The organism is Novosphingobium sediminis (assembly GCF_007991615.1).
Classification (GTDB): Bacteria; Pseudomonadota; Alphaproteobacteria; order Sphingomonadales; family Sphingomonadaceae; genus Novosphingobium; species Novosphingobium sediminis.
Genome location: NZ_BJYR01000002.1, coordinates 173,015 through 288,357, shown reverse-complemented (window position 1 = coordinate 288,357; position 115,343 = coordinate 173,015). Strand labels below are relative to the sequence as shown.

At 65.1% G+C, this 115,343-nt stretch carries 82 protein-coding genes (1 of these 82 cut by a window edge); 25 read left to right on the top strand and 57 right to left on the bottom strand.

All coding sequences use genetic code 11. From position 1 onward, the window contains the following. Both NSE01_RS02300 and gabT read left to right on the top strand, forming a co-directional pair. Positions 1-472 carry the 3' portion of an NAD-dependent succinate-semialdehyde dehydrogenase gene (locus tag NSE01_RS02300; protein ID WP_281289457.1) on the top strand. It extends 938 nt beyond the left edge of the window, so only the last 472 of its 1,410 coding nucleotides appear in the window; the start codon falls outside the window, past its left edge; the stop codon is at positions 470-472. Next, positions 469-1,776: a 4-aminobutyrate--2-oxoglutarate transaminase gene (gabT, locus tag NSE01_RS02295; protein WP_147157995.1), complete on the top strand. Its 1,308-nt coding sequence runs from the start codon at positions 469-471 to the stop codon at positions 1,774-1,776. The genes NSE01_RS02300 and gabT overlap by 4 nt, the downstream gene beginning before the upstream one ends. 127 nt (positions 1,777-1,903) lie before the next feature. Here the strand turns inward: gabT and NSE01_RS02290 are convergent, their stop codons facing one another. Then, entirely contained in the window at positions 1,904-2,914 is a 1,011-nt protein-coding gene (locus NSE01_RS02290; RefSeq protein WP_147157994.1) for an AraC family transcriptional regulator, read from the bottom strand. A 32-nt stretch (positions 2,915-2,946) separates the two neighbouring features. Continuing rightward, positions 2,947-3,834 carry a fumarylacetoacetate hydrolase family protein gene (locus NSE01_RS02285; protein WP_147157993.1) on the bottom strand — a complete coding sequence of 296 codons (888 nt, stop codon included), beginning with the start codon at positions 3,832-3,834 and terminating at the stop codon, positions 2,947-2,949. A gap of 130 nt (positions 3,835-3,964) precedes the next feature. On the opposite strand from NSE01_RS02285, the gene NSE01_RS02280 reads away from it, so the two are divergent. Continuing rightward, the gene (locus tag NSE01_RS02280) at positions 3,965-4,768 is read left to right on the top strand and encodes an acetoacetate decarboxylase family protein (RefSeq protein WP_147157992.1); all 804 of its coding nucleotides are present in this window, start codon (positions 3,965-3,967) and stop codon (positions 4,766-4,768) included. Here NSE01_RS02280 and NSE01_RS02275 read toward each other — a convergent pair whose 3' ends face one another. Beyond that, a complete protein-coding gene (locus NSE01_RS02275; protein ID WP_147157991.1) occupies positions 4,769-6,040 on the bottom strand; it encodes a metal-dependent hydrolase family protein in 1,272 nt (423 codons plus the stop codon). Between the two features lie 305 nt (positions 6,041-6,345). On the opposite strand from NSE01_RS02275, the gene NSE01_RS02270 reads away from it, so the two are divergent. Further along, positions 6,346-7,395 (top strand): fatty acid desaturase, encoded by a 1,050-nt coding sequence (locus tag NSE01_RS02270; protein ID WP_246134989.1) that lies wholly within the window; start codon positions 6,346-6,348, stop codon positions 7,393-7,395. An 88-nt stretch (positions 7,396-7,483) separates the two neighbouring features. Here NSE01_RS02270 and NSE01_RS02265 read toward each other — a convergent pair whose 3' ends face one another. From NSE01_RS02265 to NSE01_RS02255, 3 genes are read right to left on the bottom strand one after another with little or no spacing between them, the layout of a single operon-like run. Further along, positions 7,484-8,899 (bottom strand): TolC family protein, encoded by a 1,416-nt coding sequence (locus NSE01_RS02265; protein WP_147157989.1) that lies wholly within the window; start codon positions 8,897-8,899, stop codon positions 7,484-7,486. Then, entirely contained in the window at positions 8,896-9,945 is a 1,050-nt protein-coding gene (locus NSE01_RS02260) for an HlyD family secretion protein (protein ID WP_147158035.1), read from the bottom strand. Before NSE01_RS02260 ends, NSE01_RS02265 begins: the two co-directional genes overlap by 4 nt. 31 nt (positions 9,946-9,976) lie before the next feature. Further along, complete coding sequence (locus NSE01_RS02255) at positions 9,977-11,674, bottom strand: ATP-binding cassette domain-containing protein (protein WP_147157988.1); 1,698 nt, start codon at positions 11,672-11,674, stop codon at positions 9,977-9,979. A 118-nt stretch (positions 11,675-11,792) separates the two neighbouring features. Here NSE01_RS02255 and NSE01_RS02250 point away from each other — a divergent pair, with 118 nt between their 5' ends. Continuing rightward, entirely contained in the window at positions 11,793-12,704 is a 912-nt protein-coding gene (locus tag NSE01_RS02250) for a LysR family transcriptional regulator (RefSeq protein WP_147157987.1), read from the top strand. A 24-nt stretch (positions 12,705-12,728) separates the two neighbouring features. On the opposite strand, the gene NSE01_RS02245 is transcribed toward NSE01_RS02250, so the two are convergent. Genes NSE01_RS02245 through NSE01_RS02235 form a run of 3 tightly spaced genes read right to left on the bottom strand, consistent with a single transcriptional unit; the run spans position 12,729 to position 18,507 of the window. Beyond that, the gene (locus tag NSE01_RS02245; RefSeq protein ID WP_147157986.1) at positions 12,729-14,135 is read right to left on the bottom strand and encodes an efflux transporter outer membrane subunit; all 1,407 of its coding nucleotides are present in this window, start codon (positions 14,133-14,135) and stop codon (positions 12,729-12,731) included. Then, complete coding sequence (locus NSE01_RS02240) at positions 14,132-17,314, bottom strand: efflux RND transporter permease subunit (RefSeq protein ID WP_147157985.1); 3,183 nt, start codon at positions 17,312-17,314, stop codon at positions 14,132-14,134. The genes NSE01_RS02245 and NSE01_RS02240 overlap by 4 nt, the downstream gene beginning before the upstream one ends. Continuing rightward, complete coding sequence (locus NSE01_RS02235) at positions 17,314-18,507, bottom strand: efflux RND transporter periplasmic adaptor subunit (protein WP_174811981.1); 1,194 nt, start codon at positions 18,505-18,507, stop codon at positions 17,314-17,316. Before NSE01_RS02235 ends, NSE01_RS02240 begins: the two co-directional genes overlap by 1 nt. A 170-nt stretch (positions 18,508-18,677) precedes the next feature. Between NSE01_RS02235 and NSE01_RS02230 the strand changes: the two genes are divergently transcribed. After that, complete coding sequence (locus tag NSE01_RS02230; protein ID WP_218033231.1) at positions 18,678-19,160, top strand: (2Fe-2S)-binding protein; 483 nt, start codon at positions 18,678-18,680, stop codon at positions 19,158-19,160. A gap of 17 nt (positions 19,161-19,177) precedes the next feature. After that, entirely contained in the window at positions 19,178-21,367 is a 2,190-nt protein-coding gene (locus NSE01_RS02225) for a xanthine dehydrogenase family protein molybdopterin-binding subunit (protein WP_246134988.1), read from the top strand. Positions 21,368-21,532: 165 nt separating this feature from the next. Here NSE01_RS02225 and NSE01_RS02220 read toward each other — a convergent pair whose 3' ends face one another. Further along, entirely contained in the window at positions 21,533-24,943 is a 3,411-nt protein-coding gene (locus NSE01_RS02220) for a glycosyl hydrolase 2 galactose-binding domain-containing protein (protein ID WP_147157983.1), read from the bottom strand. Between the two features lie 100 nt (positions 24,944-25,043). Beyond that, positions 25,044-27,584: a glycoside hydrolase family 3 protein gene (locus tag NSE01_RS02215; RefSeq protein WP_246134987.1), complete on the bottom strand. Its 2,541-nt coding sequence runs from the start codon at positions 27,582-27,584 to the stop codon at positions 25,044-25,046. Between the two features lie 234 nt (positions 27,585-27,818). Between NSE01_RS02215 and NSE01_RS02210 the strand changes: the two genes are divergently transcribed. The 4 genes from NSE01_RS02210 to NSE01_RS02195 all read left to right on the top strand — a co-directional run bounded on the left by NSE01_RS02210 (position 27,819) and on the right by NSE01_RS02195 (position 34,553). Beyond that, the gene (locus NSE01_RS02210) at positions 27,819-30,845 is read left to right on the top strand and encodes a TonB-dependent receptor (RefSeq protein ID WP_218033230.1); all 3,027 of its coding nucleotides are present in this window, start codon (positions 27,819-27,821) and stop codon (positions 30,843-30,845) included. A 131-nt stretch (positions 30,846-30,976) separates the two neighbouring features. Beyond that, entirely contained in the window at positions 30,977-32,521 is a 1,545-nt protein-coding gene (locus NSE01_RS02205; RefSeq protein WP_147157982.1) for a tryptophan halogenase family protein, read from the top strand. Beyond that, entirely contained in the window at positions 32,518-33,390 is an 873-nt protein-coding gene (locus tag NSE01_RS02200; protein ID WP_147157981.1) for an ROK family protein, read from the top strand. Before NSE01_RS02205 ends, NSE01_RS02200 begins: the two co-directional genes overlap by 4 nt. Continuing rightward, entirely contained in the window at positions 33,387-34,553 is a 1,167-nt protein-coding gene (locus tag NSE01_RS02195; protein WP_147157980.1) for an ROK family transcriptional regulator, read from the top strand. The genes NSE01_RS02200 and NSE01_RS02195 overlap by 4 nt, the downstream gene beginning before the upstream one ends. Positions 34,554-34,777: 224 nt before the next feature. Here the strand turns inward: NSE01_RS02195 and NSE01_RS02190 are convergent, their stop codons facing one another. The 4 genes from NSE01_RS02190 to NSE01_RS02175 form a co-directional block, all read right to left on the bottom strand. Continuing rightward, complete coding sequence (locus NSE01_RS02190) at positions 34,778-35,800, bottom strand: LacI family DNA-binding transcriptional regulator (RefSeq protein WP_147157979.1); 1,023 nt, start codon at positions 35,798-35,800, stop codon at positions 34,778-34,780. A gap of 65 nt (positions 35,801-35,865) precedes the next feature. Then, complete coding sequence (locus NSE01_RS02185) at positions 35,866-36,822, bottom strand: fumarylacetoacetate hydrolase family protein (protein ID WP_147157978.1); 957 nt, start codon at positions 36,820-36,822, stop codon at positions 35,866-35,868. Then, the gene (locus tag NSE01_RS02180) at positions 36,819-37,388 is read right to left on the bottom strand and encodes a cupin domain-containing protein (protein ID WP_147157977.1); all 570 of its coding nucleotides are present in this window, start codon (positions 37,386-37,388) and stop codon (positions 36,819-36,821) included. The genes NSE01_RS02185 and NSE01_RS02180 overlap by 4 nt, the downstream gene beginning before the upstream one ends. 85 nt (positions 37,389-37,473) lie before the next feature. Then, on the bottom strand, positions 37,474-39,015 hold the full coding sequence (locus tag NSE01_RS02175; protein ID WP_147157976.1) for an MFS transporter: 1,542 nt from the start codon (positions 39,013-39,015) through the stop codon (positions 37,474-37,476). 114 nt (positions 39,016-39,129) lie between these two features. Between NSE01_RS02175 and NSE01_RS02170 the strand changes: the two genes are divergently transcribed. Further along, complete coding sequence (locus tag NSE01_RS02170; RefSeq protein ID WP_246134986.1) at positions 39,130-40,344, top strand: MFS transporter; 1,215 nt, start codon at positions 39,130-39,132, stop codon at positions 40,342-40,344. Positions 40,345-40,348: 4 nt separating this feature from the next. On the opposite strand, the gene NSE01_RS02165 is transcribed toward NSE01_RS02170, so the two are convergent. From NSE01_RS02165 to NSE01_RS02110, 12 genes are all read right to left on the bottom strand, one after another. Continuing rightward, entirely contained in the window at positions 40,349-41,359 is a 1,011-nt protein-coding gene (locus NSE01_RS02165; RefSeq protein WP_147157975.1) for a Rieske 2Fe-2S domain-containing protein, read from the bottom strand. Further along, positions 41,356-43,047 carry a GMC oxidoreductase gene (locus tag NSE01_RS02160; protein WP_147157974.1) on the bottom strand — a complete coding sequence of 564 codons (1,692 nt, stop codon included), beginning with the start codon at positions 43,045-43,047 and terminating at the stop codon, positions 41,356-41,358. The genes NSE01_RS02165 and NSE01_RS02160 overlap by 4 nt, the downstream gene beginning before the upstream one ends. After that, positions 43,047-43,658 carry a gluconate 2-dehydrogenase subunit 3 family protein gene (locus NSE01_RS02155; protein ID WP_147157973.1) on the bottom strand — a complete coding sequence of 204 codons (612 nt, stop codon included), beginning with the start codon at positions 43,656-43,658 and terminating at the stop codon, positions 43,047-43,049. Before NSE01_RS02155 ends, NSE01_RS02160 begins: the two co-directional genes overlap by 1 nt. Continuing rightward, a complete protein-coding gene (locus NSE01_RS02150) occupies positions 43,655-44,713 on the bottom strand; it encodes a sugar phosphate isomerase/epimerase family protein (RefSeq protein WP_147157972.1) in 1,059 nt (352 codons plus the stop codon). The genes NSE01_RS02155 and NSE01_RS02150 overlap by 4 nt, the downstream gene beginning before the upstream one ends. Positions 44,714-44,724: 11 nt before the next feature. Then, positions 44,725-45,825, bottom strand: coding sequence for a Gfo/Idh/MocA family protein (locus NSE01_RS02145; protein ID WP_147158029.1), 1,101 nt, complete (start codon positions 45,823-45,825; stop codon positions 44,725-44,727). A gap of 45 nt (positions 45,826-45,870) precedes the next feature. Next, positions 45,871-48,261: a beta-glucosidase gene (locus tag NSE01_RS02140; RefSeq protein ID WP_147157971.1), complete on the bottom strand. Its 2,391-nt coding sequence runs from the start codon at positions 48,259-48,261 to the stop codon at positions 45,871-45,873. Between the two features lie 7 nt (positions 48,262-48,268). After that, positions 48,269-48,646, bottom strand: coding sequence for a C-glycoside deglycosidase beta subunit domain-containing protein (locus tag NSE01_RS02135; RefSeq protein ID WP_147157970.1), 378 nt, complete (start codon positions 48,644-48,646; stop codon positions 48,269-48,271). A 12-nt stretch (positions 48,647-48,658) separates the two neighbouring features. Next, positions 48,659-49,666, bottom strand: coding sequence for a sugar phosphate isomerase/epimerase family protein (locus NSE01_RS02130; RefSeq protein WP_147157969.1), 1,008 nt, complete (start codon positions 49,664-49,666; stop codon positions 48,659-48,661). 122 nt (positions 49,667-49,788) lie between these two features. Next, the gene (locus tag NSE01_RS02125; RefSeq protein ID WP_246134984.1) at positions 49,789-51,147 is read right to left on the bottom strand and encodes an MFS transporter; all 1,359 of its coding nucleotides are present in this window, start codon (positions 51,145-51,147) and stop codon (positions 49,789-49,791) included. Next, positions 51,140-51,907, bottom strand: coding sequence for a TIM barrel protein (locus tag NSE01_RS02120; RefSeq protein ID WP_147157968.1), 768 nt, complete (start codon positions 51,905-51,907; stop codon positions 51,140-51,142). The genes NSE01_RS02125 and NSE01_RS02120 overlap by 8 nt, the downstream gene beginning before the upstream one ends. Positions 51,908-51,984: 77 nt before the next feature. Then, positions 51,985-54,411 carry a TonB-dependent receptor gene (locus tag NSE01_RS02115; protein WP_147157967.1) on the bottom strand — a complete coding sequence of 809 codons (2,427 nt, stop codon included), beginning with the start codon at positions 54,409-54,411 and terminating at the stop codon, positions 51,985-51,987. Between the two features lie 242 nt (positions 54,412-54,653). Beyond that, on the bottom strand, positions 54,654-55,751 hold the full coding sequence (locus tag NSE01_RS02110) for an LLM class flavin-dependent oxidoreductase (RefSeq protein ID WP_147157966.1): 1,098 nt from the start codon (positions 55,749-55,751) through the stop codon (positions 54,654-54,656). A gap of 108 nt (positions 55,752-55,859) precedes the next feature. Between NSE01_RS02110 and NSE01_RS02105 the strand changes: the two genes are divergently transcribed. After that, complete coding sequence (locus tag NSE01_RS02105) at positions 55,860-56,528, top strand: TetR/AcrR family transcriptional regulator (RefSeq protein WP_147157965.1); 669 nt, start codon at positions 55,860-55,862, stop codon at positions 56,526-56,528. Between the two features lie 126 nt (positions 56,529-56,654). Here NSE01_RS02105 and NSE01_RS02100 read toward each other — a convergent pair whose 3' ends face one another. The 4 genes from NSE01_RS02100 to NSE01_RS02085 are packed head-to-tail and all read right to left on the bottom strand — an operon-like array spanning position 56,655 to position 61,107. Further along, positions 56,655-57,797 carry an FAD-dependent monooxygenase gene (locus tag NSE01_RS02100; RefSeq protein ID WP_147157964.1) on the bottom strand — a complete coding sequence of 381 codons (1,143 nt, stop codon included), beginning with the start codon at positions 57,795-57,797 and terminating at the stop codon, positions 56,655-56,657. Further along, on the bottom strand, positions 57,790-58,893 hold the full coding sequence (locus tag NSE01_RS02095) for a ThuA domain-containing protein (protein WP_246134994.1): 1,104 nt from the start codon (positions 58,891-58,893) through the stop codon (positions 57,790-57,792). The genes NSE01_RS02100 and NSE01_RS02095 overlap by 8 nt, the downstream gene beginning before the upstream one ends. A 2-nt stretch (positions 58,894-58,895) precedes the next feature. Next, the gene (locus tag NSE01_RS02090; protein WP_147157962.1) at positions 58,896-59,768 is read right to left on the bottom strand and encodes an alpha/beta hydrolase; all 873 of its coding nucleotides are present in this window, start codon (positions 59,766-59,768) and stop codon (positions 58,896-58,898) included. Positions 59,769-59,772: 4 nt separating this feature from the next. Continuing rightward, positions 59,773-61,107 carry a family 1 glycosylhydrolase gene (locus tag NSE01_RS02085; protein WP_147157961.1) on the bottom strand — a complete coding sequence of 445 codons (1,335 nt, stop codon included), beginning with the start codon at positions 61,105-61,107 and terminating at the stop codon, positions 59,773-59,775. 131 nt (positions 61,108-61,238) lie between these two features. Here NSE01_RS02085 and NSE01_RS02080 point away from each other — a divergent pair, with 131 nt between their 5' ends. From NSE01_RS02080 to NSE01_RS02055, 6 genes are all read left to right on the top strand, one after another. After that, positions 61,239-62,162 carry a LysR family transcriptional regulator gene (locus tag NSE01_RS02080; protein WP_147157960.1) on the top strand — a complete coding sequence of 308 codons (924 nt, stop codon included), beginning with the start codon at positions 61,239-61,241 and terminating at the stop codon, positions 62,160-62,162. An 85-nt stretch (positions 62,163-62,247) separates the two neighbouring features. Next, complete coding sequence (locus NSE01_RS02075; RefSeq protein ID WP_147157959.1) at positions 62,248-62,676, top strand: GlcG/HbpS family heme-binding protein; 429 nt, start codon at positions 62,248-62,250, stop codon at positions 62,674-62,676. Further along, the gene (locus tag NSE01_RS02070) at positions 62,673-63,935 is read left to right on the top strand and encodes an amidohydrolase family protein (protein WP_147157958.1); all 1,263 of its coding nucleotides are present in this window, start codon (positions 62,673-62,675) and stop codon (positions 63,933-63,935) included. The genes NSE01_RS02075 and NSE01_RS02070 overlap by 4 nt, the downstream gene beginning before the upstream one ends. Next, the gene (locus tag NSE01_RS02065; protein ID WP_147157957.1) at positions 63,932-64,834 is read left to right on the top strand and encodes a VOC family protein; all 903 of its coding nucleotides are present in this window, start codon (positions 63,932-63,934) and stop codon (positions 64,832-64,834) included. Before NSE01_RS02070 ends, NSE01_RS02065 begins: the two co-directional genes overlap by 4 nt. A 4-nt stretch (positions 64,835-64,838) precedes the next feature. After that, positions 64,839-65,999, top strand: coding sequence for an alpha/beta hydrolase (locus NSE01_RS02060; RefSeq protein ID WP_147157956.1), 1,161 nt, complete (start codon positions 64,839-64,841; stop codon positions 65,997-65,999). 87 nt (positions 66,000-66,086) lie between these two features. After that, positions 66,087-67,406, top strand: coding sequence for an NAD(P)/FAD-dependent oxidoreductase (locus tag NSE01_RS02055; RefSeq protein WP_147157955.1), 1,320 nt, complete (start codon positions 66,087-66,089; stop codon positions 67,404-67,406). Positions 67,407-67,530: 124 nt separating this feature from the next. On the opposite strand, the gene NSE01_RS02050 is transcribed toward NSE01_RS02055, so the two are convergent. Continuing rightward, positions 67,531-70,860, bottom strand: a complete 3,330-nt coding sequence (locus NSE01_RS02050; RefSeq protein ID WP_246134983.1) for a glycosyl hydrolase — start codon at positions 70,858-70,860, stop codon at positions 67,531-67,533. A 204-nt stretch (positions 70,861-71,064) separates the two neighbouring features. Here NSE01_RS02050 and NSE01_RS02045 point away from each other — a divergent pair, with 204 nt between their 5' ends. Then, a complete protein-coding gene (locus NSE01_RS02045; RefSeq protein ID WP_147157953.1) occupies positions 71,065-71,940 on the top strand; it encodes a sterol desaturase family protein in 876 nt (291 codons plus the stop codon). Between the two features lie 166 nt (positions 71,941-72,106). On the opposite strand, the gene NSE01_RS02040 is transcribed toward NSE01_RS02045, so the two are convergent. The 9 genes from NSE01_RS02040 to NSE01_RS02000 are packed head-to-tail and all read right to left on the bottom strand — an operon-like array spanning position 72,107 to position 83,024. Continuing rightward, entirely contained in the window at positions 72,107-73,039 is a 933-nt protein-coding gene (locus NSE01_RS02040; RefSeq protein ID WP_147157952.1) for a Vgb family protein, read from the bottom strand. Between the two features lie 13 nt (positions 73,040-73,052). Continuing rightward, on the bottom strand, positions 73,053-74,807 hold the full coding sequence (gene atzF, locus NSE01_RS02035; RefSeq protein ID WP_147157951.1) for an allophanate hydrolase: 1,755 nt from the start codon (positions 74,805-74,807) through the stop codon (positions 73,053-73,055). After that, on the bottom strand, positions 74,804-78,400 hold the full coding sequence (gene uca / locus NSE01_RS02030) for an urea carboxylase (RefSeq protein ID WP_147157950.1): 3,597 nt from the start codon (positions 78,398-78,400) through the stop codon (positions 74,804-74,806). The genes atzF and uca overlap by 4 nt, the downstream gene beginning before the upstream one ends. Then, entirely contained in the window at positions 78,397-79,035 is a 639-nt protein-coding gene (locus NSE01_RS02025) for an urea amidolyase associated protein UAAP2 (RefSeq protein WP_147157949.1), read from the bottom strand. The genes uca and NSE01_RS02025 overlap by 4 nt, the downstream gene beginning before the upstream one ends. Positions 79,036-79,048: 13 nt before the next feature. Next, on the bottom strand, positions 79,049-79,876 hold the full coding sequence (locus tag NSE01_RS02020) for an urea amidolyase associated protein UAAP1 (protein WP_147157948.1): 828 nt from the start codon (positions 79,874-79,876) through the stop codon (positions 79,049-79,051). Then, positions 79,873-80,346: a CopG family ribbon-helix-helix protein gene (locus NSE01_RS02015; RefSeq protein ID WP_170233729.1), complete on the bottom strand. Its 474-nt coding sequence runs from the start codon at positions 80,344-80,346 to the stop codon at positions 79,873-79,875. The genes NSE01_RS02020 and NSE01_RS02015 overlap by 4 nt, the downstream gene beginning before the upstream one ends. Positions 80,347-80,357: 11 nt before the next feature. Beyond that, entirely contained in the window at positions 80,358-81,137 is a 780-nt protein-coding gene (locus tag NSE01_RS02010) for an ABC transporter ATP-binding protein (protein WP_147157947.1), read from the bottom strand. Further along, positions 81,134-81,949 (bottom strand): ABC transporter permease, encoded by an 816-nt coding sequence (locus NSE01_RS02005; protein ID WP_147157946.1) that lies wholly within the window; start codon positions 81,947-81,949, stop codon positions 81,134-81,136. The genes NSE01_RS02010 and NSE01_RS02005 overlap by 4 nt, the downstream gene beginning before the upstream one ends. Positions 81,950-81,953: 4 nt before the next feature. Then, entirely contained in the window at positions 81,954-83,024 is a 1,071-nt protein-coding gene (locus NSE01_RS02000) for a putative urea ABC transporter substrate-binding protein (RefSeq protein ID WP_147158027.1), read from the bottom strand. Positions 83,025-83,795: 771 nt separating this feature from the next. Here NSE01_RS02000 and NSE01_RS01995 point away from each other — a divergent pair. From NSE01_RS01995 to NSE01_RS01985, 3 genes are all read left to right on the top strand, one after another. Next, a complete protein-coding gene (locus NSE01_RS01995; protein WP_147158026.1) occupies positions 83,796-86,210 on the top strand; it encodes a TonB-dependent receptor in 2,415 nt (804 codons plus the stop codon). Positions 86,211-86,337: 127 nt separating this feature from the next. Further along, entirely contained in the window at positions 86,338-87,228 is an 891-nt protein-coding gene (locus NSE01_RS01990) for a sterol desaturase family protein (RefSeq protein ID WP_147157945.1), read from the top strand. Positions 87,229-87,237: 9 nt separating this feature from the next. Then, the gene (locus NSE01_RS01985) at positions 87,238-88,809 is read left to right on the top strand and encodes a tetratricopeptide repeat-containing sulfotransferase family protein (protein WP_147157944.1); all 1,572 of its coding nucleotides are present in this window, start codon (positions 87,238-87,240) and stop codon (positions 88,807-88,809) included. On the opposite strand, the gene NSE01_RS01980 is transcribed toward NSE01_RS01985, so the two are convergent. The 16 genes from NSE01_RS01980 to NSE01_RS01905 form a co-directional block, all read right to left on the bottom strand. Then, positions 88,802-91,186, bottom strand: a complete 2,385-nt coding sequence (locus NSE01_RS01980) for a glycoside hydrolase family 3 protein (RefSeq protein ID WP_307725961.1) — start codon at positions 91,184-91,186, stop codon at positions 88,802-88,804. The genes NSE01_RS01985 and NSE01_RS01980 overlap by 8 nt on opposite strands. A gap of 81 nt (positions 91,187-91,267) precedes the next feature. Next, positions 91,268-92,494, bottom strand: a complete 1,227-nt coding sequence (locus tag NSE01_RS01975) for an MFS transporter (protein ID WP_246134982.1) — start codon at positions 92,492-92,494, stop codon at positions 91,268-91,270. Further along, positions 92,487-93,551 (bottom strand): LacI family DNA-binding transcriptional regulator, encoded by a 1,065-nt coding sequence (locus NSE01_RS01970; protein WP_147157943.1) that lies wholly within the window; start codon positions 93,549-93,551, stop codon positions 92,487-92,489. The genes NSE01_RS01975 and NSE01_RS01970 overlap by 8 nt, the downstream gene beginning before the upstream one ends. Before the next feature lie 4 nt (positions 93,552-93,555). Next, positions 93,556-94,524 carry a glycoside hydrolase family 16 protein gene (locus NSE01_RS01965; protein ID WP_147157942.1) on the bottom strand — a complete coding sequence of 323 codons (969 nt, stop codon included), beginning with the start codon at positions 94,522-94,524 and terminating at the stop codon, positions 93,556-93,558. Further along, complete coding sequence (locus NSE01_RS01960; RefSeq protein ID WP_147157941.1) at positions 94,521-96,023, bottom strand: tryptophan halogenase family protein; 1,503 nt, start codon at positions 96,021-96,023, stop codon at positions 94,521-94,523. The genes NSE01_RS01965 and NSE01_RS01960 overlap by 4 nt, the downstream gene beginning before the upstream one ends. After that, the gene (locus tag NSE01_RS01955; protein WP_147157940.1) at positions 96,020-97,051 is read right to left on the bottom strand and encodes a cupin-like domain-containing protein; all 1,032 of its coding nucleotides are present in this window, start codon (positions 97,049-97,051) and stop codon (positions 96,020-96,022) included. The genes NSE01_RS01960 and NSE01_RS01955 overlap by 4 nt, the downstream gene beginning before the upstream one ends. Then, complete coding sequence (locus NSE01_RS01950) at positions 97,044-97,763, bottom strand: SapC family protein (RefSeq protein WP_147157939.1); 720 nt, start codon at positions 97,761-97,763, stop codon at positions 97,044-97,046. Before NSE01_RS01950 ends, NSE01_RS01955 begins: the two co-directional genes overlap by 8 nt. Further along, on the bottom strand, positions 97,760-99,286 hold the full coding sequence (locus tag NSE01_RS01945) for a tryptophan halogenase family protein (RefSeq protein WP_147157938.1): 1,527 nt from the start codon (positions 99,284-99,286) through the stop codon (positions 97,760-97,762). The genes NSE01_RS01950 and NSE01_RS01945 overlap by 4 nt, the downstream gene beginning before the upstream one ends. Positions 99,287-99,399: 113 nt before the next feature. After that, entirely contained in the window at positions 99,400-102,396 is a 2,997-nt protein-coding gene (locus NSE01_RS01940; protein ID WP_147157937.1) for a TonB-dependent receptor, read from the bottom strand. A gap of 297 nt (positions 102,397-102,693) precedes the next feature. Next, positions 102,694-103,623, bottom strand: coding sequence for an alpha/beta fold hydrolase (locus NSE01_RS01935; protein WP_147157936.1), 930 nt, complete (start codon positions 103,621-103,623; stop codon positions 102,694-102,696). Beyond that, entirely contained in the window at positions 103,623-104,579 is a 957-nt protein-coding gene (locus NSE01_RS01930) for an NAD(P)H-binding protein (RefSeq protein WP_147157935.1), read from the bottom strand. Before NSE01_RS01930 ends, NSE01_RS01935 begins: the two co-directional genes overlap by 1 nt. Then, on the bottom strand, positions 104,576-105,436 hold the full coding sequence (locus tag NSE01_RS01925) for an HTD2 family dehydratase (RefSeq protein ID WP_147157934.1): 861 nt from the start codon (positions 105,434-105,436) through the stop codon (positions 104,576-104,578). The genes NSE01_RS01930 and NSE01_RS01925 overlap by 4 nt, the downstream gene beginning before the upstream one ends. Further along, a complete protein-coding gene (locus tag NSE01_RS01920) occupies positions 105,436-107,022 on the bottom strand; it encodes an acyl-CoA dehydrogenase family protein (RefSeq protein WP_218033229.1) in 1,587 nt (528 codons plus the stop codon). Before NSE01_RS01920 ends, NSE01_RS01925 begins: the two co-directional genes overlap by 1 nt. 1 nt (position 107,023) lies before the next feature. After that, positions 107,024-108,256 (bottom strand): acetyl-CoA C-acetyltransferase, encoded by a 1,233-nt coding sequence (locus NSE01_RS01915; protein WP_147157932.1) that lies wholly within the window; start codon positions 108,254-108,256, stop codon positions 107,024-107,026. Continuing rightward, complete coding sequence (locus NSE01_RS01910) at positions 108,253-109,461, bottom strand: CoA transferase (RefSeq protein WP_147157931.1); 1,209 nt, start codon at positions 109,459-109,461, stop codon at positions 108,253-108,255. Before NSE01_RS01910 ends, NSE01_RS01915 begins: the two co-directional genes overlap by 4 nt. A 180-nt stretch (positions 109,462-109,641) precedes the next feature. Next, entirely contained in the window at positions 109,642-110,115 is a 474-nt protein-coding gene (locus NSE01_RS01905) for an Lrp/AsnC family transcriptional regulator (RefSeq protein ID WP_147157930.1), read from the bottom strand. Between the two features lie 137 nt (positions 110,116-110,252). Between NSE01_RS01905 and NSE01_RS01900 the strand changes: the two genes are divergently transcribed. After that, on the top strand, positions 110,253-112,595 hold the full coding sequence (locus tag NSE01_RS01900; RefSeq protein ID WP_147157929.1) for a thiamine pyrophosphate-binding protein: 2,343 nt from the start codon (positions 110,253-110,255) through the stop codon (positions 112,593-112,595). A gap of 222 nt (positions 112,596-112,817) precedes the next feature. Beyond that, complete coding sequence (locus tag NSE01_RS01895; RefSeq protein WP_147157928.1) at positions 112,818-115,271, top strand: TonB-dependent receptor; 2,454 nt, start codon at positions 112,818-112,820, stop codon at positions 115,269-115,271. Positions 115,272-115,343 lie beyond the last annotated feature (72 nt).

The window sequence follows — 115,343 nt, the reverse complement described above, 5'->3', positions numbered from 1 at the left end:
CCCGCTCATCAATGCGGCGGCGGTCGAGAAGGTCGACAGCCTCGTGCGCGATGCGCTGGCCGGCGGCGCGAGTGCGCTGCTGGGCGGCAACCGCTCGAATGCGGGGGCCGGCTTCTTCGAGCCGACCGTGCTGACCGGTGTACGCGGCGACATGACGATCGCTACATCCGAAATCTTCGGCCCCGTCGTCCCGCTGATCCGCTTCACCGACGAGGCGGAGGCCGTCCGCCTCGCCAACGATACGCCCTATGGCCTCGCTGCCTATTTCTACGCGCGCGATCTCGGCCGCGTGTGGCGGGTGATGGAAGCGCTCGAATACGGCATGGTCGGCGTCAACGATGGCATCCTGTCGACCGAAGTCGCCCCGTTTGGCGGCATCAAGCAATCCGGCCTTGGCCGCGAAGGTTCACGCCACGGCCTCGATGAATATCTCGAACTCAAGTACTGCCTCATGGGGGGAATAGGCGCATGACCAGCCCAAGTACCAACAATGCCGAGCTTTGGGCCCGCCGCGAAGCTGCCGTCCCGCGCGGGGTCGGATCGATCCACACGCGTTTCTTCGAGCGCGGCGTGAATGCGGAGGCCTTCGACGCGGAAGGCAATCGCTACATCGATTTCGCGACCGGCATCGCGGTGTGCAACACCGGCCATTCGGACCCGCGCATTGTCGATGCTGTTAAGCGCCAGCTCGATGCGTTCTCGCACTGCTCGTTCCAGGTGACGCCTTACGAGAGCTACATTGCGCTGGCCGAGCAGCTGAACGAAGCGGCGCCTATCGAAGGGCCGGTCAAGACGGTGTTCCTGACGACCGGCGCCGAGGCGCTGGAAAACGCGGTGAAGATCGCGCGCTCCGCTACTGGCCGGCGCGGGATCGTCACGTTCCAGGGTGGCTATCATGGCCGTACGCTGCTCACTCTGGCGATGACCGGCAAGGTCCTGCCCTACAAGGCCGGGTTCGGCCCGCTTCCGGGCGATGTGCACCACACCCGCTTCCCGATCCCTTATCATGGGTTTGACGAGAAGCAGGCTGTCGAGGCGCTGCAGGCGCTTTTCGCCTCGACCATCGAACCATCGGCAGTCGCAGCCATCGTGCTCGAGCCGGTGCTGGGCGAGGGCGGGTTCTACACCGCGAGCTACGCCTTCTTCCGCGCGCTGCGGGAGATCTGCGACAAGCACGGCATCCTGCTGATTGCGGACGAAGTGCAGTCCGGTTTCGCGCGCACGGGTAAGCTGTTCGCGATGGACTGGGTGCGCGAAGCGACCGGCGTGACGCCCGATATCATGACCATCGCCAAGGCCATGGCGGGCGGCTTCCCGATCTCGGGCGTGATGGGCCGGGCGGACCTGATGGACGCTCCGGAGACGGGCGGGCTGGGCGGCACCTATGGCGGTTCGCCGCTGGGCTGCGTGGCGGGCTTGGAGGTTCTGAAGATCATCGAGTCCGATGGGCTGTGCGAGCGCGCCGTCACCATCGGCAACACCATCAAGGGCACGCTCCGCGCGCTGCAACAGGGCGGAATTCGCACGATCGGCGATGTGCGCGGCCCCGGTGCGATGGTGGCGATGGAGCTCGTCCACGATGGCGATCCCGACCGACCGAATCCGGAACTGACCAAGGCGATCGTGGCGGAAGGCGCGAAGGACGGGCTGCTGCTGCTTTCATGCGGCATGCGCGGGAATGTCGTGCGGTTCCTGCCAGCGCTGACGATGCCGGACGATCTGCTGGCCGAAGCGATGGACCGCCTTACCGGCCTAATGCGGCGGGTGGCGGGCTGACGCGCAAAACTGCGCAGTACACACCAGTTTCGTCATTGCGAGCGAAGCGAAGCAATCCAGAGCGGCTTGGCTGAAGGCTCTGGATTGCTTCGCTTCGCTCGCAATGACGAGGGGGCAGGGGTACGTGTTAGCCCCCGCCGCTACCCTTGCGGTAGCGCCCCGGCGAAACACCGAAATGGCGGGCGAAAGCGCGGGTGAAGCTCGCGCTTTCGGCAAAGCCCACATCCAGCGCGATGGCGCTCACATTGCGGCGGCTTGTGCGCAGCAGACGGGCGGCGGCGTCCATGCGTTGGGCGCTGACCAGCGCGCGCCAGCCGGTGCCTTCGGCGGCAAGCCGGCGGTTCAGTGTGGGGACCGAAAGCCCCAGCCTGCGCGCAACTTCGGTGAGGTCCGGCGGCGCATCGAAGGGCGCGGCTTCGATCATCGCCTTGACCTGCCCTGCAAGCGAAACGTCGGTCCCGCGCCCGGCCAGCCGCTGGAGATGCTCCTCGATGATGGGATGCAGGCTGGGGCTCAGCACGCGGCCACGTCGGTCTAGGTAGCGCCCCTCCAGCGTGAGCGTGTTGCAGTCCTGCTCGAAGAACACATCGCAGCCGAAATAGTCGCGATAGCGGGCATAATCGCCGACGCGCTCGTGCTCGAAGCGGACTTCGCTCAGCTCCAGATCGCCCCCGGCGAACTGGCGGGCGAGGTTGAACATGGCGGCAATGGAATATTCCGCATCCTGCCGCCGGCGGGTGAGCGACTGGTCGAGCACCTGATACGTAAACGTTGCCCAGCCGCCTTCATCGGCGAAATGGTTGCGGCTCGCTTGCTGCATGGTCGAGAGATAGCGCGTGAAGCTGGCAAAGGCGGTGCGCAGATCGGGCGCGCTGAGGAACAGGAAGCTCAGCGGGCCAAGGCTTTCCGATCCGGCGAGACGGCCGGTATGCAAACCGAAATGCGGATTGCGCACAAGTTCCGCCGCATCCTCGAAAAACGAGACAAAATGCGCGAGCGGGATGAGACCGTCCGGGTCTTCCAGAACTTCGCGCGTGACGCCGATACGCGCGAGAAGGCTGGCAGCGGAATGGCCGGTCAGCTCGACGCAGTTGGCCACGTGGCGCAGGAACTGCGCGGCGATCTGGGGTTCGGCCATGGTGCCAAGCCTAACAGTCGCCGCGCTTGCCGTCACTTGGTCTCGAGCGCTGACTCATAGAACGCGGCGCCCTGGCCGCCCGCCGCGCGCTTGCCGCGGAATTCCCAGTCGCCGCCCATTGCGGTGGAGATCACTTCTTCGGACTCGGTCGGCTGCGCGCCGCAATCGTCGCGGATAGGGGTGGGCCCGTGGACGATGGTGTTGGTCAGTTTGCCAAGACCTTCGACTTCGACTTCCACCACATCGCCCGGCTGCACCGGGCGGCTGTTGGCGGGTGTGCCGGAGAGGAGGACGTCGCCCGGTTCGAGCGTGATCGTGCGGGCAATATCGGCGACGAGGTAGTGCATGTCCCACTCCATCTCGCTCGTGTTGCCGTCCTGCTTGACCTCGCCGTTGACGATCGTGCGGATTTGCTTGTTCCGGAAATCCCAGCCGGTGACGAGGCCGGGGCCGATCGGGCAAAGCGTGTCCGAACCCTTGACGCGCAGCATCGAGCCGGCGTCGGTATCGCGGAAATCGTGGAGGCCGTAGTCATTGGCGACCGAGTAGCCAAGGATGTAGTCCGCCGCTTCTTCGGGCGAGATGTTGCGGCATGAGCGGCCGATGACGATGGCAATCTCGCCTTCGTAGTTGAGGAACTTGCAGCGTTCGGGCCGGACGACGGCGCCCTTGTGGGTGTTGAGCGCGGTGACCGGCTTGTGGAAGTAAGTCGGCGCAGGCGGGAGCTTGGTGATGAACTCCTTCACGCGGCTCTCGTAATTGAGGTGCACGCAGATGATCTTGCTGGGGTTGCAGGGCGCGAGGTGCACCGCCTCGTCGATCCCGATGCTGCGGCCATCCTTGGTGACGAGTTCATCGCCGTGGCGCGTGGTGAGGATGGGGTAGCCATCGAGCAGGATGCGGCGGTATTCGGTAGTCATCGCGTAAGCCCTCGTTTCCAGTTGTGCTACGCCTTAGCGGGGCAGGACGCCACAGGCATTGGCCGCTGCGGCCAAGCTTGGCGGGGCAGGGGCGCTAGAAGCAGAGGCAGATTTTCCAGACGAGGTATTCATGAGCGACCTGAAGGGCCTGTTCTATCCGCGCACGCCAAGCGGCAAGGCGAGCATCGTGCCGCCGGTGCCTTGGCACTATTCGGGCGAACTCATCACGCTGGAATACCGCACCGACCCCGCGAAGATCGCGGCGCTGCTGCCCGAAGGTTTCAGCCTTGCCGACGAAGATCCCGGCGCGGTCGCGGCGATCTGGGCGGACTGGCAATCGACCTCCGATGATCCGGCGCAGATCCTCGATCCGGTGCGGGTGCAGTACAAGGAGATGTTCATCGTCGTGCGCTGCAAGTTCCAGGGCAAGACCTGGTCACGCTGCGTCTACATCTGGGTGGACAAGGAATTCGCGATGCTGCGCGGGCAGCATCAGGGCTATCCCAAGAAGCTCGGTTCGATCCAGATGAGCCGCCCGGTCTATGTCGGCAAGGCGGGGCCGCGGTTGCAGCCGGGCGGGACGTTCGGTGTGACGCTGGCGGCGTTCGACCGGCGGCTGGCGGAAGGGCGCTTCACGATCACCGAAGCCGCAGAGAAGCCCGGTTTCGTCAACGGCCTGCCGATGGCGCACAACCGCTGGCTGCCGACAATCGAGACGGATGGTACGCAGAGCCTCGACGAAGTCGTGACGATGTCGAGCTTCGACGTGGAACTTGGCCGCTGCTTCAAGGGCGACTTCGACCTTACCTACTTCGACTCCCCGGTCGAGGAACTGCTCGACATCGCGCCGCAGGAGAAGATCGCCGGGTACTGGCACGAGGTGGGCGCATCGTGGCGTGCGGGGACGACGTTGGCGCGCAACAACCTCGCCTGATCAGCGGACAACCGCGCCGCCTTTCATCACCAGCTTGATGGAAGCCAATGCGGAAAGATCGCGGGTGGGGTCTCCCTCCACCGCGATCAGATCGGCGAGCAGCCCGGCTTTCACCGCGCCGCGATCGGTGAGGTGGAAGGCCTGCGCATTGCCGGATGTCGCCGCAATGAGAACTTGTGCAGGCGGCATCCCGGCAGCGGCCATCGCGCGCATTTCGCTGGCGTTGTCGCCGTGGGCGAACACGCCGACATCGCCGCCCATGCAGATCGGCACACCCGCCGCCATCGCCGTGCGGAAGGCGGCGCGGCTTTCGGCAACACCGGCCGGCGGATGTTCGGGATCGGTCCAGCCGCGGTAGCGGGCGATGGCCTCCGACGCGGCGAGCGTGGGGCAATAGGCGATGCGCTTGGCGGCCATCGCCTTGAACACGGCGGGCGTTCCTTCATCGCCATGCTCGATCGTATCGACCCCGGCCGCGATGGCGCGGCGTATCCCCTCGGCGGTCACGGCGTGGACCGCGACGGTGCGTCCCGCATCGTGCGCGGCGGCTACGGCAGCGTCCATTTCAGCCTGGCTGAAGGTCGGCAGGCTGGGTTCGCCGGGGCGGTAGTGGTAATCGGCATAGAGCTTCACGACATCTGCGCCAGCCGCGATCTGGTTGCGCACGGCGCGAACAATGCCTTCGACGCCGCTCGCTTCCTCGGCGCCCTGCGGAACGACAACACCCGGTTCGAAACCCTTGGGACCATAGGCCCCTTGCGCAACTATGGCGCGGGTGGCGACAAGCAGGCGCGGGCCTTTGGTGATCCCGTTGTCGATGGCCTTCCTGAGCCCGACATCGGCATAACCTGCGCCTTCCGTGCCAAGATCGCGCTCAGTGGTGAAGCCGGCGCGCAGGGTGGTCTCGGCAGCCTTCGCGGCGCGGATGGTGCGCAGGGCGAGCGGTTCGTGGAGCACCTGATCGTCCCACGGCGTTTCGTTGTAGGGGTGGAGGAACAAGTGGCCGTGGCCTTCGATCATGCCGGGCATGAGCGTCTGGCCGGGGAGGTCGACGGTGGCGGTGCCGGCCGGGACGGCGAGGTTCGGACCGACGGCGGCGATGCGATCGCCCTCGATCAGCACCTGCCAGCCGGGATGCGGCGCAGGATCGGTGCCATCGAAGACCTGCGCGGGGCGGAGCAGAGTGCGGGCCGGTTCGGCGCTTGCTGTTGCCGGGGCTGCCGCGGGGAGAGCGAGCACGAGCGCGAGGGCGGTGGTAGTCAGGGCCTTCATGCGCAGGGCTCTCCGTTTGAATTTAGGTCAGGTTGACACAGTTGACACAGTCCTGAGGCAAAACTCCCCGGAGCGGTTCCGGCAGGGTTTCCCACTGCGGGAGGGCGCATGCAGGGGCCAGATTTGCTCGAATTCCGGATCATCAGCAAAGTGTATCGCAGTGCAGGTGCGTAGGACAGGGGTTGGTCATCAAACGGCTTCCGGCTTCTTTCGGCGCTCAAAAAATGCAGTTCGGAGCACGAACAATTGTGGAGCACTTTCGAACCCGCGTGACAAAAACGAAAGAGACAATTAGCGATCCACGGGTGACCGTTACAGACCTCCCAAAGCCCGCCGTCGTTCATCCCCAAACCACCGCGTCAACGCCGGTTGATCCCCGGCAGCTTGCGCGGGATCTTCAGGCGTTCCGCGATCCGAAGCCGGTGCGGAGCGGGTGGGAGCTGGCGATCACGCTGCTGCCGTTCCTTGGCCTGTTCGCGCTGATCGCGGTGGCCGTGCAGGCGGGTTACTGGCTGGCGCTTGCGGCAACCCCGCTGGCGGGGCTGTTTCTGCTCCGGCTGTTCATTATCCAGCACGATTGCGGGCACGGCTCGTTCCTGCGCAGCCGCGCGGGCAACGATTGGATCGGCCGGGTGCTGGGTGTGCTCACGCTGACACCCTATGATTGCTGGCGGCGTTCGCACGCGCTGCATCATGCGGGCACGGGCAATCTCGATGCGCGCGGGTTTGGCGACGTAGACATGCTGACGGTGCGGGAATACCGGGAGCGCCGGTGGCTGAGGCGGCTTGGCTATCGCCTTTATCGCCATCCGCTGGTGTTGCTCGGGCTTGGCCCGGCGTATCTGTTCCTCCTGCGCCACCGCTTGCCGATCGGTCTGATGAAGGAAGGCTGGCGCTATTGGGTGAGCGCGATGGGCTCCAATCTGGTGACGGCGCTGGTGCTGGCGCTGCCGCTCTGGCTGTTCGGCTTCGGCGTGACGGCGCTGGTGTTCTTCCCGATCCTGCTAAGCGCGGCGTCGCTCGGGGTATGGCTTTTCTACGTCCAGCATCAGTTCCCCGATGCTTATTGGGAGCCACGGGCCGACTGGTCGTTTTATGAAGCCGCGCTGGAGGGCAGTTCGTACCTCGCACTGCCGGCGGTTCTGGGCTGGTTCACCGGGTATATCGGCATTCACCATGTCCATCACCTTTCGAGCCAGATCCCGTTCTACCGCCTGCCCGAAGTGCTGGAAAAGCATCCCCAGCTGAAGGAATTGAACCGGTTCAACGTGGTGCAGGCGTGCGGAACCTTGCGCCTGGCGCTGTGGGACGAGGATCGGCGCGGGATGGTTTCGTTCCGCGAAGCGGCGCTTTGATCGTGGGCTGAGGCGCGCTGCGCCTGCCCACCCCAAACCCTTCCCCCTTCGACAAGCTCAGGATGAGCGGGAGGGCCTTTATCCCTGATTAGGGCAGCGGCCCGTCTGGCAGGCCCAGTGCGGCGCGATCAGCGGTCGCGCCGGCAAGGTCTATGCCGGCGAGAGCGGCGCGTGCTTGGGCGTCGAGCAACCGGACGCGCGCATCGGTGGCGGATTCCTCACGCATGTTGAGGAGGAAGAAGTCGCTGGCGCCAAGGTCGAAGCGGCGGCGTTCGGCGGCGGCGAGGTCGTCGGCAAGCGCGGCTTCATCGGCGGCGAGGCGGGCGGTCTTGGCCGCTCCGTCGACCGCGATGGCGATGCCTTTCACCTCAACCGCGATCTGTTCGCGCACGAGCTGCTGGCGGGTGCGCAATCCGTCGATCTCGGCGCGGGCCTCGGCGATCTTGCCCTTGGCGCTGCGGCGCTGAAGGGGGACGGTGAGGCGGATGCCGACGATTGCTTCCTCGCCGTCGCGCGATTTGCCGCCGGGGCCGGTCTTTCCGACATCGTAGGATAGCTCACCGCGCACATCGAGGCGCGGCTTCAGTTCGTTTTCGGCGAGCGCGAGCTTGAGTTCGGACTGGGCAAGGCGGGCGCTGAGCGTCTGGACGTCGGGGCGGCCAGACGCGATGTCCGCCGGTTGGCCCGGGCGCGTGGGCTTGAAGCCCGGGAGGCTGGCGGGCAGGCGATCTGGCGTGGGCACGAGCCGTTCGCCGTTCTCGTCGCGGTAGAAGAACGAGAGCGCGTTGGCGGCTGCGGCGTATTCCTGTTCGGAGCGCACGACGAGCGCGCGGCGGCGGACAATGTTGGTATCGGCCTCGGTGAGCAGGATCGCGGGCCGAGCACCGAGCTGGACCTGCCGGGCGATACCGGCGCGGCGCTGCTCGGCGAGATCGAGGAGCGACTGGTAGGCCTTGAGGCGAAGCCCGGCGGCGACCCAGTTCTGATAAGTGGCGGCAGCGCGGGCCTGCACGCCGATGGCGACCATCTCGCGCTCCAGCCGGGCGGCGTCGATATCGCGCGCGGCCATGGCAATGCGGCCGCGGCGTTCATCGATGGCGCGGTCGCGCAGGAGCGCGAAAAGGCCGCCGATCTTCAGTTCGCCGAGGCGGTCGGTATAGGCCTTGTCCTCATAGATCGGGAACGTGCCGCTGCTGACGCGGTAACCGCCGTAGATCGAACCGCCGTTGCCGGTGAGCGGGCGGGTGGCTTTGCTTTCGAGATAGCTGCCCGAATAATAGCCGAGCACGCGGCTTTGTGCGTCGACATCGAACACGGTGTCGAACGCGCCTTCGGCCGACAGGGCGCGGCCTTCGGCCTGGCGGACGCGGGCCATCGCCTCGACGATTTGCGGGGCCTGCGTGGCAGAACTGTCCAGCACATCGGCGAGCGTGAGCGGCGCGGTCTGCGCTGCTGCGGCCATGGGCCACAGCAGCGTGAGAGCCAGCAGAAGGCGGCGGATCATTTGGGCTTGCCTGCCTTGCGCACGGTCGCGTCGTCGTCCTTGGAGGCGCCATCCTCCTTTGCGCCCTTGCCGCTGATCGAGGCCTTGATGTCCTTGTCGAACTCCAGCGGGAAGTCGTTCAGCTGGCGCCACAGTTCGTAGCCGACCTTGACGGTTTCCATCTGGATCCACCCGCGCACCTTGGCGCCGAGCTTGGTGAAGCGCAGGTCTGGCCAGGGGCGCTTGCCGGGAGTGGGCTCGACGAGGACGCGGAACAGGCCGCCCGAACCGGAGGTCGGATCGACCGCCCTGACGCGGCCGTCGAAGATGCCTTGCGCGACCGAAGGCCAGCCGCTGAACTGGATCGCCGGCCAGCCTTCGAATTCGAGGCGGACGTGCTGGCCGGGGCGAACGAGCGCGATATCGCGGCCATCGATGTAGAGCGCGACGGCGCGTTCAGCGGTTTCGGGCGCGACGGTGGCGAGGACCGATCCGGGCGAGACGACACCGCCGCTGAGCGCCGCGTTTACAGTCTGGATGCGGCCATCGCGCGGGGCGCGGACGACCTGGCTCGACTGGCGCGCGAGCTGGACGTCGATGCGCTGGAGCTTTGCGCGCGATTCGGCGAGCTTGGCGCCTCCTTCGGCGACCTTGATCTGCGCCAGTTCGTAGTCACGGCGGGCGACAAGGCCTTCGCGGAACAGCGCGGAGGCACGGTTCACATCGAGCTGGGCCGTGGCGCGCGACTGGGTGACGGCGGCGATCTCCGCCTCGATCTGCGCGCGTTCGGCGGCGAGGCGGGTGAGGTAATCGGGATCAAGATCGACCACGCGGGCGATGGGCTGGCCTGCCTTCACCTGCTCGCCGTCCTTGACGTACCATTCGGTGATGCGCCCGCTGACGAGGCTGGAGACATCGGCGGCGCGGTCGTCGGGATTGAGCGCGACGACGAGGCCGTCGCCATTGGCGGTCTGGACCCAGGGCACGAAGGCCATGACGAGCGCGGCGGCGGTGATCGCGAGGAGGACCATCCACGCGGTGATGACCACCACGCGCGGGGCCTTCATCTTAGCGAGCGTGGGGAAGTGCTCGATATGCTCAAGACGATAGGGCACGTGCAGCCTCCCGATTCTTGACATGGGCCACAAGTTCGGCGGCGGAGGCGAAGCGGATCTGTTCCTGCCGGCCGAGCCAGAGCCAGCCGTCGAGCGCGAAGGAGCCGGGGCGCGCGGTGCACAGGAGCACGGTGGTGCCGGCTGCCTTGAGGCGTTCGAGCACGCGCAGCAGCTGCGCCGGTGGCATCACATCGAACACCGGGGCGAGCACGAGGACCTTGGGGCAGGCGAGCAGCGCGTTGGCGAGCTTGAGCTCCATCACTTCGCCCACCGTCAGCGGCCAGCCGGACGAGGCAAGCGGAGTGTCGAGGCCATCGGGCAGGCTGGCGATGCGCTCGCTGAGGCCAACCGCGTCGAGCGCGTCGAGGATGCTTTCGGAGTTGGCGTCGGAGATGGCGAGGCTGAGGTATTCCCGGATGGTGACTTCGACGATGGTCGGCCGGTCGAGCACGATGATCTCGGAGCGCAGCAGATACATGTTGAGGCCGCCGAGATCGGAGCCACCGACAGTGACGAGGCCATGCTCGGGTGCGACGTGGCGCTTGAGGAGCATCGAGAGGGTGCGCTCCACACCGGGCTCGGGCACGGTGATGAGGCGTTCGCCGGCTGTGAGCGAGAAGTTGAGATGCGTCTCGCCGAGCTTGACGTCCCGCAGGGCAATGGCGCCGTCGCGCGGCCCCTGCGTGCTGGGGATCGGCAGCTTTTCCTGCGTGATGCCGTAGAGGAGGGAAAGTTCCTCACAGCTTGCGACGAGGTCGTAGAAGGAATCGAGGTACCAGCCGAGCTGGCTGACTCCGTAGAATACCCCGGAAAGGATGAGCTCGGCGCCGACGAGCTGGCCGATGGTGAGTTCACCAGCGAGGATCAGGTTGCCGCCAAGCGCCAGCAGCGCGGCCGAAGCGGTCGCGTAGAGCGTGAAGAACGCCAGCGTCTGCGCGAAGCTGTAGCGGAAATAGGCCTTGTGCTTGACGATGTAGTTCGCGGTCATCGCTTCGGAGCGGTCCATCGCGAAGCCGACGTGGCGGCTTGACTTGTAGAAGCCGTTGGAGCTGCCGACACTTTCGAGCCAGCGCGCGGTATCGTGCTTGGCGTGGCTGAGCGCCACGGCATTGGTCATCGATCCGCGCGACCACAGCAGCCAGATCACGAGCAGCGCAAGCAGCAGCACCACGTTGAAGGCGAGGAAGAACGGGTGGTAGAAGCTGGTGACGATCAGGCCGACGGCGGATTGCAGCACGATGGTAAAGCCGCCGATGAGGAGGCTGGGCACCGATTTCTGCACGACGGTGAGATCGAAGAAGCGGTTGAACAGGTCCGCCCGGCGCGCATCGCCGAAGAAGGGATCGCGCGCATGGACCGCGCGGATGGTGATCTCCGCCACGATGCGGGCGAACAGGCGCCGCTCGAACAGCGTCATCACATAGACCCGCAATGCCGAGAGCATCGCCACGACGAACAGCAGCGTGAAGAGGAGCCCGGCCAGCGTCCACAGCTGCGCAGGCAGCGCGGTGTAGGCCACGCTGTTGATGAGCAGCTGGACCGAGATGGGGGTGGCCAGCGAAAGCAGACCTATGGCTATGCCATAGACCACCGCCAGGCGCAGATAGCCTGCGTCCGGTCCGATGATTTCGGCCAGCCATCGTATCGCATCGCGCAGTTCGACCCGCGTTGGTGCAGCCATGAAGTTCCCTGAGAGCTCTGATTTTCCGATAACCGGTGGAGCGTGTCTACGCGATTGTGCAGCGCAGCGCCAATTACAACTCTTGTCTGGAGGCTATAGGCTGTGGTTATATCCCCGGATGACCACCATCCGCCAATTGCAATACCTCGTCGCGCTGGCGGACACCGGATCCTTCGCCGAAGCCGCGCGGATCAGCCATGTTTCGCAGCCGGCGCTGAGCCAGCAGGTAAAGGCGCTGGAGGAGAAGCTGGGCGTGCGGCTGCTGGAACGCTCGACGACGGGCGCGATCCTGACGCCGATCGGGCGGAGCATCGTTTCCAAGGCGCGCGGCATCCTTGGCGAAGTGCTGGGGATCGAGGAACTGGCGCGGTCCGCCGCGACGGGGCTGACCGGAACCTTGCGGATGGGGACGACGCCCACCCTGGGCCCATATCTGCTATCGCCGATCATCGCCGACCTGCACCGCGCCGCGCCGGGCCTCAGGCTCTATGTGCGCGAGGGCATTCCGGACGAGCAGGCGCTGCAGGTCTCACGCGGGGAGCTTGACGTCATGCTCGGGCCGCTGCCGATCCGGGGCGATGATCTGGAGATCGAGCCGCTCTTCCGCGAACCGCTCGATCTGGTGGCAGCGGTCGACAGTCCGCTGACGCAGGGGCCGGTCGAGCCGGACGCGCTGGCGGGGCAGGTGCTGCTTTCGCTCGATACACGGCACCACCTTCACCGAGAGACGCAGCTTATCGCGGAAGCGCATCACATGGCGCTGAGCCCGGATTACGAAGGCACCAGCCTTGATAGCCTGCACATGATGGCGGCGTCCGGGCTGGGGCTGACGGTGCTGCCGCGGCTCTATCTGCAGAGCGATGTGGGCGGGCTTTCGGGGCTGGGTGTGGTCGATGTTTCGGGCTGGCGGGCGCATCGCTCGGTCGCGCTGGCGTGGCGGCGGGGGACCAGCATGGAGGCGGCGTTCCGCGTGATTGCCGAGCATGTGCAGCGCTCGGCACGGCGGATGCTGGACAAGGGGCTGGGCTGAAATTGGCGGGCAGTTATCCCGGCGTTACGGTTTAGCCGTTTCCCAGCCGCCGCCGAGGGACTTGAACACGCTGATCTGCGCGTCGGCACGGGCGGCTTCGGCCTGGGCGAGGGCAGCACGGGTCTGTGCGCGCTGGCGTTCGGCATCGAGCAATTGCAGGAAGCTGTCTGCGCCATAATCGAAGCGGGTGCGCGAGAGGCGGGCCGCGTCGGCGCTGGCGGTCATCGCGCGGCGCAGGGCGGCCTCGCGCAGGGCGGCGCCACCGGCGCGGGCCAACGCCTGCTCGGCTTCCTTGAGCGCGTTGAGAATGGCGGCGTCGAAACGGGCGAGCGAACCTTCCGCAACGGCCTTGCTTTCACGCACGCGGGCGCGGGCAGCACCGCTGAACGGGAAATTCCACTTTATCAGCGGGCCGACCGAATAGCCGAACGATTGTGCTGATCCGAGATTACTGAACTGTGTCGCGCCGAGCGAGGTGCTGCCGAGCAGCGAGATCTTGGGATAGAGCGCAGCGGTGGCAACGCCGATCCGCGCCGTATCAGCAGCGAGCGCGCGTTCGGCCTGCCGCACGTCCGGGCGGCGGGCGAGGAGCGTTTCGCCGTCACCCACCGGCAGCGGCTCGTTTGCGGCGGGCACCGTGCGGCACTTCGCGGCGGCGCTATCCATGATCGCGGCCGGGGGATCGCCGGTGAGGACGGCGAGTGCATAGAGCGCCGCGCGGCGTTCGGCCTCGAACCCCGGGATCTGCGCGCGGGCCTGTTCGATGAGGACGGTAGCCTGATCGACTTCGCTTTGCGTTCCGCGTCCGGCCGCAAGGCGGCGCTGGGTCAGATCGAGCGTGCGAGCCTGAAGTTCCTCCGTCTCACGCGCGACATCGGCTTGTTCGCCGAAGCCGCAGGCCGATGCATAGGCGCGGGCCGTTTCGGCAGCGACCGAAACGCGGGCAGCGTCAACGGCGGCCTGCGCGGACGCCGCATCGGCGCGCGCCGCTTCGATCGAGCGGCTGACCCCGCCGAACAGATCGACCTCATAGGACGCGTCGAACCCGACCGAGAAGAAGTCGTTGGTCACCGTGCGGCTGAGGGCCGGGACAACCTGCTGGCTGTTGGTGAACTGCCCGCTGACGTTGGAGGTGGGCAGACGCGCGGCACCCGCCTCGGACAGGACGGCACGCGCGCGCTGGAGATTGGCAGCGGCAACGCGCAAATCGGTGTTCTTGGCGAGCGCCTGCGTGACGAGCCGGTCGAGCTCCGGATCCTTGAACAGTTGCCACCACTGCGCCGGCAGCGGCGAGGGCGTGACCGCGCCGTTTTCCAGTGCTTCGGTGAGGCGGACCTGTTCGGGCGGGAGCGCAGCGGGGCGCTTGTAGTTCGGGCCGACGGCGCAGGCGGAAAGTAGCAGCGCGGGCAGGAGGGCAGCGAGACGCTTCATGCCTCGGTCTCCGCAGCCGGGGCGGACTTCGGCTTGCGGCGCAGCCAGCAGCCGACGCGTTCGCCGAAATTGCGGCTGATGATGTAGAACGAAGGGGTGAAGAGCAGGCCGAAGCAGGTCACCCCGATCATCCCGAAGAACACCGCGATGCCAAGCGCCGAACGCATTTCCGCGCCTGGGCCGGTGGCGATGACGAGCGGAAGCGTGCCGAGGATGAAGGCGATCGAGGTCATCAGGATCGGGCGGAGGCGCTGGTGCGCGGCACGCTCTGCCGCAGCACGCGGTTCCAGCCCCTCATCCTCACCCTGCCGGGCGAACTCCACGATCAGGATGGCGTTCTTTGCCGCAAGGCCGATCAGCACGACAAGCCCGATCTGGGTCAGGATGTTGTTGTCGCGCCCCATGATGTCGACGCCGACGATCGCGGCAAGGAGGCACATTGGCACGATCAGGATCACCGCCAGCGGCAGCACGAGGCTTTCATACTGGGCGGCGAGCAGAAGAAACACGAAGACCACCGCGAGACCGAAGACGAGGATGCCGGTGTTGCCCGCCTGCTGCTGCTGATAGGCAAGCTCGGTCCATTCGTAGGTGAAGCCTGCGGGCAGGTTGGCCTTGGCCAACTGGTCCATCGTGATGAGCGACTGGCCCGATGAGAAGCCGCGCTTGGTATCGCCCTGGAGTTCAGCGGCCGGGTAGAGATTGAAGCGCACGACGCGGTAGGGGCCGCTGTCGTTCTTGAGCGTCATCACCGCGGCGAGCGGGACCATGGTGCCCGATGCCGAACGCGTCTTGAGGCGGAGAATATCGCCGACATCGTCGCGGTAGGGCGCATCCGCCTGCGCCGTCACGCGGAATGTGCGGCCGAGGAAGTTGAAATCGTTGACGTAAGTACTGCCAAGATAGGTGCCCAGCGTCGCGAACACGCGCTCCACCGGCACGCCGATCTGCTCGGCACGCTCGCGGTCGATATCGGCCTTGAGGCGCGGGGTCTTGGTGTTGAAGGTGGTGAAGACGGAATTGAGGCCGGGCTGCTGGTTGGCCGCCATCATCATCTTGAACGCGGCGCCTTCGAGCGCGGCATAGCCGGCGCCCGAGCGATCCTCGATCATCATCTTGAAGCCGCCGCCGGTGCCGATACCGCGCACGGGCGGCGGGGGCACGATCAGCACATTGCCCGCGGTTATCGCGCCCTCGGCCTTGCGCAGCTCGTTCGCGACCTGATCGGACGACGCGGAGCGGTGATCGAAATCCTTGAGCGTGATGAAGATCGCGCCGGCGTTGGGAGCAGTGGTGAAGGTCGCGCCGTCGAACCCGGCGAAGGCGATGGTCGTCTTCACCGAGGGGTTTTCGCGCGCGATCTTTGCGGCTTGCTGGACGATTTCGTCCGTCCGCTGGAGCGATGCGCCCGGCGGCAGCTGGACGACGCCGATCAGGTAGGACTGGTCCTGCGCGGGGATGAAGCCCGTCGGCGTTTCGTAGAAGCGCCAGCCGGCAATCGCGAGCAGCATGACATAAGCCACGCCGATCATGCCGAGCGCGCGTACGAGCCGCGCGGTGAGGCGGCCGTAGCGTTCGGACAGCCGCTCGAAACCGCGATTGAAGCCGCGCGCGAAACGCACCGGGAGGCCGCGCCAGCCAGAGGGACACGGTGTCTCGCCATGCTCGCGCGGCTTCAGGATGAGCGCTGCGAGCGCGGGCGACAGGGTCAGCGAGACGAAGGCTGAGATCGCGGTAGCGCTGACGATGGTGAGCGCAAACTGCTTGTAGAACGCGCCGGAGATGCCGGGGATGAAGGCGGTTGGGATGAACACGCCGCACAGCACCAGCGCAATGGCAATGAGTGCGCCGGAAACCTCGTCCATCGTTTTGTGCGCAGCCGCGCGCGGGGAGAGGCCTTCCTCTTCCATGAGGCGTTCGATGTTCTCGACCACGACGATCGCGTCATCGACGACGATACCGATGGCAAGGACGAGGCCGAACAGCGACAGGTTGTTGAGGCTGAACCCGAAGGCCGCCATCGCCGCAAAGCTGCCGATGAGCGACACCGGAATGGCGAGGATCGGGATGACCGAAGCGCGCCAGCTTTGCAGGAAGATGAGCACCACGAGTGCGACCAGAATGATCGCCTCGATCAGCGTGTGCTGGACGGCTTCGATGGAGGCGCGGATGTATTCGGTGGGGTGGAACGGCACCGAATAGATCAGCCCGGGCGGGAAGGCCTTGGAGAGCGCTTCCATTTCGGCATCGACTGCCGCCGCAGTCTTCAGCGCGTTAGACCCGGGCAACTGCGAGACAGCGAGGCCGAGCGAGGGGTATTTGTCGCGGTAGGCGTTGGTCCCGTAGTCCTGCGCGCCCAGTTCGATCCGGGCGATATCGCGCAGGCGGGTGAGGCGGCCCTCCTCGTCGCGCTTGATGATGATGTCGCCGAATTCGTCGGGCGAGGTCAGACGTCCTTGCGTCTGGATGCCTAGCTGGAACGCGGTGCCGCCCTGGTTGAATGGCGGTTGACCGACTGAACCCGCTGCGACTTGCGCGTTCTGGGCGCGGATCGCCGAGATGATCTCGTCCACGGTGAGATTGCGGCTGGCGGCGGCATCGGGATCGATCCACACGCGCATGTTGTAATCGCGCGCACCGATGATGCGCACGCCGCCGACGCCCGGAATGCGGCTTAGCCGGTCGAGCACCTGCAAGGTCGCGTAGTTGGCGACGTACTGGTGCGACAGGGACTTGTCTGGCGAATAGAGGTTGATGACCATCAGCAGGTCGGGCGAGTTCTTGCGCACCGTCACGCCGATCTGGCGCACTTCCTCGGGCAGACGCGGCTCCGCCGTGGCGACGCGGTTCTGCACCAGCACCTGCGCCTGATCGACGTTGGTGCCCGCCTTGAAGGTGACGGTGATCGAGACGTTGCCGTCGCCCGTGGAGGACGACTGCATGTAGATCATGTTCTCGACGCCGTTGATCGATTCCTCGAGCGGGGCGGCGATGGTTTCGGCCAGCGTTTCGGCGGTGGCGCCGGGATAGTTCGCCGAGACGACCACGGTTGGCGGTGCGATCTCCGGATACTGGCCGACCGGGAGCGAGGGATAGGCAATCGCCCCGATAATCACGATCAGGATCGACAGGACCGCCGCGAAGATCGGACGGTCGATGAAGAAATGCGGCAGGCGCATTACTTGGCCGTGGCTTCTGCCGCTGCGGGCGCCGCGATAGCGTTCGAGGCGGGCGAATCCGCCGCCGCGCGGGGCTTCATCGTGATGATCTTGGCATCGACAGCCATGCCCGGCTGCAACCGTGCGAGACCATCGAGGATGACCTTCTCGGTCGGTGCAAGGCCGGTCTTGACGACGCGCAGGCCTTCGACGAGCGGGCCGGTTTCGACATTGCGCTGCACGCTCTTGCCATCACTGCCGACGACGTAGACGAAGCGGCGGGTCTGGTCGGTAACGATGGCTTCATCGGGCACCAGCAAGGCGCCGTAGGTGCCCGAACCAAGCAGGCGGGCGCGGCCGAACATGCCGGGGACGAGGAAGCCGGTGGGATTGTCCACCTCGGCAAAGGCGCGGATCGTGCCCGAGTTGCGATCGATCGCGTTGTCGACGAACTTCATCAGCCCGTGCCAGCGGTAGCTGGTTTCATCCGCCAGCTTGATATCGACCGGATTGGGGGCATAGCGCGAGGATTCGCGTTCACCCGCCTGTGCCTGACGGACATATTTGAGGTAGAACGTCTCCGCGCCTTCGAAGGCGAAACGGATCGGGTTCACGGTAACGACGCGGGTCAGCACCGTCTGTCCTGCCGAGACATACGTGCCGATGGAGACGCGCTTGTCCGAAACGCGGCCGCTGATCGGCGAGCGGACGGTGGTGAACGAGAGATCGAGCGACTTGGCTTCGAGGTTTGCGCGGGCAGCGCCGGCGGCAGCGACCGCGCTGCGCAGGTTCGCTTCCTTTGTCTCGAACTCTTCGCGGCTGATGGCTTGCGCATCGACGAGTTTCTGTGCGCGGGCGAGTTCGGTGCGGGCATTGGTGACGAGCGCCTGCGCCTTGGCGAGATCGGCGCGGGCCTGTTCGGCAGCAGCGCGATAGGGGCGCGGATCGATGGTGAACAGGACCTGGCCCTTCGCCACCTCGACGCCCTCGCGGAAGTTCACGCTTTCCACGGCGCCGGAAATCCGCGGGCGGATCTCCACATCCTGCACCGCTTCGAACCGGCCGACATAGTCATCCCAATCCACCACCTGACGCTTCAGGGGGATGGCAGCTGACACATGGGGCTTGGGTGGTGGTGGCGGTGCGCCCCCCGAACAGGCGGCGAGCACCAGCGGGAGGGCGACGACGAGCGGGAGAGAAACGATTCGACGCACTTAACGTTCGTAGGAGTCCTAGATTGGAAGCGCAACTCCTGCTGCGGTGCAGCGACGTGCCCGGAAGGGAGGCGCGCATGATCGTGGGGGTTTTCCCGTCTTGCCAGTGGCGCGCGGCGTGATCAGTTGCTACAAGAAACGCAAATCAAGGCCCGTGGGGAGATGACAGCGTGGCAATCGAGGCAAAGGTCAATGGCAAGCCGGTGAGCTTCGCAGGTGAACCGGATACCCCGCTGCTTTGGGCGATCCGTGAGGAGCTGGGGATGACCGGCACCAAGTTTGGCTGCGGCATCGCGGCCTGCGGGGCCTGCAGTGTGCACATCGACGGCGAGATCACGCGCTCGTGCAGCGTTCCGATCAGCGATGTGGCGGGCAAATCGATCACGACGATCGAAGGCCTTGCCGCTGCCGATGGAACGCTCACCGCGTTGCAACAAGCATGGATCGCGCATCAGGTGCCGCAATGCGGCTATTGCCAATCGGGCCAGATCATGGCCGCGGCGGCCTTGCTGGCCAAGACGCCCAAGCCGACGGACGCGGACATTGATGCGGCGATGACCAATATCTGCCGCTGCGGAACGTATCCCCGCATCCGTGCGGCGATCCACGATGTTGCCGGCACCGCTGCCGCCACTCCCGCCACCGCAGCCTGAGGAGCAAGCACATGGGCATGATCCGCAGAACCTTCCTTATCGGCGGTGCAGCACTGGTCGGCGGCGGCATCTTCGCCGTGCAATACGGCGACAGCTCGGCCAAGTCGCAGGCGGCGAAGCTGACCGACGGCAAGGATGGGCACAATTTCGGCACCTGGCTGCGCATCGGCGAGGACGATACAGTAACGCTTTATTCGCCGCACACCGATATCGGGCAGGGTTCCAACACCGGCCTTGCACAAATGCTGGCGGAAGAACTCGATGCCGACTGGAGCAAGCTCTCGGTCGTTTCGGCGCCGGCTGAATCGGCGTTTGCCAACGTGGTGCTGGGCAAGGGCTTCCTTTCGGAAATGAGCGGCTATCCCGGCATTATCGGCGCGATGCCGATGTCGCTGCTCGGCATGGTCGCGCGACAGCTCAATCTGCAGATCACCGGCGGCTCCTCGGCGCTGCGCTTCACCGGGCAGCGCGGCCTGCGCGTGCTTGGCGCTGGCACGCGGGCTGCGCTGATCGAGACGGCCGCAGGGCGCATGGGCGTTCCCGTGGGCGAACTGTCCACGGCGGACGGCAAGGTGATCCACGCCAAGAGCGGCAAATCGCTGCGCTACGGCGAGCTCGCGGCAGAAGCGGCAACGCGAAGCCTTTCGACCAAGGTTGCGCTGAAGGATCCCAAGGACTTCAAACACATGGGGAAGTCGATTCCCCGGTTCGACATTCCCGCCAAGGTCAACGGCACCGCGCAATACGGCATGGACGTGATGAAGCCCGGCATGCGGGTCGCCACGGTGATCGCGGCGCCGGTGCGCGGGGGCAAGCTGGAATCGGTCGATCCCAAGCCCGCGTTGGCCATTGCGGGCGTCGAAAAGGTTATCAGCCTTGAAAGCGCCGTGGTTGTTGTGGCCAAGGGCTACTGGCAGGCGCTGAAGGGCGCGCGGGCGCTGGCCCCCAAGTTCAGCGATGGCGGCAACGGGCTGATCTCGACGGCGACCATCTTTGCCGAGCAGGACAAGCTGCGCGGTGAAGGCAAGCCGACCAAGACCGCTGGCGCGGGCGATGTCGATGCCGCGCTCAAGGCTGGCGGCGTGAAGGTGGTGGAAGCGGATTATCAGATGCCGTTCCTCCACCACGCGATGATGGAGCCATTTGCGCTGACGGCGCATTACAAGGACGGCCACCTCGATGTGTGGGGCGGCATGCAGGATCCGCTCGGCGCCAAGGCGGCAGCGGCAAGCGCAGCGGGCCTGAGCGCGGACAAGGTGACGTTCCATCCCATGCTGATCGGTGGCAGCTTCGGCCGCCGCCTGCCGATGTACATGGAAATCGTCGATCAGGTTGCGCGGGTCGCCATGCAGGTGCCCTTCCCGGTCAAGCTGATCTGGTCGCGCGAGGAGGAAGTCTCGCAGGGTGCATACCGCCCACAAAGCTCGGCGAAGCTTACCGCAGCGCTGGGCGCAGATGGCAAGATCACGGCATGGCGCAACGATTTCGCGCAGCCGGAAGATGGCCTGCGCGAAGTGCCGTTCTTCTATGACGTGCCCGCCGTGGCGCGGCGGCATTTCAAGCAGGTTTCGAACCAGACGGTCGGCGCATGGCGTTCGGTGAACGCAACGCAGCACGGTTTCACGACCGAGAGCTTCATGGACGAACTGGCGCACACCGCCGGGGTCGATCCGGTGGAGTTCCGGCTCAAGCACCTGAAGCCGGGGCGGCACCGCACCGTGCTGGAGGAAGTGGCCAAGCGCAGCGGTTGGGGCTCGCCGGTAGAGCCGGGCCATGCGCGCGGCGTCGCGGTGGTCGAATGCTTCGACACGATCGTCGGGCAGGTGATCGAGGCTTCGCTGGCGGAAGACGGTACGCCCAAGGTGCACAAGGCCTGGGCCGTGGTTGATTGCGGCACGGTGGTGAACCCGACGGCGGCAGAGGGGCAGATCCTCGGCGGCCTCGTCATGGGCCTCTCTTCGGGCATCGGCGAGGCGATCACGGTGGACAAGGGCGCTGTGCAGCAGAGCAACTTCAGCGATTATGAAGTGCTCAAGCTCGCGAATGCGCCGGTGGTGGACGTGCACTTCATCAACAGCGGCGCGGAGATGGGCGGCATCGGCGAACCGGGCCTGCCGCCTGCGACGCCTGCCTTGGCCAATGCGCTGTTTGCTTTGACGGGCAAACGCGTGCGATCGTTGCCGATCAAGGACCAGGCGAAGGCTTGAGGCGCAGGCAAGCGGCACTCCGGGTCAAGCCCCGGGGTGACCGTCAAGCGATCACCCTTTCGTCATTGCGAGCGTAGCGAAGCAATCCAGCGCGTTGTGGAGTGACGCTCTGGATTGCTTCGCTACGCTCGCAATGACGACTCAGACGGTTGCCGCCTTCTTCTATCAGGGCGCGATTCTCGCCGTGCTTTCCGGAGCATTCCAACCGCGGATTGCGATGCTGGCGGGCTTGGCACCGGCGGGGACGCGAACGGTTAGCGTGCGCGTCTCGCCGGGCATCAGCGCAACGTAGTTGTCCTCGTAGTAAGCGGGCAGGACGCGCGCGCCGGCCTTGTCGAGCACAGTGAGCTTGACCGCGAGCGCGGGGGTCTTGCCAGTGTTCGCGAGGTCGACGGTCAGGACCCGGTCGCTGCCGGTTTGCCCGTTTGCCTTGGCCGTCAAGCCGACGGTGGCGGCGGGCATGCCGTTCAGCGCGCGGTAGGCGGCGCTATCGCGGCCGCGCCAGTAGAAGTTGCGGCTGAGGACGGCGCCTTTCGTATCGACGAGATCGATCGCGACAAGCACCATGCCGCCTTTGTTCATCAGCGGCGCCAGATCGACGGTGCCTGCGGGTGTTGCCGTGTTGGCGGGGGCGGTTAGCCGCTGTTCGTTCTGGAGCAGGGTGCGCCCCGCGAGATCGGTGATGCGGACTTTGGCCGTCAATCCAGTCAGATCGGTGCGCGTGGTGTTGATCACCATCAGCGCATTATCGGGCAGATTGAGCTGGATATGCACGGGCTCCGCGCCCGCCTTTGCGCCGTAGTAGGCGGCGTGGGTGTCCATGTCCGAACTGTAGAGCTGCCACGCGTTCGACGGCCACGAGGGGTGCGTCATCCAGAACAGGCGGCCGGAATTCTTTGTCCACAAGTGGCCGACGAAGCCTTCCATCATCGCCTTGTGGGTTTCGAGGTTCATCATCTGCGCCTTGCGCTCGAAATCGGCGAGGCTGCCGGTGTCTTTGGATATGGGGCCGAACATGGCGCTGAGCATGTCCATGAACGTGCGCGTGTCGCCGTTCCCGCTGAAATGCCAGTCGTGGTAGGCCATGGTATCGCCCAGCGGCCAGCGATCGGCAGCGGGTACGCTGGCCTCGATGGCCTCGCGCGTGGCGAGGCTGGGCGTGCCGGTCTCGACCGAGAAGCCCGAGGCAAGATCTGTGAAATAGCCTTCGGGCGGGCGGTAGTTGTAGGGGCCGGAGCCAGCCAAGTTCACGACGTTTGACGAGCCGGTGTACCAGCGCGTCCCGTCAAGCCGCTGCACCAGCGCATCGAGGCCTTCGTTGAGCGCGGGGTAGGGCACGCCTTCGTTGCGGCCGAACCAGACGACGATCGAGGGGTGGCTCTGATAGCGCGCGATGGTGTCTGCCGCGTTGGCGAGGAACAGCTGCGGGTCTTCGGGCTCGATCTGGAAATCCTGCGTCGATTGCCAGAAGTCGTTGAGGATCATCATGCCGTTTTCGTCGGCGAGATCGTAGAACGCGGGCTCGGTGTTGTTGCCCATCCAGTTGCGGATCACGTTCATATGGGCTTCGCGCTCGAGGCGGAAATAGGGTTCCAGCTCGGCGCGGCCGAAACGCTTCATCGCATCGTCCATACCCCAGCTGCCGCCGCGCGCGGCGATGCGGACGCCGTTGACGCGCAGGGTGAGGTGGGGAAGCGCGATGGAAGGCGGAACAGGGCGGACGGCGGCGGATTTCTCGCCGCTGGGGGTAAGGCTCTGCGCCCAGCCGAGCGGGGTTTGCTTGATGGCCTGATGGCGGACATCGATGAGGGGAAGTTCGCCCGGTCTGGCGTCGGTGGGATCGACTTCGACGCGGTTCAGGCGGCCTGACTGGTCGAACAGCGAGAGTTCACAGCTCACTTCGCGGATGCCGAAGCGCAGGCTCCGGGTGTCGGAAGACTGGCCGTTTGCGGCGGCGCTGAGGGTGAGCGTGTAGAGCGCGGGGTCGCCGTAGCCATTGGGCCACCACAGGCGCGGGTTGGCCAAGTGGAGCGCGGGATCGGTTGCCGGGGAGAAGGTAACGGTGGTTTCGCCCGGGGCGGCTGTCACGCTGCGGGTGAGGGTGATCTCGCCGATCCTGGCGGTGACGGTCAGCGAGACGGCCTGCGCGGCGGCGTTGGTGAGCGGAACCGCGATGGTGATATCGGCGCTGTCGGTGCGGGGGAGCGGCAGATCGGTGACGACGTGCGGATCGCCGATGCGGACAGGGCCGGTGGCTTCGAGGAAGGCGCCTTGCCAGAGGCCGGTGTTGCGATCGCGGATGCCGGGGATCCAGTCCCAGCCTTCGGTGGCGACGAACGTGGGGCCATCGATGGCGAGTTGGCCGCCGTTTTCGCCGACGCCGCCTTTTACGGACTGTTCGTGCGGGATGCCGGGGTGCGGCGGGGGGCTGACTTTGATCGCGACCACGTTTTCACCGGGCTGCGGGGTGAAGGCAAAGCGGCCGCGGGCGAAGGCGCCTTTCATGGTGCCGGCGCGCTGGCCGTTGATCCAGATTTCGGCGGCGTAGTTGATCCCGTCAAAGCGCAAGGCGAGTGATTTCCCGGCAGCTTCGGCGGGGACGGTGAAGCTGGCGCGGTACCAGTAGTCCTGCCGCGCGAGGCTTTCCGGGATCGCGAGGTTGTTGAGGCCGTAATAGGGATCGGGATAGACGCCGCGGTCTACCATCGTGGCGAGGATTGTGCCGGGGACGCGGGCGGCGAGCCACTTGGCGGTGTCCACGCCGGGGCGGGAAAGCGCGGCGCCGTCTGTGGGGCCGAGATCGGGGGCCGGGATCAGCTTCCAGCCGTTTACCTGCCATTGGCCCGGTGAAGCGGGTGTGAGGGCGGGCTGTGATTTGACCGGGATGGCGCGCGGGGCGCTGGGCGGGGTGTTGGCATGGGGAAGCAGCCAGGCGTCCTGCTGTTCGGTGAGGCCGATATTGGCCTTGCGCTGAAATGGCCAGCCAACGCCGACATCGCGGAACTGGACAGCGGCGAAGTCTGGACGCTGAGCGAAGAGCATGGCAGGATCGCGGACGACATCGTCAAGCGTGGCGGCGGCGAGGCTGCCTGCGAAGTGGGGCTTGCCTGGGATCGGCGGCGCGATGGCAATGCGGGGGTTGGTGGTGGATGTGGTAGCGGGTTGCTGCGCGGCGAGCTTGCCATCGATGTAGAGGCGCACGGTTTTGCCGTCGAAGGTGGCGGCAAGGTGTGTCCAGCGTCCTACGGCGAGCGGTGTGGAGGCGGTGAGCAATTTTTCGCCGAGGCGTAGCGCCGGGCGGCCATCGGACAGGACGAGCGCTCGGCCCTGCTGGATCAGCGTGACTTCGCCGGGCTGGATGCGGTCTGGCTTGACCCATGCGGAGAATGTGAAGGACGCATTGGCCGCGAGGACCGCGCTGGCGGCGGGTAGATCACGCTCGATCCCGATGCCTCCTTCGAGGATGCGGACGTTGTAGGGGCCGCCGCCATCCGGCACTTCGGCGCAGGCTGGCGGGGCGGTCAGCGCGCTGGCGGCGAGGAGGGCGGGCGCCAGCTGGCGCAAGAATCCGGGCATTGTGCTTCTCTCCACCGCGTCCAGCCTTGAATTGGCCTGACGTCTGACAACGCAATCAATTGACGTCAGCATAGTAGATTTAAAATGCATAATAAATGCATTATTTTGCCGATGCTTTGCACCCCGCCACGATATCGCCCTTCGTGCCGAGCGTCACGCTCGCAAGTCCGAAGGAAAGCGGGCCGCGCGTGGCGAGGACGAGCGGGCTGGAGACGGCGTTGCTGGCCGAACCGGCGGGTAGCAGGCACTTGAGCGGGACGGCAAGGGTTGTCCATTCGCCGATCGGCAGCGCGGCAAGTTCGGGCAGGGCCACAGGAGCGCCGCAGGGGCCGTTGCCGCAGCGTGCGGCGACGGTGACGGGGGCGCCGGGCCTTGCATCGAGCTTCATGGTGACGAGCAGAAGCACATCGCCATTGGTCTCGCGCGAAAGATCGCGGGGGGAAGCGGCTTCCAGCGCGATCGTTACAGGTTCCGGGCCCTTGCCGACGACGATGCGACGCGCGCCTTCCTGCACGTCCTTGTCGATGGCGGTGATGGCGATGCGGCCGCCCGGCGTGGCTGCGGGAACTGGTCCGACAACATGCGGCGCGGCATAGGGATCGGTCAGCACGAGCGACCAGCCGGTCTGCGCCTGCCCGCGCTGGAGATAGACGCCGGGAACCGCCTCTGCGGCAACGCCCGGATCTTCGGGCAGCGCAGTCCATGGCGTTGCCCCCTGCGCCATCGCAAGGCCGTAGCCATAGGCAAAGAGCGGATCATCGCCGTGACGCGCCGTGCGCGGCCATGCAGTGGGGAGGCGGCCGGTGAAGTCTGCGCCGTCCTTTGCATAGAGCACATCGGCCACGCCTTCGCCCTCCGAGCCGGGGAGCCACGCGACGACGAAGGCATCGGCGGCGTTGAGTTCGGGGTTCACGAACAAGGGCCGTCCGGTGAGCATGACGGCGACAACCGGGATGCCTTGCGCCTTGAGCGCCTTCATCGTGGCGAGCGGTCCGGTCAGGTCGCTGCGCAGTTGCAGCGAGCGGATATCGCCCTGGAATTCGGCATAGGGTGTTTCACCGAAGACGACGACGGCGGCATCGGGCTTTTGCTTGAACCGGCCATCGGCGGCAAGTTCGGCGCTGCCGCCGGAGGCTTCAGCGGCGGACTTTAGGCCTTCCCACAGCGTGGTCGCGCCGGGGAACTGATCGCGGGTGAGGCCGGTGCCCTGCCAGGTGATCGTCCAGCCGCCGGACTGGCGGGCGACATCATCCGCGCCGTCACCAGCGACGAGCAGGCGGGCGCCTTGCTTCAGGGGGAGGACGCCGGTGTTCTTGAGCAGGACCAGAGACTTGCGCACGGCTTCGCGGGCGATCGCGCGGTGTTCGGGGCTGCCGAGCAGGTTCCACTGGCCAGCGAGCGGGCGGGTGGACGGCGCACCCATCTCGAACATGCCGAGGCGTGCTTTCACGCGCAGGATGCGGGCGACGGCATCATCGAGGCGGTCCATGGGCACGGTGCCATTCTGCACCTGCTTGAGGAGGCTCTGGTAGAGCGGCTTCCAGCTATCGGGCGCCATATACATGTCGACCCCGGCAAGGAGCGCCTGCGGGCAGCTGGCATTGGTGCAACCGGCGATCTGGCCGTGCGCGTTCCAATCGGTCACGACGAAGCCGCCGAAGCCGAGGCGGTCCTTGAGGACATCGGTGACGAGACCCTTGTTGCCTGCGATCTTGACGCCGTTCCAGCTTGAAAAGCTCGTCATCACGGTGGCGACGCCGTTTTCGATCGCGGGTAGATAGGGCGCGCCGTGGACGAGGCGCAGCGTGGTCTCGTCGATCTCGGCGTCGCCCTGATCGTGTCCGTCCGTGGTGCCGCCATCGGCAATGAAGTGCTTGGTGCTGGCGATCACATGCGGGCCGGCGAGCACGCGGTCGGTCGTCGGCGGACCCTGCAGCCCGCGCACCATGCGGCCGACGTAGCTGGCAACGAGCGCGGGATCGGACGAATAGCCTTCGTAGGCGCGGCCCCAGCGGTAGTCCTGCGGCACGGTGACGGTGGGGGCGAAAGTCCATTCCTGACCGGTGACGCGGATTTCGGCGGCGGTCGCAGCGCCGATCTTCTCGATCAGATCGGGATCGCGCATGGCGCCAAGGCCTACGTTGTGTGGAAACAGGGTGGCGCCGATGATGTTGCTATGGCCGTGAACTGCGTCGGTGCCCCAGATCGCCGGAATGCCGGGGCAGCCCGGCCTGCCGCGCACCGAGGCGGTGTAGAACGCGTCAGCCAGCTTCAGCCAATCGCGCGGCGGGGCGAGGTCGTTACCATAGGGGCCCGAATTGCCGCCATTGAGCACCGAGCCGAGATTGTAGCGCGCGACATCTTCGGGCGTGAGGCTGGCGATATCGCCCTGGATGACCTGACCGACTTTGCAGGCGGCATCCATCTGCTGGAGAAGCGCGGCAATTTTTGCCTCATCCGCATCGGTCACGACCTTGGGCCATGCGATTCGCGGCCACTGCTCCGGGTGAACGTTCGCAGCCGACTCGGGTGCGCTGCCAGTCGGAGTCGCGAGCAGAGTCGTTGGCGTGAGAAAGGCTGCCAGGGCCATGCTGCAGGCCATCCCGGCAATGGTGCCGGTGAGGTGCGAAATCCGCTTCATTCCTTGGCTTTCCTCTCCGTTTCCCGGGATGATTGACCATGCCCGGTTCCTCGAATAATTAAAGATGATAATATAAACTGAATGACAACGTTGACAATACGGACAAGATGATCGTATTTCAACCGTGCCACACAGTTCCGGCCAAACTCCCTTCGCGGGCAGCCGGAAAACCAGAAAGGCGGCATCACCCCGGCCAAAGCGGGGGTTGCCGTTCAACTTGCAAGGGGAGAGACCATGTCTGATCGCATCGCACGTCCTGAGACTGTGCTTTCAAGGAACGGGCTTCTGGCCAAGAAGGGCCTCATGGGGGCTGCGTCGATCATGGCGCTGCTGGTGGCGGGCAACGCCGCCGCGCAAGGTGCGCCGCAGCAGGTCGCGCAGGCCGATACTGCCGCGAGCGATGAAGGCGGTGCGCCGATCGTCGTGACCGGCTTCCGCCAGTCGCTGGCCGCCGCGCTTGATGCCAAGCGCAATTCGAACCTCATCATCGAATCGGTGAGCGCAGAGGATATCGGCAAGTTCCCCGATCAGAACATCACGGAATCGCTGCAACGCCTGCCCGGCATCCAGATCGACCGCGAGAACGGCCAGGGCACCAAGGTGCGCATCCGCGGCCTCGAGCAGAACCTCACCGTGCTCAACGGCGAACTGTTCGTGACGGGCCAGGAAGTGTTCAAGGTGGGCGAGGGCAACTTCACCCGCACCGACAGCCTTGAAAGCGTGCCTTCAGAACTGATCGGCGGCGTCGAGGTGTTCAAGTCGCCCAACGCCTCGCTGCTTGAGGGCGGCCTTGGCGGCATCGTCAACCTCAAGACGCGCAACCCGCTCGATCTCAAGAACGGGCTGACCGTGGCGGGCAACGCGCGGCTCAACAAGGCGAACGGCATTGATGGCTGGAAGCCGACCGGCGCGGTGGTTGCGAGCTACAACTTCAACGACAAGATCGGCATCATCCTTTCGGGCAGCTACAGCAAGACGAACGGCCACTACGACATCCTCGGCGGCGAAAACCGTGGCAACTGGGCGTTCGGCGCAGGCCGCCGCGATACGGCGACGGTGCCGACCAACTACTACGCGCCGGAATACCGCTATGTGACCGACCGCGACCAGTACCGCACCCGCTGGGGCGTTTCGGCCGGCCTCGCGTTCCGCCCGACCGACACGCTGAGCCTCGACCTCCAGTACTTCCACTCCGATCTCAAGGTGGACACGCGCGAAGGTTCGGTGAAGTTCCCGTTTGGCCAGGGCGAATCTCTCGGCCTGCTGCCGGGCTACCAGATCAACAGCAACGGCGTGCTGACGAGCGGCACCGTCCGTGCGCAGTCGGCCGAGGCGATCTCGGTGGTGGACGAATCCAGCATCAAATCGGACAACGTGCAGTTCGGCACCAAGTTCGACAACGGCTCGAACTTCCGCGCCAACGTGGAAGCGACTTATTCGAACGGCACGCTGTTCCGCGATGTTGCCAACAACGACGTGCGCTTCACCAAGTACACCGTGCGGCAGGGCGCGGTGGGCGGTCCGCTGCAGGACGGCGTCGCGCTCAACAGCGCGGCTCCGGCGACGTTCGATTTTACCTACAGCAACGGCGATCTGCCCAAGTTCGGAATTGCGCCGGGCAGCCCGCCGGACCTGTTCAGCAACCCGGCCAACGGCTTCTTCAAGTCGCACTGGGCCTTTGGTGACCGCTCGAAGATCAAGGGCCACTCGATCCGCACCGATGTGGCGTGGGATGTCGATCCTTCGGAAAAGGGCAAGATCACGGTGAGCGCCGGCTTCCGCTATGGCCAGCGCACGGTGGACTTCACTTCGGGCCGCTATCTGGCGGATTATTCCGGCAAGGGCGAAATCGACGCGACCAAGATCCCTGCGGCAGAGCGCGTGCCGGGCTTCAACTACAACTACACGCCCTACGGCTACTTTCAGGACGGCGCGATCGGCTACAAGATCTGCGATCTGCCCGAGGCCAACAAGCCCGCAGCCTTTGCCGGGTGCAGCCGCTTCGGCAATTCGCCGGCGCTGATTACGCCCTATGACACGTTCACGAGCAATGCGGGCCGGGTCGAGACGCTGGTCAATCCCAACGTTCCGGGCGGCAAGGTGCTGATCCAGAACCGCGCGCAGATGGTGAACGCGCTCAAGTGGATCCAGAACCTCTATCCCTCCACACCGTTCAGCTTCTTCGAAGATCCGCTCCAGACCTTCTACGTGAAGGAAGAGACCAAGACCGGCTATGTCATGGCCGATATCGGCGGGAAGGATGACAGCTTCCACGTCAACGTGGGCCTGCGCATCGTCAACACCCAGCTCAAGGTGGACCAGAACCAGGGCACGGCAAACCCGACCTACTACGGCACCGACAGCTGGAACGGCGTGGTGAAGGACTTCGACACCTCGAGCGTCCAGCGGTCCTACACCGACTTCCTGCCGAGCGTGAACGTGGTGGTGGATGCGGCGCAGGACATCAAGGTCCGCGCCTCGGCTGCCCGAGTGACTTCGCGCCAGCCGCTGTTCGATCTGGGCCGTGGTTTCGCCACCGACTTCACACGCGATGCGGCGACGGACAAGTTCCTGTTCACCAGCGGCAGCCGCGGCAACGCCAGCCTCGATCCGTTCCGGGCTTACCAGTTCGATCTGGGGGTCGAATACTACTTCGGCCGGCAGGGCCTGCTTTCGGCGGGCGTATTCTGGAAGGAAGTCGACAGCTTCGTCGTCACGCAGACTGTGCCAGTCTTCGTCAACGATCAGAGCGGCGGGCGTGTCGGTCCGGTGTCGCAGCCGGTCAACGGCAAGGGCGGCCGCGTGAAGGGCTTCGAACTGGCAGCACAATATGCCTTCCCGTTCGGCCTCGGCTTCACCGCGAACTACACGTTCTCGGATACCAGCACCGAATTCAGCAACGACTTCCAGTCGGGCCTGCCGCTGCCGGGCGTTTCGAAGCACTCGTTCAACGGGCAGGTCTACTTCGAGAAGAGCGGGTTCGCGGCGCGCGCCTCGTACTCGTGGCGCTCGAAGTCCTACCTCGGCAACTTCGGCTTCGGCGATGGCGGCGTGACGCGCACGCTGGGTATCTATCAGAAGCCCTATGGCCAGCTCGACGGGCAGATTTCCTATCAGTTGACGCCGAACTTCAACGTGTTCCTCGAAGGCATCAACCTGAACAAGGAAAACACCAAGACCTACCTGCAGTTCCCCGAGCTGCCGTTCCGGTATGAATCGGGTTCGCGCCGCGTGTTTGCGGGCGTGAAGTTCAACTTCTGATCCTCTGCTCCACTCCCTCGGAGCCTCTTGGGGGGAGGGCCTTTGCGGGCCTTCCCCCCTTTCTTGTCCGGCCTGGGGTGTAAGCCCTTGTTCCGGAGCCGGATGACCGTCAGCATCGCACCAGAACCATGATGACCCCTGATCCCATACGCTCCATTCTGATCGTCGGCGGCGGCACGGCGGGCTGGTCCGCGGCGGCGCTGCTTTCGGCCGTGCTCGGGCCGTCGGGCTGCTCAATCACGCTGATCGAATCGAGCGACGTGCCCACCGTCGGTGTGGGCGAGGCGACGATCCCGCCGGTGTTCGAGTTTCTTGCGCATTGCGGCATCGATGAGATTGAATTCATTCGCCAATGCCAGGCAACGTTCAAGCTGGCGATCCGCTTTGATGACTGGCTGGAGCGGGGCCATTCCTACTGGCATCCGTTCGGCAATCTTGGAGTCACGATCAACCAGCGGCCGTTTCACCACTATTGGTGGAAGAACAAGGCGGCGGGGCATGGCGAGACCTTTGCCGATCTCTGCCCGGCGATTGCGCTGGCGCAGGACGGCAAGTTTGCGTTTCCGCCGCCCGATGGCAGCTACCCGGGCGGGGCGCTCAACTACGCGCTGCATTTCGATGCGGGGCTGGTGGCCGCGTTCCTGAAAAAGCATTCGACCGCGCGAGGGGTGGCGCACATCGATGCGCGGATTGCCGGGTGCGAACTCGCTGCAGACGGTGCGATTGCCGCGGTACAACTGGCTGACGGACGGCGGATCGAGGCCGATTTCTTTATCGATTGCTCGGGCTTTCGCGGGCTGCTGATCGAGGAAGCACTCCACGCGGGCTATGAGGACTGGACGAGGTGGCTGCCCTGCGACCGCGCGGTCGCCATGCCCACGGCAACCGTTGGGCCGCCCGCGCCCTATACCGTGTCCGCTGCGCACGAGGCGGGATGGCGCTGGCGCATTCCACTGCAATCGCGGGTGGGCAATGGCTATGTCTATTCCAGCCGCCACGTGAGCGACGAGCAGGCGGCCGAGACCTTGCGCGGCGCGGCGGCGGGTGAGGCGCTGGCCGAGCCGCGGTTCCTGCGCTTCACTGCCGGGCACCGCAAGGCGATGTGGGTGAAGAACTGCCTTGCAGTCGGGCTTTCGAGCGGATTTCTGGAGCCGCTGGAATCGACGAGCATCCACCTCATCCACACCGCGCTGAACCGCCTGCTCGATTACTTTCCGGACCGGCACTGCGATTCGGCGCTCAGCGCGGCCTACAACCGCGAGGCGGCGGATGAATACGCGCATATCCGCGATTTCCTGCTGCTCCACTATGTTCCGAACCGGCGGCATGGCGAGCCGTTCTGGGACGAGATCCGCCATAACCCCTTGCCGGACAGCCTTGCGGCGAAGCTTGAACTGTTCAGGCGGACGGGCCGGATCGTTTCGCGGCGGCGCGAGCTGTTTGCGGATATCAGCTGGTTCTTCGTGGCGGCGGGCATGGGCATCGTGCCGGAAGCGCTCGATCCGCTGGCCGATGCCGCTCCGTTTGGCGAGGTGCGCAAGGTGATCGGGCAGATCAGCGAGGTGATGGGGCGCTACCGTCAGGCCGCGCCGACGCATCAGGACATGCTGGCGCGGTTGCTCGATCCCGCACTCAAGGGTCGGCCCAACTTCAAGCAAACGTGGGGCGGGGCATGATCGCCGGCCTCGAACTCGGCGGCACGAAATGTGTCGCGACGCTGGCCGAAGGGCGTGACATCGTCGATCAGCGCCGCGTGTCGACACGGGATGCCGGCACGACGGTGGACGACCTTGTCGCGATCCTTGACGAATGGGTGGCCGCGCATCCGGTTCGGGCCATAGGCGTGGCCGCTTTCGGACCGATCCGCACGGACCGCGCCGCGCCTGATTTCGGCACTTTTCTGGCCACGCCCAAGCCGGGGTGGCAGGGCTTCGGCCTCGCCGCGCATTTGCAGCAGCGTTATGGGCTGCCGGTCGGGTTGGACAGCGATGTGAACGGTGCGGCCTTGGCGGAAGGGCGCTGGGGCGGGGCGCAGGAAATGGCGAACCATGCCTACATCACGGTTGGCACCGGCGTCGGCGTGGGGCTCGTGATCGGCGGGCGGACCATGGCCGGGCGTGCACACAGTGAAATGGGGCACATTTTTGTGGACCGGGCGCCGGGTGACGACACACCGGGGATTTGCCCATTTCACGGCGGCTGCGTGGAGGGTCTGATATCCGGGCCTGCGCTTGCGGCACGCACAGGCAAGAGCGGTGAGGGTCTGGACGAAATGGATCCGATATGGAATCCATTCGTCCATGTTCTTGCACGGCTCGTCCATACCATCGTGTTGACCGGGGTACCTGAACGCGTTGCGTTGGGGGGCGGCGTGCTGGTGAATCGTCCCGCGCTGGTGGCTCGGGTTGATGCTGCTGTGCGCGCGAGCCTTGGCGGCTATGCGCAGGCGCCCTTTACGATTGCTGCACCGCAGCTGGGCGATCAGGCGGGACCGATGGGCGCGCTGGCGATCGCGCTCGATGTGCTGGAGGATGGGGAGGCGTGAATCTGGGGCTGACGCGCAGCGGCTATCGCGGCGCGACGATTGAGGATGCGGGGGCGCACAACACGCAGATCGTGCTGCGCGCGATCCGGGCACAGGGCACGTTGACCAAGGCGGAGCTTGCCCGGCAGACGGGCCTTGCCCATCCCACCGTCACCAATATCACCCGCCGCCTGATGGAGCGCGGCCTGCTGCGCACCGCCGGGATGCAGCGCGGCGGGCGGGGGCAGCCCGCGACGCGGCTCGTCATCAATGCCGAGGGCGCGCATGCCATCGGGCTCAACGTCGACCGCGATCACATCACGATGGTGCTGACAGACTTTGCCGGGACGGTGAAGGCGCGGCTCGATTCCGAGGTCGCCTTTGCCCTGCCCGAGCAGGTGCGCACATTTTATCGCCGCAATCTCGACAAGCTGCTGGCGATGGCCGGGGTCGAGGCAGAGGCCATCACCGGCATCGGGCTGGCGCTGCCTGACGGGCTTGGGGTCGTCGATCTGCCGGGTATGCCGGGCGATTATGTGCAGTGGTCCGCGACCAATCTGGAAGCCTTGTTTGCCGAGCCTTTGGGGAAACCGATCTTCATCGAGAACGATGCGGCGGCGGCGGCGATCGGCGAAATGCAGTTTGGCCGGGGGCAGCGCGAGCAGAGCTTCTTCTACATCCTCATCAGCTACGGCCTCGGCGGCGGACTGGTCGTCGGCGGGCACTATGATCGCGGCGCAGACGGGCGCAGCGGTGAGATCGGGTTCATGGGTGTGCCGGGCGAGGGTGGTGCCGTGGTGCCGCTGCAGTCCATCGTCTCGATAGCCGGGCTCAATCGGCGGTTGCAGCAAGCGGGACGCGCGCCTTTCGCGCAGGGCGAGGCGAGTGCGGCCGATGCGGCGCTCCAGCGCGTGCTTGACGACTGGATCGAGGAATGCGCCCGCGCGCTGGTGCAGCCGCTGGTGGCAGTGAACCTGCTTATCAATCCCGGCGTGGTGCTGGTGGGCGGCCGGCTGCCGATGCCGTTGCTGGAGCGGCTGACCCAGCGGACCAACCTGATGCTGCGCAGCGGTGGGCGGGATGCCCCGGCGATTGCGCCGGTCACGCCCGCTGCGCTGGCCGAAGATGCATCGGCAGTGGGGGCGGCTCTGCTATCGTTCGACGATCTGGCGCTGGCGGACTAGAGCGATCCGTTCCGACTGCATCGAACGGATCACTCTAGGTTATTGTTTTAGAGCGTTTTCCGAGTCACCGGATGATTCCATCTGGTTCGAAAACGCTCTAGGCACGCTCGCCTGGTCTCCATCACCCGCTCATGCTGAGCTTGTCGAAGCATCATACCCGGCGGCTGTGCCAGCATCCTTCGACAAGCTCAGGATGAGCGGGGTATGGAATGGCTGCCGGTCAATCAGCCTGCTTTCGGCGGCGCGGTGCTGCGGCGGATCAGCAGTTCGTGGGCAAGCTGGACGTCGCCCCCCTCCGGTTCGCCCTTGAGGGCGCCGAGCAGCATGTCCATCGCGCGGTAGGCCATGTCTTCCACCGGTTGGCGGATCGTGGTGAGCGGCGGCCAGACGACGCGCGAGATATCGGAATCGTCGAAGCCGACGACTGATAGGTCTTCGGGCACATGCAGGCCGCATTCGCGCGCGGCGGTGATCGCGGCGGCGGCCATGTCGTCGTTCTGCGCGAGGATGGCTGTCGGCCGCGGATCTAGCGCGAGCAGGCGGCGGGCGGCGGCGAGGCCGGAATCGAAGGTGAACTGACCGGATTCGATCAGTTCGGGATGCAGCATGATGCCCGCCTTGGCGAGCGCCTGCATCGTGCCGACAAGCCGCGCGTCTGTGGCGGCGTGGCTGGGATCACCCTTGATGACGCCGATCCGCTTGTGGCCGAGCTTGACGAGATGTTCGGCGGCTTCCTGCGCGGCAGCAACATCGTCCATCGCCACCGAAGCCCCCTGCCCAAGCAGGCGCGTGGGGGAAATGCGCGCAAACGGCATGCCCACCTCACGCAGTTCGGCCATCAGCCCGGCATGATCCGAGGCTGGCGGCGCGAGCAGCACGGCATCGAGCGCGGCGGAGCGCAGCAGCGCGATGATTTCATCCTCGCGCTCGGTAACGGATTCCACCGGCAGCACGACTAGGCGGAAGCGTTCGCCGTGGAGCCGCTCCAGTGCGCCCTTCTGGAGTTCGACGACGTAGCTGGGGCTCGGCTTTTCGTAGACCAGGCCGATCAGGTAGGACCGGCTGCGGACAAGGCCCTGCGCCGCGACATTGGGATGATAGCGCAGTGCACGCATCGCCTCGTGCACCCGGGTTTTTACCGCTTCGGTGACATGGGGCTCGTTGTTGACGACGCGGCTGACCGTCTTGGCCGAGACTTCGGCCATGCGCGCGACATCGACAATGGTGGCCCGCTTGGGTCTGGTCATGGAAGTGGGGCCGCCTCTTGGTGGGAACGCTTGGCATGTTCCTACACCCGGGCGGCCCGGAAATGCTAGGCCTTCGCGACTTCCTGATCGATCATGCCGAACGGAGCGCGGCCCGTATCGTCCACCGCCGTCATCCGCACGGTATCGCCAAAGGCCATGAACGGGGTCTGCGGCGCGCCGTGGGCAATGATCTCGATCGCGCGGATTTCGGAAATGCAGCTGGAGCCGACTTCGGCGTAGTTGGCATTGGAGACCGTGCCCGAGCCGATCACCGTTCCGGCGACAAGATCGCGGGTAAGCGCGGCATGGGCGACAAGTTCATGGAACCCGAAGGCCATCGCGGCGCCATTGGCGCGGCCGACTTCCTTGCCATTCCAGTCGATGATGAGATCGAGGCCGACGCGGCCATCCTTCCACCCGTCGCCGAGTTCATCGGGCGTGACGGCGAAGGGCGCCATCGAACAGGCGGGCTTGGCTTGAACCCAGCCGAAGCCGGTCTTCATTTCGATGGGCGCGATGGCGCGCAGCGACCAGTCGTTGATCTGCACGATCAGGCGGATGTGCTTCATGGCCTCGGCGGCGCTGGTGCCCATCGGCACGGCATCGACGACTACGCCGAATTCGCCCTCGAAATCGATGCCGTGTTCCATGGCGGGGAAGGGCACGGGATCGGCGGGGCCGTAGAACCGGTCCGACAGCCCCTGATACATCAGCGGGCGCTCGTTACCGAGGGGATCGTGGTTGAAGGCCACGGCCATGAGATCGCCATGCGTGGTGAAGGCCGAGCCATCGAGCCACTGCCATGTGCGCGGCAGGGGCGCTGCGAAATCGGCGTCGTCTGTGGTTTCGCCTTCCCCCGCTTCGAGACGGGCCTGAGCGGTTTCGAGCCGGGCCTGCGCGGCGGGCCAATCCTCCATGGCGGAGAGGAGGTTGCCGCCGACGTGCAGTACGCGCGTCCCGTCTGCCGAGACGAGCGCGAGCGCGCCATCGGGCGTCCCATCGCGGAGGGTGGCGAGCCTCATGCCTTCAGTTCCGGAGCAAACTCGCCGTCGATGAGCACGAAGACGATGCGGCAGTTCTTGTCGGACCGGTTGGCCCAGCCGTGGTTGGTGCCGCGCTGGATCACGATGTCGCCGGGGTAAACCGTGGTCTCGCCCTCATCCATGATGAGCACGAGTTCGCCCTCGATCACGATGCCGTAGTCGATGGTTTCGGTGCGGTGCATCAGCGCGTGGCGCGCGCCTTCCTTGGCGGCGTTGGAGGCGTGGCCGGCACCGATTTCGGCGAAGTGCGCGGCGGCTTCCTCTGGCGTCATGTTGCGGATGCCGTCGCCTTCGGGCGGAATGTCGAGCACGCGGATGCGGGTGCCGTTTTTCGGCGGGGCGAGGACGATGCCGGCCTCATGCGGCTCGCCCGAGGCAGCGTCGATGAAGGCGGGGGTCTGCGGCGTGTTCCACACTTCATGGAACATCGGGCCGATCGCGCCGCCGACCTGCTGGACGCGGGGGACGGTACCGTCTTCCTGAATGATCGCACGGCCGGATGCGTCGTGGCCGGTGACCACGCGGCGAACGGATTTCACTTCCATATAATCTCCCGCGATGATTATCTATCTGTTTGGCAGATGGATTTAATTTTATTCCAATCGACAATGCCGATGAATGTCTGCGAGGTCAATCCGCCGCAGGTTTGCGCTCGGCTCCGAACAATGTGGCTGGCAGGCGTGAGACGGCGACGACGGCAATGGAGAGCAGCGCTGCAACCATGATCGCGCCGGGGACCAATCCTGCAAGCCGCGCCGCCGCATCGTGGCCGCCCACCGCGAAGTAAGCCGAACCGACGAGCGCGATGCCCAGCGCGCCGCCAAGCTGCTGCGCGGTGCGCATCGTGGCGCTGGCGGTGCCCGCGTGGGTGCGGGGTACTTCGGAGACGGCGATGGGGCCAAGCGGGCCGGACAGTGTGCCGAAGCCGATGCCGGCGAGGGCGAGTGTGGCGATCAGCAGCGCGCCGCCGGCCACAGCTGCGTGGATCAGTGCGAGTGTGCTCACGATGCCGACCGCCATCAGCATGCCGCCGACCATGGGCAGCAGGCGCCCCATACGGGGGAGCAGGCGCGGAACGAGGAGGCCGACGGCGACCATCACGCCAAGGCCGAAGGGAATGTGGATCAGCGCCGTCTTGAGCGGGGTGAGCGCAAGGCCTTGCTGGAGCGCGACTGCAAAGATCATCAGGAAGCCGACCGAGCCGCTGTTGAACGCCATTGCGGCGATCACGCCGTAGCGGAAGGTGGGGAGCGCGAAGAGGGTCGGTTCGACCATGGCGGGAAGGCCGGCGGAGCGGCGAGCGATGGAACGCCGCACGCCAAGCATCACCGCGCCGAGACCGCCCGCGAAGATTGCGGCAGCCGCAGCCGGTCCGAGGTTCTCATGCGCCTGGATCAGCGCGAAGAGGATGAGGCCGAAACCCAAGGCGAAAAGCGCCGCGCCGGCAAGATCGATGGCGAGGCCGCGATGCTCCTCACCGGTGCGGGGGAGCGTGATGCGGCCCATCGCCAGCGCAAAGAGGCCAACAGGCAGGTTGATGAGGAAGATCAGCCGCCAGCCGAGGCCGAACAGGTTGAGCTCGATCAGGAAGCCGCCGATGATCGGGCCGACGATTGCGGCAAGGCCGATGATCATGCCGAAAAAGGCAAGGCGCTTCACGCGTTCGAGCGGGGTGTAGAGCAGCTGGACGATGGCCATTGTCTGCGGCCCCATCATCGCGCCCGCCGCGCCCTGCAGCACGCGGGCGAGGACGAGCACGCCGGGGGTGGGGGCAAGGCCGCAGAGCGCGGAAGCGGCAACGAAGCTCGCCACACCGCTGAGGAACAGGCGGCGGTGGCCGAACGCATCGCCTAGCCGTCCGCCGAGCAGCAGCAGAGAGCCGAGCGTGAGCAGGTAGCCCGCCACGATCCACTGCATCGCGGCGGGCGATGCGCCAAGGCCATCGCGGATCGCTGGCAGCGCGGTGTTGACGATGGTTGTGTCGGCCACTTCGAGCACGACCGCAGTGAGCACGGTGAAGAAGGCGAGCGAGCGCTGACGGTCATCGAGTTCGTGCGGCAACTTGCTGCCTGAGGCCGCGGCCGGTGCCGCCTGATGCGCTGTCATTGCCTTGTCGTTGTCCCCGTCAGCCGCCCGTGGCGGAATGTCTGCCGAGGCTGCACGCTCGGTCAAATTAAAATCATGCTTCTATTATGCGCGGATGTCGCCTATGGTCAAGCGTACGGCGCAGGTTATTGTGAGAATGACAGCTCACCTGCGGCACAAAAATTGTTTCGGGAGAATACCTTGGCAAGTACACCGATGGCCGGGCGCAAAGCCGGCTTGCCGCAGGGCCTGACCGTCATCATTGCGGGCTTCCTGCCGATTCTGGCGATCGTGACGATGTTCCCGGCGATCCCGGCCATCATCGGCCACTTCGCTCCGACCGATCCGACCGCGCCGACCAAAGTGCCCTCGATGGTCACCGCGCCGGGACTGACGATTGCGCTGGTGGCGCTGTTTGCCGGTCTGATGGTCGACCGCTATGGACGGCGGAAGCTGCTGCTCGTCTCGACCTTCTTCTACGGCCTGATCGGCGCGGCGCCGTTCTTCCTCGAGAACCTCAACGTCATCTATGCCTCGCGCCTGCTGCTCGGGCTGTGCGAGGCGGTGATCCTGACCACGGTCAACACGTTGATCGCCGATTATTGGCCGGATGACGGCCGCCGCAAGTGGCTGGCGCTGCAGGGCCTTGTCGGGCCCGCGCTTTCTTCGGTGATGATCTTCTTTGCCGGCACGATGACGGCGTGGCGCTGGAACGGCATCTTCCTGCTTTATCTGCTCGCGGTGCCGATCTGGGCGGCGATGGTACGCTGGATGTTCGAACCTTCGAGCGATGCGACCGTGCGCATGATGCTCGGCATGGACGAAGAACGCGCGGATGGGTTCCCCTGGAAAGCGATGCTCGGCATTGCCGGGCTCACGCTGTTCACCTCGGCTATCTACTATGTGTTCATCGTCAATGGCGCGACGGTCTGGCAGGAACTGGGCGTCACCGATCCGCAGAGCATCGGCCAGATCACCGCACTGCCGACGCTGTTCATTCTAGTTGGTGCGACGCTGTTCTGGTGGCTGGGCGCGAAGGGTGTCGGCTCGCCCACGCTGATTGCGATCTTCCTTGGTTTCCTCGGCGCGGGGCTGGCCGCGATGGGGCTGGCTCACGATTGGAAGGGCATGATCCTTGGCATGGCGCTGCAGCAGACGGGGGCAGGCATGGCGATCCCCACGCTGATCGCATGGGCGCAGAGCCAGCTGCCGTTTGCACATCGCGGGCGCGGCATGGGGATCTGGACGGCGACGTTCTTCTTCGGGCAGTTTTCCTCGCCGCTGCTGGTGAGCGTGCTGCGCGGCGCGATGGGGACGATGCAGGGCGCGTTCCTGGTGGCGGGAATTGTCAGCGCGGTGGGCGCGGTTCTGCTGCTGGCGGTGCTTTCGGGATCGGCACGGAAAGCGGCGGCCTGATCGCTCAGGCCGCTGCGCTTTCCTCAGCCTTGCGGAGTTGCATCAGCGCGCGGCGGGCGCGAATGGCGCCGACGTCGGTCTTGAGGATGGCGGGGCGCGCGTCCCAGAAGTCCTGATCGCCCAGAGCGCGCTGGGCGGCCTCGATCATCGGCTCGTCTTCCTCGACGAAAACCTGACGCGCCATGGTGGCGGCCTGCTCGTTATCCTCGTGATCGTAGAAATAGTGCGAGGACGTCGCCGTTTCCGGCGTGATGATGTGCGGGTTGACCATCGGCGGGACGATGAGATCGGCGCGCTGGGTGCCAGCCTTGGCGAGCCCCACGGTGAGCGCCATCGAGGCGGGCGCGTGCCAGCGCATGTAGAGCCACTGGTCGATCTTCGCGCCGGGCTCGAGCATCGGCTTGGACCATTCGGGCGCCTCGGCATCCGTCATGTCCCAGTTGTTCCAGATCGCGCCATCATCATCGTGGCGGACAGTCTGCTCGCCATGGAAGATCGAGCCGTTGACGCCGAAGGTCTCGATATGGAGGAACTCGGCGTGGGTGAGATCCATGAGGTTGTCGGTGATGAGCTCGTAGTTGCCTTCGATGCGCAGGACACCGCGATACATGCCGCGATCTTCATCAAGGAAGCTGAAGTCCGGGATCTTTGAAGGATCGGCCAAGGCAGGATCACCGGGCCAGAACCAGAGGCCGCGGTGCTTCTCGACAATCGGCATCGAGGGCGAACTGACATGCGCGGGCGGATCACCGGGGAAGGGCGAGTGGACGCAGGCGCCCGTGCCATCGAAGCCGAGGCCGTGGTAGCGGCACTGCACGGTATCCCCCACGCGCGTGCCCATCGAAAGCGGCACGAAGCGGTGCGGGCAGCGGTCGGCAATCATCGCATACGAGCCATCGGCCTTGCGCCAGATCAGCCAGGGCTTGCCGAGCAGGGTGCGCGAGAGCAGCGCATCGCCGACGATCTCGTCGGCCCACGCAGCCATGTACCAGACATGCTTGACGTAAGCGGTCATATTGCACTCGATTTGAGGAGCGAGACGGCATGGGCAGCAGCCCGCGCGGTCAGCGCCATATAGGTGAGCGAGGGGTTCTGGCAGGCGGACGAGGCCATCTGCGCACCGTCCGTCACGAAGAGATTGGCGATATCGTGTGCCTGACTCCACTTGTTGAGCACCGAAGTCGCCGGATCATGGCCCATGCGCGCGCCGCCCATTTCGTGGATCGCGGTGCCGCCCGGCCCGGGACGGTCGAAGCCGAACATCACGTGGCCGCCAGCCTTGGTGAGCATTTCCGTGGCATCGGCCTTGGCCTGCGCGAGCGCGGCGTTTTCTTCCGCGCCGAACGCGAAATCGATGTGCAGCTGCGGAATGCCGTTGGCGTCGACCTTGGTGCGATCGAGCGTGAGGCGGTTGGTGGCACGCGGGACGCAATCGGCGAAGGCGACGAGCACCATGCGCCATGGGCCGGGCTTTTGCAGGTGCCGCTTGTAATCGGCACCAATCCCGGCTTCGCGCTTGCCCGCGGTCCAAGTCGATTGCAGCGCGCCGCCCTGGAACGAGAAGCCGCGCGTGTGGCCAGCGCCGTCCATCGCGTCCATGTTGCGATAGCGCGGGATGATGACGCCGGTGGGGCGGTTGCCGAAGGTGGTCCACTGCTCGAAGCCGGGCATGATCGCGGCGGCAGAGAGCGTGTTGGCGTGGTCCATGATGTGGGTGCCGAGCACGCCGCTGCTGTTGGCGAGGCCGCCGGGCAAGGCTTCGCTGGCCGAATTCAGCAGCAGGTGGACCGAGTTGAAGGCACCGGCATTGAGGAACACCAGCCGCGCGGTCGCCTGATAGCGGGTCTTGGTCTTGCTGTCGATCCAGCGGACGCCGGTGACGCGGCGGGTCTTGGGATCGTAGTCGATCTTTTCGACAGCCGCGTCGGTAATCAGAGTGAGGTTGCCGGTCGCCTGCGCGGCGGGCAGCGTGCTCGATTGCGTCGAAAAATAGGCGCCGTAGGAGCAACCGCGCGCGCAGATCGAGCGGCTCTGGCACGGGCCGCGGCCATCCTTCTCCTGCGTAAGATTGGCGGTGCGCCCAATGGTGAGGCGGCGTTCGGGCCAGTTGGCAGATATGCGCTCGCGCACCGCCTGCTCGACGACGTTGAGCGCGAAGGGGGGCTGGAACTTGCCATCGGGCAGCTGGGGCAGGCCTTCTGCCGCGCCGGAGACGCCGATGAACTCCTCAACCTTGTCGTACCACGGCGCGAGATCGGCGTAGCGGATCGGCCAATCGGTGCCGTGGCCATCGCGCTTGTTCGCGCCGAAATCGTAGTCCGACCACCGGTAGGACTGGCGGCCCCAAGTCAGCGAACGGCCGCCGAGCTGATAGCTGCGGAACCACGTGAAGGCTGTGTCAGGCCCGGTCTGGTAGGGGTTCTGCGCGTCGTTGACGAAGTGGCCTTGGGTAAACTCGGTGAAGTGGCGGTTGAGCCGCTGGACCGGGTATTCGCGGGCGTAGAGATCCGCGTTCCCTTCACCGCGGAAGGGCATTTCCCACGGTGCCTTCATCTCGGTTTCGTAATCGAGTTGGTGCTCGATCTTGCGGCCGCGTTCGATGAGCAGGACCTTGAGGCCCGCCTCGGTGAGTTCCTTGGCCGCCCAGCCGCCGGTGATGCCGGAGCCGACGACGATCGCATCAAAGTGGGAGCCCTTCTCCATCATCCGAAGTCCACTGCCGTCCAGTCGCTGGAATAGGCACGCGTATCTGGCTTTACGGGCACCTTGGGATCGAACCGGCCGGGGACCAGTTCGTAGTTGAGTTCCTGCGATCCGCCGACTTCGCTGGTGTAGTAGCCGGTGAGGATCAGCGCCTTGATCGCGCGCCATGGGGCAGCGGTCGGATCACCTTTGAAGGCAGCAGCATCGAGCGCGACAAGGATTTCCTCGCGGCGCGCGGGGGATTGGGAAAGCCAATCTTGCCCGAGCTTCGCTTCCAGCCATCCGGCATGATCGAGGCTGCCATCCTTGCGCATATAGGGTGCGAACGAGGGAGCGGCAGCCAACTCGGCCTTTGGCGGAAGGCGCGTCCCTTCAAGGCCGTGGGCCAGCCCGACAAGCACGAAATCGCCAACGCCGATTGCACCTGCCCCCGGTGTATCGGTGTCAGGAATGACGAGATCGGCCACCTGCCGCATCAACATCCGGCAATGGGGGGGCGGCTCTTCGTCGGAGTCGAGCCTCCTAAGCACCTCAGCGCCGCTCGGTGCGGCTGCGTGGATGGCAACGAGCGCGGCGGCGCCGAGGAAGCTGCGGCGGCTCCAGCCGGTCATTCGCCGATCCCCATCAGGCGGCGATTGAGCGCGCGGTCAGCCCCGCCAGCGGCAAAGTCGTCGAAAGCGTGTTCGGTGACCTTGATGATGTGCCGATCAATGAAGGGCGCGCCTTCTGCCGCGCCGACTTCGGGGTGCTTGAGCGCGCATTCCCATTCGAGCACGGCCCAGCCTGCAAAATCGTTGGCCGCCATCTTCGAGAAGATCCCGCCGAAATCGACCTGCCCATCCCCCAGCGAACGAAACCGGCCCGGGCGGTCGACCCAGCCCTGATAGCCGCCGTAGACGCCCGAGCGGCCATTGGGGCGGTACTCGGCGTCCTTCACGTGGAAACACTTGATGCGCTCGTAATAGATGTCGATGAACTGGAGGTAATCGAGGCATTGCAGCACGAAGTGGCTGGGATCGTAGAGAATATTGGCGCGCGGGTGATTGCCCACAGCCTCAAGGAAGCGCTCGAAGGTCACGCCGTCGTGGAGATCTTCGCCGGGGTGAATCTCGTAGGCGGCATTGACTCCATTGTCCTCGAAGACGTCGAGGATCGGCTTCCAGCGCTTGGCGAGCTCGGCGAAGGCGTCCTCGACGAGGCCGGCAGGGCGGGCAGGCCAAGGGTAGAAATAGGGCCACGCGAGCGCGCCGGAGAACGTGGCGTGGGCGGCAAGGCCAAGGCGGCGGCTGGCGACGGCGGCGTTCTTGACCTGCCGGACTGCCCATTCCTGCCGCGCGGCGGGATTGCCATGAACCTCGGCGGGCGCGAAGCCATCGAACTGCGCGTCGAATGCGGGGTGGACGGCGACGAGCTGGCCCTGAAGGTGGGTCGATAGCTCGGTGATTTCGAGGCCTTTGTCGGCGAGCATACCCTTGATCTCGTCGCAGTAGGTCTGGCTTTCCGCCGCGAGATCGAGGTTGAACAGGCGCGCATCCCAACTGGGGATCTGGAGGCCCTTGTAGCCCAGACCAGCCATGTAATCGGCGATGGCGGGCAGGCTGTTGAACGGCGCGGCGTCGCCAGCGAACTGGGCTAGGAAGATGCCGGGGCCTTTGATCGTCTTCATGGGGTGTGTCCTCAGACGGAAAGCGGGGTCCAGCCCGCGCGCGCGGCGCTGGCGCGGACGGCGGTGTCGATAAAGGCCATGGAGCGCAGGCCTTCGGCTACGCCGGGGAGCAAAGGGGCCTCGCCGCCGCGCACTCGTTCCGTAAAATCGCGGTAGAGGTTGGCGAATGCTTCGAGATAGCCTTCGGGGTGGCCGCCGGGGGTGCGGGTGCGGCGCGCGGCATCGGGTCCAAGCAGGCCGGTGCCGGCCCGGATCACTTCGCTGCGGCCATCGAGATGGTGGAGCATGAGCGCATTCGGCTCTTCCTGCTTCCACACGAGGCCGCCGGTTTCGCCGTAGACGCGGATGCGCAGGCCGTTGAGCTCGCCGACTTCGATCTGGCTGGCGAGAAGGACGCCGCGCGCGCCGTTGTTGAAGCGCAGGAGGACGGAGCAGTCATCGTCGAGCTGGCGGCCGGGAACCACGGCGCCGAGATCGGCGAGGAGTTCGCTGACATGCAGCCCGGTGACGAATTCGGCCAACTGGAAGGCATGGACCCCGATATCGCCGATGCAGCCGCCCGCCCCGGCGCGCGAGGGATCGACGCGCCATTCGGCCTGCTTGCCCGTGGCGGGGCCAGCGAGCCAGCCCTGCGGATATTCAACAACGACCTTGCGCACCTTGCCGAGCGCACCGGCAGCGATGCGGGCGCGGGCTTCGCGCACAAGAGGGTAGCCGGAATAGGTGTAGGTGAGACCGAAGGGCAGGCCGGACGCTTCGACCGCCTCCGCTAGTTCGTGCGCTTCCGCCAGCGTTGCGGTCATCGGCTTGTCGCTGATGACGGGAAGGCCTGCGGCCAGCGCGGCCTTGGCGGAAGGCAGGTGATCGTGGTTCGGCGTGACGATGGCGACGAACTGCGCGCCATCCGCGCGCGCGGTCTCGGCAGCGAGCATTTCCGCGAGGCTGCCATAGGTGCGCGCCGGATCGAGCCCGTAGGCGAGGCCACCGGCGCGGCTTCGCGCAGGATCGCTGGAAAACACCCCGGCGACCAGCTCGATCTCCCGGTCAAGCTCTGCCGCGATGCGGTGCACCGGGCCGATGAAAGCACCCGGACCGCCGCCGATCATGGCCATGCGCAGACGAGTCACTGATCCTTCTCCCTCGTGCTCGTTGTGGGTCTAGGGTGCATGAAGCTCAAGCGTTTCGACAACGATGTCGAGCGTGGTCCCGGCATCTTCCGCATGGCGTGCGATGCGTACGCGGGTGGCGCCCGAGAGCTGCTGCCAGCCTTGCGCACCCCATGTCATGAAGCGGCGGCGGGCGAGCGGGATGGTGACGAGTGCGGCGCAACCTGCCTCCAGATGAACCTTCGCAAAGCCGATCAGGGTGGGCTCGGGGGTGTCGCGGTAGACCTGCACGATATCAGCGCCGGGGCGGCACGAGAGGTTGGTGACGGTGAGCGTCACACCCTCTGCGGTGACTTCCGGGTGCGACCATTCAAAGCGCGCATAGCCTTTCCCGGCGCCCAGTGTGTGACGCGCGGTCTTTCCCGCGGCGATGATCCCGCGGTAGCCGATGCGCGTGCCGTCGCTGTAGGGGAGCGACCCATCAGCCCCGGGCTGCAAGTCGTAGCCCGGATAGTCAGCCTCCGCGCGGGCGATGGTGACGGGCATGCGGCCGCCCGGTTCGCGGTCTCCGGCAAGTACCGCGGCGAGCGCGGCGGCAAAGCCTTCGCCAGGATACCATGTCGCGAGGTGCGCGGCGGCGGCGTCTTCCCATGATGCATCATAGGCGTGGCCGATATTGGTGACGACGGCGACGCGGGGATTGGCTGCAGTGACGCGGGCGATAAGTTCGAGCTGGCTGGCAGCGAGGCGCGTGTCGGGGCGGTCCTTGCTTTCGACCGAGCTGTCCGATGTTTCGCCGACGATGAGGACGACGGCATCGGCCGCGCGAGCGGCGGCTTCGGCGGCGGCAAGCAGTTCCTCGCCGCTGCCGGGAGTGCGGATGCCGTACCACAGGCCGTGGACGCGGGCTCCGGTGAAGGTGAATTCGGCAACGACGCTGACGGTCTGGCCTTCGATCAGGTCGATCGGCGCGCTTTCGCTGTCGCCCGCCTTGAGCACGCCCATCGTGTCGCCCGGAGGGCATTCGGTGGTGGTGAGGACTTCGCGGCCATCGACGAGCAGGCGCGAGACGCCGGTGGCGCCGAGGTGGAAGCGGTGGGTGCCAGCCTTTGCGGCGGTGAAGCGGCCCGAGGCGCGGATCGATCCGCCGACGGCAAACGGGGCCTGATCGTGCATTCCGGCGAACCAGACGAGCGAATTGGTGTCGCGCGTTTCGCGTGTGAGCGGCGCGCCGCTGCAATCGGGGGTGGCGAAGTATTCGAGCGTCATGCCGCTTGTGCAGCCATCGCCGATGTCGTGCGCGGGGACGACGGGCATGTGCGGCAGGCGTGGGGCAGGATCGACGCCGGGTTCGAACAGGACTTCACACTGCGCGCCAAACCGGGCGCGGATGGCATCGATGGGTGAGGCGAGGTCCGGGCGGACCGAGATCTTGGCGAACGTGCCGCCCTGAAAGCAGGGTGCTGCGGCGTTGGGGCCGATGACGGCGAGCGTCCTGATTGCCTTGGGATCGAGCGGGAGGAGTGCGGCCTCGTTTTTGAGGAGGACCATGCCGGCGGCGGCAGCCTCCTCCAGCAGCGCGGTGATCTCGGCTTCGCCAAGCGGCTGGGATTTGGCGCCGGTGACGCGCTGTGCCGCATGAGCAACGCGCGACGCAGCATCCTGCACGCGCGCTTCGCCAAGCGTGCCGTCCGCAACCGCCGTGGCGGCTTTGGCGCCAAGGAAGCGGGCCGGACCCGGCATTTCCAGATCAAGCCCGGCGGCGAGCGTAGGCGCGGTGGAATGGGTGCCGAACCAATCGGACATGATGACGCCCTGATAGCCCCATTCGCCCTTCACGACTTCGGTGAGGATGTGGTGCTGTTCGGCGCAGTAGTTGCCGTTCACGCGGTTGTAGGCGGCGAGCATCCCCGCGCAGCCGGCGCTTGCGGCAAATTCAAACGGGAGGAGGTAGACTTCGCGCAGGGTGCGTTCATCGACCATGGCATTGACGGTGTCTCGCGCAGTCTCGCTGTCGTTACAGACAAGGTGCTTGGCGCAAGAGCCGGTGCCGGTGGATTGCAGACCGCCGATCCATGCCGCGCCAAAAACGCCGGCAAGGAGCGGGTCTTCGGAGAAATACTCGAAGGCGCGGCCTGCGAGCGGGCTGCGAGCGAGGTTGAGATTGGGGGCGAGCACCATGTCGATACCGCGCCCCACCGCCTCCTGCCCGACCAGCGTGCCGATCCGGCGCGCGAGATCGACGTCCCAACTGGCCCCGAGCGCCGTGGCGCAGGGGGACAGCCGGGCGACGTCACGCTCGTCGACCTTGCCGCTGGCTATGCCCATCGGCCCGTCGCTCATGGTGAACGAAGGGATGCCGGCTTCGGGCACAGCGGGCGTGGCCCACATCGCAGCCCCCGCCGTCAACAGGGCAGCTTGATCGAGCGAGAGCGTGGTCATCATCAGGTCAGGCGGCGAGGGCCAGAACCTTGGTGTCCTTCGTCGTGGGGACGAAGGGCAGGTAGGACACGCGCATGCGGACCGCGAACTCGATCTTGTGATCGCCCGCAGGGAGGCCGCCCGGCTTCATCGCGATGATCTTGGCCTTCTCGCCGAAGTTCCAGCGGTCGTTGTAGACGGTTTCCATCTGGTCCAGCGTGTAGGTCTTGCCGCGCACGTGGAAACGCACATCGGCGCGGGGGATGAGTTCGCCGTCCACGGTGATCTGGATGTCCTCGACCATCGAGAGGCCAAGGCCGCGGTAGTAGGGCAGGCGGCCGTAGAAGGCGAAGCCGACGTCGCTCGTCTCGAGGCTGCCCTCGACGATCATCTTGTTGTCCATCATGGGATCGGTTCCTTAGGCAGCAGCGCTGAGCTGGGGGGTGGGCTCACCGAGGAGCTGCGCGAGCATGACCTGCTGGCGGCGGACCTGCTCGACGCTGTCGGGCTCCATCAGGTCCTCGATCCAGCGATTGCCTTCATATTCTGAGCAGATGTAGCCATCATAGCCGCCCTGCTGGAGCACCTTGACGATCTCGTCGTAGGGGATCGAAGGTTCCACGTAGTCTTCGGTCATCTCGTAGAACTTGCCGTGGATGTTGTGGATGCGCGGCATGTAATCGAGCATGCGCTTCGGCTCGAACGCTGCGTTGTGGCGCAGCGTTTCGGCCATCGCGATGGCGGGGCCGACGCCGCCCATCTGCTGGACGTTGAGGATGACGTATTCCGACAGGACGCGGTCTTCGTAGGCCTTCACGATGTAGTCGGCGATGTTCTGCGGCACGCCGACGCGCATGAACTTTTCCTTCCACACCGGCGGGAAGGCGTGAAGGAACATGCCCATGTCAGGCAGGAAGCCCAGCGCATCGGAGCCGCACTTCTCATAGGCTTCGGCGTGGCGGATGATCCACGGGTGATCGAAATGCAGCGGGGCATGGACCTCGATGAGGATCTTGATGCCCTTTTCCTCGGCATAAGGCGCGGCGGCAACGAGCACTTCCGGCGCGATCGAGACGAGCGCGCGGATGTATTTCACGCCGAGGCGGGCGCCGAAATCGATGTCCTTCTTCACGCTGGCGACCTGCTCTTCGAAGGGCATCTCGCGGCCCTTGTAGCGCTTGTAATCGAGCATGAAGTCGTGGCTGACGGGGACGCAGTCGTACTTGGCGATCAGCTGATGCCAGTTGGCGATTTCCGCATCATCGACGCCAACTTCGGGCCAGCCCCAGAAGGTCTGCTCGCCGATGACTTCGATGCCGTTTGCGCCCATTTCTGCGCAAGTGCGGATGCAGTCTTCCAGGCTCATCTTGCCTTGAAAGGTGTCGTTCTGAAAACTGTAGAGGCTTACGCCGCGCTTGATCGGCATAGTGCTTTCTCCCCTGAGGCGGCTGCCAAAGCGCCGCTCTGATCGTGACATGGAATCGCGTGGCTGCCTGCGGTTCCCGGCGTTAATATTAGAATTTGTATTCTATAAATAGTGGTGCCGAGTCAAGCCACCTTCGCACGCAATTGATCGCGCCACGCGCCGTCCATCGGCCAGAACCAGACGACGGCGGCCTGCGCCGCGAGCAGGATGCCGGCGACGAGGAAGTAGGCGCCGCGGATATCGGCGCGGGCGGCCTCGCTGACGGCATCAGGGGCATAGCCCGCCCAGGCGAGGACAAAGGCGCCGAGCGCGCTGCCGACTGCCATGCCAACCTTGGTCGAGGTGCTGATGCCGGAAGAAAGCAGTCCCTCGCGGCGCACTCCGTAAAGCGCCTGATGATAATCGGCAGTCGATGCGGCCATCGAGAAGATGCCGGTGATCGTGACCGACGTGACGATGGAAAACGCGAAATAGGGAAGCAGCAATGGCGGCACTGCGAGCGATCCGATCCGCAGGTCAGCCGCATGGTCGAGCGCGGACATCATGCCAAGCAGCGCGAGTGCCAGCACGACGGCGCCGATGCAGCCTTTGCGGATGCCGGTGCGGGCAAGGATCGGCGGGGCGATGAATGCAGCAAGGAGGAGGCCGCCCGAGACCATCGGCAACATAACCGGGATGAGCCAGGGCTTCTGCACGACATCCTTGGCGTAGAAGATCGTCAGGCCGAGCATGGCGCCGAAGCGCACGAAATAAAGGAGGCAGAAGCCAAAGCAGACCGCCCAGGCGCGGTTGTGCAGCATCTGGCCCACGGCGGGAAGAACGCGGAAAGCGGACGCCGGGGCTGCGTCGGCGATGCGTTCGCGGCAATTGCGGAACAGCATGGCGAGCGCGAAAAGCGACAAGGCACCGAAGAGCAGGCAGGTGCGCGAGAAACCGGCGGCTTCGCTCCCGCCGCCGAGCGCGCCGACCAGCGGCATCGTGGCGGCGGTGCCGAGTATGACGCCCACCGATGTGCCGATCGAACGCCAGCCGCCGAGCCGAAGGCGGTCTGCCGGATTGTCCGTCATCATCGGCATCAGCGCGGTATAAGGGATCGAGCCGAGGCTCATGATGATCCCCAGAGCCTTGAAAGTGAGGAACGCGTAGACGAGCTGCGCGCCTTCGCTCCAGTGCGGGACGTTGAACGTGGCAATGAAGACTGCGACGTAAGGGGCTGCGGTGAAAAGAAAATAGGGCCGGGTGCGACCCCAGCGGCTGCGCGTCTTGTCGACAGCGATCCCGACCAGCGGATCGATCACCGCATCGAGCAGCCGCGCTACGAGAAAGATCGTGCCGACCGCCGCCGCCGGGAGCCCGACGACGGTGGTGTAGTAGTAGAGCAGGAACGCGCCTGCCATGTTGTAGGCAAGGCTGTAGCCGAAATCGCCGAAGCCGTAGCTGGCCCGCTCCGCCAGCGAGAGCCGCATGGCCCCCTCAGACACCGAGCGCGGCCCGCGTCGCCATGAGCGAGGCAGTGGCTTCCATGGTCGGGCGGTATTCAAGGCCGAGCGCGCCGGCATAACCGAGATCGCGCAAGGTTTCGATTGCGGCAGGCCAGTCGATCGTGCCGGTGCCGGGTTCGTTGCGGCCGGGGCTGTCGGCCACCTGCACATGCTCGACGAGGTGGATGCGGCCTGCAAGAACGGTGCGCATATCCTCGCCCATCACGTGGCTATGGTACACATCGAAGAGCAGCTTCAGGCGCGGGCTGGCGACGGCCTCGATGATATCGAGCGCGAGCGCCGTATCGACGAGATACATGCCGGGATGCTCGACGCGGTCGTTGAGCGGTTCGAGCACGAGAGTGACTTCGGCGGCTTCGGCAAGGTCTGCTGCGCGGCGCAGGACCTTGATCGCTTCGGCCTTGTGCTCTTCGGGCGAGACGCCTTCGCGGGTGAAGCCCGAGGCAACGATCAGGGGCGGGGAGCCAACGGTTTTCGCCACGGCCAGCGTATCGGCGACGGCCTGCAGCATTTCCTCATGCTGCGCGGGATCGACGATGGAGCGGCGAGGGTCGACACACAGGCCGGTGAGGTTGACGCCGGTTTCTGCAAGCGCGGCGGCAAGGCCCGCGATATCCTTATCACGCCAGAGGTGGAATTCGGCGTGCCCAAGTCCGGCTGCCTTGGCTGCGCGGACCCGGTCAGCGAGATTGTCATTACCTTCGGCAAACTGCCATTCGATGCAGGCGGACAATTCCATGCCCGTTCTCCTTGTCGATCGGCTGGCTGCCGGTTGTCGGGGACGTTCGCCAAACGCCCCCTCTTGGGATCAGATGCTCAGAACTTCACGCCGAGACGGATGCCGTACGTGCGCGGCGTGCCGAAGCTCCAGTTGAACACATCGTCCGGACCAGCGGAAACAAAGCTGCCGTAGGTGAGCGGTCGGGTGTTCTCGAGGTTCTTCACGAAGGCGATCAGCGAGTAGCGCTTGTTGGCGGTCTGATACTCGAGGCTGAAGTCGCTCTGCGTAAAGGCTTCCTGCGTGCCGTCGCGGTAGTTGTAGAAGTCGGTGAAGTACGACGATTTGAAGGTCGTATCCGCCCGCGCGGTGAGGGTGCCCGCGCCGCCGAGCTGGAAGGTGTGGTCGATGCCAGCGGTGATGATGAACTTGGGCGAGAACGGCGGGCGGTTGCCGGCAAAGTTCGGCTGCTGCACGCCGGGCGTGGCCGGATCGAGATCGCCGATGCCGTTGATAGCGCCGCTGAGGTCGAACACATTGAACTGCGCGAGGAGCTCCTTGTACTCGGCGCTCAGGTAGTTGACCGAGGTGTGGAAGTTGGTTGCATCATCCAGCTGGATGCTGGCCGAGGCTTCGAGACCCCAGATCCTGGCCTTGCCCGCGTTGAAGGTCTGCCCGCCCACCGTTGTGTCGAGCAGCACCGAGACCTGCAGGTCCTTGTAGTCGTAGTAGAACGCACCAAGGTTGAACTGGTGCTGGCGGTGATCGCCGAAGGTCTGCTTCCAGCCGCCTTCGAACGCGGTGTTGGTTTCGGGCTTGTAGGTGCCGACAGCATCGAAGCCGCCGCCCTTGAAGCCGGTCGAAGCCTTGAGATAGACCAGCGTGTCCGGGTTCGGCTTGAAGTTCAGGCCGGCCAGCCAGGTGACCTTGCTGTCCTTGCTGCCGAGCGGCAGGATCTGTGCGTTGATGGCGTTCAGATCCTTGCGCCCCGGTCCTGCGCCGAGCAGCGTGAAGTTGGGGCCGCCGACAATGCACGAGCCCACGGTCGGGCAATCCGGGCGCACCGGGATGGGCGCGGTGTTGTAGTTCACGAACGGCGTGCCGTTGATGTAGACCGCGTCGCGCTTGTTGTCGGTATAGCGCAGGCCGCCGACCGCGGTCAGCTTGTCGCCCAGCGGCACTTCGACCTGGCCGAACAGCGACTTGCTTTCGCTCGAGATCTTGCGGCCGAAGTAGGAGAGGTAGGTGCCGGCGGGCGGTGCGATCGGGCCGAGGAAGAACCCGTTCTCGCGGTCCAGCTTCTCCTTGAAGTAGAATCCGCCGATCTGGTAGATCACGCCGCCGATCTTGCCGTTGAGGCGCAGTTCGTGGCTCTGCGTCCCGGCGTCGTCCCGGAAAGAGAACGACTGGTAGATCACCGGAAGCGTGATGCGGTTCTTCGGATCACCCGAGAAGCTGCGATAGCCGCCGATGTAGGTCAGCGTCGCTGCATCGCTGAATTCATAGGCGATACGCCCGCGCACGGCCCAGCTGTCCTGCTTGACCTTGCCAATGCCATAGAGCGGCGCGACGTATTCGTTGCGGTCGATCTTCGAGACGAGGTTGGTGTTGTTGGGGATGCACAGGACCTGCGGGTAGCCTTCGGCGACGCGGGTAAAGCCGTTGTTGCAGCTGCCGCCGGTCGGGCCATTGCCCGGGCCGTTGAGATCGGCCACCGCGAAGATGCTCGGGCTGAACTTGCGCTGCGAATATTCGGCGGCAAGATTGACCGAAAGCTTGTCGGTGGGATCGAGGCGCAGCGAAACGCGGCCGCCATAGGCGTTGTTGTCGTCCGAGCGGCCCGCGGCATAGGCCGGGAACACGAAGAAGCCGCCACCGGCAGGGTGCTTGTTGTAGCCGTCGCGGTCTTCATAGAAGCCCGAGACGCGCACCGAGGCGATATCGCCGAGCGGCACATCGACACCGGCATCGGCGCGGATGGCGTTGTAGTTGCCGTAGCTGATCGTGCCATCGGCGCCGAACTTGCGGCCGGGCTTCCTGGTGATGAAGTTGATCGCACCGCCGGTCGAGTTGCGGCCATAGAGCGTGCCCTGCGGGCCGCGCAGCACTTCAACGCGGTCCATGTCGAACAGCGCCATCGACATCACGTTCGGACGGTTGATGTATTCGCCATCGATGTTGATGACGACCGAGGTGTCCTGCGCTTCGTCGTTCGAGGTGGTGCCGACGCCGCGGACGGTGACTTTGACGGTGCCCTGATCCTGATTGAGCTGGACGACAGGCGCGATCTTGTCGATGTCGTTGAGGGTCGAGAAGCCCGCCTTCTTCAGTTCGTCACCGCTGATCACGTTGATCGCGATCGGTACGTCATTGACCTTCTGCGTGCGGTTCTGCGCCGTGACGACGATTTCCTTGACGCCGTCGTCGGCATCGGCAGGTGCGGCCTGCTGGGCGAGCGCGGGTGTTGCCATGGCCATGATGGCGCAGCTGGCGAACAGGCTCGTACCTTGAATGATGTTGCGCATGATCCCTCCCATATTGCGCCCCGCTTGAGCCGGGGCGTCTGGTTAGCGGTCTTAATATCGTGCCCGTGCTGTCAGTCCGGGCTGCCATTTCGGTGGACCTGCCATGCGGCGCAGCATGAGCGGGGTCCGGCCCGGAATGGCGGAACAGGAACGTCCTGCCTGATCGGTTCCATTAAGTGAAATAGTATGTTTTCATCCATAACCATTCATAAAGGTGATGGATAATCTAATCGGTGTATAGATTAGGCCAATGCCGGCATGACCTTGCGCGAAACCAGATCGAGCGTCTGGTTGCCGAGCCGGAGGCGTTCCTCGGTAAGCGGGCCGGTGGTCGTACCGCACAGCACGTTGCCGATGCCGAGTTCCTTGTAGGGGGTGAGGTGCTCGATCACCGTTTCGGGCGAGCCATAGAGGCACCAGGTGCCGATCCAGTCTTCGGTGAGCGCATTGGGGGTGCGGTCGGTCTTGGTGTTCTCGGCGTTGCTTTCGGCGCGCGCGTTGAATTCCGCCTCGCGTTCGACCGCGGCCTGATAGGCCCTGAGGATCACTTCGAGCTCTTCGCGCGCCTGATCGTCGCTCTCGGCAACGTGTACGCACTGGTAGGTGTGCGTCGTCCAGTCGAGCGCGCTGGCGACGACCTCGTCCGAGTGTCCCGCAGCGGTCAGCTTGTCGCGGTAGATGTCGAAGAACTTCTTCACGTGGACGAAAGGCTCCGTGCCACCGATCCTGGGGGGCGTGAAAGCCGGAATGAACGCGGGCCAGCCATGCGTCGCTGCGCGCTGCGCGCTGGTTTCCTTCATCGCGACAGGCATCAGCCGGGCGTGGCCGCTTGTGAAGGGCGCGGGCGCAATGCGCTGGAGCACGCGTCCCTGATGCGGGCCATTGTCGATCTCGATGGCGGGGTCTTCCATGGCCTTGGCCCAGAGCGCCTCGGCCAGTTCAAGGTTGCGGTCGGAGATTGCGCCCGCATCCTTGTAGTTGACGCCGAAGCCGATCATTTCCTCAGGCGTCGTGCCACTGCCAATGCCGACGAGCAGCTTGCCCTCGGTAATGTGATCAAGAATGTTGATGCGCTCGGCAAGGCGGACCGGGTGGTGCAGCGGGACCGAGACGACCGAGAAACCGAAGTGCATCTGCGGCATCTTGGCCGCGAGGTATGCGGCGAAGATGAAGCTGTCGCTGGCAACCGGCATGTAACCGTTGAAATGGTGATCGGGCATGAAGATCGCCGAGAAACCGAGATCGCCTGCGCGCAGGGCGTGCGTCTCGAGGTCTTTCATCAGCTGACGATCGTCTTCGGGTCGCATCGTGCGCGCGTTGAGGAACACCGAGAAACGCATTTGCTTGTCTTCTCCCCCCGTCTGGACCGCCCGGTTTGGTAATCTGGTACGGACTCGACGAATCAAATTAGAATTGACGTTCCTGTTTTAGTAGGGTCTAGAAGGCCAATGTCAACCGCCACACACCACACCGAAGCGCTCGCACTCCAAGCACTCAGCCGCAAACCGCGCCAGGGGCGCAGCCTTGCCTCGTTCGAACGGATGCTTGAGGCCACCAAGTCGCTGATGATCGAGACGGGGGGCGACAGCTTCACGCTGCAGGACGTGAGCGAGCGCGGGCAGGTCTCGATCGGATCGATCTACCTGCGTTTCGAAAGCAAGGACCGGCTTCTGCACGCGGTGATCGCGGAGGAGCTCCAGACGATCCTCGCGAAAGAGCGCGTGATGATCGACGAAGTGCTGGCGGAAACCTCCAGCCTTGGCGAATTTCTGCCGCGCTACATCGCCCGCTATTCGGCATTCCTTGAAGAATATGCCCCGCTGCTGCGCACGATCATGGCGCGCGCCGAGGTCGATCCGGCGGTGTCGGAACCGGGCAAGGAAACCGCGCGGCGTTCATCCGAAATGTCGATCGCGGCGATCCTGACGTTCCGCGATGAGATCAAGTCCGCCGATCCCGAAGCCAAGGCGCTGGCTGTGTTCCAGATCGTGTTTGCCACGATCGCGCGCCAGTTCGGTCTGGGTTCGACGCCGGAATCGAGCGATCCCTATCTGTGGGGCTTTATCAAGGACGAGATCGCCAAGATGGCGCTGGCCTACTTGCGCCACGCGGATTGAGGGTTCTCGGACCGCTTAGTTCGTCATTGCGAGCGTAGCGAAGCAATCCAGGGCGTTAGTGCATGACGCTCCGGATTGCTTCGCTGCGCTCGCGGGTGACGAGGGGTGGTGCCGTATTCCTAGCCTTCAGAACGGCCCTGCCAGCCGGTGAAGCGCGGCGCCCATGATGCCGCCGATTTCCTCGCCGGGGCGGCCAGCCAACTGCGCGGCGCCGATCGAGACGCTGGTTTCCACGACATCGCGGCAGCGTTCGTAGCGGCGTTCTTCGTAGGCGGTGAGAGCAGCTTCTGCGCTCTCTGCGCGGGCAAGTTCCTCGCCCAGCACCAGCGCGCTTTCGACCGCGATGCCGGCGCCTGAGGCGAGGTGCGGGGTGGTGGCGTGAACCGCGTCACCCAGCAGAACGATCCGCCCATCGGACCACGGGCGGGGCTGGATCTTGGCGGCGAGGGGGCGGTAGTTGACCCAGTCCTCGGCGGTCATGGTATCGCGCACCCACCCGGCATTGCCGCCGAAATCGGCGAGGTGAGCCTTCATCTGGGCGACCAGCGCCTCGCCTTCGAGACGATCTTCGCCGTCTGCGTGAGGGGTGAGCAGCCAGAGGTAGATGCGATCCTCCCCGCAGCGCGTGATGCCGACCATGTAGCGGTGGCCGAAGAACATCTCGCCGCGCTCGAGCGTCGGCGGCTTCTTCATCGAAACGCGCCAGCAACCCTGACCGGTCCGCTCGGCCTCGCTCATGTGCGGGAAGGCAAGCTCACGCACGCGCGACCGGACGCTGTCCGCGCCGATGACGACATCGTAGCGGCCGGTGGTGCCATCGGAGAAGCTGACGTCAACGCCTCCATCCCGGTTGGCGAGCGTATCGACGGTCACGCCAAGCCGCACCGGGATGCCGGCAGCGGCAATGCGCTGCTGCATGAGGTGGTGCAGGATCGGGCGCATGATGCCGCCGGTGGCGGGCAGGCCTTCCTCGATGGGGGGCTCATCAAGATCGCGCAGGTGCATGCCATTGAACAGGAACATGCTGGAACCCGCGACAATGGCGCCTTCGCGCGCAATGTCGTCGACCATGCCAAGGCGCTGGTAGGCGCGCAAGGTGGGGCCGGTGATGGTGATGCCCGCGCCGTAGACGCGCCATTCGGGATCGAGATCGATCAGCGTGACCGCCACACCGCGAGCGGCAAGGTCAATTGCGGCTGCCATGCCTCCGATGCCGCCGCCGACGACGAGGGCGGTTGAGATCGCTGTGATCGGCGCGAGTTCAGTCATTCGGCTTGGTTCCCTTGGTTCCCATGGCCCAGGCAATGCCCTCGGCCAGAAGCGCCGCTGCATGCGGCTCATCATAGTTTTCCGGCCGGTGGCCGATGGCGGTGTAGAACATGCGGCCGGCTCCAATGGCCTTGCGCCACGCGATGGGATGGTAGCCCATCGAGAGGCTCTCGCCGCGATAGCCGATCTGCTGGTAGTCCTTCTCGTCAATCGTCGCGGCGGCGACTGCGCCGCCGGCCACCGGATTTCGGTCGAACGAGTACCATTCTTCAAGCAGCGGGAAGGCCGCAGTGGCGCCTCCAGTTATCGCGTCATCGGTGAGGGTGACGGTCGCAGTCTGGAATTGCGGGCGGCCGGGGTGGCCGATGAAGCGCGCGCCGAGCAGGGTGTCGGCGTACCAGTCCCAGAACCACACGGGATCGCCGCCCGAGCCATGAATGCCGGCATAGCCGCCGCCCTGTTCGAGGTAGGCCTGAAAAGCAGCGCGTTGGGGCAGGGTAAGGGCATCGCCGCTCACGTTGTTCCACACGACAACGGCGAAGCGGGCGAGGTCTTCGGCGTTCATCACGCCGCCGCGGTCCGTGAACACGATCTGCCAGCCGCGTGTCGCCGCAATCGCGGTGAGGCGTTTGCGCGCTGCGTCGACCGACGGGTTGTCGCGGAAGCCGTTGATCTTTTCGAACACCAGCACTTGCGGCCGGCCGTCCGCTTTAGGCAGGGCGGGGCGATCATGATCGTAGCGCGCGCAGCGGGCGGCGATGAAGGCGTCGGTGATGGGCAGCGCGGCGAGCTTGGCTGCCACGGAGGCCTTGAGCGCATTGCCATCGCTGCGCACTTCGAGGAGCGAGCCGACGCTGAGGATATTGGCAAAGCCCGGAGGAAGCCCGCCGCCGCCGAAGTTGCGGGTGAAGCCGGTGACGAGATCGGGCGCAACACTTTCCAGCGCGGCGGGGCCGCCGGGATGCATCAGTACGTCCGACAGCGGGGAACTCACCCCCAACGGCGCAGTCGCCAGCGGACAATCACGCACCGGTTCGCCGGCCAGCGCGGGGGCGCTGACCAGCAAGAGCAGCGCCGCGCCGAGGCCCCGCAACATGGTCACTGCACCGCCAGCCAATCGAGGTACTGGTCAATCCAGCGGTCGCTCGTGGTGCCTTTCGGCATCATGCCGAAGCCGTGCTCGCCGCCGTAGTAGAGGTGGAACTCGACCGCGTCGCTTTCCTTGAGCCAGTTGTCGACGAGCTTTAGGCCGCCTTGCTTGAACAGTGGATCGTGCGCGGCAATCGCCATGAACAGGGGCGGGCGGGGGCCGCCGGCAACGGTCTGGGTCATCGGCGGGTAGATGAGGCCGACATGGTGCAGCAGCGCCGCCTCGGGCCGCTTCTCGATCAGCCGGATGAGCGAGCGCGAGCCGGCGGAGAAGCCGATGGCGCCGATCTGCCTGGGGTCGATCTTCCATTCGCCTGCGCGCTTGCTGACAAGCGCGACGGCAGCGGCAAGATCATCGACGGCGGGCGGCAGTTCGGCGAGTTCGCCCTTGCCCAGCTGCCCGAACTTCGAGGCCATGTCTGCCATGAAGCCCTCGGATGTCGGCGGGGTGGGGTTCACCCGGTACTTGAGGACGAACGCCGTGTAGCCTTGCGCGGCAAGCCGGTCCGCCACGCGGAAGCCCTCGCTGTCGATCGAGACGAACATGTATCCGCCGCCCGGCACGACGATGACGGCCTTCCCGTTGGCACGGCCGTTCATCGGGCGGATCACATAGAGCGTGGAACGCTGGACATTGCGCGCCCAGACCTGACCGAACACGCGGCTCCACACTTCGTTGCCGGCCGGCACGTCGTTCAGCACGATCTGTTCGCCGGGGACTGGCGGCACCGCATCGACTGAGATGACGGGCATTTGCGCGAAGGCCGGGGACGCGCCGAGCGCCAGCAGCAGGGAAGCCAGGAATGCGAATGTCTTGCGCATGGGATCAGGCCTTTGCGGTGTGGGTCTGGACGTAGTCGCGGTAGACCCCAGCACTGGGCTTGGCCGTGCGTGCGAAGGTCTTGGGGTCGAAGCTGTGCAGGCCGAAGTGCATCTTGTAGCCGAACACCCATTCGAAGTTATCGAGCAACGACCAGTGAAGATAGCCCTTCACCGGCACACCGTCAGCCATGGCGAGGCGTAGCTCATCAAGCGCGGCAGGGATCAGCCAGGCGCGCAAGGCATCGTCATCAGTGCCGACACCGTGTTCGGTGACCATGACGGGGACTTTGGCGACTTCGTAGGCATAACGCACTGCGCCGGCGAGCGAGGGCGGATAGACCTCCGCGCCGCGTCCATTGAGCCGCGCACCTGCGGGCGCAGGGAGCTTGCCAGCCTTGCCCCACAGCGCGCGCTCGTAGTTCTGGACACCGACGAAATCGTCAGCGCGTGCAAGACGCAGCCACGAGCCGTAGAACTTCTCACGCATCGCATCGCGGGAGGAGCCGCGCTCGACTTCCTGTTCATCCACTATGGCGAGGCTGACGCCGACCGGAAGATCGCCGCGTACTGCCTTGATCGCGGCCTTGCCCATGGTGTGCGCTGCCTGAAGGTGGCCCTGAACTCGTGCCGCATCGGGCTGGTAGAGTGCGTTGCCGGCAAGAAACAGCGGGACGCCCAGCTTCTTCGCCGCAGCTTCGACCATCGCCTTGTCCTGATCCATCAGGAATGGTGGAAGCAGGTACTGGAGGACGCCGGAAAGGTTCGGTTCGTTTAGCGTGGTGGCGTGATCGATCCCCTCGGCGAGATGGCGCGCGGCCTTGTCGCAGAAGTTGGCGAAGAGTTGCGGACCCTCGTCGTTCATCCAGCCGCCGCGCGATGCAAACCAGATCGGCGTCGTGAAGTGATTGAAAGTGACGATCGGCCTCAGGCCAAGCGCGCGGCAACCTTCGATGATGGCCTTGTAGTGATCGAGCATGGCCATTGAAAACAGGCCCGGTTCCGGTTCGATCCGCGCCCATTCGAGGCTGAAGCGATAGGCATTGAGGCCGAGGTTCTTTGCCAGCTGCAGATCGGTCTGCCAGAGCTCGAAGCTGTTGGCGGCGTCGCCAGAAGGTTCGATGAAGGCGCTGGGCTTGATGTTTTCGAGCAGCCAGCAATCGGCGTTGACGTTGTTGCCTTCGACCTGATGCCCGGCGGTGGCCGCACCCCAGATGAAATCGGCAGGGAAGGGGCCGGGCTTTGCAGCCGCCTTGACCGCCTTTGCAGCTGCGCGCGGAGCGGCGCTCAGCGCAAGGCCTGCCGCTGTGGCCGCCACGAACGTGCGCCGATCGATTGCCATTCCACCTTCTCCCATCTGTTTGATGCTGATCTGGGCGAAATCATCAATCAAGTAAAATTGTCATGATGCATAAAATCGTATAAGCGTTGTGGATAGATAGAGCGGCATTCCAGCCGCAGGGTGGTGGCAGGATGCGCTTCAAGGGTCTCGATCTCAACCTCCTCGTCGCGTTTGATGCGTTGATGGCAACGCGCAGCGTGAGCCGTTCGGCCGAGCGGCTGAACCTGAGCCAGCCCGCGATGAGCGCGGCGCTTTCCCGCCTGCGCGATTACTTTGGTGACGAACTGCTGCAGCTTCAGGGCAAGCGCATGCACCCGACGCCGTTTGCCGATGAACTCATGCCGCAAGTGCGCGAAAGCCTGCTGGGGCTTGAGGTCATGCTCTCGCGCTCGCCCAATTTCGATCCGCGCACGTCGCAGCGCAATTTCAAGATCGTGACGTCGGACTATGTCTTTGCCTCGCTGATCGTGCCGCTGGTGGCGCAACTGGCCGAGGAAGCGCCCGGCATCCGGGTCGATTGCGATCTTCCGCAGCCGGGCACGGTGCAGGAACTGGAGGAAGGCAAGATCGATATCACGATCACGCCTGAATACGTGATCGGCGGGAACCACTTGTCCTATGTGCTCTATCATGAGCCGCAGGTGGTGGTCGGCTGGAGCGGCAATCCCACCATTGCCGGGGGCACGATCACCGAGGAAGCCTTCTTCGAGGCAGGGCACATCGCGGTGCTGCTGGGCGGAGGCAGGACGTACTCCTATGCCGACCGCACGCTTGAGCTCATGGGCCGGACCCGCAAGATCGAGGCGACGGTGGCGATTTTTACTGCGGTCCCCTGGCTGATCGAAGGCACCAACCGGCTTTCGGTCATGCATTCGCGTCTTGCCGAACAGCTCAAGGGCCGCTTCGCGATCACGTCCGCGCCTTCACCTTTCGAGATCCCGGCGATGAAACAGATGCTGAGCTATCATCCGGGGCGCAAGGACGATGCCGGTCTCACCTGGCTGCGTGAGCGGATCGAGGTCATCGCACGCAAGGGTGAGCAGCTCACTCCATAAATTTAGTCTATACCGAATTATCCAAACAATCATTTTTACAGATTGTTCGACTGTCAGCAGAACGGAGCCGGGAGAAAACCGGGATATGTTGACGCTTGGGCACGCACAGACGATTGCCGCTGAAACGCTGGCGGAAGGACGCCGTCTCGGCCTCGCGCCGCTGGCCTGCGTGGTGCTCGACCGCGGCGGGCATATCCTGACCTTGCTGCGCGACGAGAATGCCTCGATCTACCGTCCGGAAATCGCGATGGGCAAGGCGGCGGGCTGCCTCGGCATGGGGTTTGGCGGGCGTGAGCTTGCCAAGCGTGCGGCGGCGATGCCGATGTTCTTCAATGGCCTGCAGGCGGCGTTCCCGAGCGGGATGCTGCCGGTGCCGGGCGGCGTGCTGATCCGCGACGCGGACGGAGGTCTGCTCGGCGCGGTGGGCGTGACGGGCGATACTTCGGACAACGACGAGCTTTGCGCGCTGGCAGGGATTGCCGCCGCGGGCCTTCACGCGGACACCGGCGCATGAGCGGCACGCTTTTCACTGATGTGCTGATCTTCGATGGCAGCGGCACGCCGCTGTTTCCGGGCGAAGTGCTGGTGCGCAGCGACCGGATCGAGGCGGTGGCGCGGGGGGATGAGCGTCTGCCGCGCGAGGGCGCCAAGGTTGTTTCAGGCGAGGGCCGCACGCTCATGCCCGGTATGGTCGAGGCGCATGGGCACCTGACCTGGCTGACCAATGTCGAGCGCACGATCAACACGATGAAGCCGCTGCCCATCGAGCAGCACGTGCTGGTCACGGCGCAGAACGCGCGGATCACGCTCGATCACGGGTTCACCAGTGTCTATTCGGCGGGTTCGCTGGGCGAGCGGATCGAGCCTGCCCTGCGCGACATGATCGATGGCGGGTTCATGCCCGGTCCGCGCCTGCGTGCCTCGGCACTCGAAAAGGGCGCGGAAGGCGTGCTCGGTGTGCCGGCGGGGCATGACCCGACGCACCAGCGTGATATTCCGCATCTGCGCGAGTACATCGCCCAGAAGAAGGCGGACGGCTGCGACACGATCAAGTTCCTGATGTCGAGTGACGATGCCTTCCAGCCCGGCGGTTCGCAAGCGCTCATGTATTCCGAAGAGGAAGCGCAGGCGATTGGCGAGGCAGCGCGCGAGGCGGGCATCTGGCTGGCCTGCCACGCGCAAGGCGCCGAGGCGGTGAAACGCGCGCTGCGCGCCGGTTTCCGCGCGATCTATCACTGCACATACGCTGATGAGGAAGCGCTGGACCTGTTCGAGGCGAAGAAGGACCAGACCTTCACCGCACCGGCGGTCGGCCTGCTGTGGGCGCGGGCTTATGAAGCGCAGGACTTCGGCATCGGCCCCAAGGAAGCCGCCGAACTCGGTGCGCTGCGCGGGATCGAACTGGGGCAGCAAGTGATCCCGGAGATGCGCAAGCGCGGCATCCGCGTGCTACCGGGAGGAGACTATGGCTTCCCCTACAATCCGCATGGCCGAAACGCGCGCGATCTTGAGCACTTCGTGAACTTGTTCGGCTTCACGCCAGTCGAGGCGCTGGTTGCCGCGACGAAGCACGGCGGCGAACTGGTGGGCTGGGATGTCGGGCAGGTTCGCACCGGCTATCTCGCTGACCTGCTGCTGGTCGATGGCGATCCGACTGCAGATGTCCGCATCCTGCAGGACAAGCGCAATCTTGCCGCCATCATGAAGGGCGGGCAATTCTACAAACCACTGCTCAACACATCACTGGGCGACACGAAAGAGGCGAACTCATGAGCCGCGTTACCGAAATCCGCTATGTCGGCTATGCCGTCACCGATCTGGCCGCCGAGCGTGCCTTCTACACTGACAACTGGAAGCTCAAGGAAGTCCACGAAGCGGACGGCATGGTCTATTTCGCCGCCGAGGGGCATGACGAGCTTTACGTCGTGCGGCTGCGGCAGGACGCGGTGCAGCGGGTCGATGTGATTGCGCTGGCGGCGGATACCAACGCCGATGTCGATGCGCTCTTCGCGAAGGTGCGCGATTATGGCTGCCAGATCGTGTTCGAACCTCGGGAACTGGGTCAGTTCGGCGGCGGTTACGGCTTCCGCTTCTTTTCCAAGGACGGCTTGCCCTATGAAATCTCCGCCGGGGTGGCGCGCGGCACGGCCCGTCCGCTCGCCCCGCGTGAGGCGATCCCTGAGCGGATCAGCCATATCGTGATGCACTCGCCGCGCCACCATGAGGAACTGGCGTTCTTCATCGACGTGCTGGGCTTCAAGCTGAGCGACTGGCTGGGCGACTTCATGTGCTTCCTGCGCTGCAACGAGGCGCACCATCGCATCGCGCTCCTCCCCGGACCGCCGTGCCTCAACCATGTCGCCTATGACATGCCCAACGTCGACGAGATGATGCGCGGGATCGCGCGGCTGAAGCGGCAGAAGATCGATATCCGCTGGGGCCCCGGACGGCACACTGCGGGCAACAACACCTTCAGCTATTTCACCACGCCCGCCGGTTTTGCGATCGAGTACACCTCCGAACTCGAGAAGGTCGATTTCGAGAACCATGTGGCGCAAGTGATTGCGCCTGCGCCGGAAATCATGGACCAGTGGGGCGTCGGTGTCGGCGGTCCGCAGACGATGCCGCACCCGGCGCCCGATGCGGCGCTGTTCCAGCCGGCAGGGGTCTGATCCGATGGCGTTGTTCGAACCTTTTCCCAATTACATCTGGAACCTCTCCGTTGCCATTGCGATGGAGAACGGCGGGCGGATCGGCGAGATCGTCGACATGATCCAGCCGCTCCTCGCCAAGGCGCAGAGCGGCGCGGACGCAGGCACGGCCGATTTCATGGCCGAATGGGTGAAGATGGGCGACAAGCTGGTCAAGCTGGCGGGGGAAGACCTCGCGCTTGGCCGCGAGTTTTCGGCCGGGACCAAGCTCAAGCGCGCGACGATCTACTACCTGACGGGCGAACGCATGCAGGCGCATGGATCGGCCGGGCGCGAGCAGACTTACGCCAAGGCGTTAGATAGCTTCCAGCGCGGCACGAAGTTTGCCGGCGATCCAATCGAGCGCGTGGAAATTCCCTATGAGGGGAAGACGATTGCTGCGTATTTCCACCGCGCGAATGTTGCTGGCCCTGCACCGTGCGTGGTCTATTGTAACGGGCTCGACAGCATGAAGGAAATGCTGTGGCTGGGCGGCTTCCCGGAAGCGCTCGCGCAGCGCGGCATTCATACGCTGTGCGTCGATCAGCCGGGCACCGGTGAGGCGCTGCGGCTTCAAGGGCTGAACGCAACGCCCTATTCCGAGCAGTGGGCCTCCAAGTGGGTGGACTGGCTGGAGGCGCGGCCTGAAGTCGATCCCAAGCGGATTGGCATGACCGGCATTTCGCTGGGCGGTCACTTTGCGCCGCGTGCGGTGGCCTATGAGCCGCGCTTTGCCAGCGGGGCAGCATGGGGCGCCAACCACAACTGGCGCGAAGTGCAGGACAAGCGCATGGCGCGCGAGGGCGAGAACCCGGTGCCGCACTACTGGGGCCACGTTTACTGGGTGTTTGGTGCGAAGGACCACGAGGACTTCCTCGCCAAGAGCAATGATATGAACCTCAACGGCCACCTCGACCGGATCAAGGTGCCGTTCCTTGTGACTCACGGCGCGACTGACCGGCAGATCAGCGTGGACTATGCGCACCAGAGCTATGCGCAGCTGGTCAACTCGCCGCGCCGCGAACTCAAGATCTTCACCGCGCGCGAAGGCGGGGTGGAGCACGTGGGGGCGGACAACATGAGTTTTGGCAATGATTACATTGCCGACTGGTTTGCCGACACGCTGGGAGGGCGCACCAAAGCCTGACAACCGCATTCCCCTACGGACAGGCTACTATTTCCGGCCTGTTTCTGGCATTAATTCCCTCGCGCCAGCTCTCGTGCGCGGGGGGAAATGCGCGTGCCGGATCAGAAAACGCAGATCGTTGTCGTGGGCGGAGGCGCCGGCGGGCTTGAGCTCGTGCGCAAGCTGGGTGCCAAATACGGGCGCAAGAAGCACGACATCATCCTGATCGACCGCAACCTGACGCATATCTGGAAGCCGCTGCTGCATGAAGTGGCGGCAGGTTCGCTCGACGCCAATCTCGATGAAGTCGGCTATGGCGGGCATGCGGTGCGCTGGGGCTACCGCTTCTTTCAGGGCAGCATCGAGAGCATCGACCGCGAGCACCGCACGATCACGACGGCGCCTTTGCTCGACGAACGCGGCGAGGAAGTGATCGGGCGGCACACCGTGCGCTACGATTACCTCGTGCTGGCGATCGGGGGGATATCCAACGACTTCGGCGTGCCCGGCGTGCGTGAACATGCGATGTTTCTCGAGGACCGGCCTCAGGCGGACAAGTTCCGCCAGAAGCTCTTGAACGCGTGCTTGCGCGCCAATCACCTGCACCACACCGGCAATCCCGATGCCAAGGTGCGCGTGAGCATCGTCGGCGGCGGGGCAACCGGTGTGGAACTGGCCGCCGAGCTTTACAACGCGGCGGGTTCGCTGCGGCACTATGGCCTTGAGGTGTTCGACGAGAGCAAGCTCGAAGTCTCGCTTCTCGAAGCGGGGCCGCGCATTCTCCCTGCGCTCGATGAAGCGCTGGCTAAAACCGCGCGTGAGGAATTGGAGCGGCTTGGCGTGCGGGTGCTGGAGCGCACGCAGGTGGTGAAGCTGGAGGACCGCGCGGTCCATACCGGCGATGGCAACGTGATCGATGCGGACCTCATCGTGTGGGCGGCGGGCGTGAAGGGCGCCGAGGAAATCAAGACGATGAGCGATCTGGCGCTGACGCGCGGCAACCAGATCATCGTGCGCCCGACGCTGCAGAGCGAGACGGACGACCGCATCTATGCACTGGGCGATTGCGCCTCGTGCCTGCTGCCGGGCAAGGAACGACCGGTCCCCCCGCGCGCACAATCAGCGCACCAGATGGCGAGCCTTGTGTTCACCAACCTGGTGCGGGCGCAGGCCGGGCAGCCGCTGAAGGAATTCGCCTACAATGACCATGGCTCGCTCGTGTCGCTGAGCCGCTTCTCGACGGTTGGCAGCCTGATGGGCAACCTTGTCGGCGGGCGAATGCGGGTCGAGGGGCGGATTGCGCGGATGGTCTACATGTCGCTCTACCGCATGCACCTGATCGCCATTCACGGATGGTGGCGGGGGATCACGTTGATCGTGATCGGGCATGTGAACCAGATCGTGCGGCCCAGGTTGAAGCTGCACTGAGGCTGGGGGTCATACTACATCCCCCAATGCTCGTCATTGCGAGCGCAGCGAAGCAATCCAGAGCTTCGGACCACAGCGGCTCTGGATTGCTTCGTCGCTACGCTCCTCGCAATGACGAATGGAGTTAGCGTTCCACCTCGAGTATCACCGGACCAATCAGACCTGAAGACCGCAGCGGCGCATCGGCGCGGTAGGTTTTCAGCGTAGTGAAGGTGATCGGCTTCGCACCGGGCTGCGCATCGCCGATCAAGCGGTTGACCCAGAGGTTGGTGACGCGGATTTCCACGGTGTTGGCGCCCGGTTTTGCAAGCCCGGTCAGATCCGCCTCGTAAGGCGGCTGCCACAGGATGCCCGCCGATTTGCCGTTGACGATCACTTCCGCGAGATCGCGCACATCGCCCAGATCGAGGATCAGGCGCTGGCCCGGCTTTATGGCGGGGGCCTTGAGCGTCTGGTGATACGTGGCGGTGCCGGAGAAGTAGCGTACGCCGGGGTCGGTATTCTTCGTCCAGTCCGATAGCGCGGGGAGCGTTATGCTGGCGGGGGCGCCGCGGCCCGGTTGGAAGGTGAGGGTCCACGATCCGCCAAGCGTGGTGACGGGCGTGCGCTTGGGTGCGGGAACGCTGAGGCTGGCCGGGCCGGCCTTGCGGAACACCACGAAGCCTGATTGCCACGGCTTTAACGTCGCCAGAACCTCGGTGCGGCCATCCCTCGTCGTGTATGCGAGAGGCGAGGCCTTGCCGGTTTGCGCATCCCACCATTCGGGTGCCCGGCCGGCCTGCGCAAAGCTCAGCGTGGTGGGCTCGGTGCGGTTCTTGCGGTTGGTGACAAAGTAGATGTCCGCATCCGCCGTCTTGCGGTGGACGAAGCGCAGCGAGGTATCAGGCGCGGCCTTGGTATAGGTCAGGTCTGCCGCAATGCCGAGTTTGGTGAGCGCGCCGTCCGGATCGTGGCTCGTGAGAACGCGGCCCTTGCCGCTATCGCCGCTCCACAAGGCATTGGCGATGCGGGCGAACTCTGCGGGTTCATCCTGCAAGGCGGGCGAGCCAAGTGGCTTTTCGCCAATCAGGGTCGCACCGGCGCGCACCAGTGTATCGATGCGCTTGAGGACCGCGAGGCTCATCCGCGCCGAGCTGCCGCCGAGGTACAGCGCCTTGTAGCGGGCGCCGCTCTTGGCGACGAGGTCCGCACCGTCGTTGGATAGCTGGTTGAGGAGAACGTCCGGATTGACGAAATCGAAGGCGTTGTTGGTCGGAAGGTCAGCCGGCACGGCCTTGGCGAAAAGTGCGGTAAGCGGCGCTTCCTCGCCGTAGAAGTACGCGACATCGGCCACGTTGCGCCCCTCCTGGAGCATGTAACTGCTGCGGGCGATGTAATCGACCCACGGCCTTGCCTGTTCGCCCCATGTCTCGAGCCGGTTGAAGTACTGGCCGAAGATGAACAGCGAGAAGCCGGGGGCCTTGTCGGTCAGCGGCTGATGGACCGAGGTGTGGATCACAGGGCGGTTGATGCCAAGCGCGAACTCCATGTCGATCATCGGCTTCAGGTCGCGCGGGGCGAAGGCCCATGGCTGGAGAGCTGCGGTAAGCGATTCCGCTGCGACGAGGTTCTGCCCATAGACGTGGGCGACCGAGGCCGCTCCGCGCATGTCGCCTTCGTAGCTGGGCTGCGGTGCTCCCTTCTCGGTGTCGTAGGACCACATTGCTGCCATCGGCACATCAGCGTTGCGGCGCATGGCCATATCGTCCCCCAGCGAGGGGCGCTTGTCTTCGAGGGCTTCCGAATAGTGGATGAGGCCGCGTTTGTGGGCCTCTTCGGCGATGGTCCTGTAGTGTCCGTCTGCCATCAGATCGGCGAGGGTCTGGCGGTAATCATGGAGGAACGCATCGGTGCGCGCCGGGCTGCCGAGGATCACGCCAGTGAGCGCAGGCAGCCATGGCACTGGATCATAGCCGCGGCGGAGCTTGAACTCGGTGACGATCTGCGGCGTCCAGTTGCTGGCGCCGACTTCGATGCTGTCGTTGAGGACGGCGCGGACGCCGTGTTGCCCGATCAGATCGGGACCGGCGGCGGCGAGGTAGGTATCGAGGTAGGTGTTGATATAACGGCGGACAGCCTCGGCATCGAACTTGTCGACTTCGAGGCCAGTGGCTTCGGGCGGGGCGGGATGGTTTTCAGTTCCCGTCAGCGAATAGCCGAGGCGCAGCACGTGCCATTGGCCCTTGGGCGGCGTCCAGTCGAGCGTGCCGTCCTGCTTCAGGTGCTCGGACAGGTCGATCGCGGCATCTTCGGGCAGCGCCGGCGCATCGGGTGTGGGGATCGCGTTGTAATCAAGCGTGGTCGCAAAACCGGCCTTCTCCTCGAACCGGTGCGTGCGTGCGGAAGCCGAGAAGCCGAGTTCGGCAACGGTGACGTGCGGCCCTGCGCCGCTCATGAAACCGGGGAAGGCAGGGAATTCGGCACCGGGAGCGGGCGGCGTCGGCAGGCTGAAGCCGGTCTGCTCGGGCAGAAAGCGCACCCGCAGGGCCTTCGCTGCGATGGCGGGGAAGGTGATGGAATACTGCGCTGACGTGCCCGTGGGGAACCGCGCGATCTCGTTGAAGTTCGTGCCGTCGGTGCTGGCTTCAAGGACCGGCGCGTACTTGGCGGCGCTGAACAACGAGACGGGCGGCATGGCCAGCGTGGCCGAGCGGACGATCTGCGGTGCGGCGAAATCGGCACGGATCCATGCCGGTGCATCGGCCGGACCCGCAGGGATCTCCAGCGCCGTCGCCTGCTTGCCATCGCCAAGCAACGCGCCGTCGATCTTGCCGGATGATGCCGACCATGCCGGTGCAAGCGGCGCTTCGGTTTCGCGCACCGCAAAGACATAAGTGTCGCGGTAGAACTGCGGCAGGTCGGTCTTGGGATGCTCGACGCCGATTTCAGGCTGCATGCCAAGATCCTGGAACGGCCCGGTGACTGAGGGCGGCGGGGCGAGCTTCCCCTTGAACGGCTTGCCGCCGGCGATCCGCGTATCGGACCAGACGAGCTTTTTCATGCCGTCCTCGGGCTTGACCCAAGGCCCGCCACTTTCGCTCCAGCCCGGAGACGCCGCGATGGCGAGTTCGAGGCCGAGCTTGTCGGCGGTTTCGGCGGCAGTGCGGAAGGCGTGCTTCCATTCGGGTGTCATGTAGACAAGGCGCTTGTCAACGACTTGCGGCGTCTGAAGCTGCGCATCGAACGTCTGCGCGCCGCCGATCCCGATGCGCTTCATCCATTCGAGATCAAGCCGGATGCCTTCCTCGGTGACGTTGCCGTTCATCCAGTGCCACCACACGCGGGGGCGGGCGGAAGACGGAGGATCGCGGAAGCCATCGGCGAGCGGGTCTGCCGCTTGCTGAGCATGAAGCGGCGCGAGTGCGCTGCCGGCGAGGAGGAGCGCTCCGATGAGGCGGATGGGGGCCTTGTGCAATGCGCGTCTCCCGGACGGATGATGATTGTTTGTGATTGGTTTGAGCGAAAACGCGCACAAAGTGCAAGCGAAAATGCGCATTGAGCCCGTCGGTCGCCGCCCTTGTGCTTCCCTTTTGCGGGTATGACGAATGGGGCAGTTGTTGATACCGGATCTTGGTGTTAGCTTTCACCTCGAACAAAAGCCGTGGGGGTCTGCAATATCATGGCTGGTATTAAACCGGTGATATTCAAGTATTACCAACCAGCGACACTGCTGGCGATCTTTGCGTTCTGGTCATTCCTGCCGCCAGAGTTGGCAACCAACGGCTGGACGATCGTCATCGCGGCGATCTGCACCAAGTTCATGATCCTGGGTCTGGAGCAGATCAACGAGCGCCATGCCGGTTGGCGGCTGACGCGTGCGGAGTTCCTCTCGGACCTGTTCTACTTCGTGATGTTCTACACGGTGGTGCGCTATGCCGGAAAGCACTGGGCCGATCCGCCGCTGATTGGCCTCAAGGACGCGCTGGGCATTCACACGCCGTGGCTGGAACATGCGCCGCTGATCGTGCAGGTCGCGCTCATCATGCTGCTGATCGAGTGGGGCCACTATTGGCTGCACCGCGCGATGCACAATTGGTTTCCGCTGTGGGTGGTGCACGCGCCGCACCATTTCGTGCGGCAACTCAATGCGCTTAAGGGTGCGGTGGGCAATCCCTTCGAACTGTTCCTGATCGGGCTAAGCCTGACCGTATTCCTCGACTTCTCGCTGACTGCGCTGTTTTGCGCCGGGCATATGCTGGGGACGATTGCAGCGTTCAGCCATGCCAATGTGCGGTTCAACCCGCCGCGCTGGTATTCGGCGGTGTTCACCACCATCGAGGCGCATAGCCTGCACCATTCGGTCGAGTACGAGGATACCCGCTGCAACTATGCCTGCGCGCTGATCCTGTTCGACCGGATGCATGGGACGTTCAAGGACGGCGAGGCGGTGGAAGTCGGGCAGGAAGGCCGCCGGCACATGGGGATCGGCGAGACGCTGATCTACCCGCTGACGCCGATCATCGACTGGGTGAAAGGGCGGAAAGCGGCGGCCTGATCTCGCTCGCTGGCGCTTAGGTTGTCCGCTCTGGATCCCCGCCTTCGCGGGGATGACGAACAACGCATCGTGATCGTCATTGCGAGCGTAGCGAAGCAAACCAGAGCGTCACGTGGTTTGCTTCGCGACGCTCGCAATGACGAGGGATTGGGTTGTAGGCAGCCGCTCAGGGCTTTGCCGTCTCGCTGCCGCTCGGCCAATAAGTCAGTGTGTGGATGTCGTGCGCCGAAGTCCACACCCCCTTGGGCGTCCAGCGTAGAGCTCCGCTGCCGGAGGGCTTGCCGACGCGGGTGAGGATGGCGTTGGTTGCAGCGTCGATCACCACGAACTCCTGATCGTCGGTGGTACGCAGCCAGACCTTGCCGCCGCCGGTATCGATATCGCCCCACTTGAGGTTATCGCCCACCTTGATGCGGGCCGTGACAGTCATGGTGGCGGGATCGATGCGCGCGACGGTGCCGTCGCCCTGTTCCTGCACCCAGACCGCGCCTTCGCCCGCCACGAGAAAGCCCGGCGTCTTGCCGAGCGCGACCGTACCGGTGACGGTGTTGGTGGCCGGATCGATGCGGCTGAGCACCTGCTCCTTGCCGCTGACGGCCCAGAGTGCACCGAGGCCGAACGTGAGATACCACGAGCCGGGGGTAACCGGGATCGAGGCGACGACCTTGTTGGTTGCGGGATCGATCCGCGCGATCTTGCCGCTCGCCTCGCTCCCGATCCAGACAGAGCCTGCGCCGGTGACGGTGTTGAGCTCGCCCTCCATGTTGTTGGCAATGCCCGAGGAGACCACGGCAAGGAGTCTGCCGGTCTTCACGTCGATCCGCTTGACCGCGTTTTCCGGGCAATCGGCGACCCAAAGCGAGCCGAAGTCCACGCTCATGCCGCCGCAGGGCCGGCCCATCGGATACTCGGCCTTCTTGCCCTTCACCGACCACTGCTCGACGCGGCCCTTGTTGGTGGCCCAGACGGTATCGCCATCGATGGCAAGGAAGTCTGCAAAGCCGGGGACGACTTGCACGCCAGGCTTCGGCGCGTCCTTTGCAGCAGCAATTCCGGGGATCAACGCGGCGGTGAGGAGCAGTGTCTTGAGGGTTCGCATGGGGTCTGCTCCTTCAGCTCTTCTGCGCAATAAACGCGCGCCATCCGCCGAGGTGGGTGATGTCTTGCGCACCCGTCAAGGCGCGCGGTTCGGCGACGAAGCCCTTGACGCTGGTGCCGTCTGCCAGCGTGACCGTGCCGATGGCAAGCGGCGCGGGGACTTCGACGGTGAAGCTGCCGAATTCGGCGACGCCCAGTTCGTAGACTTCAACCGCGATTGCTGCGCCGTCTTCGCCGCTGTGCACCAGCGCGGGCTTGGGCGGCACGCTGTCGGCCATCGCGTAGAGCCGGTAGGTCGGCGCGGTGTGCGTCGCCTCGACGAACTTGGCCTCGCGCGAGGTGAGCTGCCAGTGGAGCGGCATGTCCTTGAGGTGGGCGCCGACGACGGCGAGTTTGACGGTCTGCATGTGTCCCTCAAGATCAAGCGGAGGTGGAGCGGGTAGATCGGCCTTGGCAAGATAGGCATCGGCCAGATCGAGCAGCGCGCGGTCAGTATCCGCAGGGCCGATGAACGTGATGCCAAAGCCCGTTGCATTGTGGCGCACGCCTGCCGGCACGGCGAGCGCGGCCATGTCGAGCAGGTTCACGAAATTGGTATAGGCGCCGAGATTGCTGTTGAGCGCGATGGGCGCCTTGGCGAGTTCTGCAACGCGGTAGGTGGTGCCGGTGGTGGGGAAGGCGAGCGCGTCGATCTCGCCCCACAGAAGATCGGCATGGCGCTTGATTTCGGCGAGGCGGTAGATGCCGTTAAACGTCTCGACCGCGGTCTTGTCCCAGCCGGCTTCGACCACGGTGCGGACGGTCGGATCGACAGCATCGGGATTGGTCCTGAGGATTTCGGCCATCGCGGCAGTGCGTTCGGCAACCCATGGGCCGCCATAGAGCAGCTGTGCGGCTTCCTGCAGCGGGGCGATGTCGATCTCGATGATCTCGGCGAGGGTGGCGAGGTGATCTACCGCGCGGTCGTAAAAATACTCGGATTCCGCATCCCCGAAGAACAGACGCTGGTGGCGCTGGGGAACGCCAATGCGGCGCGGCGCGAGCGCGCGGTCGGCGAGTGGCTTCGACCACGGATCGGCGGGATCGAACCGGGCGAGGACGCTGTCAACAAGCGCGGCGTCTGCGGTGGTGTGCGCGAAGACCGTGACGCAGTCGATTGAGCGGCAAGCAGGGACGACGCCCTGCGTGCTCCAGCGGCCCTTGGTGGGCTTGAAGCCGATCAGGTGGTTGAACGCGGCGGGGACGCGGCCGGAGCCTGCCGTATCGGTGCCGAGCGCGATGGGCACAAGGCCTGCGGCAACCGCGATGGCCGAGCCAGAGCTGGAGCCGCCGCTGACATAGGCGCGATTGAAGGCATTGCGCGGGATGCCATAGGGGCTGCGCACGCCGACGAGGCCGGTGGCAAACTGGTCGAGGTTAGTCTTGCCCATGCAGATCGCCCCCGCAGCCGCGAGGCGCTCGGTGACGGTGGCGCTGGCGGGCGGCTTATGCGCGAACGCGGGGCAGGCGGCGGTGGTTTCGAAGCCGGCGACGTCGATGTTGTCCTTGGCGGCGTAGGGGACACCGGCCAGCGGCAGCTTTTCACCTGTCGCGATGCGGGCATCAACAGCGCGAGCGGCAGCGAGAACATCGTCAGCAGCCGCGCGGCTGATCCAGACCTGGGGCTGGATGGCATCGTAAGCGGCGATACGGGCGAGGGCGGCTTCGGCTTGCGCGACAGCGGTGGTTGCGCCGGATTGGACGGCCGCCGCGATTTCGGCTGCGGTCATGCCGTCCTCCTCAGCGCCAGCATCGGTGAGCCGGGCTGCAACGACTGCTTTTCCTTGATGTAGAGCGCCTCGACCGTGCCAGTGCCGGGGCTTTCGACCGGGCACTCCATCTTCATCGCCTCGATCACCGCGATGGTATCGCCAGCTTTCACCGCATCACCGGCAGCGACGAGCAGTTTCCACACGCTGCCGCCGAAAGGTGCCTCGATCAGGTCAGTTCCGTCCGGCACGACAGTGAGCGCTGCGGCGGGGGCTTCGGCTTCGGCGAGGTTGCTCACCCGGTCAAACTCGCCGCGAGCGTGCCAATCGGCGCGTTCAGCGTCGAAAGCGGCCTGACGATTGGCCTCGAACGCGGCGATCGCTTCGGCGTTGTCCGCAAGGAATGCGCGGTAATCGGCAAGGCGGAACTCGCTTTCCTCGATGCGCAGGCTGCGGCGGCCGGCGGGGAAATCGCGCCGCCATTCGGCGAGTTCCTCGGCGCTGACGGGGTAGAAGCGGATCTGGTCGAAGAAGCGCAGGAGCCACGGCTTGCCTTCGATGAAGGCATCCGTCTGCTTGTAGGTGTTCCACACTTGCACGGTGCGGCCGAACAGCTGGTAGCCGCCCGGGCCCTCCATCCCGTAGATGCACATGTAGGCGCCGCCAATGCCGACGACATTGGGCGGGGTCCAGGTGCGCGCGGGGTTGTACTTGGTGGTGACGAGGCGGTGGCGCGGATCGACCGGGGTGGCGACGGGCGCACCAAGGTACACGTCGCCGAGACCCATGACGAGGTAGTTGGCCTCGAAGATCAAGTTCTCGACCGCGGCGACATCGGGCAGGCCATTGATACGGCGGATGAATTCGATGTTGTCCGGGCACCACGGCGCATCATCCCGGACGGCGCCCATGTACTTCTGGATCGTCTCCAGCGTGGCGGGATCGCGCCATGAGAGAGGTAGATGGACCACGCGGCTCGGGATCGTGAAATCGGCCAGATCGCCAAGGCGCTCTTCGGCGGCAATCAGCGCGGCGAGAGCGGTGGCCTGATCGAGCTGCGTGCCGTCGAAGTGCAGCTGGAGCGAACGGATGCCCGGCACGATGTCGATGACGCCCGGGAGGGCTTGCGCTTCCAGTTCGACCATCAGCGCGTGGACGCGGATGCGCAGCTCGATGTCGAGGACGATCGGGCCGTATTCGACGAGGATATTGCGGTCGCCCTGCTGGCGGTAGATCGTGCGGGGGCGGCCGTTTGCCTCGGGGATTTCGGCAAGTATCGGCGAAAGGTGGGCGACGGGCCGATCGGGCACCGGGCCGGGGAGCGCGCCCTGGGTGAGCAGGCGCTGCTGGTCTGCATCGGCGGCAGCGGCGTCTGCGATGGTGACGGGGGCGAAGCGCAGCCGGTCTCCCGGCACCAATTGGCCGAGCTTCCAGCGGTCTGCCGCGATCACCACGAACGGGCAGACGAAGCCGCCCAATGAGGGGCCATCCGGGCCGAGAATGATTGGCATGTCGCCAGTGAAATCGACCGCGCCAATGGCGTAGGGGTTGTCGTGGATGTTGGACGGGTGGAGGCCTGCCTCGCCGCCATCCTTGCGGGCCCAGTGCGGCTTGGGGCCGATCAGGCGGACGCCGGTGCGGTTCGAGTTGTAGTGGACCTGCCATTCGGCGGCGACGATCATTGCGATATCGTCTGCCGTGAAGAAATCCGGTGAGCCGTGCGGGCCATAGAGGACGCGCAGGGTCCATTCGGAACCGAGCGACGGGAGCGCGGTGGCGGGAAGCGCGGCCTCGGCGGGCTCGCTGCCGAAGTGGAGTACATCGCCCGCAACGAGACGGCGCGCGGCGTGGCCGCCGAACTGACCCAGTTCGAACGTCGCGCGGCTGCCGAGATAGGGCGCGATATCGAGGCCGCCTGCGAAGAGCAGATAGCCGCGCATACCGCCGCCCCGCGCGCGGCCAAGCGCGAGGGTCTGGCCGGCGGCCACGGCAACGACCTGCCCGCGCGCAACGGGTACGCCATCAAGCGTTGCGCCGAAGTCTGCACCGGTGAGGGCGATCTTCGCGGGGGCGGTGAAGGCGAGGGTGGGACCGGAATGGGTGAGCTCGAGCCCGGCGGTGCCCTCAGTGTTGCCCAGAAGGCGGTTGCCGAGGCGGAACGATTGATCGTCCATCGGACCCGAGGGCGGCACGCCGACCGCCCAGAGGCGCTGACGGCCCGGCCAGTCCTGCACAGTGGTCGCGGTGCCGCCGCTGATGACGCGCACGCTGCGCGGGGTGTAGGCGATGGTATCGAGGACGCGGGTGGAGACTTGGCCAGTGGTGAATGCAGGCGTGCGGACGACGTCGCGCAGCCAGCGCAAGTTGGTTTCGATACCGTCGACGCGGGTCTCGCCGAGTGCGACTTGCATCGCGGTGACAGCTTCCTCGCGGGTCGGCGCGTGGACGATCAGCTTGGCGAGCATGGGATCGTACCATGCGCTGACTTCGCTGCCGCCCATGACCCAAGTTTCGGTGCGGATATCGGTGGGGAACTCGACCGCCGTCAGCGTGCCGGATGTGGGGCGATAATCGAGCGCGGGGTCTTCGGCATAGAGGCGCACCTGCACCGAATGGCCGCTCGGCTTGGTGGGCGCAGCATCGAGGAAGCTGAAATCGCCAGCACCGCCGCGCACCATCCATTCGACGAGATCAAGCCCCATGACCATCTCGGTCACGCCGTGCTCAACCTGCAGGCGGGTGTTCATTTCGAGGAAGTAGAACTGCTCGCGCTCGGCATCATAGAGGAACTCCACGGTGCCGGCAGAGCGATAGCGCGCAGCCTCGCCCAGGCGGATCGCGGCGGCGTAGAGATCCTGCCGGATCTGCTGGGGCAGCAGCGGGGCAGGGGCTTCCTCGACGACTTTCTGGTTGCGCCGCTGGAGCGAGCAATCGCGTTCGCCGAGTGCAACGACCCGGCCCTCGCCATCGCCGAAGATCTGCACTTCGACATGGCGGGCACGGCGTACGTAGCGTTCGAGGAACACGCCGGCATCGCCGAAATTGCTCTGGCCGAGGCGGGCGACGGTGGCGAAGCCTTCCTGCACATCGGCCTGCGTTTCGCACACGCGCATGCCGATGCCGCCGCCGCCTGCGGTCGCTTTGAGCATGACGGGGAAGCCGATCTCGTTGGCAGCGGCGAGCGCTTCCTTTTCGCTCGTGAGAAGTTCGGAGCCAGGAGCCAGCGGCACGCCGTGCGCCTTTGCCAGCGCACGGGCGCTGTGCTTGAGGCCGAACATGCGGATGTTGTCAGGCGTCGGGCCAATGAACACGATCCCGGCGGCGGCACAGCTTTCCGCAAAATCGGTGTTCTCGGCCAGGAAGCCATAGCCGGGATGGATTGCGCCCGCGCCTGTGGCCTTGGCGGCTTCAAGGATGGCATCGACGTTGAGATAGCTTTCGGATGGCCGCGCGCCGCCAATGCAGACCGCCTCATCGGCCTCCGACACATGGAGGGAGCCCGCGTCAGCTTCCGAATAGACCGCGACCGAGCGCAGCCCCATGCGGCGCAAGGTGCGGATGATCCGGGTGGCGATGGCGCCCCGGTTGGCAATGAGGACGGTGTCGAAGCTCATGCGGCGACGATCATGCGCACGGGCGTCGGGTTGAAGCCGTTGCACGGATTGTTGATCTGCGGACAGTTCGAGACGACGACGATGACGTCCATCTCGGCCTTGAGATCGACCGTTAGGCCGGGTGCGGAAATGCCGTCGACGATGCCAAGCGCGCCGTCGGCTTCGACCGGCACGTTCATGAAGAAGTTGATGTTGGCGACGATATCGCGCTTGCCGCGGCCTTCGGTGAGATTGGCCTCGAGGAAATTCTCGACGCAGGCGTGCTGGGCCTTGGTGTGGTGACCATAGCGCAGCGTGTTGCTCTCGCAGCTGCACGCGCCGCCAATAGTGTCGTGGTATTCGACCGTCGTCGCCGCAATGGTCATCATCGGGCGGCCTTCGTTCGAGCGGAGGACGGTGCCGGTGCGCAGGAACAGATTGCCCTGCGCCGCCACGGTGTCCTGCGCGGAGTAGCGCTCGGTATCGTCGGCCTCGCTGTAGAGCAGGAAGTCGACCGCCTGGTTGCCTTCGAGGTCTACGATGCGCAGCGTCTGGCCCTTCTTGATGTGGTGGATCCAGGGCGCGCGGGCGGGGACGACCTCGTCGTGGACGATGGTATCGGGCAGGCCGTCATGGTGCGGATCGCGGTTGAGCATCTGCTGGGCCTCCTTACCGGCGGTAGTAGTCTTCGACGTTGAGGAAGGCGCGCAGGCCCTCCGGCGTCGCGGTGCGGATGGGATCGTCCTCGGCTGCGATGGGCCCGCGCCACGCGGTGAGGCGCAGCGGCGTGACGGTGTAGTCAGGCCGGGGATCGAGCACGTGGGGGACATTGGCGATTACCACGATGACGTCCATTTCGGCGCGCAGGATCACCTCGCGGCCGGGCTCGAACGGGCCGATCTGCGGCTCGATCGTGCCGTCGTCGGCAATCTTCGCGCCCTTGAACAAGGTGATGGCGGCGTGGATGTCGCGGCGCTGGAGGCCGTGCTTGGCTGCGCCAAGCAGGAAGCGGTCGCGCCCGTTGGGGAACTGGCCCGAGTTCCGGCCATCGCCGTACTTCGCGGCGTTGGTGTAGGCGTTGGACGTGCCGGAGAAGGTATCCCAAGTTCCTTCGGTGCCGTCCGTCATGATGCTCATCAGCACACGGCCCATGTCGGACAGCAGGAATTTGCCCTCCGCGAGGTAGGCGTTCCACTGGATCTTCACGGTGTCGGCAAAGCTGTAGCGCTCGGTCGGCATTTCGGCGTTGAAGATCTGCAAGCTCGCGCAGGCATCGCCCTTGGTGTCGAGGAGGCGCAGGCGCGCGCCCCGAGGCAGTCGGCGGGTGGCGTAGCCGCCGGGGGCCACGGTTTCTTCCCAGAGGAGATCGGATGCGGGCACGCCTTCTGGCAGGTCGGGCGCGACCGGCGGGAGGATCGGCATCGCCTCGACCACGGTGCCGCCTTGGGCGCGGGCGTGATCGCGGGCGGCGTTGGGGTTAGCGAGAGCGGAAGTCATGCGGCGGCTCCCTGCGGCGCATCGGCTTCCGGCTCGTAGAGCTGCGGAAGGAGCGCGGTGGTGGTGACGAGTTCGAGCTGCTGGACCCCGCGCACGCGGCGCAGCGCGTCCGAGAGGTCCTTGAGGCGGGCGGCGGGGCCTTGCACCAGCAGCACTTCGAGCGACTGGTCATCCTCGAGGAAGACGTGCTGCGAAGAGATCACTTCCTTGAGGTAGTGCGCCTGCGTCTGAGCGAGCTGATGGCGCACCCGCCCCCGTTCGCCCCGGTAGACAAGGGTGATCGTGCCGGCGAGCATCTCGTCAGGCCGGGTAAACGCCTCATGCGCGGCGAGCGCGTGGCGGATCAGTTCGGCCATGAGCTGCGAGCGCGAGGGAAGCTGGCGCTCGGTCACCATCATGTCGAGCTTGCGGAACAGTTCGGCGGGAAGGCTCATGCTGAGCCGGGCGAGGCCGGGGGTTTCTATCGTCATTGCCATTCCTCTCAATTCGTGGCCGCGACGGGTTCTGGGGCTGTTTCGGGTTCGGGCGCGGGGACCGGCGGTCCGCGCAAGGGCAGGTCGTAGACCGCCGTCGCGCCGTAGCGGTGCGGCGCGTGGGGATCATGCCGCCGCTTGTCGAGCGCGAGGACGCGCGTGCCGAGCGTGAAGGCTTCCTTGATGTCGTGCGTCACCATCACGACGGTGAGCGAGTAATCGCGCCACAACCGGGTGATGAGGCCGTGCATGTCGGCCCGGATACCGGGATCGAGTGCGCCGAAGGGTTCGTCGAGCAGCAGGATGCGCGGGCGCTTGATCAGCGCCTGCGCGATGGCAAGCCGTTGCTGCATGCCGCCCGACATCTGCGCCGGGTAGAGGTGGAGGCTGTCTCCAAGGCCGACGGCTTCGAGCATGGCGGTGGCTTCCGCCTCGGCCTTGCGGCGGGCCGTGCCGAACAGCCGTGCGGCAAAAGGAGCGGCAGGGCATTCGAGGCCGAACGTGACGTTCCCAAGCACGGTCATGTGCGGGAAGACCGAGTAGCGCTGGAACACGACACCGCGATCAGGTCCGCATTCTGGCTTCAGCGGCTGCCCATCGAGCAGAATCGTGCCGCGCGTGGGCGTCTCCTGCCCGAGGATCAGACGCAGCAGGCTCGACTTCCCCGCGCCCGAGGGGCCGATGATGGAGAGGAACGCGCCTTCGGCCACCTCGAGGTTGACCTTCTCGAGCACGACCTTGTCGCCGTATTCGACCCAGACGTTCTTGAGCGAGAGGAGCGCGCTCACCGGCTCTCTCCATGCGCCCAGGGGAAGGCCTTTCGGCTGAGCGCCGCGAGTGCCACATCCATCAGAATAGCGAGCAGCGCGATCCATGCGACGTAGGGGATGATGACGTCCATCGAGAGATAGCGGCGGACGAGGAAGATGCGGTAGCCAAGGCCGATGTCGGAAGCGACGGCTTCGGCGGAGATCAGAAACACCCATGCCGGGCCGAGCGCGAGGCGGATCGCCTGTAGCAGGCGCGGCATGGCCTGCGGGAGTGCGACGCGGGCGATGATCTGCCACGAATTGGCGCCGAGCGTCTCTGCCTTGATGATCTGCTCGCGCGGCAGGCTGCCGACATGCGCGGCAATGTCGCGGATCATCACCGGCGCAACGCCGATGGCGATGAGGACGACCTTGGAAGTCTCGCCAAGGCCCAAGGCGATGAACAGGACTGGGAGCAGCGCAATCGGCGGGATCACGGCAATACCGGTGACGAGCGGGCTCAGCGTCGCCCGGATTGGCGGCAGCGCGCCGATGAGCAGCCCGAGCACGAGTGCAAACAGGGTCGCAATGCCGAGGCCGAGGCCGAGGCGCTGGAGGCTGGCAAGCGTATCGGCCCAAAACACGAGGTTGCCGGAAAGCGGATCAGGCGTGGTGAGCAGGTTCGCCATCGCGGTGAACATGCCGCCGGGCAGGGGGAGGATCTTGTCAGACGGATTGGCCGAATGCCGTGCCGCCGCCATGATCAGATAAATCACGACGAGCAGCAGGATCGGCGCACCGCCTGCGATCAGGCGGTCCCGCTTGGAAAGATGCCAATTGACCCAGCGCATCCGGTCAGATCTTCCCGTCGGCCGCGAGCTTCATGAAGCTGTCGTCGAAGCGCAGGGTGACATGGCTCGCATCGCCGAGCGTCTTGCCGCCCGGGAAGGCGATGCCGACTGCATCGGCCGAAGTGGCGCCCTTGAACAGGCCCTTGGAGAAGCTGAAGTCGCGCACGCGGGTCATCGTGGTGACGAGCGCGGGCGATTGAGCGGCGGCGACGGCGGCCTTGGGATCGGTGTAGAGGAAGGTCGTCTTGAGCTGGCTGTCGAAGGTTTCGGGCGCGGCGCCGGCTAGCTTGGCCATCGCGGCGCGCGCGGCTTTGCCGTCCGCATCCTGCTTCATCATCAGCTGGACGGTATCGTACCAGATGCCCGCGAGCGCCTTGCCGAGATCGGGATTGGCCTTGAGCGTGGCGGTGTCGACGACGAGGAGGTCGAGGATCTCGCCCGGAATGTCGGCCGAGGAGAACACCTGCGTCGCACCCGGCTGCGCGCGCATCACCGAAAGCTGCGGGTTCCACGCAACCGCGGCGGTCACATCGGGGCTGGCAAAGGCGCCGACGATATCGGCATCGGCGGTGTTGACCGTCTTCACGTCGGTCATGCCCATGCCGGCCTTTTCGAGGGCGCGGGCGAGGAGGTAGTGCGAGACCGAGAGTTCGACCAGATTGACCGAGCGGCCCTTTATCGCGCTGAGATTGGCCGCACCCTTGAGCAATACGCCGTCGTTGCCGTTGGAATAGTCGCCGAGGATCACGGCGGTCGTGTCCTTGCCGCCCGCCGCCGGAATGGTCAGCGCGTCCATGTTGGCAAGAGTGACGCCGTCGAGCTTGCCCGCAGTGTACTGGTTGATCGATTCGACGTAGTCGTTGACCTGCACAATCTTGATCTTGAGGTGGTACTTGTCTTCCCACTTCTTCACGATGCCGGCCTGCTGCGCGTATGGCCACGGCATCCAGCCGGCATAGATCGACCAGCCGATGCTGAATTCGGTTTTCTTTTCAGTGGGAGCGCTGCCGCCACCAGAACAGCCAGCAAGAGCGAGCGTGGCGGTGATGGCTACCGCAAGGAGCGAACCGGTGATCCCTCGGGCTTTCCTGGTGGGAGAGGTGGCTGACACGATTCTGTCTCCTTTCGCAGTGCAGCATTGCGAGAAACATTCTGCTTGTCCATGGCAAAATGTTACGTTCCATAAAAAACGTAATACCACCTTTGTGCAAGGTATCTCGGGCAATGCGAATCGGGGCCGGGAATCCGGGGCGTTCTGTTGATTCGCTGCAACGCCGCGATCAGCCCGGTGTGCTTCTGGCCTGCTCTTGAAGCGCTCCTTGAGTTCGGAAAAATCAAGGATTTCCGCACTGCAGCGTGAATGGGATAATACCGAGGCAACCGAGAATTATTACGCTTGACCTGTTATGTAATATCGATAGCGTAACTGAAATGTCGTACTGCTGATAGTGCATTGCGACAACAACAATGAAATTTCCAGTCAGACGATCCTGTTGTCTGGCAGCAGTATTCTGCACGATAGAGTTCGTGTGGGCAAATGTTGTGCGAGTTCGGATCTACTGTCCGAACATCAGCGGCGTTTGTTCGAGATGTAAAGGTCGGAGATCGGGCTCTTCGGGTTGAGTTGCCCCTTTGATCATCTGGCGAAGTATTGAATTCATCCGCCTCGTTAGTGGCGATGGAATGAGGGAATGACACGGTGCCAGTTCCACAAGGAGCGGCGCTCCCCGGTCACAAGGGGGAAATCAGGGACTGGATGTCACTTTGAAAAGGCTTTCACGCAGGCAACGCGGGGGCTCAAGTGACCAAGACAACTTACAAGACGACGCTGGCCAAGACGGCCCTGATGGGTGCGACGATCCTTATGGGCAGCACCGCCTTTCCCGCATTCGCGCAGATGGCTCCCGCACCAGCGAGCGACGCGCCGCAGGCTGCAGCAATCGAGGACAACAGCGCCATCGTCGTGACCGCGACGCGGCGCGCGACCTCGTTGCAGGACGTGCCGATCAACATCACCGCGGTGGGAGCCGAGCAGCTTGAACGCCAGCGCATCGACGACGTGCGCGACATCGCCGATTTCACGCCGGGCGTCACGATCGCCGATACCGGCCCGGGGAGCACCGGCACGATCGTGCTGCGCGGCCTGAACGCCTCGGATACCGACGCGACCGGCAACAGCTATGACAGCGCGCTGGGCATTTATCTTGGCGAAGTGCCGCTCTACTACGATTTCAAGATGCTCGACATCAACCGCGTCGAGACGCTGCTCGGTCCCCAGGGCACGCTTTACGGTCTCGGCACGCTGGCCGGTGCGATCCGCAACATTCCGAACCGTCCGGATACGACCAAGTGGCAGGCCGAATGGCATGGTCGCGTTTATGGCAAGAAGGAAGCATCGAAGACCGGCTATCAGGTTGACGGCGTGATCAACATTCCGATCGTCAAGGATCACATCGCCTTCCGTTCGGCGACTGGCTACTACTACGATCCTGGCTTCATCGACTATGCGCTGCTCGTGAAGACGCCGGGCGTTTCGCTGCCGCAGCCCGATGGGTTCGCTACGGTCCCGCCGACTTCGATCTCGCAGGCGGGCTATGACGCCAATCTCTATCGGCGCAAGGACCTCAACTTCGAGAAGACCTTCACCACCCGGAACCAGTTGCTGTTCCAGATCACGCCCGATCTCTCGGTCGATTTTACCTACGCCTTCCAGCACACCAAGACCGATGGCGGGCAGTACAACAGCGACTTCGTGCTCGGCACCGGCAAGTACGAAAGCGCCTCTCGCTATGCCGAGCCGGTCGATCGCCGCGCGCACCTCGCCAGCATGGAAATCAACGCCCATGTTGCCGAAATCTTCGATCTCGTATCGACGACGGCCTACACGGAAGTGAAGAACAAGCGGGTGGGCGACAACACCGACCTGCTGCTCGATCTCGATTACGACTACGAACTGTTCCCGGCCTTCACCAGCTGGAACGAGAGCGAGAATACCCGCAAGCAGTTCAACCAGGAAATCCGCCTGGTTTCCACGCACGGCGGTCCGTTCAGCTGGGTGCTCGGCGGGTTCTTCAACGAACAGAAGCTGCAGGCCGATTACCGCGAGCATGTCCCGGGCCATCCCTGGGTCGAATTCGGCACGCAGCCGAACCCCGATGAGATCGAATACGCATCCTTCAACCGCTCGAAGGTCATCGAAAAGGCCGTCTTCGGCGAAGGCACCTTCAAGATCACGCCCGAGTGGCAGGTGACGGCTGGCGGACGCTACTTCAACTATTCGTCGCTGGTTTCCGGCCGCGCGGTGACGCCGCTGCTCGGTGATCCGATCAGCCCCTACGATGCCAAGCCTGCTGGCGGCACGACCGCGAAGAGCGGCGGGGTGTGGAAGTTCAACACGTCGTACAAGTTCACCCCGGGCCTGATGGTCTATGCCACCTACAGCAAGGGTTATCGCATTGGCGGTCCCAACACCGTGGCGCCGTGCATCCTGCCGCTCAAGCCGCCGCCGTTCCAGAACGTCTGTGCGCTTCCCAACGAGCTGCAGTATGGTCCGGACTCGACCAAGAACCTCGAAGTCGGTGTTCGTGCGGAGCTGTTCAATCGCAAGCTGACGCTGAACGTGAACGCTTTCACGATCGACTGGAGCGGCATCCAGGTGGCCTCGGCGACCGTCAACGGTATCGTCGGCATCACGGTCAACGGCGGCAAGGCCAAGTCGGAAGGCTTCGATGCCTCGTTCCAGATCCGGCCGATCGATGGGCTTTCGATCCAGGGCACCTACTCCTACACCAATGCCCGGCTCACCGAAGACGTACCTGCGATCATCGCGGTGAACAGCCCGGCAGCGACCTATCCCAGCAGGCCCATCCAGTTGGATGCGCTCAAGGGTGACCGCCTGCCCGGTTCCACCAAGAATAGCGGCAGCCTCGGGGTGAACTACACCTTCCCGGTGATGGGCGGCGATTTCAGCGCGGACTGGACCGCGACCTATCGCGGCGATGTGGTGACGCGCCTTGGTTGGGACCGCGCCTATGGCGACAAGCTGCCCGGCTTCGTGCTGCACCGTGCATCGCTGAGCTGGCAGAACGATGTGTTCACCGTCGGTGTGTTCGCGAACAACATCTTCAACAAATACGCGATCACGGCGGTTTCAAACGACCGCTCGCGCGTCGGCCTGAACGACGGGGTGGTTCTGCGCTACTTGCGCAACACGGTCATCACGCCGCGCACCGTAGGGCTTGAGGTCCGCGTGAAGTACTGAGTTTGGAGAGGGTGACTGCACAAAAGGGGGCGGGGTTGATCCTCGCCCCCAATTGCGCAATCCTGCGGCAAAACAAGAAGCCGCAGGACAGGGACATAAGAAACCACAGGCGAGGAGTGGTGAAGTCATGAGTTCGGGCATCAAGAAGCTTGCGGTCGATTGCATTCCACCCGCGACAGTGGCGGCGGTGGTGGCGTTCTGGGCTTGGGCTCCGGACAGCATGATCGCCAACCCGTGGACGCTGCTTGTCGTCAACAGTGTGGTGACCGCCTTCGTGCTGGGGCTCGAACTTGTGTTCGAGAGGCATGAAGGCTGGCGGATCAACCGGCAGGAATTCTTCACCGACCTGTTCTACTTCGTGCTGATCAACACGGTCATTTCGCGGATGGCCTTTATCCTGTCCGAAGCACCGCTTCATGCGCTCAAGGAAACGTGGGGCATCGCGACCCCTTGGGTGACGGCAATGCCGTTCCTCGCGCAGGTGGCGCTGGTCGTGTTCCTTTGGGAGTTCGGCCAGTACTGGATGCACCGGCTGATGCACAATTGGGAGCCGTTCTGGCTGACCCATGCGCCGCACCACCACATCACCCAACTCAACGCGATGAAGGGCGCGGTCGGCAATCCGATCGAGCTGTTCCTCATCAGTCTCGGGATCGTGGCGCTCTTCGATGTGTCCCCGGCGGCCTATCTCTGCGCCTTCGCGGTGACCAATGTCGTGGCAACTTATGCCCATGCCAATGTGAAGAGCGATCCGCCGCTGTTCTACAGCTTCTTCTTCACCACGATCCGCCATCACAGCTTCCACCACTCGGTCGGCTATGAGAACACGCGCTGCAACTATGGCAACTCGCTGATCCTGATCGACCGCATGTTCGGCACCTACAAGGAAGGCGAAGGCATCCTCGTGGGGCAGGATGACCGCCGCCGCCTGACGATCTGGGAGCAGTTCGTGTTTCCGTTCAAGCCGCTCATCGCGATGGTGGAGCGGCGCAAGGGCTCGTCGTCGGCAGCAGGTTGATCGAACCGGGTGAAGGCTGAACCAGCCCGCATCGCCGCTGTGAGGCGGGCGTTCGCTCGCCGAGATCTGGTGGCCGCAGAGCAGCTTGGCGCCAGTGTCGTCGCGGCCTTCCCGGAAGACGCGGAAGGGCGCTTCCTGCTTGGCATGGCGCGGGCGGAAGCCGGGCGGGTAAGCGTTGGTCTGGCCGATATCGCGCAGGCGGTCGAGATCGATCCGCGCGGGGATTACCGGGCACAGTTGGCGCGGTTGCAAGTCATGCTGCGGCAGGACGGGGCGGCGGCGCAGACGCTGGCCGCCGCTGAACGCGCGCCGCCTGATGATGCGCTGGGGCGTGACACCATGGGCTGCGTCTATGCCCGCCTCGGCGAACATGCCGCTTCGGTGCCGCATTTCCGGGAGGCGGTGCGGCTTGCGCCGGGCAACGCGTCGTTTCGCTACAATCTTGCGGCGGCGCTCAACTTCATTGGCGATATCGATGGGGCTGAGGCTGCGGCCGAAGCACTGCTGGCGGTCGATCCCGATTACGCGCGGGGGCATCACCTGCTGGCGAGCCTGCGCAAGCAGACCGCCGCGAGCAATCATGTCAAACGCCTCGAAGCGGCGCTGGAGCGGGCGGATGGCGGCGATGCGCGTCTTCTGATCGGCTACGCGCTAGCAAAGGAGCTCGACGATCTGGGTGAGCAGCAGGCGGCCTTTGCGCGGCTTGCCGCCACCAATGCCGAGCACCGTGCACGGTTGCCTTATACCTTTGCACGGGATGCGGCGAACTTCGATGCGATCGAGCGCGTCTGGCCGCGTGTCGCGGCGGCGACAGTGAACAGGGCGGCGCAGGATTCGCCGATCTTCGTGATCGGCATGCCGCGAACGGGAACGACGCTGGTCGACCGGATCCTCTCCTCACACCCCGCAGTGTGGAGCGCGGGCGAACTTCAGGCCATGCCGCTCGCGGTCAAGATGGCATCGGGCACGCGCAGCCGTACGGTGCTCGACGTCGATACCATCGAAGCAGGTGCCACCGCGGACCTTGGTGCGATCGGTCGAGATTACCTTGCGCGCGCACGAACCCACGCCGGAGCGCGGCAGGGCCGGTTCACTGACAAGTTTCCCGGGAATTTCCAATATGCCGGGTTCATCGCACGGGCGCTGCCGCAGGCACGGATCGTGTGCCTGCGCCGCCATCCGCTCGACACGGTGCTGGCAAACTTCCGCAATCTCTTCGCGATTTCCTCGCGCTATTACGACTACAGCTACGACCTGATGGATATCGCGCGGTACTACGTGCGGTTCGATCGGCTGATGGCGTTCTGGCGTGAGGCGCTGCCGGGCCGCATTCTGGAACTGGGCTACGAAGATCTCGTGGCCAATCAGGAGGGCGAGACGCGGGCGCTGCTGGCGCATTGCGATCTGCCTTGGGACGAGGCCTGCCTCGATTTCCACCGCAATACGGCCCCGGTATCGACACCGAGCGCGGCGCAAGTGCGGCGGCCGATGTACAAGGACGCCGTGGCGCGCTGGAAAGCGCACCGGGACGTGCTCGCCCCGGTGATCGCCTATTTCGAAGCCGAAGGTATCGCTATTTAGCCGGGCAGGCGATCGTCTGGCCGACGCCTTCGATGCTGGCGCCGCGCAAGGTGAGCGAAAGGCCCTTGTCACCCGCGATGCGCAGCGGTGTGCCTACCGCCTTGAAGCTTGCGCCGGCCTCGAGGAAGCAGCGCAGCGGGATGCGCACCGTCAGCGGGCCGACCGGCGGGCTGATCTTGAGCGTCGCGCCGGCCATGGTCACCGCAATGGGACCGGCGGCGGCATCGAGGCGGCCATCGAGTTTGAGCGCGAACTCCTCGTCCAGCTGGCGCATGAGATCGACCGGGGGGCCGTCGATGCCGATGGCACCGGTCTCGCTCCACGAGAACTGCTGCGCATCTTCCTGCGCTCCCAGATCGACCGCGTGTGCCGCGATGCCCGGATCGAGGCTGAGGTGCCACGGCGAGGGAACCTTGCCGAGCGCGAAGTAGACGCCTTCGCTGGCCGAGGCGACGAGATCGACCTTGGGGTCTTCGTTGACCGTGCCGACAACTGCCTTGCTGGCATAGGTCAAGCCGTAGCCCGCCGCGAACAGCGGGGTCTTGACCGGTGAGACGGCGTCTGCGGGCCAGGGGAAGGGGAGCTTGCCGGTGAAGCCGCGCGCCGGCTTGCCATCTTTGCGCGCAACGAGGACGTCGGCGACGCCTTCGCCCTGCGAGCCGGGAAGCCAGGCGGCAACGAACGCATCCGAGGCATTGATTTCGGGACCGGCAAACAGCGGGCGGCCCGAGAGGAAGACCGAGACGACCTTGACCCCTTGCGCCTTGAGTTTTGCCAGCAGCGCCTTTTCGCCCGCATGTTCGCGGAAGGCGAGATTGGGCATGTCGCCCTGGAATTCGGCGTAGGGCTGCTCACCATAGACGACGACGGCGACATCGGGTTTTTCGCTGAAGTTGCCATCAGCCGAGATGGCCGCGCTGCCACCGGCGTCCTTGACCGCTGCAACGATAGCGCGGCCGATTGTCTGGCCCTTGGGGAAATCTGCGGCGGTGGTGTCGGTGCCCTGCCAGGTGATCGTCCAGCCGCCCGCCTGCATCGCCATGCTGTCTGCGCCGGGACCGGCGATCAGCACCTTGGCGCCGGGGCGCAGGGGCAGCACGCCGCCATTGTTCTTGAGGAGCACGAGCGACTTCGCCGCTGCCTCGCGCGCGACGGCGAGGTGAGCATCGGCACCGACGATCGACGGGTTGCCGCGATCAACCGGGTTCACGCCGAGAAGGCCAAGCTTGGCCTTCACGCGCAGGATCCGGGCGACGGCATCGTCGATCCGCGCCATCGGCAGCGTGCCGTCCTTGGCCTCACGCACGGTCGCTTCGAAAAGGCCCTTCCAGCTGTTCGGCGCCATCGCGAGGTCGAGACCGGCGGTAAAAGTCTTGGGGCAATCGGTGACGCTGCAGCCGGGGATCTGGCCGTGGCCGTTCCAATCACCCACGACGAGGCCCTCGAAGCCCATGCGGCCCTTGAGAACGTCGGTCAGCAGCGAGCGGTTGCCGTGGTTCTTGGCGCCGTTCCAGCTCGAGAAGCTGGCCATGACGGTGAGCGCCCCGGCGTTGATCGCGGGCGGATAGCCCTGCGCATGGCGGGCAACAAGCTCGCGTTCGGAAATCAGCGCGTCGCCCTGGTCCTTGCCGCCATCGGTGCCGCCATCGGCAAGGTAATGCTTGGCGGTAGCTGCAACGCGGTCTGCCGGGATCGGCTTGCCGGGCGCGAGCGGACCCTGCAGGCCCACGGTCATCGCCTTGGCGTAGCTGGCGACGAGCGCGGGATCCGCAGCGTATCCTTCATAGCTGCGGCCCCAGCGCAGATCCTGCGGGACGGCAAGAGTGGGCGCGAAGGTCCAGTCGATGCCGCTTGCGGCGACTTCGATGGCGGTCACTTCACCGATGCGCTGGATCAGCGCGGGGTCATGTGCGGCGCCGAGGCCGATGTTGTGCGGGAAAAGCGTCGCGCCGGGGAGGTTCGAATGGCCATGGACTGCGTCGATCCCGAAAAGGATCGGGATTCCGGCGCCGGCCTTCGCGGAGGCCTTGCGGAATTCATGCACCAGCTTCGACCATTTGGCTGCATCGCCGCGCTCATCGCCGTAGGGGCCCGAATTGCCGCCAGCGAGGATTGAGCCGAGCGGATACTTGGCGAGGTCTTCAGGGGTGATCGCGCTGATGTCCGCCTGGATCATCTGCCCGATCTTTTCCTCAAGCGTCATTGCCGCGATCATGCGGGCAATGCGGCGCTCGGTGGCAGGGCTGGTGATCGTCGCCGGGCTGTGCGCAGCGGGCCAAAGCGCAGGATGCGCGGTGCTGGAGCTTTCGGCAGGTGCCGCCAGAACGCTTCCCGAAGCCAGCAACATGGCTGCCAAAAGCGCGCGCCGAACCATCATTCTCACCCTTCCCGTTTTTCTTCTGTGAACGTTCTCAAGGTGGTTCGTCGCATGAGAAAGCATCAAAATCAAGCGTAGGTTTCAGATATTGGAGTCCGGATTGGCGCGAAGTCCGGCCAGCAATGCTGCAGCAACAAGCGCAAGTGCGGCAAACAGCAGAAACAGGCCGGAAAATCCGAACCAGGGCACCAGCGCGAGGGTAAACCACGGCATCACCAGCGAAGGCATGGTGTTGGTGAGATTGAACAAGCCAAGATCGCGGCCGCGGCGATTGCTGTCTGGCAAAGTGCGCAAGGTCTGCGCGGAATGGAGCGCAAGGAAGATCGATGTCGAGAATCCGAAGATCGCATAGCTGACGATGCCGGCCGTCACGCTGTGCGCGAGCGCCATGCCGACAAGGCCAATCGGTGCGACCAGCGTGCACACGACGAGCGGCAGGAAGGGATGTTCGCTGCGATCCGCCCAGCGGCCAGCCAAAAGTGCTGCGGGCGCAGAAAGCACGAGGACGAGGCTGAATACGCGGGCGGTGAGGTGATCCTCCACCGCGGGATCGATTGAGCGCAGCCACAGATAGAGAAACGAGAACAGCGCCGCTTCCGCGACCTGCACAAGCAGGCGCGCGGCCCACATCCGAACGGCAGCGCTGCGCCTGATGCGCTGCTGTGAAGCGGCGGGCATGGCATCGGTGGGTGCAGCACGCTTGGGTGTGCGATTGCCCAGCAGGAGCACCGGGATCACCGCAGCGGCAACGGCGACCGCAACCAGCACGAGGCGGCCATCGGGTGTCGCGAGGCCGGGAATGGTGACCAGCGTACCAGCCAGCGCGCCAAGCCCCGGTGCGAAGGCAAGGAGGCCTCCGAGAAGCCCCTTCTGGCAATCGGGTACGCAATCTGCACCCCACGCTGCCAGCGGGGCGAGCATCATGTTGAGGCCGAGCTGCCAGAGCACGACGATCACGACGATATCGCGCAAATTGCCTGCTGTCGGGATGACAAGCAGCAGCACGCAGGAGAGCGCGAGGCCCATCGCCGCCCAAGGCCTGCGCATGCCGGTCACATCGCTGAGCCAGCCGAACAGGATATGGCCGATGCTCGCCGAGATGGCACCGCAGAAGGCAATTGCGGAAAGCCAGAGGATCGCCGGTTCCCCCGGCGCAAGTGCGGCGACGCGCACTGGCAGGAGGATCGTCAGGAAGGGGACATAGGCAATCGATCCGCCGGCCCAGGCCAGCGCATAGAGCACGAGGAACCACAGCGGTTGGCGTGCCGGGGGCTGGTGCAGCTGGGCCGCGCCGGGCTGTTCAGGCACTCACGGTTTGCCTGGCATCGGCAACCGAACCACGCGCGACGAGGCTCGCGGGGATTACGGTCACTGCCTCGGGCAGGTGGTCGCCCTTCTGCGCCGCGATGATCAGTTCGACCGCCTTTGAGGCCGTGGCGGCGATGGGCTGGTCGATTGCGGTGAGCGGGGGCTGGGTGAACTGCATCATCGGCGTGTTGTCGAAGCTGACGAGCGAGAGATCGCGCGGCACGGCGAGGCCGTTTTGCCGGGCCACTTCGAGCGTGGCGAGCGCCATCTGATCGCTGCTGGCGATGATCGCGGTGGGCGGCTCGGGCAAGGCGAGGAGGGCGCGGGCAGCGCGCTCGCCCGAAGCATAGCTGAAATCACCCGCGTGCAGCAGGCCATCGGTGGGGAGGCCGGCTTCGGCCATCGCCAGCTTCCAGCCATCGACGCGCCAGCCGCTGAGGTTGTATTCCGCAGCGCCCGCAATGAAGCCGATGCGGCGATGGCCGTGATCGACGAGATAGCGCGTTGCTGTGGCAGCCGCGCCTTCGTCGTCCATCAGGATCGGCATGCCCGCATCGCGCGCCTTTGAGCCGATCCGGGCGAAGGGGATCTGCTGCTCCGCCAGACAGCGCACGATCTGCGGGTTATCCGAGTGCGGCGGCGTTAGGATGATGCCATCGGGCTGCAACGCCGCGATTGCCGCAAGCAGTTCGCGCTCCACATGGTCGCTATGCGTATCGACCAGTTCGACGATCATGCGGTAGCCGTGCTCGGCGCACTTGAGCATCCCGCCGAGCAGCATCTGGTCGACCCAGTCCGTGCCCTGCCGCGCGCGCCAATCGGCAATCGTGCGGTCGCGGTCATTGAGCGCGAGAATCAGGTAGGAACGCGATCCGCTCATCCGCTGGGCGGCGATCGAAGGCACATAGCCGAGGCGCGTGATGGCCTCCTGCACGCGTTCCTTGAGTTCGGGGCGGACGTTCGGCTCGTTGTTGATGACGCGGCTTACGGTCTGGAGCGATACCCCGACATCTGCCGCAACGTGCCTGATCGTGACCGCCTGACGACGCCTCGCCATGCGCTTACTTGCCCCCTTCTTGTGCCGACGACGCTGCAGTTGCTGCAGTCATCGTGGAGGCCGCCGGCGTGCTGCTGGCGGTCTGCGGAGGCTTCTGCCAGACACGGACCCAATCGATCAAGAAGCGCTTGGGAAAATTGCTATCCGACACGCCCTTTAGCCCGCGCGATTCCGCGAGGCCGCCGCCGAATGCAAGATTGAGGATCAGGTGGAATGGCTGATCGAAAGGCGCACCGGGTGAGGTGGAACCAGACGTGAACCAGTCGCTCTGCTTGCGAACGGCATAGGTTTCGCCGTCGAATTGCCAGATGATCTGATCCGGCTGCCATTCGATGGCATAAGTGTGAAAGCCCGCAAGAACGGCGGGCTTGTGGACTTCGTTACCCTTGTGCGTGTTGTTCGGCCAGGGCTTGCCGAAGTGCAAGGTGCCCAGGATCGTGTCTTCCTTGCCGGCCGGGCAATCCTTGCATGGTACGCCGAGATTGACCGCTTCGAGGATGTCGATTTCCCCCGAGGCAGCCCACGGCCCATATGTGTTGGCTTCGGGCAGCATCCAGATGGCCGGCCAGGTGCCTTGGCCCTGAGGCAGGCTGGCGCGCACTTCGATGCGGCCATAGCGCCATGACGCCTTGCCGTGCGTGGAGAGGCGGGCGGAGGAATAGTCGCGCTTGACGAGTTCGCCGGGCTTGGCCGGATTGGCGCGTTGGCTGGCGGGAAGGGCAGGGCCGGTGACGTTTTCACGCAGCGCGGAGATTACCAGTGCGCCGTCCACGATGCGGGCGTTGCTCGGCCGGTCGGAGTAGCACTGGCGCTCGTTGTTGCCGCCGCCCCAGCAGTCGACATCGAAGCTCCACTTCGAGGCATCGATGGCGGGGCCGCTAAATTCGTCGGACCACACGAGCTGCCAATCGGGCGCCGCTGCGGCTGGCAGCGGCACGGCAAGTGCAGCGAAGGCGAGCAGCCGCCGGATCATGCCGCGCGCGCTTCCTGAGCACCGCAATATTGCGCGACATAGGCATGGTGGTCAGGCAGACCCGCGACCGTCTTTGCCACGCTCTCGCGCAGTCCCGAAAGGAGGTGTGCAAGCTCCGCGTCAGAGAGCTTGGTGGCAACCGGGTGGTAGCTTCTGGGCATGATGCCCTGACCCATCATCACCTGCACCCAGCTGTTTTCGACGAACAACTCCTCGTTCTTGCGGAAGACGCGGCCGGTTTCGCGGAACAGTTCGATCTTGTGGGTGAGGCTTTCGGGGATGTCCATCCCGGCACACTGGCGCCAGAACGGGCTGTCGCGCCGGTCCGTCGCCTTGTAGTGCAGGATCAGGAAGTCGCGGATCTGCTCCATGTCGGTGTGCTGCTGATCGTTGAATTCGGCAACGTCGCGCGGGCTGATTTCGCCTGCGGGGAGCATCCGCACCACTCGCAGGATCGCGCGCTGGATAAGGTGGATACTGGTCGATTCCAGCGGTTCCATGAAGCCGCCGGAAAGGCCGATTGCGACGCAGTTGCGGTGCCACTGCTTGCGCCGCGCGCCGGTAGTGAAGCGGATCACGTTGGGCTTGGTCAGCACTTCGCCCTCGACGGTGGTCAGGAGCCGGTCGAGCGCGGCGTCCTTGTCGAGATAGCGACTGCAGTAGACGATGCCGTTGCCCTGCCGGTGCTGCAACGGAATGCGCCACTGCCAGCCCGCATCATGCGCGATGGCGCGGGTGTAGGGTACGGGCGGGCGTACGCTGGCGGTCTGCACGGCGATGGCGGAATCGCAGGGAAGCCAGTGCGTCCAGTCGTCGTACCCGACATGGAGCGCGCCTTCCATCAGGAGCGCGCGGAAGCCGGTGCAATCAAGGAACAGATCGCCTTCGACGCGTTGGCCGGATTCGAGCAGCAGCGCGGCGATGTCGCCGGTTTCGGGATGGAGCTGAACCTCGGCGATCTTTCCTTCCACGCGGCGGCAGCCGTCGGCTTCTGCCAGCTTGCGGAGGAACACGGCGTAGAGGCCGGAATCGAGCTGGTACGCATAGTTGATGCGGTTGTCCGGCAGGTGCGCAAACCGTGACTTCATTGCGGCCTGCAGTTCGATGCAGTAGTCGTCGTAGCTCGCTTCGTGGCCCTTGGTCAGGCCGTGCATCCAGAAGTGCTGGAACCCGGCGCTCCAGTGGTCGCGGCCGGTGGTGCCGAAGGAGTGGAAGTAGTTTTCGCCCTGGACGCGCCAGTTCTCGAAATTGATGCCAAGCTTGAAGGTAGCCTGCGTGGCACGCATGAAATCGGCCTCGCCAATGCCGAGCAGGCGGTTGTAGGCAACCAGCGGCGGGATCGTGCTTTCGCCTACGCCGATCGTGCCGATGGCTTCGGATTCGACCAGCGTCAGTTCGATCGCATCGCCCATCGTACGGGCGAGGGCGGCAGCCGCCATCCAGCCTGCGGTTCCGCCACCGGCGATGACGATGCGGCGCTTGGCGTGAGTTTCGGTCATTTGCTCAGTGTCCTTAGCAGGAAGGAACGCAGGCGGCCGGCGGCGGCAGGATCAAGTGGATCCAGAATGCCGCGGCCACCTTCGGGGATATGGGCGGTAACCTCGGGGCCGTTCTCGAAAACGTAGTAGTCGAACAGGGCGCGCCAGACGGCCTTGTCTTCGGCCGGCAGGTCGCGGATCGAGAGGATCGCGTGGTTGAGCGCGTCCTGCGGTTGGCCGAGCCAGCGCGGGGTATCGCGCCACCAGTAGTTCATCAGAATGTTGAACGGGGCGAGGCCCTCCACGTGGTGCCACCACATCGAAGGGATGAACAGCGCGTCTCCCGGCTCGAGCACGGCGACCTGGGCATGGGTCAGCGCTTCGGCAAAGCGGGGGTGCAGATCAAGATCCGGCGCGTGGAAATCGACCATCGAGACGGCGCGGCCTGCCGGCGTGTTGTCGATCGGGCCGAGGTGCAGGTTGGCGAACTGGTCGGGCGGGAACAGCGTAAAACGGCGGCGACCTGCGGCGCAGCAGGCGAGGTTGTCGGGAAAGTCGTTGTGGGCAGCGATGCGGGTTGGAGTGCCGATCCACAAGCTGACAATCGGCTCCCGGCTGCCCAGATCAATGGCGTTTTCCGCCGCGACGGTGGTGAAATGGGTCGGCACATCGATCGAGCCGAGGTAGATTGCCGGAGCGTCGGCGCGGCCTTCGTTGGCATCCATGCCGCCGAAGATGTCAGCCAATTTGCCCCGCGCCTCGCGGAAGTTCATCTCCATGTCGGCGCCGTAGAACAGGCGGCCGTCCTTCCCCGGTTGCCCGAGGGAAACGGCGAAAGGAACCGGGCGGGCGCGTTCCACCAGATAGGCACGGGCCGCGCTGGCCGAGGCAAGGCCGGCCTGCACCAGCGGCCATTCGCGGACGAGGTCGCGGATCACGAAAGGCGTGCGCGCACCTTGCAGCAAGGCATCAAGCGCGCCGGCATCGGCTGCCGCGCGCTCTTCCACCGCAGGCATTGCGGCGAAGATCGAGGCGTCGGCCTCAGCCAAGCGCGATCCTGCGGTTTTTGCGCGCGACGAGCCCGCCGAACTGCGCAAGGCTGGCGAGCACCATGTAGATGCGGGCGAGGTGCCCCTCGGCCATCAGCGCGGCGAGCGCATCGCCATCGAGCGCCGAAAGCCGCTCCTCGTGGATGGTCTGGAAGCCGACGAGCGTCTGCACCGAACCATTGTCGAGCGTGACTTCGAGACTGAACGGCTCAACCAGTTCGTAGGTTTCGAGCGCCGTGAAGAAGGCGTCGCTTTCGTGCCAGGAGTAATCGAGATCGCCGAGCATGTTGGCGACTGCCTCCAGATAGGGCGTGGCCGTGCCGGTATCATCGAACACGCGCATGCCTTCTCCGGTGGCGGAAACGCGCGCGTGACCCATATCGACATGGACCTGCGGCGGGGCGCCCTCTTCGGCGGCGCGGCCGATCAGGAAGGGCTGCACCGCATGCGCCATCGGGCGATAGCGCGCTTCCCAGGTGCTGCCGTTCAGGAACAGGTTCTCGCCCGCTTCGAAGCCGAACAGGGCCAGCGCGGCGAGCTTGCCGGTCTCGGCATCGCGGCGGAAGACGATGGGATAGTGCGCCTGCACTTCGCGGAATTCGGCCGGCATGGCGAGGCTGGCCATGACGTTATCGCCGAATTCGGCACCGGCTTCGGTGTGGATGCGAAGCTGGGCGTGATCGGCGGGATTGAGAATCTGGTGCTGGCTCATGCAGGTATCCTGGCTGCCGGGCTTTGCGCGGCGAGACGATCGAGATAGTCGCGGGTCGTGGGCAGCGCGGCGGCAAGCGCGCGCGACTTGACGGTGATTTCGGCGAGGCGTGCGGGCGAGGGCACCGCGCCATGCAGGGGAACGGGGATGCCCATTCCATGCAACACATATTGCTGGCTGGCGGCGGGGAACATCTCGTCGATGCGGGGGAAGTCCCAGGCCGAGGGCGGCTGCTCGCGCCACAGGACGAGGCATTCGGCAAGGCGCTGAGGGATCGTTTCGGGCGAGCGCTGGGCCAGCCAGTAGGATTCGGTCCGCTGGCTCGGCACATAATGCAGCTTGAGAAACTCGACCACGCGGTCCCAGCGGTAGCGGAACAATTCGTTGAAGCGCCCGGCGTGGATATCCATGCTGGCGCGGGAGGCCGGGAAGTTCTCCGCAAGCGCCTTGAGCGATAGTTCGATCAGCACGATGGCCGAGGCTTCGAGCGGTTCGATAAAGCCGGCGGAAAGGCCCACTGCGAGGCAATTGCCGATCCAGAAGCGGTCGCGGTGACCGGTCTTGAAGGCGAGCTTGCGCGGGGTGAGGCTGGCGGGATCGGCACCGGGAACCTTGGCGGCGACATAGCCGCGCAGCACTTCCTCAGCGCGCTCGTCCGAAAGAAAACGTGAGGCGTAGACGCAGCCAATGCCGCGGCGGGTCGGCAATCCGATGTCCCACAACCAGCCCGCTTCGTGCGCAGTGCCGATGGTCTGCGCGGCAATGGGGCTGCCGGGCTCGACCGGAACCTGAACTGCGAGCGCGCGGTCGTTGAAAGAGACATCCGAGCGGTCGATCCAGCCTGCGCCGCATTCGCCCGCGATCAGGATTGCCGCCTGCCCCGAACAATCGAGGAAAAGATCGCCTTCCAGCGCTTCGCCATCACGCAGCATGAGTGCAGCGATATCCCCATTTGCTGCGCGGCTGACCCCGATAACGTGCGCAGCAATCCGCGTGACACCAAGGCGTCCGACACCATGACGCATGAGAAGCGCGGCGAATTTTCCGGCATCGAGGTGATAGCCGTAGTTCAAGGCGCCCGCATAATCCGGCATCGCGCGCTGACGCGGTGCAAGGTTGGCGGCGCAGATGGCGTGCTGCGGGGTGATGGCCGCAGCAAACGGTCCTTGCTTTCCGCCAGCCTGCCACGCAGCCGCGAGTTCGCGCATCTCTGCGGCAGGCGGCGCGCTGAAGGGATGGAGGTAGCTGTCTTCGGCTGAACCATCGCGCCAGCCATCGAAGCGTGAGCCTTGCTTGAACGCCGCATCGCACTGCTCGAGGAATTCCGCCTCGGGAATGCCAATTGTTGCCAGCGTCTCACGCATGGTCGGCCAAGTGCCTTCGCCGACGCCGATGGTCGGGATATCTGGCGCCTCGACCAACGTAATGCGCTTGCCCGGCAGCCGCGCCGCAAGCAGGCACGCAGACAGCCATCCGGCGGTTCCGCCGCCGACGATCACGATATGCTGGACCGCGTTGCTCATGCCCTTGCGACCTTAGCGCAATTAGCCGGGGTTACCAAAACGAAGAGCCGCACCGCTTTTGGGGCAGTGCGGCTCCTCGCGTATTGCAGGACCTTCGTTCTGGCGTGAACCGGTCAGAAGGTGAAGCGTGCACCCGCTGCCCAGCGCGCATAACCGGGTGCCGCGAAGAACACGGTCTGGTCGTTGCGCATGTGGCCCTTGCGGTCGGCGTTGGTGATGTTGATGCCTTCGCCGAAGACCGTGACGCCCTTCTTGATCTCGTAGCTCGCGCTCACGTCCCACTGGCCATAGGGGTTCACGTAGTACGGATCGAAGCCGTAGCCCGAGAGGAACCCTGCGCGCCAGTTGTATGCTACACGGGCCTGGAGACCCTTCTTGTCGTAGTAGAGCACCGCGTTCGCGCTGTTGCTGATACCAGTCACCGCAAACTGCGGCACGGTGTAGCGCTTGGCGTTGTCGAACTTGGTATCGCTCTTCACGACGGTGTAGTTCACGATTGCACCGAAGCCGGTGTTCCAGAACGTGTGCTGGATCGCGAATTCCCAACCCCAGATGCGCGCCCTCTGGTCGCTGTTGGTCGGCTGCGTGACGATGAAATTCACCAGCGGATCATCGGCCAGCGACTTGACGCCCGTGACGTTGTTGTTCGCATCGCGCCCGGCAACCGTCTGCGGATACTTGTTGCCGATGTAGTTCAGGATCTGCTGCGCGGTAGCATCAGAACCGAGAGCAGCGCGAGCTTCCTTGGCGCGATCGCCGGCAGCAGCGTTGGTCAGGCCGAACGCGGGCTGATTGACCTGCGTCTGGTTGATGTAGTTCTTCACGACCTTGTGGAAGAAACCGACCGAGATGTAGCTGGTCGGACCGTAGTACCACTCACCCGAGATATCCACGCCCTTCGACTTGTAGGGGAGGAGGTTCGGGTTGCCGCTCGCACCGGTGCTGCCGCCGATACGGATCGGCGCGTCAAGCGTCGTGCCGCCCTGCAGGCTGTTGTAATCCGGACGGGTGATCGTGTGGCTGTACGACGCGCGGAACTTGAAGTTCTTGAACGGCGACATGTCGAAGTCGATCGCGGGCAGCCAGTTCTCGTATTCGCCCTTGCGGGTGACGAACGAGCTTTCGGTGCCGTAGATGATCGCGGTTTCGTTACCGCCGGTCCAGACGGTGCCGGTCGGGACGGGAACGAGCGCGCTCGAGTCCACCTTGGTCTTTTCATAGCGCAGACCCATGCGCAGGTGCGCCGGATTTTCGCCCAGATCGAACGTGTGGGTCGTCTGGATGTAGGGCGCGAAGGTACGCTCGCGGATCGTGCGATCGCGGTCGAACTTGGCAAGGCAGGTGCCAGCGGTCTGTGCGTTGCCGCAGATGCCCAGCTTGTCGTTGAGCAGGTTGATCAGGCCGGGGGTGTTGATGTCGAAGTAGCTCGGGATGATCCCGTTGCCCGAGACGTTCATGCCCTTGAGATCGTTCGGCAGGTCGCGGATCGTGTAGAGCTCGTCCGGCGTGTCCGCCTTCGAGAGCGTACCGCCCCAGGTGTCGTTCTGGATCACGCCGAATGCCGAGCGCACCTTGTTTTCGGTGTAGGTCACGCCGAAGTCGAGGCTGTCGATGAACGATGCGTCGAAATCGTAGCCGCCGCGGAAGGCGACTTCGTTGATCTCGTCACGCATATAGGCCGTACGGAAGGCGTTGCCGGCCGGGCGGATGTTCGCGGCGTTGATTTCCGCACCCGGATACATCTCGACCGAGATGACCGGCATGTCGGAGGTGAAATCGACCTTCTGGTTCTTCACGCCATAGATCGCGCTGCCGACGGCGATACCCGTGCCGTAAGGCGAGGTGGGCTTGCTTTCGGCGGTCGAGTGGTGACCGTCGAGCTCAAGGCGCAGGCCGCCGGGGCCGTCCCACTTGAGGTTGCCGCCGATTGAGCGGTTGATCGAGCGGTTCGCGGCAACGGCGCCGGTGATGGCAAGGTCCTTGCCTTCGTTCGGGCCGAAGCTTTCAGCATAGAAGTTGGGGCCGGCGGCGGGGCCGTCGGTCCAGCTGCTGCTGGTCTGGTTGTGGTTGAACCACACGCCGATGCTGTTGGTGCGCGCATCGATGGTGTTCTGCGAGAAGGTGTAGTCCACCGTCGCGACGAGTGTGTCAGTCGGCTTGACCTGCACAACGGCCTGGCCGTTGATGCGCTCGCGGCGGAACGTGGTGAAGTCGTAGCCGGCGTTCTGCGTCACCTGATAGACGGTGTTCGGGCCCGGGCGATTCTCGGTCTTGTCGAAGTTGCCGCGCCAGTCGTTGGCGTCGACCGGGAGCGAGCCCCAGTTGTTCTCGTTGCCGAGGTAGCCTTCGCGCCAGCCAGCGTTGAACTGCGCCTGGCTCGCGCGGCGATCCTGGTAGGAGCCGCTGATCGAGATACCGATGCGGTTGTCGGCAAAGGTGTCGCTGATGACGCCCGAGAATTCCGGCTTCACCTTCTGGCCTTCAAAGACCGAGGTGTCATAGAGCGCCTTGGCGCCGATGCTGCCGTGGAGGCCCGGACGGTCCAGCGGACGCGGGGTCTTGATGTTGATGACCGAACCGATACCGCCAGTGGCGAGGCTGGCGCGGCCCGACTTGTACACTTCGACGCCGGCAATGCCTTCCGAAGCGAGGTTTGCGAAGTCGAAGCTGCGCGAGGCCGGCGCACCGCTCGAGCCGCCGAGGCTCGAAGCCGGCATCTGGCGGCCATTGAGCAGGACGAGGTTATAGTCAGGGCCGAAGCCGCGGACCGTGACGGTCGAGCCTTCGCCGTTGGCGCGATCGATCGAAACGCCGGTGATGCGCTGCAGCGATTCTGCAAGGTTGGTATCGGGGAACTTGCCGATGTCTTCCGCCGAGATCGCGTCGATCACGCCAATGCCCTGGCGCTTGATGTTGAGCGAGCTCTTGAGCGATGCGCGAATACCGGTGACGACGATGGCGCCCGCCGGGTCACTGTCTGCAGCAGCCTGCGGCGCGGCGGCCTGCGGTGCGGCCTCCTGAGCTACGGCTTGCTGCGCGGTGAGAGCGAGTGCTGCAGCCGAAGCCCCCAGCATGAGGTGGGCATAGGCAGGCTTGCGCGATGCTTTCATTGCGATTCTTCCCCCTGAAATCCGGCGTTTTGTCCGGTTGAGTGCCGATTGTGAACGTTCACCTAGCTGGGAACGTTCACTTCGTCAAGCCAGTGCGGGGCGTTTTGCGCATGTGGACTTGCAGTTTTTGCGCATAAGCCATGGCAAAGGTTCAGGATCGCAGACCAAGTCGGGCCGGAGAGATTGCCAGCACCATCGCGGTGGCGGCCGGTGCAGCATGAGGCTGCAGCAAGGGCGTCTCGAGTAGGCCACGTTCATGGATGTTGCCGGGAACCAGCGAACTGCTGGAGCGTGGCTTCACGGAGCCGGTTCGGCGAGGAACGCTCTCAGCGGTGGCAGCACAGCGGCGGGGCTTTCCTCGAAGGGGACATGGCCCATTCCCGGCAAGCGCACCAATCGCGCGTGCGGCATCAGGCTGAGGTAATCCTGTGCATTGCGGATAGGGATCATCTGGTCCTGCTCGCCCCACAGCAGCAGCGTGGGCGCGGCTATGCTGCGCAGGCGCGGTGCAGGATCGGTCAACACCGTCTGGCGAGTGCGGTCGAGGATCGCGCGGCGCACGCCGGGTGCGAGCAGCATATCGCGGTAGCGATCCAGCACAGCATCGGGGAGTGCATCGGGATGTGCCCAAGCTGGAGCAAGATTGGCGCGGATCAGCGAGCGCGGCCCGACCCATGGCATGAGGTTCATCACGAACGGGACTTCAGGCGCCTTGCCATATTCGAATCCGGGGCTGGCGAAGCCATCGGGCGAAATCAGCACGAGCTTTGCAACACGCTGAGGATAGCGGGCGGCAAACTCCCACGCGAAACGGCCGCCCAGCGAATTGCCGATCAGCACGGCACGGGGAACGGCTAGCTGGTCTATCAGGCCAGCAATGAGGGTGAGGGTGCGCGCATCGGAATAATCGCCGGTAGCGTCGGGACCGGTGAGGCCGAAACCGGGTAGATCAAGGCGTATCACGCGGTATTTCGCCGAGAGTACCTTTGCCCATGGCTCCCATGTTTCGAGGCTGGAGCCGAAGCCGTGGAGCAGGATCAGGGCGGGAGCGTCCTTCGGGCCGGTATCGCGGTAACGCAGGCGCTGTCCGAGGACGGTGCGATAGTCACCGGGGTAGGTGGCCTCCAGTGCGCTGCGCGGCTTGTCCGGCGCGTAGAGCCAGATGGCGAGCGCGGCGCAGGCGATGAGAGCGAGTGCGCCGGTCCAGCGCAGGATGCGGCGCAACATCAGAACACCGCGTGATCGCCGCGTTCATCGGGCGCTGCCGTGCCCGAGAGGATCGCACGGTAGTGATCGAAAAGGGTGTCGGTGCCGGTCTCCGGCGTCATGGCGGCGTCGTAGCGCCCGGTCGCTGGATCGAGCACGAGCATGGACTCGGTTGCATAGTAATGGCCAATGCGGGCGAGTTCAGCCTTGGTTGCAAGCGGCGGAACCAAGCGTGAGGCCAAGCCAAGGGCGCCGGCAATCCCGCCCAGAAATCCGGGCGGAACTGACCGGAACTTGGGCTCCATGTCCAACATGGCAAACAGCGCCTCGCCCTGCTGACGCGGGGTGATGGCGGGGCCGGGGCCGCCTATGGGGAGCACCTTGTTCCACCGCTCCGCCTCGCTCAGGCAGCCCGCAAGATAGGCACCAAGATCGCGGTTGCTGATGGGCTTGCAGGCGGTAAGGCTGCCGTCTCCGAACAGCAGAAACGGCTTGCCGCTGCGGACGCGCTCGATCTGACCGGAGAGCGACTTGAAGAAGGCAGTGGGGCGCACGATCGAATAGCGCAGGCCTGAGGCGATCAGTTCCGCTTCGAAGGCGAGCTTGGCCTGCTGGAAGGCAAGGCGCGGCTTCTGCACACAAATGGCCGAAAGAAGGACGAAATGCTGCGCGCCGCTGCGGTCCGCCAGGGCAAGCGCATGGCTATGCGCCTTGTGGTCGATCGCCCATGCATCGCTTGGCAGTCCGGTGCGCGAGGCCATGCAGGAGACGACAGCGTCGAAGTGTTCTCCGGCAAACCCATCGTGCATGAGGCTGACCGGATCGGCAGGATCGGCACGGCGCAGGGTTACGCCGGGTAGAGGCTTTGCAGGTTCGCGGCGCACCATTGCAACGACGTCATGCCCGGCATCGACAAGCGCCTGCGCGGTGGCCTTGCCGATGGTGCCAGTGGCGCCGAGCAAGGCGATACGGCTCATGGCGCGGGCGTGGTGGCCTTCGCGGCCATGATCTGCCTGCCATCGGCGGCATGGGCGGCGAGGATCAGGCCGCCGTCCCCATGCTTGAGGCCAAGGTGAAGGGGCTCGTCAGCCACAGCGGGGGAGACCGCACGGAAGCTGAACGTGGCGAGCGCGGCTTCGTTCCCCAGCGTGCGGCGCGCGAAATCGAGCAGCAGCGTCGCGATCAGCGGGCCGTGGACGACAAGGCCGCGATAGCCTTCCGTGCCGGTGGCATAGGGGTGATCGTAGTGAATGCGATGCGTATTGAAGGTCAGTGCCGAGTAGCGGAACAGCAATGCGGGGGTGGGCAGCACTTCGCGGGTAGCGTCCCATCCGCCGGCATCGAAGCGTCCATCACCCGGCGGCGGCGGAGCAGGCGGGCTGCCGGGAGGCGGGGCATCGCGGTAGACGAGCGTCTGCGTTTCCCGAATGGCCAGCACATCATCTGCAAAGGTCTCGTGCGCCAGTTCGGCGAAGACGAGCGGACCGGTGCCGCCTTGCTTTTCGGTGATCGAGAGCACGCGGGTGCGGCGCTCGATTGCGGATTCGGCCGTAATGGGCGCGACAAACTCGACAGCACCAGCCGCCCACATGCGGCGTTCAAGAGGGAGCGGCGGGAGCAGGCTCGCCGCACTTTCGTCGCGCATCGGGTGGCCGTCTTGCCCGAGCGCGGCGGTGGGTGCGTCGGGCGTGCACAGGCACCAGTGGAGGCCTTGGGGTGCGACATCGGTGGGCGTGCTGCGATCCAGCGTGGCGCACCAGCGGGCGAGGAGACTTGCCGTAAGGGTATCGCGGCGCACTTCCTCGCGGCCGATCCATGCGCTGTAATCGCCCATCAGCCGCGCCCCGCCATAAGGCCGCGCGCGATCACTTGCGCCTGAATTTCCGCGGCGCCTTCGAAGATCGAGAGGATGCGCGCGTCGCACAGCACGCGGCTGATCTCGTATTCCAGCGCGTAGCCATTTCCGCCGTGGATCTGCAGCGCGGCATCGGCTGCGGTCCACGCGGCGCGGGCGGCGTGGAGCTTGGCCATGCCAGCCTCGATATCGCAGCGGCGGCCATCATCCTTGGCGCGGGCGGCGGCGTAGGAAAGTTCGCGCGCGGTGACGTACTCCGCCAGCATGACGGCGAGCTTGTCCGCTACGCGGGGGAAATGGATCAGCGCCTGGCCAAACTGCTTGCGCTGGAGAGCGTAATCGAGCCCGAGTTCAAGCGCGCGGCGGGTGACGCCGACGGCGCGCGCGGCGGTCTGGATGCGGGCGCCCTCGAAGGTCTGCATGAGCTGCTTGAAGCCCGCGCCCTCTCTGCCGCCAAGCAGCGCCTCGGCCGGAGCGCGCATCCCGTCGAACTGCAACGCGTATTCGCGCATCCCGCGATAGCCGAGGACTTCGATCTCGCTGCCGGTCATGCCGTCTGCGGGGAAAGGATTGCCCTCGGTGCCGCGCGGCTTGGGCACGAGCAGCATGGAAAGGCCCGCATACCCCGCAGTATCGGGCAACGTGCGCACGAGGAGCGTCATCACGTCCGAACGCGCGGCGTGGGTGATCCACGTTTTCGCGCCATGGATCACCCAGTCGCCGCTTTCGTCCTGCGCTGCGCGAGTGGTGAGGGCGCCTAGATCGGAGCCGACATCGGGTTCGGTGAACACCGCGACCGGCAGCGTTTCGCCGCTGGCAATGCGGGGCAGCCAATGCGCCTTTTGCGCCTCGGTGCCGCCGAGCATGATGAGTTCGCCCGCGATTTCCGAGCGCGTGCCGAGCGATCCGGCGCCGATCCACCCGCGCGATAATTCCTCGCTGACGAGGCACATCACCAGTTTACCGAGCCCGAGGCCGCCGAACTCTTCCGGGATGCAAACGCCGAAAGTGCCGAGCGCGGCCATGGCCTCAACCGTCTCGTCTGGGATCAGCGCATTGGCGAGGTGCCATTTGTGCGCATGGGGGATGATCTCAGCATCGGTGAAACGGCGGAACTGGGCGCGGATTTCATCGAGCGCTTCATCGTGGAATGTCTCGCTCGGCCAATGGCCTTCGGCCAGCGCGGCGGCGAGGAGGCTGCGGGTTTCCGCCATGTCTGCATCGAGCAGTGCGGCGGCGGCATCAGCAAGGGCGCGGGCCTCGGCGGTGAGGCCGAGGTCTGCCGGGCGCAGCATTTCGGCGGGGCCCATGAGCAGAGCGCCTGTCAACTGGCCAAGGGTTTCGGCAAAGGCGAGTTGCGCGACGTGTGCATCAAGCGGGTTGCTGCTGCCCTCCGCCCAAGCTGCAACGGCTTCCAGCGCGGCCACGCTGGTCGCGATCCACGCAAAGCCGTGTGCGGCGCGCTGCTCCGCTTCGACCGGGCGATTGGCGAGGCGCTGGGTGAGGGTGCTTCGGGCAGCGTCGCGGTAGGCCTTGGCCGCTTCGAGCGGCGTCTTCAGGTCCATATCAAGCCGCGCGTTCGAACACCGCGGCGATGCCCTGACCGCCGCCGATGCACATGGTTTCAAGGCCGTAGCGACCATCGCGGCGCACCAGTTCGCGCGTCAGGTTGGCAAGGATGCGCCCACCGGTCGCGCCGATGGGATGGCCGAGCGAGATGCCCGAGCCGTTGACGTTGAGCACGTCGTGGCGGCTGTCGTCATCGCTCCAGCCCCAGCCCTTGAGCACGGCGAGAACTTGCGGCGCGAAGGCTTCGTTCAGTTCGACAAGGTCGATGTCATTCCAGCCAAGGCCGGTGCGCGCGAACAGACGCTCGACGGCAGGGACGGGACCGATGCCCATGCGCGCCGGATCGCAGCCTGCCGCAGCCCACGAATTGAACCACGCGATGGGTTCGAGGCCGAGCTCCTCGAGCTTGTGTTCGGCGACGACGAGGCAGGCGGCTGCAGCATCGTTCTGCTGGCTGGCATTGCCGGCAGTCACGACAGCGCCGGGGATGTTCTTTGCCTCAAGGGCCTTCAGCGCGCCGAGCGATTCCATCGTCGCATCGGCACGGTAGCCTTCGTCGTGCGCGAAGATCTTGGGATCGCCCTTGCGCTGGGGGATTTCGACCGGGACCAGTTCATCGGCGAACAGGCCGTTGGCCCACGCAGCGGCGGCGCGCTGGTGGCTGCGCACGGCATAGGCGTCGCAGGCCTCGCGGCTGATGCCATAGTCGCGCGCGAGGTTCTCGGCGGTCTCGATCATGCCGGTGATGACACCGAAGCGCTCGATCGGCTGCGACATCAGGCGGCCGCGCGTGAGGCGGTCGTGCAGCATGAGGCCACCTGCACGCACGCCCTTGCGGCCCTCGGTGGTGTAGTATTCGACGTTGGACATGGACTCGACGCCGCCCGCTACAACGACATCGGACTGGCCGGTTTGCACCATCATCGCAGCATTGATGACCGCCTGCAGGCCCGAGCCGCAGCGCCGATCAAGCTGGTAGCCGGGGACTTCGATGGGGAGGCCTGCCGCGAGCCACGACCAGTGGCCGATGGCGGGGGCCTCGGCATTGCCGTAGCCTTGCGAGAACACGACGTCGTCGACGCGCGCGGGGTCGATTTTCGTGCGCTCCATCAGCGCTTTGAGGATTACCGCGCCGAGTTGCCCGGCGTTGAGGTCTGCCAGCGCGCCGCCGAACTTGCCGACAGCGGTTCGGATGGGGGCGCAGATGGCGGCACGAGTGAGCTTGGTCATGCGGGGGTTCCTGCAATGCCGGCTTCGAGGAGCTGGTCTATGGTTTGGGTATCGAAGGCGAGGTGGCGGGACAGGACATCGCGCGTGTCTGCACCCAGCACGGGGGCGGGGGCCGGGGTCAGGCGCTCCATCGCGGGGAAAGTCGCGAAGGCGCCAGCCGCCGGGTAGGCAAAGCCGCTGGGGTTGTCTGCCGTGTGCTCGAACATCGGGTTTTGGCCGACAAGACGGGGGTCCTGCACAGCTTCGGGCATGGTCTTGTAAGGGCCGTGGGTGACGCCGTTGGCATCGAGCTTTTCGGCAAGCGCGGCATGGCCGAGCGGGGCGATGGCGGCCTCGATCAGGGCATAGATGGCGTCGCGATGGCGGTAGCGCACGCCATCATCGCCGGTGAACGAGACGCCGTGGCGGGCTTCAAGCGCAGCGAGGCTATCTTGCAGATCGAGCGCGCGGACGAGACCCTGCCACTGGCGTTCGTTGATCGCGACGATCATGACGCGCACGTCGTCTGCCGTCACGAAATCGCGGCCGATGGTGCCGTAGACGCCATTGCCAAGGCGTTCGCGGTCCTCACCCGATTGCAGCACTTCGGCCACTCGGCCGAGATTCGCGGCGGAGCCCATCGCAATATCGGTGAGTGGGAGGCGAACTTCGCCGCCAAGCCCTGTCTCGTCGCGGCGGCGCAGCGCGGAAACGAGCGCGAAGGCGCCGTAGGCTCCGGTGAGGAGATCCCACGCGGGGAGGACGTGGTTGACCGGGGCAGGGTCGTTCAGCGGGCCTGTGAGCGCGGGATAGCCGACCGCCGCATTGGCCGTGTAATCAAGCGCGATGGCGCCATCGGGCCAGCCCATCACACGGACGGTAATCAGGTCCGGGCGGCCCGCGGCCAGCTTCTCATGGGCAAGGAAGCCGCCCACCGGAAGATTGGTGACGAGAGTGCCGACCTTCTGGATCAGCTCAGTCAGCACTGCGCGCCCTTCCGTCTTCGTCAGGTCCAGCGCCACGCTTTTCTTTGCGCGGTTGAGGTTTTCCCACGAGAGCGAGTTGCCCTCGGGTGTCAGCGGCCAGCGCTTGAAATCCTGCCCGCCGCCGATCTGGTCGACGCGGATCACTTCGGCCCCGAACTGGGCGAGATAGAGCCCGATGGTCGGCGAGGCGACGAAGGAGGAGACCTCGATCACCGTGATGCCGGAGAGCAGGTTGTACATGGGGTCGCGGGCTTTCAGACTTGTCTTGTGGTTGGTGCAACCGTGTAATCAATCGAGCGGTTAAGAAAAGGGGGTTGGGGGGTAGGCTGTTGAATTGGAGGGGCGGCGGGTGCGCATGATGCTTCGACAAGCTCAGCATGAGCGGCTTTGGGAGATGTGCCGGAGGAAGAGTGTCCGCCCTCAATCCGGCACTGGCAGCGCCGTCCGGTTGACGATGGGCCGCAGTGCAAAGCTTGTCGTCACCTGCGCCACACCGGCAATCCGCGTCAGGCGCTTCCTAAGGAAATCCTCGAAGGCGGCGAGCGAAGGAACGAGGACGCGCAACTGGTAGTCGGCCTCGCCCGTCATGAGGTAGCAGTCCATCACTTCGGGGAACTCCGCAACGGCGCTTTCGAACGTTGCGAGGTGGTGATCGTCCTGCTGGTCGAGCCGTATGCGGACAAAGGCATTGACCGGCAGGCCAATCGCCTCGGGCTCCACCAATGCGACATAGCCGGTGATGACGCCCCGTTCCTCCAGCGCGCGGACGCGGCGCAGGCAGGGGCTGGGGCTGAGGCCGACATCCTCGCACAGCTGCTGGTTGGTCAGGCGACCGTTCTGCTGAAGGCGGCGGAGGATCTTGCGGTCAATCGCATCGAGATCACTATATGGCATTATCTTTTACTCATGGTGGTGAAATTGGCAGGATATGCCAAAACTCTGCCCGTGCGGGGCAAACTTCGCAATACGCCATTTTGCGCCACACGCTATGTTGATGGCTTCCTAGCCTTCAGCGGATTCGAGAGCCTGCCATGACTGCTGTCCTTGCCGATCCAAAGGTCGACCTGATCCCCTCGCTGGAAGCGCTCGATGCGCGGCTGCGCTGGCTATCGGCGTGGACGGTCCACAATGCGAACAACATCCGCACCAAGCGCGACGGGATGAAGGTTGGCGGCCATCAGGCGAGCTGCGCCTCGATGTCTACGATCATGGCCGCGCTCTATTTCCACGCGCTGCGCCCGCAGGACAAGGTGGCGGTGAAGCCGCATGCCGGGCCGCTGCTCCATGCGATCCATTATCTGCTGGGCAACCAGTCGCTGGATCAGTTGCAGCGTTTCCGCGGGCTGGGGGGCATGCAGAGCTACCCCTCGCGAACCAAGGACCAGATCCCGGTCGATTTCTCGACCGGTTCGGTGGGGCTGGGCGTGGCGATCACCGCATTCGCCAGCCTGGTGCAGGACTACTGCATCGCGCAGGGGCACATGAGCGAAGCCGATGCCGGCCGGATGATCGCGCTGATGGGCGATGCCGAGCTCGATGAGGGCAATATCTACGAGTGCCTGATCGAGGCCTACAAGCACGACATCCGCAATTGCTGGTGGGTGGTCGATTACAACCGGCAGTCGCTGGACGCGACGACGGCGGACCGCATGTTCCGCCGCTTCGACGATATCTTCGAGACCTGCGGGTGGCGGGTGATCACCTTGAAGAGCGGCAAGCTGCAGAAGGCGGTGTTTGCGAAGCCCGGCGGGCAGGCGCTGGAAGACTGGATCGACAATTGCCCCAATGCGGAGTTCGCCGCGCTCACGTATCAGGGCGGGACGGCGTGGCGCGAGCGGCTGATGACGGATCTCGGTGATCTGCCTACGACCCGCGCGCTGATCGAGAGCTTTGACGATGCCGCGCTGGCGCAACTGATGACCAACCTTGGCGGCCACTGCGCCGAGACGCTGGTCGAAGCCTTTGCGCAGGCGAATGACGACAAGCCGACGTTGTTCATTGCCTACACGGTGAAGGGCTACGGCCTGCCGCTGGCTGGGCACAAGGACAACCATTCGGGCATGATGAACACGGCGCAGATTGAAAGTCTGCGCGCGACCATGGGCATTGCCGAGGGTTCGGAATGGGAACCGTGGAGCGGGCTTGGCGATAATGTCGCGGCGCAGCTCAAGGCTTTCGTCGAGGCGAGCGCGCTCGCGCAGAAGGAACCCGAGCACGGCCCGCCGGCGATCCCCGTCCCAGCACGGCTGCCGGTGCCCGAGGGCGAGGAGCAATCCACGCAGAGCGCCTTCGGACGCATCCTGATGGATCTGGCGCGGCCGGGAGATCCGCTTGGCGACCGCATCGTGACGACCGCGCCCGACGTGACGCAGACGACGAACCTCGGCGGCTTCGTCAACCGGCGCGGACTGTTCCGCCGAGGCGAACTCAAGGACGTGTTCCAGGCCGCGCGCATTCCTTCAGCGCAGAAGTGGGTGGGCAATACGGCGGGGCAGCATGTTGAGCTGGGCATTGCCGAGACCAACTTCTTCCTCGTGCTGGCAGCGTTCGGACTTTCGGCGCCGCATTTCGGCACAAGACTGCTGCCGGTGGGGACGGTCTACGACCCGTTCATCGCGCGCGGGCTCGATGCACTGAACTATGGCTGCTATCAGGATGCCCGGTTCCTGCTTGTGGGAACGCCGTCGGGCCTGACGCTGGGTGCCGAGGGCGGCGCGCACCAATCGATCAACACGCCGCTGATCGGCATGGGGCAGCCGAACCTCGATTACTTCGAGCCGGCCTTTGCCGACGAAGTCGCACTGCTGATGCGCCATGCGTTCGAGCATATGCAGAAGCCGGACGGCGCTTCGGTCTACCTGCGTCTCAGCACCCGTTCGATCCAGCAGGTGACCCGCGAGGATAGCAGTTGGGAAGCCGATGCGCTGAAGGGTGCCTATTGGCTCAAGCGTCCGGCAGCGGGCGCGGAAGCGGCCATCGTGTTCACTGGTGCGATTGCGCCCGAGGCGCTGGCCGCGTGGGAGACGCTGAGCGAAGACCTGCCGGGTCTGGGGCTGCTCAACGTGACTTCGCCCGATCTGCTGCATCGGGGCTGGTCGGCCCGCCGCGCGGCGCGCTGGACAGGCAAGAAGCCCGAACCCAGCCACATCGATACCCTGCTCGGCGCGCTCGCGCCGGGGGCGGGGCTGGTCACCGTGATCGACGGTTCGCCCTCGGCGCTCTCGTGGCTCGGCGCGGTCAAGGGCATGCGTGTCAGCCCGCTTGGAGTCGAGCGTTTTGGCCAGACGGGCGATCTGCCGGACCTCTACCGGACCTACCGGCTCGATGCTGATGCGATCATCGACGCGGCGGCGGAGCTGTTTCTCGAGGGGTAAGGGCAGGGTAATAGCCGCATTCCAACATCTAATGGATACTATTAGTCCATTGGAATGTGGGTGTTTATCCCTAAGTTACTGAAATCATTGTTGCGATCTTGCATCGCGCGGCAAACTTCGGTTTGCCGCACGCCGGGCGCGCTTGCGCGCCTCCGAGGCATGAGGCACTTCTCTTCGCATCTGGAGAAGCGGGAGGGACGCTGTCCTCCGGGGAGAAAGAACATGACAATGACGCACACGAGCACCTTCCGCCGCGCCATGCAGGCGGGCACGGCCCTTGCGGCACTCTCGCTGGGCCTGATCGCCACGCCTGTCATCGCGCAGCAGGCCCAAGCTACTGAAACAGCAGCAATGCCAGCGGAGACCGGCGAGATCGTCGTCACCGCCCAGCGCCGCGAGCAGAAGGCCAACGATGTCGGCATCGCGGTCAGCGTAATCAGCGCCAAGGAGATCAAGGCGCTCAACATCGTCAACGCAACCGACGTTGTCCGCGCGATCCCGAACCTCAAGTTCAACGCCTACGGTTCAAGCCAGGTCGTCTACAACATCCGCGGCGTCTCGCAGAACGACTACGGCGACCAGCAGGAACCGCCGGTCGCGGTCTATCAGGACGACAGCTATACCTCCTCGATCACCGCGGCGAGCTTCCCGGTGTTCGACCTCGCCCGCGTCGAAGCGCTGCGCGGTCCGCAGGGCACGCTGTTTGGCCGCAACGCGACCGGCGGTGCGGTGCAGTTCATCTCCGCACAGCCGACCGACAAGCTCGACGGCTACCTCTCGGCGACGTACGGCCGCTACAATCAGGTCGTGCTGGAAGGCGCGCTTTCGGGTGCGCTCGCACCGAACCTCACCGCGCGCATTTCGGGCCAGTACACGCGCGACGACGGCTACATCAAGAACATCACCCCCGGCCAGCCTGACCGCGGCGCGGACAACCACTGGGCGCTGCGCGGCATCATCAAGTGGGAGCCGAGCAGCGATTTCAAGGCCAAGCTCACCGTGCGCTATGCTCAGGCGGACAAGGAGCGGCAGGCCGGCATCTACTCGCTGGAGCCGACTTGCCCGAACGCACAGTTCCAGGGCGAATTCCTCGGCCCGAACGAGTTTTGCTCGTACTGGGGCGTGACCGGCACGACCGGCAACGGCTATGCCAACCCCGCGATCACGCCTTCGCAGGGCGGCAATCCGTGGCGCACGGCAGGCACCAACGATGCTTACGTCGACCGCAAGGTGTTCGGCGCCACGCTGCGCCTCGATGCCAAGATCGGCGCGTTCGACGTGACTTCGATCACCGATTACCAGCACCTCAAGAAGTTCTACATCGAGCAGGGCGATAGCGTTCCCGAGTTCCCCTATGTGGAGCAAGGGCCGTTCATCGATCCGGGTCCGTGCCCCGCGCCTGCGCAGAGCGTGACGTGCTACACATCGGGCACCGTGTTTTTCCAGCGCGCCAAGACCAACCAGGTCAGCCAGGAAATCCGCGCCGCCGCCACCTTCGGCAAGAACTACCTGACCATCGGCGGCTTCGGCATGATCATCGATGGCAAGTTCGCCGCAAAGTACGCCGTTCCGTTCATCGGCTACGATCCGAACGTCAACTTCACCCAGCGCACCGAGAGCTTCGCGTTCTTCGCGCAGGATGAATTCAAGATCAACGACCAGTGGAAGCTGATCGGCGGCATCCGCTACTGGCAGGACAAGAAGCGCGGCGTCTATGACGCGGTTGCGCCGACCGGGCCTTATGCACTTTCGCTGCACTTCGGGCCGGACGACATCTCGTACAACGACACGACCGGAACGGTTACACCGGGCTCGTGGAGCTACAAGAGCGGGCTGCCTTCGGGCGTTACCTCGACCCCGAGCGCGGCGAACCCGACTTTCCGCGGCGTGACCGCGCGCGCTGAAATCGACTACAAGCCGACGCCCGACACGCTGATCTACGCAAGCTACAACCGCGGCTCCAAGTCGGGCGGGTTCACCTTCTCGACCGGCACGCCGTTCCCGACGCAGCTTGTCGACGTGCTGAACAACATCCCCTACCGGCCGGAAACGCTCAACGCCTATGAAGTGGGCGTGAAGGCCAAGCTTCCGGGGAACACGCAGTTCAACCTCGCGGCGTTCTACTACGATTACAAGAACTACCAGGCCTTCGTGCAGGTGTTCGCGGCGCAGGTGGTTCGCAACCTGCCGGCCAAGATCAAGGGCATCGAGGCGGACATCACCAGCCGTCCGATCCCGGGCCTGACGCTGCAGCTATCCGGCGCGCTGCAGGATAGCGAAGTGAAGAACGTGCTGCTGCCCGACGGCGCTACGATCAAGACGAGCGACCTGCCGCAGGCGCCCGGCTTCGCCGGCAATGCGCTGGTGCGCTATGAGTTCGACACCGCCATCGGCCGCGCCTCGTTGCAGGCGGACGCGCTCTACACCGGCAAGTTCTGCTTCACGGTGATGTGCGCGCCGGTCGAACGCGAACGCGCTTATGCTGTGGCGAACGTGCGCGTGGGCTTCACGCCCAAGGACAGCAACCTCGACCTCGCGTTCTTCGTGAACAATGTGTTCGAGCGCCAGTACCGCGTCTATGCCTTCGACGCTTCGACGTATTGGGGCTATACGACGGGCGTCTACGCCAAGCCGCGCACCTGGGGTGTTAATGCGGTGTGGCACTTCGGGAAGTAAGTAGAAGAAGAACCCCTCCGTCTCGCTTCGCGAGCCGCCCCCTATTTGCACTTCGTGAAGTGGGGAAGCGGC

Coding starts and splice junctions, on each gene's coding strand:
- NSE01_RS02140 (WP_147157971.1), bottom strand. CDS start 48,261: ATGACCACGCTCTCGCTCGATCAAGCTGCCCTGTTGACGGCGGGGGCT.
- NSE01_RS01940 (WP_147157937.1), bottom strand. CDS start 102,396: ATGAAAGCATCGCGCAAGCCTGCCTATGCCCACCTCATGCTGGGGGCT.
- NSE01_RS01915 (WP_147157932.1), bottom strand. CDS start 108,256: ATGACCAAGCTCACTCGTGCCGCCATCTGCGCCCCCATCCGAACCGCT.
- NSE01_RS02105 (WP_147157965.1), top strand. CDS start 55,860: ATGTCAACCGCCACACACCACACCGAAGCGCTCGCACTCCAAGCACTC.
- NSE01_RS02020 (WP_147157948.1), bottom strand. CDS start 79,876: ATGACTTCCGCTCTCGCTAACCCCAACGCCGCCCGCGATCACGCCCGC.
- NSE01_RS02100 (WP_147157964.1), bottom strand. CDS start 57,797: ATGACTGAACTCGCGCCGATCACAGCGATCTCAACCGCCCTCGTCGTC.
- NSE01_RS02215 (WP_246134987.1), bottom strand. CDS start 27,584: ATGAAGCGGATTTCGCACCTCACCGGCACCATTGCCGGGATGGCCTGC.
- NSE01_RS02130 (WP_147157969.1), bottom strand. CDS start 49,666: ATGCCGATCAAGCGCGGCGTAAGCCTCTACAGTTTTCAGAACGACACC.
- NSE01_RS02055 (WP_147157955.1), top strand. CDS start 66,087: ATGCGCGTGCCGGATCAGAAAACGCAGATCGTTGTCGTGGGCGGAGGC.
- NSE01_RS02090 (WP_147157962.1), bottom strand. CDS start 59,768: ATGCGCAAGACATTCGCATTCCTGGCTTCCCTGCTGCTGGCGCTCGGC.
- NSE01_RS01960 (WP_147157941.1), bottom strand. CDS start 96,023: ATGACCGAAACTCACGCCAAGCGCCGCATCGTCATCGCCGGTGGCGGA.
- NSE01_RS02110 (WP_147157966.1), bottom strand. CDS start 55,751: ATGCGTTTCTCGGTGTTCCTCAACGCGCGCACGATGCGACCCGAAGAC.
- NSE01_RS02165 (WP_147157975.1), bottom strand. CDS start 41,359: ATGACCGCTTACGTCAAGCATGTCTGGTACATGGCTGCGTGGGCCGAC.
- NSE01_RS02275 (WP_147157991.1), bottom strand. CDS start 6,040: ATGAAGGCCCTGACTACCACCGCCCTCGCGCTCGTGCTCGCTCTCCCC.
- NSE01_RS02115 (WP_147157967.1), bottom strand. CDS start 54,411: ATGCGCAACATCATTCAAGGTACGAGCCTGTTCGCCAGCTGCGCCATC.
- NSE01_RS02070 (WP_147157958.1), top strand. CDS start 62,673: ATGAGCGGCACGCTTTTCACTGATGTGCTGATCTTCGATGGCAGCGGC.
- NSE01_RS02265 (WP_147157989.1), bottom strand. CDS start 8,899: ATGATCCGCCGCCTTCTGCTGGCTCTCACGCTGCTGTGGCCCATGGCC.
- NSE01_RS01910 (WP_147157931.1), bottom strand. CDS start 109,461: ATGTACAACCTGCTCTCCGGCATCACGGTGATCGAGGTCTCCTCCTTC.
- NSE01_RS02185 (WP_147157978.1), bottom strand. CDS start 36,822: ATGAGGCTCGCCACCCTCCGCGATGGGACGCCCGATGGCGCGCTCGCG.
- NSE01_RS02145 (WP_147158029.1), bottom strand. CDS start 45,825: ATGGCCATGATCGGCGGCGGTCCGGGTGCTTTCATCGGCCCGGTGCAC.
- NSE01_RS01990 (WP_147157945.1), top strand. CDS start 86,338: ATGAGTTCGGGCATCAAGAAGCTTGCGGTCGATTGCATTCCACCCGCG.
- atzF (WP_147157951.1), bottom strand. CDS start 74,807: ATGACCGCAGCCGAAATCGCGGCGGCCGTCCAATCCGGCGCAACCACC.
- NSE01_RS02065 (WP_147157957.1), top strand. CDS start 63,932: ATGAGCCGCGTTACCGAAATCCGCTATGTCGGCTATGCCGTCACCGAT.
- NSE01_RS02080 (WP_147157960.1), top strand. CDS start 61,239: ATGCGCTTCAAGGGTCTCGATCTCAACCTCCTCGTCGCGTTTGATGCG.
- NSE01_RS02180 (WP_147157977.1), bottom strand. CDS start 37,388: ATGGAAGTGAAATCCGTTCGCCGCGTGGTCACCGGCCACGACGCATCC.
- NSE01_RS02220 (WP_147157983.1), bottom strand. CDS start 24,943: ATGCCCGGATTCTTGCGCCAGCTGGCGCCCGCCCTCCTCGCCGCCAGC.
- NSE01_RS02225 (WP_246134988.1), top strand. CDS start 19,178: ATGATCCGCAGAACCTTCCTTATCGGCGGTGCAGCACTGGTCGGCGGC.
- NSE01_RS02150 (WP_147157972.1), bottom strand. CDS start 44,713: ATGAAGACGATCAAAGGCCCCGGCATCTTCCTAGCCCAGTTCGCTGGC.
- NSE01_RS02190 (WP_147157979.1), bottom strand. CDS start 35,800: ATGACCAGACCCAAGCGGGCCACCATTGTCGATGTCGCGCGCATGGCC.
- NSE01_RS02040 (WP_147157952.1), bottom strand. CDS start 73,039: ATGCGAACCCTCAAGACACTGCTCCTCACCGCCGCGTTGATCCCCGGA.
- NSE01_RS01905 (WP_147157930.1), bottom strand. CDS start 110,115: ATGCCATATAGTGATCTCGATGCGATTGACCGCAAGATCCTCCGCCGC.
- NSE01_RS01945 (WP_147157938.1), bottom strand. CDS start 99,286: ATGAGCAACGCGGTCCAGCATATCGTGATCGTCGGCGGCGGAACCGCC.
- NSE01_RS01935 (WP_147157936.1), bottom strand. CDS start 103,623: ATGTTGCGCCGCATCCTGCGCTGGACCGGCGCACTCGCTCTCATCGCC.
- NSE01_RS01980 (WP_307725961.1), bottom strand. CDS start 91,186: ATGATGGTTCGGCGCGCGCTTTTGGCAGCCATGTTGCTGGCTTCGGGA.
- NSE01_RS02285 (WP_147157993.1), bottom strand. CDS start 3,834: ATGACTACCGAATACCGCCGCATCCTGCTCGATGGCTACCCCATCCTC.
- NSE01_RS02280 (WP_147157992.1), top strand. CDS start 3,965: ATGAGCGACCTGAAGGGCCTGTTCTATCCGCGCACGCCAAGCGGCAAG.
- NSE01_RS02075 (WP_147157959.1), top strand. CDS start 62,248: ATGTTGACGCTTGGGCACGCACAGACGATTGCCGCTGAAACGCTGGCG.
- NSE01_RS01950 (WP_147157939.1), bottom strand. CDS start 97,763: ATGAGCCAGCACCAGATTCTCAATCCCGCCGATCACGCCCAGCTTCGC.
- NSE01_RS01920 (WP_218033229.1), bottom strand. CDS start 107,022: ATGGACCTGAAGACGCCGCTCGAAGCGGCCAAGGCCTACCGCGACGCT.
- NSE01_RS01895 (WP_147157928.1), top strand. CDS start 112,818: ATGACAATGACGCACACGAGCACCTTCCGCCGCGCCATGCAGGCGGGC.
- NSE01_RS02015 (WP_170233729.1), bottom strand. CDS start 80,346: ATGACGATAGAAACCCCCGGCCTCGCCCGGCTCAGCATGAGCCTTCCC.
- NSE01_RS02250 (WP_147157987.1), top strand. CDS start 11,793: ATGACCACCATCCGCCAATTGCAATACCTCGTCGCGCTGGCGGACACC.
- NSE01_RS01970 (WP_147157943.1), bottom strand. CDS start 93,551: ATGGCGAGGCGTCGTCAGGCGGTCACGATCAGGCACGTTGCGGCAGAT.
- NSE01_RS02245 (WP_147157986.1), bottom strand. CDS start 14,135: ATGAAGCGTCTCGCTGCCCTCCTGCCCGCGCTGCTACTTTCCGCCTGC.
- NSE01_RS01930 (WP_147157935.1), bottom strand. CDS start 104,579: ATGAGCCGTATCGCCTTGCTCGGCGCCACTGGCACCATCGGCAAGGCC.
- uca (WP_147157950.1), bottom strand. CDS start 78,400: ATGAGCTTCGACACCGTCCTCATTGCCAACCGGGGCGCCATCGCCACC.
- NSE01_RS02120 (WP_147157968.1), bottom strand. CDS start 51,907: ATGGAATTGTCCGCCTGCATCGAATGGCAGTTTGCCGAAGGTAATGAC.
- NSE01_RS02025 (WP_147157949.1), bottom strand. CDS start 79,035: ATGCTCAACCGCGATCCGCACCATGACGGCCTGCCCGATACCATCGTC.
- NSE01_RS02205 (WP_147157982.1), top strand. CDS start 30,977: ATGACCCCTGATCCCATACGCTCCATTCTGATCGTCGGCGGCGGCACG.
- NSE01_RS02160 (WP_147157974.1), bottom strand. CDS start 43,047: ATGGAGAAGGGCTCCCACTTTGATGCGATCGTCGTCGGCTCCGGCATC.
- NSE01_RS02155 (WP_147157973.1), bottom strand. CDS start 43,658: ATGACCGGCTGGAGCCGCCGCAGCTTCCTCGGCGCCGCCGCGCTCGTT.
- NSE01_RS02255 (WP_147157988.1), bottom strand. CDS start 11,674: ATGGCTGCACCAACGCGGGTCGAACTGCGCGATGCGATACGATGGCTG.
- NSE01_RS02085 (WP_147157961.1), bottom strand. CDS start 61,107: ATGGCAATCGATCGGCGCACGTTCGTGGCGGCCACAGCGGCAGGCCTT.
- NSE01_RS02135 (WP_147157970.1), bottom strand. CDS start 48,646: ATGATGGACAACAAGATGATCGTCGAGGGCAGCCTCGAGACGAGCGAC.
- NSE01_RS02045 (WP_147157953.1), top strand. CDS start 71,065: ATGGCTGGTATTAAACCGGTGATATTCAAGTATTACCAACCAGCGACA.
- NSE01_RS01995 (WP_147158026.1), top strand. CDS start 83,796: ATGGGTGCGACGATCCTTATGGGCAGCACCGCCTTTCCCGCATTCGCG.
- NSE01_RS02290 (WP_147157994.1), bottom strand. CDS start 2,914: ATGGCCGAACCCCAGATCGCCGCGCAGTTCCTGCGCCACGTGGCCAAC.
- NSE01_RS01965 (WP_147157942.1), bottom strand. CDS start 94,524: ATGATCCGGCGGCTGCTCGCCTTCGCTGCACTTGCCGTGCCGCTGCCA.
- gabT (WP_147157995.1), top strand. CDS start 469: ATGACCAGCCCAAGTACCAACAATGCCGAGCTTTGGGCCCGCCGCGAA.
- NSE01_RS02240 (WP_147157985.1), bottom strand. CDS start 17,314: ATGCGCCTGCCGCATTTCTTCATCGACCGTCCGATCTTCGCGGCGGTC.
- NSE01_RS02005 (WP_147157946.1), bottom strand. CDS start 81,949: ATGCGCTGGGTCAATTGGCATCTTTCCAAGCGGGACCGCCTGATCGCA.
- NSE01_RS02200 (WP_147157981.1), top strand. CDS start 32,518: ATGATCGCCGGCCTCGAACTCGGCGGCACGAAATGTGTCGCGACGCTG.
- NSE01_RS02260 (WP_147158035.1), bottom strand. CDS start 9,945: ATGAAGGCCCCGCGCGTGGTGGTCATCACCGCGTGGATGGTCCTCCTC.
- NSE01_RS02060 (WP_147157956.1), top strand. CDS start 64,839: ATGGCGTTGTTCGAACCTTTTCCCAATTACATCTGGAACCTCTCCGTT.
- NSE01_RS01900 (WP_147157929.1), top strand. CDS start 110,253: ATGACTGCTGTCCTTGCCGATCCAAAGGTCGACCTGATCCCCTCGCTG.
- NSE01_RS01925 (WP_147157934.1), bottom strand. CDS start 105,436: ATGGGCGATTACAGCGCATGGATCGGCCGCGAGGAAGTGCGCCGCGAT.
- NSE01_RS02210 (WP_218033230.1), top strand. CDS start 27,819: ATGTCTGATCGCATCGCACGTCCTGAGACTGTGCTTTCAAGGAACGGG.
- NSE01_RS02095 (WP_246134994.1), bottom strand. CDS start 58,893: ATGTTGCGGGGCCTCGGCGCGGCGCTGCTCTTGCTGGTCAGCGCCCCC.